This is a genomic window from Sediminicola luteus, assembly GCF_040566555.1.
GTDB lineage: Bacteria > Bacteroidota > Bacteroidia > Flavobacteriales > Flavobacteriaceae > Sediminicola.
The window spans coordinates 1-115343 of sequence record NZ_JBEWYP010000008.1; the positions used below are offsets into that span (position 1 = coordinate 1).

Sequence of the window (115343 nt, forward strand, 5' to 3'; positions counted from 1 at the left end):
ATATACGGTTACCTTGACCGTTACCGATGACGAAGACCTGACCAGCTCAACAACCCTGGAGATCACGGTGAACACCCCTAACGGGGCACCTGTTGCCATTGCAACCTCTGATGTTTCCAGTGGGGATGCACCATTGACGGTAGTCTTCACGGGAAGCAATTCCACAGACGATGTAGGGATAGCGAGCTATTTATGGGAATTCGGTGATGTGGCGGGCAGTACTTCCACGGATGCGGACCCAAGTTTCGTATTTACAGATGCAGGGGTATATACGGTTACCTTGACCGTTACCGATGACGAAGACCTGACCAGCTCAACAACCTTGGAGATCACGGTGAATGACCCTGTGGATCCCAACAATGAGGCGCCGGTTGCTGCAATAACTGCCAATCCCATTAATGGAATCGCACCATTACCTGTACTCTTTAGTGCTGAAAATGCAACAGACGATAAAGGAATAGTTCGATATGAGTGGGACTTTAATGATGGAACAACGTCTACCATAAGGACAAATAGTGCTGCATTTAGCCATACTTTTGCCCAAGCTGGTATTTATCAAGTAGTATTAACGGTTACTGATGAAGAAGGATTAACGGGTACGGCAACTGTAACAATAACGGTGTCTGAAACCAATGCGGCTCCAAATGCCATAGCAACCGCAACTCCTCTAGAAGGCAGTGCGCCGTTGGAAGTTACATTTAATGGTTCTGCTTCAACCGATGATATAGGAATTGTATCATATTTCTGGGATTTTGGAGATGGTACAACCTCAAATGAAATCAACCCATCACATACATATAGCATTACGGGTGAGTTTGATGTGGTTCTTACGGTATCGGATGGTGAGTTTACGGATACCGCAGAATTAAAGATTATTGTTCTTGATAATTCCCCTACGGAAGTAGGAAGTTTTGAGGTCATAGTGGCCCCCAATCCTGTGGTTGATGGTGTTGCCAACGTTATTATGGTTAGTGAGCCAATAGACGATTTTATTACGTTGGTTTATTTACATGATTCTAGTGGACGATATATCAGTGGACATATCGCTCAAACCATATATGAAGCAGGAAACTATAGAATTCCTACTAATGGATTGAGAAGTGGAATTTATTATGTGACCTTGTTGACTGAAAAAGGAGATGCAATAGGTCTGAAAATTTTAGTGAATAATTAAAGAGAAATTATTGATTTAAAAAAGGGGCAAACTATTTTTAATAGTTTGCCCCTTTTTTTTTTGATTACCTGATTATTTACACACGCCCCATAAATGTGTATTTAAACGATAATAGTTACTTCTTATCGTATTATCAAGTCTATCTTTTTGTTGCTATTTATTTCTAGATAACTTTAATAGTAATCAAAATCCCTCCCCCATTTTATTGTTACTCAAAAAATCATTGAATGAATATTCATTGATTGATGGCACTTTTATATTTAATCATTATTAGAAAATAAATCCATGAAAAAAAGATACTTTTCCCATATTTGGTCGGTTTTATTCATTTTTATTTTTTTGCAGGGTTATATGCTCCATGGTCAAATTAATTTTAATTCCTCGGGATTAATTGGCGAAAATCTTAGCGACCCTACTTCACTTGCATTTGGACCGGACGGCAAACTTTATGTATCACAACAAGATGGAAAAATTCTTCAATATACCGTAAGTCGTGATGGTGCTTCCCCTGGAAACGGTAGCTATAGTGTTACGTCAACATCGACAATTAATATTATCAAAAATAATGTGCCGAATCATAATGATGACGGGACAAACAACTCAACCCAGCAAAGACAAGTAACAGGTATTTATGTTGGAGGAACATCTGCCAATCCAGTGCTGTATGTTTCTTCTTCAGATTGGCGTATCTCCGTAGGAGTTGATTCCGGTCTTGACACCAATTCTGGAGTACTTTCAAAATTGACTTGGAATGGAAGTGCATGGATAAAAGTTGATTTGGTAAGGGGTTTGCCCAGGTGCGAAGAAAATCATTCAACCAATGGGATGGATATTTTTACCAAAAATAATAATACTTACCTTTTATTACAGCAAGGCGGAAATACAAATAAGGGAGCGCCATCCAATAATTTTTCGGGAACATCAGAAACATTCCTATCGAGTTCCATTTTAATCATCAATCTCACACAGCTTGATAATATGCCTGTGTACACAGATCCGCGGACCAATTCGAACTATGTTTATGATTTGCCTACACTGGATGATCCTACAAGAGCTAATATTACCAATTCGAATTCTAATTTCCCTTATCCTTCTGGACATCCTATGTATAATGCAACCATAGATTTAGGTGATCCTTTCGGAGGAAACAACAGTTTAAATCAAGCGTTTACAGAGCCTGGGGGGCCAGTACAGATTTTTTCTCCTGGGTATAGAAATGCCTACGATGTGGTGATAACACAGGATAATAAAATATACACTAGTGATAACGGGCCAAATACGAACTGGGGAGGGGTACCGGTAATTTATAATAGTAATGGTACGGTCAAATCGACAAATGGTATATTGAATCCTTCTTCAACAGATTATATTACCAATGATTTCAATGAAAATGGAAGTGGATTTATAGGTGATGCATTACATTTGGTTGGAACTATCAATGACGCCAATAACAATTATTATGCAGGGCACCCAGTACCTATTAGAGCCTTTCCTTCTAGGGCAAAAGTCCGTAAATATGAAAAGAATGGGAGTATATGGTCTTCGGTCCCGTCTTCAGGATATAACCTTTCGGACCTTTTGAATGGGGTTCAGGGATATTTTAATCAGTCGTTTTCAATAAATGATTTCCCTGATGATGACAGACAAGGGGAGTATTTGGCAGGAAATGAAAGTTCTAGCAAAGTAAAAATATTGGATGTAATCAATTCATCCACCAATGGAATTTGCGAGTACACCGCCTCAAATTTTGGCGGGGCCATGCAGGGAAATATTTTAACAGCTTCATTTAATGGGACAATAAATAGATATGATCTAAATGCTGCCGGGGATGACTTTACCAATATAAATACTTCTTTGTTCAGCGGTTTTGGCTCAGAACCCCTGGATGTGATTGCTCAGGGAGATTTTGATCCTTTTCCAGGAACTGTATGGGCAGCAACCTATGGTGCCAATAACATTACCATTTTCGAACCTACCGATTTTAATAATGATTGTATAAATGATCCCAATGACCCGAATTTTGTGGGAACGGCAGACTCAGATAGTGATGGTTATACAAACCAAGATGAGGTAGATAATGGAACCAACCCTTGTAACGGGGGAGATAAGCCAGATGATAACGATGGTGACCTCATATCAAACCTGAACGATAATGATGATGATAACGATGGTATAGCAGATCTGGATGATGCATTTCAATGGGATGCAAATAATGGGACTACAACCAACCTTCCCATTGGTTATCCTTTTTGGAACAATGATCCTGGTACAGGTTATGCTGGACTTGGTTTTACGGGTTGGATGACCAATGGGCAAACGGACTATTTGGAAACCTTTGACCCGGATAATTTAACTTTTGGTGGTGCGGGTGGCGTTGCTACTGTAGACATAGTTAGCGAGGGTGATGCGCATCATGGGGTAAATAACCAGGAAAACGCATTTCAATTTGGAGTGAATGTGGACAACACATCTCCTTCGTTTACTGTCCATTCAAGATTGTTAGGCCCATTTTTTGGTAATCCAAGCGTCAATCCCTTAGATTTTGCATCTCAAGGAATTTACATTGGAACTGGGGATCAAAATAATTTTCTTAAGGTTGTCGTTAACAGAGGACTAGCTTCAGGAGGAAATATTTCGGGTATTGAAGTTGCTTTGGAGACTAATGGTAGTGTCAATAGTACTTTCTATGATTTTTTTGATCTAACGGCAATAGGATCTTCAATAGACCTTTATATAGTGGTAAATCCTTCTTTAGGAACAGCGCAACCTTCCTATTCCATCGATGGTGGATCAACGATAAATAGCATTGGTAGCCCAATTAATTTACCTTCTAGTTTTTTAGATTCCAATGACAATAAAGGAATGGCTGTTGGCATCATCTCTACTTCCACTGGAGTGGCACCTGAATTTGCAGCAAGTTGGGATTTTATCAATGTCTTACCTGAAAGTTCTGGTACTGAGCTTCGATTTAATGCTGGTGGGCCTTCCGTTACTCATAGCGGCTTAGATTTTTTGGCAGATGGGAATTTTGTAGGAGGACAAGCATATAGTAATTCAAACGCACAAGTACCGATTATGTATCAGACGGAGCGAAGCTCTCCTACAAAAACATTCCAATATAATATTCCTTTGGGCAATGGAGATTATACAGTAATTCTTCATTTTGCTGAAATTTATTGGGGTGCTACCGGAGGTGGAACTGGCGGAATTGGGAAACGTGTATTCGATGTAAATATAGAAGGGAATCTTGTTTTGAATGATTACGATATTTATGCAGATGTAGGTCCTGAGACCGTGGTTACCAAGTCCTTCAATGTGAATGTGCAGGATGGGACCATGAATATAGATTTTTCTGCATTGTCAGGGGTAGGAGGTGTTGACCAACCTAAGTTATCTGCTTTGGAAATATATGAAAATAACACACAATTTCCCCCAATTGTTGTTAACCCTATTGCAGATCAAATAAATGAGGTAGGTGATATTTCAAATTTAAATGTTACCGCCAGTGGCGGGGATCCCCAGGCCAATTTCTCATATAGTATTTCGGGACAGCCTGCTGGTATTGCCATTGAATCTACCAATGGACAGATTTATGGTACCATTGGTGCATCTGCAGCATCCGGAGGACCGAATGGTGATGGCACTCATTCAGTTTCTGTAACAGTGAGCAAATCTGGATCCTCTCCTGTAAGTACTGGTTTTACTTGGACAATTGGCATTCAAAATTGGGTGGATAAGAATGAAAATGAAAATTATACTGGCCGTCACGAGTGTTCTTTCGTTCAAGCTGGAAATAAATTTTATTTATTGGGCGGGAGAGAAAATGCAAAAACCTTAGATATCTATGACTATAGCAGTAATAGCTGGACATCACTTGCAGGTTCAGCTCCTTCCGATTTTAATCATTTTCAGGCAACGGAGTACCAAGGCCTTATCTGGATAATTGGAGCCTTTAAGACCAATGCCTATCCAAATGAACTGTCCGCCGATTATATTTGGGCTTTTGATCCTGCTGCACAAGTTTGGATTCAGGGACCGGAAATTCCCGTAGGCAGAAAACGTGGATCAGCAGGATTAGTGGTTTACAACGATAAATTCTATATTATTGGAGGCAATACTAATGGGCATGATGGGGGATACGTTAACTGGTTTGATGAATATGATCCGGCCACAGGTACCTGGACACCCTTGGATAATCTTCCTTCAAGTCCAAATCCTAGGGCAAGAGATCATTTTCACGCGGTTGTTATAGGAGATAATCTTTATGCTGCCGGTGGGCGTTTAACTGATTACCCTAATAATGTATGGAACCAGACCATACCAGAGGTAGACGTATTCAATTTTATTACGCAAACATGGAGTACCCTTTCAGGTAATTTGCCTACGTTAAGAGGTGGGGCTTCTGCTGTTAATTTTAATAACAAATTATTGGTGATAGGAGGGGAAGTTGTAGGGAGTGCTCTTAAAACAACGGAACAGTACGATCCTGCTACGGGAACGTGGACGGCCTTACCCGATCTAAATTACCAGCGACATGGGACACAGGCTATTGTCTCTGGAAGTGGGGTTTATATAACTGCTGGATCACCCAATCAGGGAGGAGGCAATCAAAAAAATATGGAATTTTTGGGTGTTGATTCACCTGTAGGTTCACCAAGTGTTGCAAGTGTTTTATCAGCTCCTGCCTCATTACAAATAGGTGTGGGGTCATCGGAAACTTTTAACGTAGGTATTGCCAATGGGAATGTAGGTGTATTCGTTAAATCCATTCAGCTTTCCGGACCAAATGCCAATGAATTTAACATTATTTCCGGTGGGATAACGAATGGATTTTTAAAGCCAAATACAACCCATCCTATCTCTGTTGCATTTACTGGTACGACAGAAGGGCAAACAGCAACCATTACTATAAATTATGGAGCTGCCAGTCAAAAACAGATTTTATTGCAAAGCGGTACCGGTACTCCCCAAAGTGGCGTAATTGGTTTTACGTTGGTCAATGCAGATTCAGATATTGATCTATTGGACATCACTGCAGGCTTACAAATTAATCAAAATACTACACAGGGCATTGGATTGAATATTAGAGCCAATACTAATCCTGCTGTAGTAGGGAGTGTTCAACTAACATTATCAGGCCCAGTGAACAATGTCCGGACCGAGAATGTGGCACCCTATGCATTGTTTGGTGACAGTGGCGGTAATTATTCCGGTGTTCCCTTCCCATTGGGCAACTATACCATTACCGCAACGGCCTATAGTGGTTCCAACCTCAGTGGTACAAATCTAGGCACACTAACCTTTCAATTTTCAATTTCAGACCAGAGTGGAGGCAATCTGCCACCAACAGCGGTAGCCAATGCCGTACCAAATAGCACCACACCCCTGCAGTTTGATTTTTCAAGCGCAGGCTCGGATGATTCGGATGGGAATATTGTTAGCTATGCTTGGGATTTTGGTGATGGCATCGGTACTTCAACTGAAGAAAATCCATCATATACCTATTCCTCAGGCAATATATATACTGTAACCTTGGTAGTGACCGACGATGAAAATGATTCGGGAACTACAAGTATTCAAGTGGATGCCAGTAATCCAAACCAAATACCGGTAGCTGTGGCTAGCACCACTGGTCCGACCATAGGCGATGTACCGTTTAGCGTGGATTTTGATGGAAGTGGCTCAAATGATCCAGAGGATGGAACGGGTTTGAGCTATGAATGGGATTTTGGAGACAATATTGGGACTTCTTCCCAAGCGGACCCGCCACCTTATACCTATAACGCGCCCGGCACCTACATTGCGGTCCTAACTGTTACGGACAGTGGCGGCTTGCAGGATATGGACAATGTGACCATTCAAGTGAATGACCCAAATCAGAGTGGGGTAATAGGTTTTATGTTAGTAGATGCTGATCAGAATCAGGATATGTTCAATTTAACGGTCAACCAACAGATTAACGTTAGTACCACCCAAGGCAAGGCACTTAGTATAAGTGCAATAACGAATCCGGCAACAGTAGGGAGTGTTCAGCTTACACTATCGGGAACAGTGAACAACACAAGGACGGAAAATGTGGCCCCTTACACATTGTTTGGTGATAATAGTGGCAATTATTCTGGAGTACCATTCCCACTGGGGAACTATACAATTAGTGCAACAGCATACAGTGGTTCAAACCAAAGTGGAACAAACCTTGGGACGCTCACCATTTCTTTTTCAGTGGTCAATCTAGGTGGAGGCAATCTGCCCCCAACAGCGGTGGCGAATGGCACACCCAATAATACCACACCTCTCCAGGTTGATTTTTCAAGCGCAGGTTCGGATGATGCCGATGGAAGCATAATAGGCTATGCTTGGGATTTTGGTGATGGTACTGGTACATCAACCGAAGAGAATCCATCCTATACCTATACTTCCACTGGTACTTATGAGGTTTCGCTTACGGTTACTGATGACGACTTAGACACAGGGAATACTACTGTACAAATTACTTTAAGTAGCCCGCCAGATATTACCAATCCTGGTACACAAAATAATATTGAAGGAGATTTTGTTTCCTTGCCAATAGTGGCAACTGATGAAAGCACAAACCTAAGTTATAGCGCAGCTGGTTTACCACCAACCTTATCTATTGATGAAAATACGGGCGAGATAAGTGGAACTATTTCATCCGGTAGTGGTGGAAACGGATTTTTGGAAAGCAATGGATTAGTGGTTATCGAAAGTGAATCGGCTACACTAGTTCCGACATGGAGTTTGACAACGCAAGGTGGAGCAACAGGAATAATCGCCGGATCCAATCATTTTAGTTCACAGAATGGAGGAACGTTGTCCTATGTTGTCAATATTACAACCCCAGGGGTATACCGTTTTAACTGGAGAAGCTTTTTTAGTGGAGGCAGTACAGCTGATGAAAATGACAATTGGCTAAGATTCCCCAACAACAACGATGTTTGGTTCTTTGGATTTAAAGGCACTCCAAGTAGTGAAGCAAGCTTAATTTCAAACCTTCAAGGCAGTCAAACAAATATTGTATTTCCGGTTGGTAGTTCCAGAGTATCTTTAGCAACCACACCTGAAGGTTCTTCAAGTAATGGTTACTTTAAAATATGGAGAAGCGGTGGTAGTTCAGGAGTTTATGACTGGCAGGCGAGGACCAGTGATAATGATGCTCATAATATTTATGTATGGTTTGTAAATCCTGGAACCTATACCATGGAAATATCAGAGCGTTCCGCAGGTCATGCCATTGATAAAATGGCATTATACAAGGTAGATGGGCCATCTTATTCCAATGAGGATCTCAACAATCTTGTGGAATCTCCGAATGGCACCGTAGGCGCTTCGGCAAATAGTCCTTACAATGTGGTAGTCACAGTTTTTGATGATGATAGTACACCAAGCTCATCATCTGTTCAATTTGATTGGATTATTTCGGCTAATGGTAATCAACCACCCAATGCTGTTGCGAGTGCATCACCCTTATCTGGTGTAGTGCCATTAACGGTGAATTTTATTGGTAGCAACTCTACTGATAATACAGGCATAGAGAGCTATAATTGGGATTTTGGCGATGGGACCAGTACCTCATCCCAAAGTAATCCTTCCCATGTCTATTTCAATACTGGGACATATATTGCTACTCTTACCGTTACAGATGGTGATGGTTTTCAAGATACTGCAAGTGTTACCATAAATGTAAATAGTGCCTCACAGAACGGGATAATAAGTTTTACCCTTGTAGATGCAGGTCAGGATGTGGATATGTTCAATTTAACAAACAACCAACAGATTGTAGAAACAACTACCCAAGGAAAGACCCTAAGTATACGGGCCAATACAAATCCGGCAACAGTAGGGAGTGTCCGACTTACGCTATCTGGCCCAGTAAACAATGGCCGAACTGAGAACGTGGCACCTTATGCTCTGTTTGGTGACAGCAGTGGCAATTATTCAGGCTTACCATTTCCATTGGGCAACTATACCATGACAGCAACGGCATACAGTGGCTCCAACCTCAGTGGCTCAAATCTTGGCAGTCTTACGCAAACATTCTCAATTGTAAGTGCAGCAAAAGGAAGTACAGATGACGCTACAACATCCTTTGATTCAGGAAACAACAGTAAAAAAATACACACACTCAGACATTACCCTAACCCATCATCGGTGTTTTCCGAGATTGTGATATCCGATCCCTTACTATTAGTAAAGAATATTTATATCCGTGATATCGGTGGTCGGTTGGTTGCACAATTTGATGCTGATGAAATGAAAATTGGGGAAGGTGTTTATGAGTTCAATGTTACTGGTCTTGAAGACGGGATTTACTTGGTCAGCCTGATGAATGGTTCAGCCGTAATTATGAATTATAAACTAGTGGTAAGAAAGTAATTTTATAATATCAAAATGATTAATAAAAAGACTGGATGGTTCTATCAATAAGTGGGAGCAATAATTCCAATTGATTATTTGTAAGTTTAATTTCTTTTAAGCTTTGCAACTGGTTCAAATTGTGCACGTCAGAGGCTACAAAATCTATAAGTCCTTCATCCAAAAGGTGAAGGGCTTTCTTTTGCACATCCTTCCCATAAAATTCACTTAGCGACAATAGGTTCATTTGGAATAGGATTCCCTTCTTTTTGTACTTCTTGAATTTTGAAGATTTAAGCTGAAGGAAATTATATCGTTCTGGATGGGCAAGTATGGGAAAGAATCGTTTAGACGCAATTTTTTGGATGGCCTCTTCAAAATTTATGGAGGGTTGTAAATAGGACATCTCCACAAGAAGATAATTTTTCCGTAACGGCATCATTTCAGATTTGTCCAATAAAGTTTCAAAATTGGCATCTATCATATGTTCCGCAGCCACATCAAACGAAATATGTTTGAGATCATTTGCATACATGCCTTTTTTTAATTTTTCAAGTGAGGTATGTATGGTTTCAGTGGTGTTTGGATAATAGTTATCCATAATATGGGGCGTTGCAATGAAGTTTTGGACCCCAAACTCAGAAAATGACTTTATTAATTCTATAGATTCTTCAACTGTTTTGGCTCCATCATCTATACCCGGAAGAATATGGTTGTGCATGTCCACAAAATTCTCCAAATAATCTGCCAGAAATTTTTTCTTACTAAAGAATTCAAACATCAACTGAAATTTTCTTTGCAAAAATAGTGTTTCTGTTTAGATTTTGTAAGGAGATACAATAAAGATAAAAGCTCATATTTTTGAATTCATTTTTATGGTACATTTGTTTCATTATCTACCAATAAATAATCTAAAATAGAAGGAATGGTTCTTAACATTCTTAAATAATTTGGTTTAAAGCGACTTGCTTTAATGGTAGAAATACCTTACTAATTTTAAGTCAATTAAATTACAATTTGAAATCAAAAAAATCTCAAACACAACTAAAGGAAGACACTACTAAAAAGAAGTTCTTGGTTGTATCCCGTTGGGGAGAATCACTAGATATAGCCTTTGCCATCTCCATGGAAGGCCATACGGTAAAAATGTATATTGAAGACAAGCCTTCCCGGGAAATTGGGTATGGCTTTGTACAAAAAGTCAAGGATTGGCAAAAGCATATCGAATGGGCGGATATCTTCATTTTTGATTATACCGGCTATGGAAAGGCCTGCGCAGAATTGAGGGCGGCTGGAAAATTGGTCATTGGAGGTACAGAATATACGGACAAGTTAGAATTGGACCGAAATTTTGGACAGGATGAGCTAAAGCGACATAAAATTAAGGTCTTGCCCTTCAAAGAGTTTTTTAGCTTCCAAGAAGCCATAGATTATGTGAAGGCGCACCCCAATGCCTATGTGATCAAGCCTATGGGCGAGACCTCGGAGTATAAGCAATTGTTGTTTGTAGGAAGTGATGATGAAGGATTGGATGTGATCAGGGTATTAAAGGCTTATGAAAAATCCTGGGGTGATGATTTTGGTAATTTCCAATTGCAGAAGAAAGTAAAAGGTGTGGAAGTGTCTGCTTCAGCCTTTTTCAATGGGAAGGAATTTTTGGAACCCATAAATATCACATTTGAACACAAAAAGTTATTTCCTAAAGAACTTGGAGTTTCAACTGGGGAAATGGGGTCAAGCATGTTTTGGACCAAGGATTCTCCAATTTTTGAAGCTACCCTTCGTAAATTTGAAGGGACATTGGCCAAGCAGAAATTTGTGGGCCATATAGATATCAACTGTATTGTAAATGGAAATGGAATTTACCCCTTGGAGTTTACATCCCGTTTTGGATATCCCCAAATTTTCATACAAAGGGCAGGGATTACAGAACCAATTGGTCAAATGTTCTATAAAATAGCTTCAGGCCATAAATTTAAGATTCAAGTTAAAAAAGGGTTTCAAGTAGGGGCATTTTTGGTAGTGCCTCCATTCCCGTATGAAGACAAAAAGACCTTTGAACTGTTTTCAAAAGATTCGGTCATCGTCTTTAAGAAAGATTCAAAAGAGGGGGTGCACCCAATGCATCTTAAAAATATAAACGAGGAATGGTTGATCACAGGAAATACAGGTATCGCTCTCTTGGTTACGGGGACAGCACTTACCATGAGAGATGCGCAAAAAATGATGCAAAATAGAATCAGTAATATTATCATAAACAATGTGTATTACAGGACCGATATTGGTGATCGATGGTTGGAAGATTCCGATAAACTATGGTCTTGGGGCCTACTTTAAGAACAATAAGTTATTTCGATGAAACTTAAAGAAGTAAATCACAGGTCTAATGATTTCTTTAAAATCCTTCCACAGGATTGGCAAGAGATTATAAGAAGAATTTGGGATAAGGTTAAATCAACATCAACCATATATGCAATTGTAGAGGAAGATTCAATTATTGCAGGCGGGATTGTTTTTAATGAAAAACTACCAGAAATGACCGAGTTTGAAATTGAAAGAGGTCAGCCATTTTTTGATCTAGATTATGGGTATATCGGTTTTTTATGGGTTGCAGAAAGCCGAAGAAATGAACAACTTGGGACTAAGTGGCTTTCTCTTTTAAAAGGGCACAATTTAAAACAGGGATTTTGGCTTACCGTTGAGGAAGAAAATCTAAAAAAGTTCTACGAGAAAAATGGATTCAAAACCATTGCCCAGAGTGAGGACAAAGAAAATATGGAGTGGCTATGTGTTTATGAACCAGATATCAAGCAATACTAAAACATATAATTAAAAAGGGGCTATTTACAATAGCCCCTTTTTTTAGATTCCCTATTATAATTTTTTAACGTACTTGGTGAGGATCACAATTTGCTGTCCGTCCACTTTTCCTTCTATATATTCAGCATTTTCATGGTCTAAAGAGACCCTTCTGACAGCTGTTCCTCTCTTGGCAACCATACTGGAGCCTTTTACGGGCAAATCCTTTATTAGGACCACACTATCCCCGGCTTCGATAATAACTCCATTACTATCCCTGTGGATGATCTGATCTTCCGAGGGAGCTCCTTCTCCAGTTGCTTTGGCCCATTCCAGAACCTCTTCTTCCAAATACATCATATCCAGGAGATCCTGTGGCCAACCCAAACCTCTCAATCTCGATAGCATACGCCAAGCAACGACTTGTACTGGGGTTTGTTCACTCCACATACTATCGTTTAGACAACGCCAATGGTTTGCATCCATGGCATCCGGATTTTCCATTTGATCCTTACAGGTCCCACAAACCAATATACTGTCATCCAATCCTCCATTTTTCTGTGGTGTGACTTCATAAACACTAAGGTTTTCCGAATTTGAACATAGTTCGCATTTAGAATCACTTCGTTTATATAAATCTCTCTCTAAACTCATTCATTTTATTTTAGAAGGTAAAAGTACTCCAAATGATTGAAAACCATTCCATAGGATAAATCAATATTATTTTAATCCTCTTTGTTTATAAGTTCTATGGTTTCGGCTTTTTTAATGCAGATATGGATGATATTTTTATCCTTTTTAAATTTCAATGAAGCAGTTAGAAATAGGAGATAAAGTATATAATATTCACAGGGATGGTTTTAAAGATTTTCAACGATACACATTTTCGGAGGTCGTAAGACTGACCAAAACATTGGCCGTTTTGGAAAATGGTGTTCGATTGACCAACCAACCCAAAACATCATGGATCAGTGAGGATATATGTTATTCTGTTTATAGGGATTATTGGACGTATTGGCATCTGACTTCCGAAAAGGCAATTCAAAATGCAATAGCGGAGAATGAGAAAATTGCTGCCTATGATTGGTTTGAGTCCAAAGAATTTAATTTGAAGGAGAAACAATTTATTTATAGGAAGTTTCAAGAACTGGAAAAGCCAGAGCAAATAGAGGTTTGTCATGCAGAAGAAAAAAAAGCATAAGAATATTCAATAAGGTAATTGAATGATCATGCCCTTGTTTTTAAAGACAGCCGAATAAAAGTGATACTTTTAATTAAGAGAATTACGTATCTTCTGCGTTTAAAAATTTTACCCTATGAAAAAACAATTACTTCCTTTAATAGTCCTATTGTTCGTTTTTAATCTTGTACTTGGTCAAGAGGAAACTGTTTCAAAGGTTCAGCCTAAATACCAAAAGGAAATAGATAAACTGGTCAAAAAGAAAAGTATTCAGCAAGCCTTTTCGATCATTGATGAATTGGAGCCTGACACCCATAAACATTTGGTGGAATTGACCGAGATTCCTGCCCCTCCTTTTTTGGAGCATAAACGTGCAGAACGGTTTAGTGAAATGTTGAAAGAAGCCGGTGCCGATAGGGTATGGATTGATGAAGTTGGCAATGTATTGGCGTTGAGAAAAGGAAAGGATAGTACTACAACTATTGCTTTGGATGCCCATTTGGATACAGTATTCCCTGAAGGTACAGATGTCAAAGTGAAAATGGTAGGCGATACTCTTTATGCGCCAGGAGTAGGGGATGACACACGTGGTTTGGTAATGGTCTTAACCGTTTTAAAAGCGATGAACAGGGCCAATATTAAAACCACTTCAGATGTATTGTTAGTAGGAACAGTGGGAGAAGAAGGATTGGGGGATTTAAGGGGTGTAAAACATTTATTCAAAAAAAACGAACCTAAAATTGATTCTTGGATAGCAATTGATGGTGGGGAATTGGGAAGGATAAATAATCAGGCATTAGGATCCTATCGTTATAAGATTACTTTTAAAGGACCTGGGGGACATTCGTGGGGAGCTTTTGGTTTGGCCAATCCCCATCATGCTGCGGGTAGGGCAGTGGCCTATTTTGATGACGCTGCAAGAACGTATACTGCTTCTGGACCGAAGACCAGTTATAATATAGGTAGAATTGGAGGTGGCACATCTATCAATTCCATTCCCTTTGAGTCCTGGATGGAAGTTGATATGAGGTCAGTTAGTCCAGACCGACTTATAGAAATTGAAGAAATATTGATCACCGAGACAAATCGGGCATTGGACGATTACAATAAATTGGTTGATAAAGGGCCAAAATTATCTGTGGATATAGAAAAAATAGGTGATCGTCCATCTGGAGAACTTTCTCCGGAATTACCTTTAATTCAACGATCTATGGCAGCGACAAAAGCCTTTAAAACAGAACCTTTCTTAACAAGGGGATCCACGGATTCCAATATTCCAATTTCTTTGGGAATACCTGCAGTTACTTTAGGGAGAGGTGGTAAGGCAGGAGGGGCACATTCCTTGGGAGAATGGTGGGTCAATGACAAAACTGGACCTGAATCAATAAAATTGGCGCTTTTGATCTTAGTTTCAGAAGCCGGACTGGAATAGATGTAATAAACAACAAAAAAATGATAGGAATTGAATATTGCAACTAGCATATTTAAATGACCTGGGATTAATCATAATGTTTATTTAATTGATTTTTTAACATATTTGCCAATCATCGAAATATAGCCACCTAGTAACGAATATATTCTGATATAGCTTAAATATCAGGTAATTATGCTAATTCACTTATTGTATAAATCTTCATGAATGCTCGATAAAGTAGTAATAAACTTCACGCCGACGGGCATGATTCCAACCAAAAAAATGACACCTCATGTGCCAGTGAGTGTTTCCGAGATTATTGAAGATGTGCATCAGGCCACGGAACTGGGTATTACTTTGGTTCATTTGCACGCTAGGGATGCCCAGACAGGAGAACCAACCCACAAAAAGGAGGTTTATGGGGAAATAATTGACGGCATCCGCAAATATGCCCCTGAATTGGTGATATGTGTTTCTTCGAGTGGTAGGAACGTAAGTGAATTGGAGTTGAGGGCAGATCCATTGAATTTGGAAGGCAGTCTTAAACCAGATTTAGGCAGTCTGACCCTAAGTTCTTTGAATTTTGCTAATTCAGCAAGCCGAAATTCACCTAAAATGGTTCAAGATTTGGCTACTCGAATGAAGGAAAAAGGTATTGTTCCTGAATTGGAAGCCTTCGATAATGGCATGGTCAATTATTCCAAATATTTGATCAAGAAAAAATTGATTGGTCCACCATATTATTTCAATCTCCTATTAGGGAATATAGCAGGGTCTCAAGCCAATTTATTGCATACCGGCATGATGATCAATGATTTGCCGGAAAACTCTGTCTGGAGTCTTGCAGGATTGGGAGTCGATCAGTTAAAAATGAATTCACTTTCAATCGCCATTGGGGGAGGGGTCAGGGTTGGACTTGAGGATAATATTTGGTTCGATACAAAGAAAACCCAATTGGCTTCTAATATAGAATTGCTTAAACGTATACATTCCCTTGCTAAGGCAAATGGAAGAGAAATAATGACACCAAAAGAGTTTCGGAAAATTATGAATCTAGAACCTGGAAATGGGAAATACGGGCGTCACTTTTAATAGCATAAATAATTATGGATATTGTAGAAAGTAAGAAAATTTCAACGCCCAAAAGATTTTGGAATGTAATTAGAAATGGACTTTTTTTTCATGGGTTAAGAAATCGTTTGGAACGTATTGGGATCAATTTTATGCCGTACTATTGGGTAAAAGAAGAGATGCGGAAATGTGAGGAGCCTCAAATAAAAGGTGATGTATCTGAATATAAGCTTAGATATTTGACTCTAGAGGAATTAACGCTAATCTGTAAGGATATTGACAATTTTATCCTGGATGACTTAATTGATGATTTTAAAAATTGTGATTTATGTATAGGCTTGGAAAACAATAAGGAAATAGCTGCTTATATGTTTATTGGGCTGAATGATTTTACCTTTAAGCATAGAAAATTACAGATTTTGGAAAATGAGGCTTACTTATTTAATATGTGGACTTTTCATTCCTTTAGGGGACGGAATTTAGCGCCTTATTTGAGATATAAAAGTTACGAATTGTTAAACGAAATGGGTAGGGACACGAAATATAGTATTACAGAATATTTTAATAAATCCTCTATTAAGTTTAAAAATAAACTGAACTCAAAACACCTTCAACTATATTTATATATAGAATTATTTGGGACGATTAAGAAACATTTTTTGATCAGATCCTACGATTAAGAACTTATACATTTTAGCTAGCACCAAATTAATAGGTTGATAAAACTTGATAGATCAGTTCCTGGTGTATGGTTTCGATGTATTTATTGCTTTGTTCTTTTTTAAATAGAAACTTAAACAAAAATCACATTTTGTATAATTTTTATCAATTACTATTACCCTTTCCTAAATAAATGAACTAGCTCAAATCTCCTTTAATATTGACATTATGAGGTCATAAAGGAGTTTCTGGTTAATTTTTTTCCTTAAACTTTTAATCAATTTTGTTTAATCTTTTTTTTTAAAGATTTTGAGGATATTAATTCATTGGTTTATATTTACATCAAAGTCATTAGGATGGATGTATTAAAGCGTAATAACGTTAATATTATCGGCCATGGTAAACAGGTTTTAATGTTTGCCCATGGTTTTGGCTGTGACCAGAGTATGTGGCGTTTTGTCACTCCTGCATTCGAAAAGGATTACAAAATTGTGCTTTTTGATTATGTGGGTTGTGGTAAATCAGATATCAGCCAATATCGCGAAGACCGGTATAACTCTTTATATGGTTATGCAATGGATGTTCTCGAAATTTGCCATGAACTAGACCTGGAGGATGTGGTCCTTGTAGGTCATTCTGTAAGTTCTATGATCGGTTTGTTGGCATCCATCCAAGATCAAGATAGGTTCCGTGCCATGATCCTAGTTTGTCCGTCGGCCTGTTATATCAACAAGAATGGGTATATCGGTGGATTCGAGGAGAAGGATCTTCACGGTTTAATGGAGGTGATGGAGAACAATTACGTGGGATGGGCCAATTTCCTTGCCCCTGTAGTGATGAAGAATCAGGAAAGACCCGAACTTGCCCAAGAACTGGAAGAAAGCTTTTGTTCTATGGATAAAGAGATCACAGGGAATTTTGCTAAGGTTACATTCTTCTCGGATAACCGCAGAGAACTATCCGAGGTAAAAGTGCCAAGTCTGGTGCTCCAGTGCAAGGAAGACGACATTGCCTCAGAAAAAGTTGGTGAATATGTTCATAACACCTTAGAGAACAGTGAGATCTATTATATGAATGCAACTGGACACTGTCCACATATGAGTCACCCACAGGAAACAATAGAATGTATGCAGAAATACTTGGCTACAATAGACAATTCTTAATAAACAAACCGTAGAAAAGCAACCCATTGAATATAGACCCCCCTTGTTACGTTTTTACTTATTCAGTGGATGGACCACTTACCCAAATCAATGCGCGATTTCTAAAGCAACTTGAGTATGACTGTTCGGAAGTTGTAGGAGAAATGCGGATGGAAGATATCCTGACCGGAGGGAGCAAGATTTTTTATAAGACTCATTTTCTGCCCATGCTAATGATGCAGGAGCGTGTTGATGAGATGTTCCTTACGTTCAAATCTAAATCAGGAAATGAGTTTCCTGTCCTGATGAACTTAGAATTAATAAAAGAGAAAGAGGAACAACACATACAAGCAGTAGGTCTTCATATCGCAAAAAGAAATAAGTTCGAGAAAGGAATCATTGAAGCTAAAGCCACCGCGGAGAAGGCTCTAAAGGAAAATGAAATACTTTCAGAGATGCGTTCTCGTCTGGAACGTAACCAGGAAAATCTGGAAAGACAGTTACGGGATCTTAAAAGGATTAATTTTGAACATTTAGAATTTAGTAAAGTCCTTTCCCATGACCTGCAGGAACCATTAAGAAAGATGATTCTTTTTGCAGGCCTACTGGAGGACAAGTCCGAAAAGGACGGATTGGATCCAAAATTGAAATTTTACCTTCACAAACTGTCCGGCCTATCAGAAGACGCTCGGGTACTCTTAATCAAATTACAGCGTTTTCATTCCCTTGAAAATCGCATGAAACAAGGAAGTAAGGGGAATCTTGAAGATATATTCGAATCTGCCCTAGAACGGATAAATAACAGTGAAATTAAACCGGATCTCAGCCAGTTGAAAGTCAAAAAGGTATACGGGGATATCTATCTTCTTACTAGGGTCTTCAGGGAATTATTGAAAAATTCTTACCAATTCAGATCACAGGAAAGGTCGTTATCAATACATATTTCCTCTAGCCTGATTACTGAAAATTATTATTGGGCTGTAGAGGATGCTTACCGCTATACTGATTTTGTGCAAATTCGTTTTGAAGATAATGGGAGAGGATTCCCCCCTAATTCTAAGGACCATGTTTTTGGGTTATTGCAAAAATTTCATACTGATAGTGGGGCTGGTCTTGGATTGGCCTATTGTAAAAAGATCATTGAACTGCACCACGGCCGGATTTTTATGAAACCCAGTTCCGTTGGAGGTACACTTTTTACAATCTTATTGCCGATCTATGAAACCAAATTTGCTGAATAAATTCACAGATTTAACCTTCACTAAGGTCAAAATAAAATTTACCAAGTCCATACATCTTATCCCACTACCTGTTTTTCTGTCATAAAAGGCTGATGGTAATGACGCTGTCCTGTGACCTTGTAAAGGGCATTTGCCAATGCTCCAATTGCTGGAGGAAGTCCAGGCTCTCCTAATCCAGTAGGATCTATTTGGTTTTCAACAAAGAATACTTCAATTTCCTTGGGGGCTTGGGAGTGACGAATCAGTTGATACTTGTCAAAATTCATTTGATTGGGAGCTCCGTTTTCAAAGGTCAGTTGGCTGTACATAGAATGTCCTATGCCATCAATAACACCGCCTTGAATCATGTTTTTTGCAGCATCCCTGTTTACTACAATACCACAATCAACGGCACACCATACCTTTTGAACAGTCGGTTGCCCGTCATTCACTACCATATCAAAAACTTCAGCAACATAAGTAGAGTGACAGAAATAAGCGGCTACCCCTCTATAAATTTCAGGTTTTGTTTCTCCCCAATTGGCTTTCTCTTTCACCAGTTTCAATACTCCGGCATATCGTTCTGCATCATATTCATATTCTTCGCCTACGGGGTCTTTAATTGCCCGTTCAAATAATTCTAAACGGAAATCTATAGGATCTTTGCCTGCAGCTTCGGCTACTTCATCAAGAAATGATTGCTCGGCACCTGCTGTAAAATTAGATCTAGGTGCGCGCCATGCCCCAGTAGTGACATTCGTTTCAGCATTAATTTTTTCAGCCGAATAATTATCAACGGCACCTGCAGGAAAACGATTCGGAAATATTGGACCATCTGGTAAGCCTGCGCCTTTAACAGAAAAAGCGATCAAATTATTGTTTTCATCAAGACCTGCTTTGTATACAGATCTATACGTAGGGCGATAGGTACCCTGAGTCATATCATCCTCTCGGGAATATATTAACTTCACCGGACCACCTATTTTTTTAGAAATAGCAGCGGCTTCAACACCAAAGTGTACATAAAGCCTTCTTCCAAATCCTCCTCCAATACGGGTCATGTTTACCGTAATATTCTCAAGGGGCAGGTTTAATAATTTGGCAACCGAGCCTTCTAGGGCTTCAGGAGTTTGCGTAGGACCAATAAGTTCTGCAGCATCTTCAGTGACATTGGCGAAGAAGTTCATGGGCTCTAAAGTGTTATGAGCAATAAAAGGCGCACTGTAGGTCCTTTCTATTACTTTGGCCGCTCTTTTAAAGGCCGCTTCAGGATTGCCATCTTTTCTACTCTCCACTACCTCTCCTGAAACAAGTGCTTTTTCCAATCGTTTCAAGTGTGTGTCGGAACTTTCTAATTCGCCACTGGTTTCCCAATTAGCTTTAAGTGCTTTTTTGGCTTGCATCAACTGCCAGGTAGATTTTCCAACAATGGCAATCAAGTGTTTAAAACCTTGTTCATCAAAACCACCTGGTTCGGCAATAGTGGTATCTATAATAAAGGCATCAGTTACCCCGGGCATACTTTTTATTTCTGCCTCATTAAAATCTTTAACTTTCATACCAAATGCGGGTGGGTGTTGGATCATGGCAAGTTGCATGCCTTCCCTGTGGAAATCTAATCCAAAAAGGGGCTCACCGGTTACAATTTTCTTCCCGTCCACATTCTTGACACTTGTCCCTATCAGTTTGAAATCATTTACTGCCTTAAGTTCAACTTCTTCTGGAATTTCAATGCCCACGGCTTTTGAGGCAATTTCCCCATAGGAAATGGAGCGTTCGCCATTGGCTTCTTTTATCATTCCTTCACTGGCTGTCAGATCCGCGACTTCTAAGCCCCACTCCTTCGCCGCAGCTTCCATCAACATTCTTCTTCCTGTGGCACCAGCCATTCGTAGAGCATTCCAGCTCAATCGGATGGAAAGACTTCCACCAGCGAATTGATTTTGATACCATCCTGTATTAAGAGGTGCTTGTTCAACAACCACATTTTCCCAAGGGACATCCAGTTCTTCGGCTACAATCATGGGCATCGAAGTCCTAATATTTTGACCTATCTCCGGATTTGGAGAATATATGGTGACCATTCCGGTTTCACCTATTTTGATATAACCATTTATTTCAAACCATTCTTTTGGAACCGCGACACCTTCTGCCAATTCGGGAGTATTAGGCTTACATCCGTTGAGCCAGCTAAATCCTATGAGCATACCCCCACCGGCAGCAGCGGATACCTTAATAAATGAACGACGATTATATTGTGTTTTAATGTGAGTCATGATTTTTTCTTTTTAGGTGTACCTGGAATGTTTAAGCGTTTTCAGAACTGGCGGCAGTTTTGATGGCCTTTTTGATACGTAAGTACGTACCACAGCGACAAATATTTCCGTTCATGGCAACCTCAATTTCTTTATCGGTGGGATTAGGATTCTTTTTCAGAAATGCACTGGCGTTCATGATCTGGCCAGCTTGACAATAGCCACATTGATATACATCTTCTTCCACCCATGCTTTTTGTACAGGATGGTCCCCGTTTTCGGAAAGTCCTTCTATGGTAGTAATTTGCTGTTCGCCTACTGCCGACACGGGCAATTGACAGGATCGTACGGCAGTATCACCAAGGTGTATGGTACAGGCACCACATTGTGCAATGCCACAACCGTATTTGGTGCCGACCAAATTAAAATGGTCACGCAATACCCAGAGCATCGGCGTGGTAGGATCTATATCAATTTGCTCCGTTTTTCCGTTGATTTTTAGACTGTAATTGGCCATAGTGAAGGTGTAAGTGAATGAATGTGTTGAATTTACAAAATTATCAGCTTTGTAATATGACTTTTTTAAAATTATTTGCCGATACGGGATTAAGAATATTAATTAATATTGCGCATGAGTAGATTTGATGTATTAACTCAATATACCAATTCCAAATCTATGAATATAATTAAACTCAGAGAATTAACCTTTTATGATTGCCTTATAAGAGGTGGGATTTTAAAAAGAGAATATCATTTTATGAGTAACCTATTCAACGACAACTATAATAGTTTGGATTATTCAATTTTCTATAAAAATTGGAGGGTTTAACACAAGTAGACTTCCTACCCAAATTAATTAACTCCCAACAACCCTCATTTAATGTCATAATAAATTTTTAATAAACTACATATCAACACTGTATAATCATATAAATGGTCTGTGGTAACATTTAGGTTTACGGTTTGGAATTAAAAAGGTTAGACCTTACAAACCAATTGAGTAATGATTAATTGATTGCGATTCTATAATAAATTTTTGATAAGAAATAGGGGTGGATTTGATTACCCCTGCCAGACACGATATACACTTGTAACCATAGGTTAGCCACATAAGATAAGAGTTCTAGTTGAATACGTATCCCAAAAGCCAGTATAGAATTAGAAATACCACGACAACCCCAATACATCCACATTTTCCTCCTCCGATCTTTTTGGCTCCCCAGCCGGCCAAGAGTGCCCTAATAATTTTTTGCATAGCATTTTATCTTTTTTAATAATGTGATGGAGATAATGTAATAGTACTATAAAAGTAGAAACAATTAATTTTTGAAATTATCGATATCGATAAATAAATTGATTCTGACCCAAATAGAAATATTCATTTTTTTTGGATTTTGCTAATCTTATATTTTTTCACACGTTAGCTTAAGTAGGTGAAAATTTTAATAGGATGAGGTATCTAACTTCTAAAAAGGGACTTGCTGGTTTAAAATTCCCTACTTTCTAATTAGTTTGCTTAGGAAGGCAAAATTAAGAAAGGCTGCCGCCATAAAATTTAGTTTGATATAGGATTAATATTTGCCATATCCATGTTACTCGTAAATGTTGAGCAACAGTATGTCCCGGAGATTCTTTATCACTTTCCGATACAAAAATTGGCAAAAATATTACCCAGTAAATCGTCAGAAGTAATCTCACCAGTGATTTCACCAAAATGGTAGAGGGCTTGGCGGATATCTATGGCCATAAGGTCTCCGGAAATACCCATATCGATCCCTTCCTTCACCCTTTCTATGTCTTCTAGAGCTTTTAAAAGGGAATTGTAGTGTCTTGTATTGGTCACAATGGTCTCATTGTTTTTTAAAGCCCCTGTATTCACGAAATTGAGTAGCTCCGTGGTAAGTCTTTCTATCCCTTCCCCGGTCTTGGCAGAAAGGAATAGGGCAGAAGGTAATTCCGCGGCAATCTTGGATTGCTGTGCATCGGATATTTGATCTGCTTTATTGATGATGAAAAGCAGTGGTTTTTGTGGATGTTTATTGCGAATCTTTTCCAGTTCAGTCTTGATTAAAGCTAATCGATTTTCATCGCTAATTACTTGTATCCCATCTACCAAATAAATGACTACTTGCGCCTGTTCAATTTTTTCAAAGGTCTTTTTTATACCTATACTCTCTACAATATCTACAGTTTCGCGTATACCGGCCGTATCGATAAATCGAAAACCGATGCCTCCAATAGAAATTTCATCTTCAATGGTATCCCTGGTGGTTCCGGCTATCTCACTGACAATGGCCCTCTCTTCGTTCAATAAAGCGTTCAATAAGGTTGACTTGCCCACGTTGGGTTCCCCTACAATGGCGACTGGAATTCCATTTTTTATGACATTCCCAACGGCAAAACTATCGATAAGCCTTTTGAGCACTTCTCGGATGCGGTCCACCAATGCTGTAAACTGATTCCTATCTGCAAATTCTACGTCTTCCTCAGCAAAATCGAGTTCCAGTTCAATCAATGAAGCAAAGTTGAGCAGCTCGTCCCTCAGTCGTTTTATTTCGTTGCTAAAACCTCCACGCATTTGTTGCATGGCTATTTGATGGCTTGCCTCATTGTCTGAAGCAATAAGATCGGCAACCGCTTCGGCCTGACTCAAATCCAATTTTCCGTTCAGAAAAGCACGAAGGGTAAATTCCCCTGCATTTGCAGTCCTACATCCATTTCTAAGGAATAATTGAATTATTTGTTGCTGTATATAGGGTGATCCATGGCAAGAAATCTCAATAACATGTTCTCCCGTATAGGAATTGGGACCTTTGAAGATGGTCACCAACACTTCATCTATGGTACGTTCCCCATCCATAATATGACCCAAATGGACAGTATGGCTTTTTTGCGTGGCCAGATCCTTACCCCTTATTGATCGGAACAAAGGAGCGGAAATAGCAATTGCATCCTTGCCGGATACGCGGATAACCGCTATGGCTCCTGCACCGGAGGCTGTTGCTAATGCTATTATGGTATCATTTGGAATCATATCCCTTGCTTTTTGGCAAAAATACGGAAAATAGGGAGTATAAGAGGCTTCTTGGTGAGATTGTCTGCCTACATTTCGCCATCGAATATTCCCTTTATTTTCTTATTTGTAATGGGTAATATTTCGTATCTTAAGTATAGTCTAACTTTTTACTATTAACCGTTATGAAACGATTTTTATTTGTACTAGTAGTCCTTTGTATTGCATCTTTTGGCAATGTGTATGGACAAGAAACGAAAACACCATTGGACAGTGTTGCCAAAATGGAACAAGAGGCCAAGGAGCTCGAAGCAGTGAAAAAGAAAGTGGAAAAAGCCGAAAGGGAAGAGGTGAAGGCAAAAAAGGCAAGGGAAAAAGCCGAAAAGGAGAAAAAGAAGGCTGAAAAAGAGAAAAAGAAAGCTGAAAAGGAAAGGAAGGAACTAAAAAAGCTAGAAAGTGATATTGCTTCTCAGGAAAAATCAATTTCCAATGATGAAAAGAAGATCATAAAATTGGAAGAGAAATTATTCAAAGGGGAGAGGAAAGGAGATTTGTCTCCCAATGAAATAAAAAAGATAAAAGATAAAATTCAAAAGTTAAAACTGGATATTGAAAAGGATAAGGAGAAACTAAGAAAGCTTCGAAAAAAGCTGTAAAGGTGGGCCTTTGAAGCAGATTAATGCATCTCCTTGTAACATTTGTTATTGAAGTGCGTCCAATAAGCACATCAATCATAAAATAATCAAATCATGCAAGCAGAAAACAGACAACTTTTAGTGATCACCCATTTGACCCAATTATTGGATTTGGTCACAGGATGTGGGGGTTTTATTGTTCCCTTGGTTTTATGGCTTACCCAAAAAGATAAGGTCATGAATATGGATGAACATGGAAAGGCAATAATCAATTTTCAAATAAGCCTCTTTATTTATATCCTCATCAGTATCCCTTTGATATTGCTTTTCGGGCTCGGGCTATTAGGCTTTTTAGCAGTAGGGATCATAGGGTTCGTTTTCCCGATTATCAATGCGGTGAGGGCAAATAATGGAGAGACACCTTATTATCCTTTAAGTTTTAAATTCGTTTAGCCTTATCTACAAATAAAAAAAGCCACATAAAAAAATGTGGCTTTTTTAATTCTATAAATTTAGGAACTAGCTATTAAGCATAACCGGCATTACCAACATGGTAACATGCTCACCCTCATCCAGTCCATCTACAGGCGTTAAGATTCCTGCACGATTTGGAAGGCTCATTTCAAGGGAAACATCATCAGATGTTAGATTGTTGAGCATTTCTACCAGAAAACGGGAATTGAAACCTATTTGCATATCATCGCCGGCATAAGAACAAGTCAAACGCTCTTCAGCTTTGTTACTGTAGTCTATGTCTTCTGCAGATATATTTAATTCGGCACCAGCAATCTTTAAACGTATTTGGTGCGTTGTCTTGTTAGAGAATATGGAAACCCTTCTTACAGAGCTCAAAAACTGATTTCTTGAAATACTTAATTTGTTGGGATTTTCCTTCGGGATCACTGCATCATAGTTGGGATACTTACCATCTATCAACCTACAGATAAGCTCCGTTTGGTCAAAGGAAAATTTAGCATTACTATCATTGTATTCAATAGTAACATCTGTCTCGCTTCCGGCCAATATTCCCTTCAAAAGGGTCAATGGTTTTTTAGGCATAATAAATTCCGCCACTTGGGAAGCTGTAACATCTGCACGTTGGTACTTTACCAATTTATGGGCATCTGTAGCAACGAAAGTTAGATTTTCTGGAGAGAATTGAAAAAACACCCCGCTCATTACAGGACGAAGGTCATCATTTCCAGCTGCAAAGATGGTTTTATTGATGGCCGTAGCCAAAATGTCACCAATGATGGTAGTTGAACTAGGATTGGAAAGTTCCACCGCTTTTGGGAATTCTGCTCCATCGGCATAGGCCAAGGCATATTTTCCGTGATTGGAACTTATCTCTACCGTATTGTTATCTTCAACAACAAAGGTCAAAGGCTGTTCTGGAAAAGTTTTCAGGGTTTCCAACAATAGCTTTGCAGGAACCGCAATCGTTCCGACACTATCAGAGTCTACGTTCAAAACAGAGCTCATGGTAGTTTCCAAATCGGAGGCAGAAACGGTTAGTTTGTTTTGATCAAGATCGAACAAAAAATTATCCAATATGGGAAGTGTATTGCTATTATTGATAACCCCTCCCAAAACCTGTAATTGTTTTAGTAAATAAGTACTGGATACTATAAATTTCATTAGTTATATTATTTTAATGTCGAAACTCCATCTTGATAAGACGCCCCCGAAAATATACATTTTTGGGCAAAATACAGTTACCAATCCAGAATTTTGGGTTTAAAAATACTTTAAACAAAGGTATTTTAATTGCGCCTTTAAAGAAAACAAACTTATTAACACTTAAGTGCCGTATTTTTTCCTTCTGTAGGCGTTGAAAAGCCATCCAAAAAGTAAGATCAAAGCTACGGGAAGCCCAATGTTTATATATTGCCACTTGCTTTTCTCCTCCACAATTTTTTTCTCGTCTAAAAAGGGGATTGTCACCTTTTTATTTCTAATGTTTATAAGTCCATTGTCATCTAAAAGGTAATTGATACTATTTACCAAGAATTCTTTATTTCCAAAATAGTTGTTTGTCCATTTGTCATAACCCAATTCCAACGGTCTTCCATTTCTAACTTGGTTTTTGATTAGATCTCCGTCGGCAATGACAAGCATTTTGTTTGCCTCTCCTTTTTCCATGGTCCCTTTCAACGCTACGGGCTTCACTCTATTTAAAAAGGCCGATTTAAATTCACCTTCAATCAAAACTGCCAATGGCTGGTTTCCATTATTGTAACTTTCCTTTTTAGGAGGGGTATTTATGGTATTTAGATTTATTTCCCTTGGCGTGCCTTCGGTCTTAGATAAGGGCGAACTCCAATATAAAATGGTCTTTTTATAAGGGTTGGGCAAGGTGTCCATGCTATTGGCAAACTGGAATCTAACAGCCTCCAAATTATTGTTTATGGGGTGATTGTTCCTAGAAAAGACCATAGGGTTGTAGTACCAGGGAACAGGGTTGTATTCTGATTGATTGCCTTCTCCCGATGCGAGGACAATCTGGGTGAAATATAGGTCGTTGATCAATACCGGATTGATACGAACCCCATATTTGAAGAAAAAATCATTGAGGTTCAAATTTCGCTCCATTGCAAAAGCGCTACCATTCTCATTAAAAAGACTGTCCAGTTCAATGGCTACCTCATCGATCAACCAAATGGATTTACCGCCATTGACAATATATTGATCCAAAACATACTTTTCGGCATCGGTAAAGGCTTGGGTTGGTTTGGCAATAATGGCCAAATCAAATCCCTTTAATTGATCCAAAACCTTTTGGGGATTGCTGGCAACGGAATCCAAGGTGATGGCGCCAATGTTGTAGTAGTCCCGTATCGTCGTAAGGTAATCTGCAATATAAATATCCTCCAATTCCCCATTTCCTTTGATTATGGCTACTCTTTTCTTTTCCTTTATATTGAGTTTTACAAAGGCATCGGCAAAAGCGTATTCTAAATGCTGAACGGAATTGTTTACGCGTTCTTCCGTAGTGGCACCCAATTTATTTTTTAAGAGCGGAACTTTTATTGTGGTATTGTTATAGTTGACCATGGCCCATGGAAATACTATTTCCTGGGACACTTTGCCGTTTTCCTCTATGGTTACGTTTGCAGGGGTTAGCCCTAATTTTCTAAGTTCTGCAATAATGTTTTCCGATTCTTCCGCTTCTTCTAGAGGGTTGACAAAGTTGAATTTTATGTTCTTGTTTTCAGAGGCAAACTCTTCTAGAAGTTGTTGGGTCTCTCCTTTGAGTTTAATGAATTCTGGGGGTAGGTTACCGTCTAAAAGCACATCAATGATAACGGGATTTTCAAAATCCTGCACGGAAGAGATAGCTGGTTGGGATAACGTATACCTTTTGTCCTCGGTAAGGTCAAAACGGGTATAAATATAATGGCCTATTACATTGATGACCACCAATGCTAGAATTGCCTTGCCAATAGATAAAAAAGATTTTTGCATTATCTATTTCGGTTTTTTAGTTGCACCACCGTTAGGTAGAGGAAAAAAAGGCAGATACTTAAGAAATAAATAAAATCCCTAGTATCCAGTACGCCTTTGGAAATATTGGTAAAATGTGCCTTCATCCCTAAATTCTGGATGAACAAGGATAGTTCTCCATCCGATATCACAGTGGCAATACCTTCAAATCCATAAAAAAGGAAAAAGCAAAGAACAATACCCAAGATAAAAGCAACGATTTGATTTTCGGTCAGTGTTGACGTAAATAGACCAATGGAGATATAACTAGCTAATAAAAAGAGTAGGCCAAAATAGGAGCCAACAACAATGCCCATGTCCAAGTTGCCAACAGTTGTACCCAATTGAGAAACACAGTATACATATAGGAATGTCGGAATAACGGCGATGATGGCCAGCGTAAGGGTACCCAAGAATTTACCGATGACTGTATGTGAAAGGGGAATGGGTTTAATAAACAGCAGTTCCAAAGTGCCCAATTTAATCTCTTCTGAAAAACTTCTCATGGTTATCGCGGGGATCAGAAAAAGAAACACCCATGGGGCAAGAAGAAAAAATTTATCCAAATCGGCAAACCCATAATCCAGGATATTGAAAGGCCCTTTGAAGACCCATAGGAAAAGGCCCGTTAAAACCAAAAAAAGCCCTATGACCAAATAGCCAATTGGCGACGTAAAAAATGCTTGTACTTCCCTTTTATATATGGCTAACATACCCTTGTAATCAGTTTAATGTAACTTTCTTATCCACACTCCAAGCCTCAGCTCTTTCAGCAAACAATGCTTTTGTCTGTCCCCAAATATTTTTGAATAGCTCTGAATTCCTATAATTGTCCAAATTTTCTTCCGTTTGCCAATAGCTATAGGTGAAAAAGATGTTAGGGTGATCTTTATCCTGCAATAACTCTAAAAAGGTACACCCTTCAACGTTTCTAATCAATTTTTTTGAATCTTCAAAAATTTGCTCAAAACTAGCAATATTTTCTTTTTTAAAGGTCAATTTTACTATTCGTACGAACATTTAAATAAAGTTTATGGTAATGGTATCCCTATAGTCAAGTCCCAGTAGGGTAGAAGCGCCTCCAACGGTATTGAGGTCACTCTTGTAGATGGCTAATTCTATATATTCTGAGGAATTAAATAGGGCCAGAAGATCTCCGGGGCCTTTTCTTTGATTTTTGTCCAAATCAAAATTTATGATATCACTAAATTTTTTGTGAATTACGGTCAGCTTTTTGTTTCTGGCCTTCAATTCAAATTTTCGACCATTGCGGTAGGCTTCAAATAGGCTTTTTTGAATGTTGGAAACTACGTTGCCATAATTATCAATATATATCACATGCCCAGTGATAGTTTTGAGATTATCCGATACAATTGGTGTGAATTCTTTAAGATCCCGCAGTTGATCAAATGATTTACCAACAACCTCCAGGGTCCCTCCACGGGCTATATGGCATGCCACCTTAACAAAGACATCCATTACAGGAAATGAGGTCTGCCCAGTATCCGGCAAACTGATCTCAACAATTTTGTCTGGTAGTACTTCTGAAATGATCAAACCAAGTACTCCATTGTTGGCCACAATAAAATAATGACCGTCCACAAAGACCGCAATATGCTGATTTTCTGGGGTTTCTTCTGAATCGATACCAACAATATGTATGGTTCCTTTCGGAAAAGTTTTATAGGAATTTTTTAGAATATAGGCGCATTCCTGTATATTAAAGGGACTTATAGAATGCGAAATATCAACAATTCTGGCATCATCGAGTTCACTGTAGATAGTGCCCTTAATTGCTCCAATAAAATGATCTTTATGTCCAAAATCAGTTGTTAACGTAATGATTGCCATGTAGCACTGTTGATATGTTTTTAGGAATGCAAACTGATTTTTTACTTAAGTTTGTTAAACAAAATTACACAAAAAATTAGCCAACGGAAATTTTCTTTACGGTCATGAACTTTTAAATCCATATTCTTTGAACGAACTTATAATTGAACTTACGGAAATTAGTCCAAGAGAATTTTTTGGACAACAGAATGAAAACATTGATTTACTTAAGAAATACTTTCCCAAATTAAAGATTGTTGCTAGGGGCAGTAAGGTAAAAGTGTATGGGGATGAGGATCTCTTGGAGGAGTTCGATAGGCGGTTTGAGAAGATGACAGCGCATTTTGCGAAGTACAATAAGCTAGATGAGAACGTCATTGAAAGAATTCTTGCCAGCAACGGACAAGAAGATATGGAAACCTCCCAAATCAGTACCGATGTGTTATTGCACGGGGTTAGTGGCAGGCTGATCAAGGCACAGACATTAAACCAACAAAAATTGGTGGATTCGTCCAAACAAAACGATATGGTCTTCGCCGTAGGTCCTGCAGGAACCGGGAAGACATATACCGGGGTGGCCTTAGCCGTAAAAGCATTAAAGGAGAAGCAGGTAAAGCGAATCATTTTAACCAGGCCTGCTGTAGAGGCCGGAGAGAATTTAGGGTTTTTGCCTGGCGATTTAAAGGAGAAGTTAGATCCCTATATGCAGCCATTATATGATGCGTTGAGGGACATGATACCCCCAGAAAAACTGGCCCATTTTATAGAAAACGGCACTATTCAAATAGCGCCCTTGGCCTTTATGAGAGGAAGAACGTTGGACAATGCCTTCGTGATCTTGGATGAGGCCCAAAACACCACCCATGCGCAGATGAAGATGTTCTTGACCAGGATGGGTAAGAATGCCAAGTTCATCATCACAGGGGACCCAGGACAAATAGATTTGCCAAGGCGAATTATATCCGGATTAAAGGAAGCTCTCTTGGTGCTTAAAAATGTAGAAGGAATAGGAATCATATATCTGGACGACAAAGACGTGATCCGTCATCGTTTGGTCAAGAAGGTAATTGATGCGTATAAAGATATAGAGCATCAAAATTAAGATTAGATGAACAATACCATTACAAGCACAAATTTTAATTTTCCCGGACAAAAAAGTGTCTACAAGGGAAAAGTTAGGGAAGTATACCAGTTAGAAAACGATATTTTGGTGATGGTTGCCACGGATAGGCTCTCTGCCTTTGACGTGGTAATGCCCAAAGGGATTCCTTATAAAGGACAGATTCTAAATCAGATCGCCACCAAAATGATGGCGGATACGGCCGATATTGTACCTAATTGGCTTTTGGCAACCCCAGACCCCAACGTTGCCGTTGGCTATGCTTGCGAGCCCTTTAAGGTAGAAATGGTAATTCGAGGATATATGTCGGGCCATGCTGCAAGGGAATACAAATTGGGCAAGAGGATTTTATGTGGGGTTACAATGCCAGAAGGCATGAAGGAAAACGATAAGTTTCCGCACCCCATCATTACTCCGGCTACAAAAGCTGAAATGGGAGATCATGATGAGGATATTTCCAGAGAGGATATTTTAAAAAGGGGCATAGTCTCAGAAGAAGATTATGTCGTATTGGAAAAATACACCCGAGATCTTTTTCAAAGAGGCACCGAAATTGCCGCTAAAAGAGGTTTGATATTGGTAGACACCAAATATGAATTTGGCAAGACCAAAGATGGTAAAATTGTATTGATAGATGAGATCCATACCCCAGATTCCTCCCGTTATTTTTATGCAGATGGCTATGAGGAAAGACAAAATAGGATGGAGCCACAAAAGCAACTCTCTAAAGAGTTTGTGAGACAATGGTTGATCAGTGAGGGGTTCCAAGGATTGGAAGGACAAAAAGTTCCTGTAATGTCTGATGAATATATTACCACAGTGTCAGAAAGGTATATAGAACTCTATGAGAATATTACCGGTGAGAAGTTTGTTAAGGCAGATATATCGGATATCCAATCACGTATTGAAAAAAATGTTCTCGCTTATTTAAAGTCGTAGGCTGAATTTTATAAGATTTAAGCTCCTAGAAAAGTAATACTGTTCTGGGAGCTTTTTTATTTGAACAGATCCTTCAAGGTGGGTTCCTTTCTGTATTTCATCCTGTTCAGAATCTTAAGAAAAGCAATGGCGGTAATGTAGGAGTCGCCAATAGCAGTATGCCTATCTTCTTTTGAGATATTGAACTTATCTGCAAGGTCATCAAGGGTGTAATGTTCTTTTTTTTCGAGCAACGTCGTCATAAGCAAGGATTTTTTGTACAATACCGCTGTATCCAAAGCCTTGTTCTTTAATTTGGGCAATCCATGGCGTTCCAGGGCCCTATTGATCATGGTGATATCAAATTTGGTGTGGTGTGCTATGATTACAGAATTCCCTAGGTACTCCAATAATTGCTGCAAGGCTTCAATTTCTGATAGGCGTTCTATCTTTCCTTTTTTTAGGATACAATGTATTTCTGCACTTTCAATATTATAGTGTTCTTGATGTACAAACACCTCCAAGCTGTCTTGTATAGCAATGGTGTTGTTTTGAAGTCCAATAGCGCCTATACATAGAATCCGATCCGTATTATAATCAAACCCTGTGGTTTCTGTATCTAGTACTACAAAGCGAACCGACTTTAGGTCATTGGGGATTTTATTCTCGAAAGACTTTTCATAAGTGATCCAAAAATCTGGGTAATCCTTTTTCTGCTTTTTGAAGAGGTTTATCATCCTAATATATTGGCTACTTTAAAACGGATTGAAATGAGTTCCTGAATTTCTGAAATGGTCTTGAAGGTCCTTTTTAGCTTTATTTTTTCCTCCTTGGTAAGGGATTCCAGGGCTATGAACCTACCGGAATCATTATGGCGCAAGCCCTGCTTGGTTCTAAATTTTAATAGAGCTTTGGAAGCATATGAACAGGCCAGATACAGTTCTTCATTATTGGGTTCCAATTGCGCCAATTTTTCAAATCGTTCCGAAGTATTGTTGATTGATTTTACGGAGTGGGATAAGATAAGAACTCGGGCGGCATCAGTCAATGGCATTAGTGCACGTCTTTTAATATCAAAGAAATCCTTATGGGCACCATCCTGTTCAACCAAAAACTGCCTAAAAAATCCGGTAGGGGATGGGTTTTGAAGGGCACCACTTGCTAAATGCACATAAAATATGGGGTAACTGCTTACGCTCTTAAAAATATATTCAGATAGTTCAGTTACCATTTGGGCATCCCCATAGGCCAAACTATAGTCAAAAAATATAGAGGACAGCAACACTTCATCATTTCCTGGGTTAGTGATCCAATGGGAAACGGTTTGTTTCCATTGTTCTAGACTCTGACACCATTTGGGGTTGGAGGCCATCATTTCCGCGGGACAATAATCATATCCAATGACGTTAAGACCTTTATTTACGGTGGAAGCCAATTTTAAAAAATAGGCCTTGGTCTCTTCCAATAATTCATCTTCCACATCTTCAAAAACAAGGGCATTGTCCTGATCTGTATGCAACAGTTGTTCACTTCTTCCCTGGCTTCCCATTGCCAGCCAAGCAAATTTTACTGGTGGCGGATCTTGCATTTTCGTCAGGGCTATCTTAACGACTTGCTTGATGCAGGCATCGTTCAATTCTGTTATAATTTTAGAAGTCAAGGTCATCGGAATATTTTGTGCCAAATACCCTTGGAGTAACTGCATGATACTGGCCCTGATGGGCTTGATTTCCTTAAACCTTTTCGCTCTTTTAATTGCCTTTATAAGAACGGCAGGATTATTACCTAGGGCAACCATTATATCATGCTTGGAAAGAATACCACAGGCTTTGGTATTGGTTGTACCATCCTTTGTAAGGCACAAGTGGCTGATATTGCTCTTCATCATGGCCATTTGGGCCTGGGTGATGGTTAGATTCTTGCGGTAGGTGATAACAGGGGAAGTCATTATTTTGGATGCGGCCGTTGTTATGGGATACTCTCCTGTGACTACTTTATTCCTCAAATCTTTATCTGTAATGATCCCTATGGGCAAAGAGTCCTTCACCACCAGCATGGCACCGACATTTTTTTTGGTCATTGTCGCGGCTATTGACTTTGCTGTAGTCCTAGGAGAACATGTAACAAGTTTCTTAGAATATTTTACAGGTTGAAGATCATGTAGTTTTTGAATTGTATTTACTTCCTCCACTATTTCTGACTCACCAAAAAGTTTTCCCCTATGGCTTTTAGAATAGGGGTTTCGGGTGTTGGAAGCAAAGCTTTCAATAAGAAAGTTTCCTACCGCTTTATTTTCGAGTGCATAAGGCTTAAAGATTGATATTGGAATAGCATAAAGAATACTCTCTTCATGGGTTTTGGCCTCCATTTTATAGTTTTCAAGAGCAATAAGCGGCCTTAATCCAAAAATATCTCCTTCATCACAAATATCCACAATATCGTTGTTAGGACTTTTGCGCAAGGCAACTGCGCCCTTGTGTACCACATAGAAATGGGAGTGTGACTCTTCATTTGCAGCAAAAATAAGGGTGTCTTTTTCTTTGTAAATAATAGAGATTTGCTCCGAAAGAGTTTCAATTTCGTGCTGCGGGAGGAGGCTGAAAGGAGGGTAGTTTTTCAGAAAATCAGCAACCCTATGGGAAATGGTATTCTTCATGGCACAAATTTGTGGATAAAGTTACTCTATAGACTAATGAATAGGCCTAAAAATACTCAATAATTAGATGTTGAAAAAATTCGCCACCTCCTTAATGTATTCTATGTTGTGAAATGAAAGGTAGTATCATTCTGAAAAAGCAAGAGAGTGGAAAATTGCCAGTTAATTGGGAGACTGACTGATAATTTATTATTTGTTTAAGAAATAATTTAAAACTTTAAACAAAAATTAAGAATATTTACCGTATTCATCCTCTACCTTTACAAAAACTAAAAAATAGAAACTATGAACCTAATTAAAATTATTAGCGCCTTTGCACTTGTTGGAGTAATCTCTACATCATGTGGGCAAACAAAAAAAGAAGCGTCAGATGCCGTGGACGAAGCCTCTACTGAGGTAATGGAGGTTGTTCAAGAGACAGTTGAAACTCCAAATATTGTAGGCGTTGCCGCTGGAAACGAAAACTTTACAACTTTGGTAGCAGCAGTAAAAGCTGCAGATTTAGTAGCAACCTTGAGCAGTGAAGGACCATTTACTGTTTTTGCACCGACCAATGACGCATTTGCAAAACTACCAGAAGGAACTGTAGACGGACTTTTAAAGCCGGAAAGCAAGGAAACTTTGACAGCTGTATTGACTTACCACGTGGTGGCAGGAAAATTTGAAGCTGCTGCTGTTATCGATGCTATCAATAAGAACAATGGCAAGTTTACGGTAACCACGGTACAAGGTGGAACAATAACTTTGAGCTTAAAAGATGGTAAGGTCCTATTGACCGATGCCAAAGGAGGAACCGCAACTGTGGTTATGGCTGATGTAGCTGCTTCCAATGGCGTGATACACGCTATCGATACTGTTGTGATGCCACAGTAGTAAATTCTAGTATTTTAATTTAAAAGCCGTCATCTTAAAGGTATGACGGCTTTTTTTGTTTTTTATTCGCTTCGATGCACTTCGAAATAAAAACTAAAAGCATCCATGTTAACCAGGAAACTAATAGTACAAAAGATAAGATCATTCAATTTTTTTTGGTTTTGTTTCCTCACCACGGCCGAGTAATATATTAAGAGGCTTCCATTCCTCTATATAACCACTTACTATTTTGAGAATGGCCACAAAAGGGATGAACAACACCATCCCGGAAACTCCCCAAATAATGCCTCCTCCTATAAGGGCTACCAATATGGCCCATGTGCTAACATTCATTTGTTCGCCTACCACTTTTGGAAAAATAATACTGCTTTCTAGATATTGGACGAAGGAAAAAACAGCAATTACACCCAAAGGATACAGCCACGAACCTGTAGTAATATACACCACGGAAATGGGCAAAAGAGCACTTATAATAATTCCCACGTAGGGTACAATTGTCATTATTGCACTAAGCATTCCAAACAAAAGTGCGTGTTCTACCCCTAGGATCATCAAGCCTATACTGTTCAGGATACCTACAATAACATATACCTTGATTAGCCCTATAATATATTTAAAGTAAGAATGGGAAACTTCACGGAGTATAAAATAAAGTCGGGAGTGATATTGTTCAGGTATCATGGAGCGCAGAACTTCAACAAATTGTCCCCTATGAAAGAGGAAAAGAACCGTGAAAACAGGAATCATAAACAATGCAAACAAAAAGTTGCCAACATTTTTAAACAATGCTTGTAAAAATGTTCCAAATCCATTTCCCGAGTTGGCTGTAAGATTTTCCAACCAATAGGATTCAAAATTAAAATCTAAATCAAATCTTTCTTTTAGCCATCCTTGCAAACCTTCTTCCAGTTTTTCTACAAGAAAGGGAATATCATTTTTCAAAAAAGACAATTGCCACATTAGAAGCCACAAAATTCCTAGGAACAATAAGAATACGAGGGTAATGGAAAGTGCAATAGCCAAACTTCTGGGCCATTTTTTATTTTCAAGTGCACTACAAAAAGGATAAAGTATCAGGGCTATTAAAAGAGCAAAGGATAATGGAATGAAGAGGACTTTTCCAAAATAAAGAAAAAGAAACGTAAAAAACAGGATCTGTATGTATTTCAGATAGGACCCGGAAAAGCTGTTTTTTACATTCATGGTGCTAGGTTTTTATAGCATTAGAAAACCAGCCCATTACCTTGATTTTAGTCCCCTGTTATAAAAAGATCGTTTCTAGTTCTTGTTTAGGGATCCCAAGTTGAACTTGCAAGGTTAAAATCAATATTACAAATGGTTGGTTTTACTATCTATTCGTACTCTAATGTAAGGATTTCATTTAATTTAGAACCAGAAAATAAGGAATTGAATACCAAAAATGTAACTATACCGTCGATGCACAAGAAAAATAGCCTCAAAAGAGTTTATGGTATCAACTGCTCTTAATTCATAATTTATTTTAATACAAATTGCTTTAAAAGCAAGGAACCATAAATAGTATTTATGGTTCCCAGTTCCTTATGTAGCTACGTTAATATAGCTAGTGGTGTTATTTTATGCTCCCCGTCTGTTCGGAATAGGTGCTTTCAAAAATTTTATCCGCATTGGCAGATTCAAATCCATCGCGCCTATGCTTGCGTTGGATGGTAGTTGGTTCCATACTACGATATTCAGGCAAGACCAGTCTTTCTGCAAATTCAACATAACTCCCTGCAATTTCCATTTTTTGTCCGCCTGAAAACTCGGCCTCAACCATTTTTGCAATGGTACTGCTCTGTTTTAACAAGCCATCAGGACTGGTTTTTATTTTTCCTCCGGCCGTGTTCAGGGATATTCCTTCTGATTCCAAGAATGTATTGAATTTTTCAATAGTGTTGAACTCCTCGGTAAATTCATGAACGCTAATAGTATAATGGTTGAGGTAATATCTGTTATGGATAACCCAAGCCGCATACTCGCTTTCTTCCGCTAAACTTTGGTAGTCCTCAATGGAGGGTAGTTGCCATAGTGCTTTATGAAAGAAATCTCCAACCGCCTGCGCATCATTTAGATCTATTGCATCAACTGGGTCCGAGGTAATGTGATTTGTATATGCATGAATAATTTGTTGCGCTTTTTCAGATAAATCGGCAACTCTTAATTCACTCATAAAAATACGTGGATACTCCTCAGATGGTGGAGCATACCAATATGCGTTCAATTTTTTGCCCTCAAAGAAGTAGTAATCCCTTTTTTTATAACCGTAGTGAAGAAATATTTTTTCAAAAGAAGCTATCCCCAAATGTGGGACTCCTAGAGTTCTAAAGGCAATATGATCATTTATAATTTGGCTTTCATTTTCAATGATGCCTCGAGATATCATGGCGGAGTTTACTTTGGCCACATCGGGCACCCTTGTTTTATAAGGGGTGAACAACGCATCTAAAACATTAGCCAATAAAGAATTATCATTTGTAACCATCATAATTAATTTTTATCGGTGCAAATTTAATCGTACTTTTAATTTGAAACAATTCTTATTACGCAATAAATGATAAGTAATATTAATCAATTAGAGTTACGTTCCTTACGTTATTTCATGGTATTGGCAGATACGCTGCATTATACGCAAGCAGCAGAGATTTTGTTTATCTCACAGTCTGCCTTGAGCCAGCACATAAAGCAGTTGGAACGAACCCTGGGAATCCCTTTATTCAATAGAACCAATCGGAAGGTAGCCCTTAGCAGGGCCGGAGAATTATTGTTGAAGGAGGCCAATTTGATTTTACAGCAAGTGGATCAATCTATGGAGCGTTGGCAATTATCGTTGGATGGGGTAATGGGACAATTAAAAATTGGCTTTGTGGGTTCTGCGATGCAGGGTTTTCTGCCTCCAATTATAAAAGAGTTCAGCAAAACACATCCCAAAATTAATTTCTATTTGGAAGAGTTTACCAATACCGAACAATTGAAAGGGTTAGAGCAAGAACAGTTGGATATTGGTTTTATGCGCTCCAACAAAGTCCCGTCGGACATTCATTTAAAATCTGTCTACAGTGAAAATTTTTCATTGGTATTGCCCTTGGATCATCCCATTGATCTGTCTAATTTTAAGAACATGGGACAGCTGGCAGAAGAATCTTTCATCCTATTTCCCAATGAGAACAGTCCCATGTACTATCAGCAAATACAGAACCTATGTGCAGATTATGGCTTTAGCCCTCGCATTTCCCATAAATCCATTCATGGACCTACCATATTTAAGTTGGTAGAAAATGGGATGGGGGTTGCCATTGTCCCCAATTCGCTAAGGGATGAATACAATTATAAAATCAAGTTTTTGGAATTGGACAAGGTTCCGTATAAAACGGAACTTTTTGCGGCTTGGAAAAAGGACAATAAAAATCCGGCTTTGCACCATTTTTTGGAGTTGATTTAGGATAACTATTTTCATTCTCATGAGGTTCTAAAAAAAACAAACGCCCAAGGATTAAAACAACCCCTAGGCGAATGCGACTCAAACAACTAAACTAAATTATTGATTATTACCAACCGCTGTTGGGTTTTAGATTTGGGTTGACATTAATTTCTTGTAAGGGAATAGGAAATACAATGTGCTTTTCTTGAAAATTTTCTGCAAACGGTTTGTTGTGATTTACCAATGTAGCTTTTATAGATTCCGGGGCAGTTGAGCCTTTTTGCCATCTATAAAGGTCGAACCACCTAATACCATACTCCATTGCCAATTCTACCGGGCGCTCATGATGTCTTATTTGAGTTCTTAAGGCATCTTGGGTCATAGCAGTTAATAACTGAGCTTTTCCTCTGGCCCTGACCTTATTTATTTCGTCAATGGCCTCCACGGTCTTCCCATTTTCATTTAGGGCCTCGGCGTACATTAACAGTACATCTGCAAATCTTATAACCGAGATATTTGTCCCGTTGTAAAAGTTGGTATCTGCATTGGCCGTGTATTTTTTGAAATATTTTGGATGATTTAAGTCAGCCGCTACTGAACTATAAGATTTCAATTCTTCCGTGTCCATATCATACATTTGTGAGTTAGGATCATCAAAAAAGATACTGGCATAAGCTCTTTCGCTTATATTTCCAAGGGCATCCCTATCAGTTTTCATTTCATCTACCAACCATTGTGAAGGGTAGAATAATTCCCAACCACCAAAGGCATAAGGTGTAACCTGAAAATTTAATACTTGTCGTTCATCATTATCATTAGCACGATCACCTGAAAACTGAATTTCAAAAATACTTTCCGTACCATTTTCTGCATTCCCATTAAAATTGTCAGCATAATTGGTCAATAATGAATAATCCATACCAACAACTTCCGCTAGTTTAGCTTCTGCTAAACTCCATTTCTCCTGAAATAAATAAGCTTTGCCTAAAAGTGCTTTAGCAGCACCCTTTGTGGCCCGACCTTTCCCTTCTGAGGGATAACTTAATGGTAAATTAGGTTCGGCTTCAGAAAGATCTTGTTCAATTTGTGCCCAAATTTGAGAAGGATTGGCTTGATCAGGGAACAGTTTGTCCAAATCCTTTTCAAATGTGGTTACCAATGGTACATTTTCAAATCCAGTGACTAACCAGAAATAATAATAGGCCCGTAAAAATTTAGCTTCTGCAACAATATTATTCTTCACTTCGGCCTCTAAAGCCTCCATTTCCGATACCCTTTGAATAATTTGATTTGCTCTGCCAATGCCAGCATAACTTGCTTTCCAAACATTATACGGCCCACTTTCTTCAGTTGTATTTGTAAAACTTGCAAGGGAACGTCCATAAGTTTCTCCTGTATTATTTGTGACGTCATCAGCTCTATATGCCAAGGAGGTATACATTTCCTCAAAGAAGGTCCATTTGCTCCCATCCGCACCTTGCATAGCTGCATAAGTTGCTGTTAAAGCTTGCATGGCATGTTCCTCTGTTTCCCAAAAACTCGATTCGGTCAATAGTTCTTTATTCTCAACGTTTATAAAATCATCGCTACAGGAATTACCTATACTTAGGAGTAAAGCGGTGATCAGTATATATGCTATGTTTTTCATCGTTATATTATTTAATTTATATTTCATCTCTATAAAGAAAGGTTCACTCCTAAAATGAATGATTTGGTAAGAGGGTAGAATCCTCTATCAACCCCTCTTGTAAAGGTTCCCCCGTTTGCCAATCCAGGATCAAATCCAGAATAACCTGTTATGGTGAATGGATTGTTGGCAGTAACGTAAACCCTAGCCCGTGTCAATGAAAATTTTTCTGTTAGATTCGTTGGTAGGGTATAGCCTAATTGAATATTCTTCATTCTTAGGTAGGAACCATCTTCCAAAAAGTAGCTGGAAGGACGTATGTTGTTATTGGGGTCCCCAAATACATTTCTTGGGATACTACTCCCCGTATTAGTAGAGGACCAAGCATTCAATAAATCGGATGACATATTGCTTCTATCTGTTCTATACAGCCACATTTTAACTCCATTATATATTTTGTTGCCTTGTGTCCCTTGCATAAATATACTGAGATCAAAATCCTTGTATTTAGCATTGAAATTAAGACCGTATTCAAAATCAGGTAAGCCACTACTCAAATATTTCTTGTCATCATCATCCAAGGATCCATTCCCATTGACATCTACGAATTTTAAATCTCCTGGGGAAGCGTTTGGCTGAATACCATGTGCATCAATTTCTGCTTGATTTTGAAAAATTCCATCTGCTTGGAATAGGTAGAACCGACCAATTTCACCACCTACCTCTGTTCTGGTAGTCGGGAAATTATTAAATTCAATAAAGCCATCTGTAAAGGACTCGTTGGCAATTCCTAGTTTTGTGATTTTATTTTGGGAACCACTAATATTTGCACCAATTTCAAAGGTAAATTCCTTGTCTTGATCGCTCATATATGATGTGGATAATTCCCAACCTCTATTTTCTAGATTTCCGCCATTTGTCAAGGGAAATTCAGTTATCCCAGAAGTGGCAGGAATAGGAACGGTAACCAACATATCCGTTGTTTTGGAAATAAAATAATCGAATGTAGCTTTGATCCTATTGTCCAAAACGGCAACATCAACTCCAATGTTTGTAGTAGCAGTTTCTTCCCATTTTATATCGGGCGTCGGCAAGGAAGCGCTGATTGCACCTACCAATACGGACTGACTTATACCTTCTCCGAAAGGATAATTCAATTGTGGTCCACCGGAAGAAATTCTTGTCAAGAATAAATGCTCGCCAATTAATTGATTTCCTAAGATCCCATAGCTAAAACGAGGTTTTAATTGAGTGAAAAAATCTGACGTAAAAAAATCTTCATTATGTACGGCCCATCCTAAGGATAAGGAATAGAATGTTCCGTATTTGTTGTCCGGCCCAAAACGGGAGGAACCATCCCTTCGGATACTACCTTGGGCATAGTACGTATTGTCAAAGTCATAACTTAATCTTCCAAAATACGATTGTAGGGTATTTATGGAGTTAAAGCCAAAGGAAGCCTGATCCCCAATACCAGCGCTCAAAGCCTGTAATTGACTTGATGATAATTTGTTGTTAGACCCTCCAACAGACCTAAATTCACTTTTTTCCCTAGATATACCTAGTAGGGCATCCAAATTATGGTCACCAATAGATTTTTTATAACTTAAGGTATTGTTTAAGGTCCAATCAGTTTTTCTTCCTCTGTTTTCAAAAAGATCAGGATCTTCATTGATTGCCTGTGGGCCAAAGTTATAAGCAGGGGTAAAGGAAGAAAAATGAGTATTTTCAACGTTGGCACCATATTGGAATTGGTAATTCAATCCATCTAACAATTGTAAAGTGGTAGCAATGTTAAATTGGATATAATCATCTTGGTTTAATCGATCTGCCAATTCGGCTTGACCTATTAGATTCCCAGATCCTAGGCCTGGTTCTGGAGTGGCATAGCCATTAATGGAATTAGCATCGAATATTGCCTTATGGGGCAATTGGGCATAGATATCCAAAAATGGGGAAAAACTGGCATTACCGCCCCCAATAGGTTCAAAAATTCCGCGAGTGTTCTCTCTTGTATAACCAAGACCTGGAGAAATTTTTAGCTTATTATTAAAAAGCTTGAAATCCATATTAAAACGGGTGTTCAATCTGTCAAATCCCGTATTGATTACGGTTCCGGTATTGTCAAAATATCCTGCAGAAAAATTATAGGTCATTTGATCGGTTCCACCGGATATGCCAATATCATGCTTTTGTTCGAAAGCATTCTCAATATAAGCCCCTACCCAATCAGTATCGGCATATTGTACATTGTTTACAAGATATGGTGCTGGTGATTCTCCAGCATTGGCATACGCTTCCAGTTTAATGGAATTGTGTTGGTCCCTATTGGCCACAGAGACGTTATTTTTTACAGAGTGTATTCCGGTGTAAGAATTAATTGAAATCTTGGGTTCACCAGATTTACCTCTTTTGGTGGTTACAATAACAACCCCATTTGAAGCTCTAGAGCCGTAAATTGTGGCGGCGGAAGCGTCCCTTAGAATACTGATGTTCTCAATGTCCGCAGGGTTCACATATGATAAATCCCCTGGAATCCCATCTATAACAAATAGAGGATTGTTGTTTCCAATGGTGCCCATTCCTCTTATCCTGATGACAGGATCGCTGCCCGGAGCTCCTGTTGCAGAAGCAATGTTAACACCAGCAACCTGACCTTGAAGGGATGAAGCAACATCAGCAGTTGGTATTTTTTGGATTTCTTCTATTTTTACCGAAGAAATTGCTGCTGTGATGTCTGTCTTTTTTTGTGTACCATAACCCACCAAAATAACTTCTTCCAGGTTCTGGGCATCTTCTTTTAAGATGACTGTAATATTGGTCTTGCTGCCAACGATAATTTCACAGGTAATAAAACCCAAATATCTAAAGACTAATATTGATTCCGGTCCGTCAACTTCAATGGAATAATTCCCATCAAAATCTGTTGTAACTCCAACAGTCGGTTTATTCTTGATGGTTACTGAAGCTCCGGGTAAAGGATTACCATTGATATCTGTGACCAATCCCGAAATCTTAAGTTGTAATACTACAGGTTTTGTAATGATCTTTCGTTCAAATATAATGGCTCCATCTTGTGTGAATTTAAAATTGTAGTCACCGTAAGAAAGACTTTTTTCAAGTAAATCTTTGACTTTTATCTTACCTTTCTTTACATGTATACTTGGAGCGTTTTTAAAAAGATCCGACCGATAAATAAATGCATGATCGGTTTGGTCTTTTATAAGTTCAAAAACTTGCTCTACTGATAAATCCGTATCGGTATTAATTACGATTTTTGCATCTTGTGATAATGCTGATTTGGGACCAAATGCAAAGGTCATCAAGCAGCATAAAAAGATAAAGGTCCTCATAATGTTGATCAGAAATTTATCCCTATGATAAATAAGGATATCATTAAATTTAGTTTTCATAAATTTAGGCGTTAGTTGGTTAAATAGTTATTTAATTAATTAAGCGTGTTGGGAATGGAGGAGTAAATTGTCCAGGTTTAAACTCCGTTCCCTTTTTTTTAATGTTACTCTACCAGGATTGTTTTTCCTTTTATTTCAAATTTTACTTCGTTAGTATTCTCTATAATCTTCAGGATATTCTCTATTTCTTGTTTTTTGTTAAAAACACCATTGAAAGGTATTTTTACAGCCTCGGTATTCTGTACTTTAAAATCTACATCGTACCATCTCGATAAAACCAATATTATTTCCTCTAATTGCTTATTTTTAAAACTGAAAAATCCATTTTTCCAAGAAACTTCATTACTAACATCTACCTTGGAAATTTCTATGGAATTTGTTTTGGAGTCTAATTTTGATTGTTGTCCGGGAATCAATTTTTTGAAGGTCTGACTGCTTTTAACCACAACCTTTCCTTCTACCAAGGTGGTAGAAATTATCGGATCTTCCTTATATGCTTTTATGTTGAACTCAGTACCTATCACATCTATTTCCTGATTTAAGGTAGTAACCGTAAAATGGGATCCATTGTGTTTCGTACTTGGAGAAACTTCAAAATAGGCCTCACCATAAACCAGCTCCACCATTCTTGTTTGATTCTCTGCAAAGGCCACGGGGTATCTCAGTTTAGAATCAGAATTCAACCAAACGTTAGTTCCATCCGACAATGAAATGAAAAATTGGCCCCCTCTGGGAATAGTTAAAATATTATAGGCTATATCAACATTGGGAGTTGTCTTTGTTGAGTCGTATAGCAATTGCTCCCCGTTGCTTTTTATATGACCAGCTTCATAATGTTCTCCTTTCTGAAGCACAACGCTAGACCCGTCCTCCAAGGTTAAGGTGGCCTTATCTGAGCCAATCTCAATCGTTGCTTGCTGTTCTAAAGTTGTGGTAGGAGGTAGATCTGAAGGAGTATTTTTAAATGTAAAGGGAAGGGAGAATACAGCAATCACGATTGCTGCTGCCACTGCATATTTCCAATAGGATTTTGTAGAATTTTTCTTCCTTATTTCCTGATCAATCCGTTCCCAGCCTTTTTTATTATCAACTGTTATCCTGTTGTTTTCAAATTGCTCCAATACCCCCTTAAAATATTGACGGTGGGTTTCTGACTGGGAATACCAATCATTAAAGATGAGTTCTTTCTCAGCGGAAAGGGTGTTATTTATTTTTTTTAAGATGAGACTAAACTCCATTTGAGCAATAATTTATGACTGCTATTATTACTTAGACAATCAAAATCAAGAAATGGGTGACAAAAATTATTAAAAATTGAAATAATGCATCAATATTACCTTAATGCGGGGTAGAAAGAAGAATCAATATTGAACTAATTAACGAGCTTATTTTGATTTTGGCCCTTTTTAATTGGGTTTTTACAGTATTTACGGATACATTCATTTCCTCCGCAATTTCAGAATATTTATAGTTGTTCATAAACCGGAGTTTTACTATAGTCTGCATTTTGGCAGGTAAAGTTTCAATGATTTTTAGAATTTGGGAATAGATGATTTCCTTATCTTCATTCGTATAATCATCCAAATCATAGTCACTCACAATAATCGCTTGAAAGTCTAAAATATTAGAGGAGTCCGTGATCTTAATAGTCTTTAAATAGTTTAAGCAACGATTGCGAACCATGCTGTACAGGTAGGCCTTTAACGAATTCTTGATCGTAATTGTTTCGGCTTTTTCCCATAGTTGGATAAAGGTCTCTTGAACGATATCTTCGCTAGCGCTTACATCAAAAAGGTAACCATTGGCAAAGAACACCAAATCTTCATATAAACTTTCGAAAAGTTTTTTAAATACAAATTTATTATGCTTTTGTATTTCAGTAAAGGTAGTTATAGAATCCAAATTGGCATCTAAATTATAGGCAAAGCTAAACAAAAAGAATTATGGGAAAGTTAATAAAAGTTATTTGAAATAATTTAGTTGTAAATTTTCTTACAAAAAATTGCAAAATCATCAAGAATTCAAAAAAATTTGTAAATTGGCACCGTCCAAAAAAAATAAACAATGGTATTCTCTATTGTTGTTGTTTCCAGTTTTATCTTAAGTAATTAGAAATTTTATTTTTTCAAAACAAGGCTTCTGAATAGTTTTATTCGGGAACAAAATGTTTTTAATATGGACAAAAAAAACCTAATATTTATCGGTTTATTGGTATTGATCCTCGTTGGCTGTAACCAAAAAACCAAAAAGAAAAATGATTCTTCACACAAGTCATTTAGTTTCCTTTCCATTTCGGAGGACATTTTAAATTATAAGGGCTCTCCTAAAAACAAAAGTGATAGGGATATGCTTATGTTTTCTGACCAGGGAGCTTGGTTTGCCTTTAGTTTGCCAGATGACAATTTCAATTCTGGAGGATTTTCAGGACCTTTCCTTTTGACCCAACAAAATGGGGTATGGCTTAGTTCTGCTTTAGCAAAATTTGATTTATCAACAGATGTGCCAGGTACTGGTATCAATTGGAAAATACATCGTATTTCACAAAGAAGTTACGCTAGCCATTTGGAACAGACCTTTGGTAATGATTCAATAAAAATAGCTCAGCAGCTTGTTTTTCTTTCAGGCCATACTGCCATACAACGAACTCTAATAACCAATACTTCTTCTAAAGCTATAACCATAAATACGAATTTCAAGGGGGAATTATTTGACGTTGGAGTCACGGTATCCAAACATGATAATGGTCTAATATTTTCTTCTGATAAAAGCCCTGCCGTTGGGTATTTGCGAGTGGTTAATGAGGAGGGAAATATTTTTGTATTGGATAGTACTGGTTATAGTATAAACAATCCGGCCGTATTATTACATCCTAACGAATCAAAAGAGTATGTTGTGGCACAGACCTTTATTTTTCCAGAATATTCCATGGAAAAGGAAAAAAAAGCAATAGCATCTTTTAATTTTGATTCTGTCTTGGAAGCCAGAAAATATGAAAAAGAAAACCAATTATCAGCATTAATTGGTCAAAGCAAGGATGAATTTAAAGCCAAAAAATATTCTAAACTTTTGTCCAAAGCACTTCTCACCCTACAAAACAATTGGCGAATACCTGCAGGAGAATTAAAGCACCAAGGGCTATTCCCCAGTTATCATTATGAATGGTTTCACGGGTTTTGGTCCTGGGATTCTTGGAAGCATGCGGTTGGACTTTCTATTTATGATCAAGAATTGGCCAAAGATCAAATTCGGGCAATGTTCGATTATCAGACAGACAACGGATTTGTTTTGGATTGTATTTATAGGGATACAACAATAGAAGCCCATAATTACAGGGATACCAAACCGCCATTGGCAGCATGGGCAGTTGTTAAGGTATTGGAAAAGAATGAAGACCCGAAATTTTTAAGGGAAATGTACCCTAAGCTTATAAAATACCATTACTGGTGGTACAATAACAGAGATCACGATAAGGACGGACTTTGTGAATTTGGATCCACCGATGGCACCATATTGGCAGCAAAGTGGGAAAGTGGAATGGATAATGCCATTCGTTTTGATAATGCAGCCATATTAAAAAATTCAGAAGATGCCTATTCCTTAAATCAGGAAAGTGTGGACCTGAATGCATATTTATATGCAGAAAAATTGTATTTGGCCTCGTTGGCCGAGGCTATGGAAAAGATTGATGATGCAAGAACCTTGAAGTCGGAAGCTGCCATTTTAAAGAAACAGATCCAGGAACAGTTTTACGATAGTGAAGATGGTTGGTTTTATGATACCAATATTGAAGGCACCAATTTTATTAAGGGAGCGGGCAGTGAAGCTTGGACTCCGCTATGGGCCAAAGCAGCTACCGAAGAGCAAGCTGAAAAGGTAAAAGAGAAAATGATGAATCCTCAAAAGTTCTATTCCAAAGTGCCTTTTCAGACCATGTCCAAAGATCATCCAAAGTTTGATCCTTTAAATGGATACTGGCGAGGGCCCAATTGGTTGGATCAAGCCTATTTTGGAATCCAAGGTTTAAGGAATTATGGTTATGACGAGGAAGCTGATAGTGCAACAATTAAACTCTTGGAAGGTGCCAATGGTATCCTTGATAAAGGAACCCCAATAAGAGAGAATTATCATCCAATTACAGGTGAAGGACTGTATGCCAAAAATTTTAGTTGGAGTGCGGCCCATATCATAATGATGCTGACAAAGGATTAAGTAAATAAAAACTAAGTGGACCTATATTGAGAATCATATTCTAATGGAATACAACAAAATCAAAATAACAGCGCACCAGGCAGAACAAATATGCTTGGAACTTTTTAATATTAAGGGAGGTGCCAAACCACTTCCTGGGGAAATCGATTTCAATTTTAAACTTGATAATGGCAATGGGGAAGGGTACATTTTAAAAATATCCCGGCCCAATGAGAATGAGAAATATTTGGATTTTCAACAAAAGCTATTGCAGCATGTATGGGATCACGGACAAGGATTGATATCCCCAAAGGTGATCAATGATGTCAATGGGATGTCAATCTCTGAATTTAATGACGAAAATGGGCAACTGAGGAAAGTCCGACTCCTATCTTGGATCTCAGGGAGGGTCTGGAGTTCAGTAAATCCACAATTAGACGACCTTCGCTATAGTCTGGGGGAACAAGCGGGTAAATTGACCAAGGCCCTGCAAGGGTTTGAACATGAAGAAGCGCATAGGCAATTGGATTGGGATGTGGCGCAAGCTGCTTGGACAGAATCCCATATTGATTTGTTCAAGGGGGAAGAAAGGGAAATTATTTTGGAATTTCAGGAAGAATTTAAAAAGGCCCAACCTACCTATTCCGAACTGAGAAAAGCCGTAGTTCATAATGATGCCAATGATAACAACGTTATTGTTTCTTTGGATCTGATTGACCCCAAAGTAATTTCAGCTATAGATTTTGGGGACGCAGTACATACCCAGATCATTAATGATTTGGCCATTGCATGTGCTTATACCATAATGCACCATAATGACCCGTTGGCCGCGGCATTGCCCATTGTAAAAGGGTACCACAGCGCCTTTGCTTTAGCTCCTACGGAATTGGGGCATTTGTATCTTGCCATTGCCATGAGGTTGGTTATTTCTGTAACCAAATCGGCCATCAATAAAATTAAGGAACCAGATAACCATTATCTGCTGGTAAGTGAAAAACCTGCATGGGAACTGCTCCAAAAATGGAAATTGGTAGACGCTGAATTTGCCCACTATAGTTTTAGGGCTGTTTGCGGATTTAGCGCTCACCCAAATGAGGAGGAATTTTCAAAATGGGCAAGCCAACAGTCATTCTCCTTGGAAAAATTGTTTCCAACCATCAAATCCAACAAAGTACATCACCTCGACCTGAGTGTGTCCAGTACCTGGATAGGGCATCAAAAAGATTTTAATGATTTGGATTATTTCCAATTCAAGATCAATAGGTTACAAAATGAAGTTCCATCCAAAATATTGGCAGGGGGCTATTTGGAACCTAGACCTATTTACACTTCGGACGCCTATGATAAAATCGGGAATAAAGGAAGGGAAAGTCGGACTATACATTTAGGGGTCGATTTTTGGCTTTTGGCATTAACTCCGGTTCATGCACTATTTGAAGGAGAGGTAGTAGCTGCAGTTAATGATGCAGGAGACAAGGAATATGGGGGTTTGGTGATTCTTAAACATCAGGAAAGTGACCTGGAATTTTACACCCTTTATGGCCATTTGACGGTTTCCAGTGCACTGAAACACAAGGTTGGGGATAAAGTTGGCGTTGGAGAAACCATTGGAGAACTGGGGAGTTATCCCGAAAACGGAAATTGGGCTGCCCATTTGCATTTTCAAGTGATGTTGTCCATGCTCAATTATAAAATTGATTATCCGGGAGTGGCTTATTATAATCAGCTGTCGGTATGGAAGAGCATTTGTCCAGATCCAAATTTGTTGTTCAAATCAGAGGCCCTACGTGCCAGTAATTCTACCTCCAATGATGAGATCATTGCCTATAGAAAGCGTCATTTGGGCAAGAGTCTCAGCTTGCAATACAAAACCCCCATTAAAATGGTTAGGGGGGCCGGGCAGTATCTACTGGATCAGTATGGAAGAAAGTACTTGGATACCGTGAACAATGTGGCGCATGTAGGCCATGAGCATCCCGATGTGGTAAAGGCAGGGCAGGAACAGATGGCACTGATCAATACCAATACCCGCTATCTGCATGAGAATATAAATAATCTGGCCAAAGAACTTTTAGAAACACTTCCTACTGAACTAAGTGTGCTGCATTTTGTGAATTCAGGTAGCGAGGCCAATGAATTGGCCATTAGGATGGTAAAAGCGGTTACCGGTGAAAAAGATATCATAGCTTCTGAAGTTGGGTACCATGGAAATACCAATATGTGTATTGATATCAGCTCCTATAAATTTGATGGTAAAGGAGGAAAAGGAGCCCCGGAACATACCCATATTTTTCCATTACCGGATGCGTTCAGGGGAAATTATAGAGGTGAACAAACAGGGGAAGCCTATGCTGGGGAAGTACAAAAACAAATAGACATTATCCATGGAAAAGGAAGGGGAGTAGGTGGATTTATCATAGAGCCCATTATTAGTTGTGGCGGACAAATAAACCTGCCTGAGGGATTTCTTGATTTGGCCTATAAAAATGTCAGGGCTGCAGGCGGACTCTGTATATCCGATGAGGTTCAAGTGGGTTGTGGCCGAATGGGAAAAACCTTTTGGGGTTTCCAATTGCACGGGGTGATCCCGGATATTGTGACCATAGGAAAGCCATTGGGCAACGGACATCCTTTGGCAGCGGTTGCCTGTACCAAGGAGGTAGCCGAAAAGTTTGCCAATGGAATGGAGTTTTTCAACACTTTTGGAGGAAACCCTGTTTCCTGCGCCATAGGGGCTGAAGTAATAAAAGTGGTGAAAAGGGAAAGATTGCAGGCCCATGCCCTAAAGGTGGGTGAATTTCTAAAATCAGAACTCAAAAAGCTTGCAATGGACTTTCCCATAATTGGGGATGTTAGGGGGGAAGGTTTGTTTTTGGGCATTGAATTGGTAGATGCTTCCATGAATCCCTTGGCAGAGCAAACCGATTACTTGGCCAATAGAATGAAAGATCACGGGATATTGATGAGCACAGATGGACCCGACCATAATGTGCTAAAAATAAAACCACCAATGGTTTTCACTTTAGAAAATGCAAAGGAATTGATCTTTTATCTAAGGAAAATATTGGCTGAAGATTTTATGAAAATGACCGCAGAAGAAATAAAATAATCAAACAAATAGTGCAAATGAACACAATAGATAACTCCCTGGCCAGGGTGCTATTTCCAAATTGATTGTAGGCACTATTATGAAACCATACCCATTTAAAAGGTTCAATTTGGATGTTTCTTAATCATTTTTAAAATGGACCTTCTGACTGCAGGGGATAAGGAATCCATAAATTTTTCCTGGGTGAGCAGTACTAATTCGTTGGTTAGATCAGGGTATTTACGGGCAATTTTTTGGATACATTTAAAGGCGGTAAACCGCACTGATGGTTTCTTCTCCGTTTGTTTCCATAAAGACACACACAAATCGTATAAATAGCCTTCCTGCTCCTCATCAAGATGCATTTCTAGAAGAATTTTTATTAATTCGCGCTGATGACCATCTGACTTATTTTTGATATTATCCAGTATTCGCTGAATATGATCTTGGATCCGAGGTTCGTTTTTTTCAATACAACTCCATAACAACCAAGCGGCCCGCCATGAATAGGGTTGTTTGTCCGATACGGCAAGGTCAATGGCCTCATCATAAAACTCCGGATGTGAATTCATATACGAAATCATTTCAGCTTTATGTGAATGCGTCAAAACATATTCCAACTTAGTTTCCATGAATATATGAATGTGAAAAAATAAATAATACTATATCTACTGTACAACTTCTAATGTCATAGACTATACTTTTGCTTTAAGTGAGTGGTCAATTAGTTAGATATAGAACTGATAGTACATCATATTTTATGTCACTTGATGCAAAATATTTAAACTACATATTGATTTACTTTTTCAAATCATCGGTAACAACTCCCGCCACTACGCCAATAATCAATCCAAATAAGGAGCCAAAAGAAACTCCATATCCCATGTTCCCAGTTACAGCACCATAAATGATACCAATTAACAATCCAAGAATAAAGCCGTAGGGTATGTATTTTAAATTCATAAAAAGTATAAGATTAGAGTCGATTCGTGACTTATGGTGATTATTGTACCCTCAAGTTAACCTATTTCTTAAGAATTTTCAAATGGAATAAATTTGATAGCATTATACCTAGATGCTGTAACCCGTCATTTTCGATAAGAAAAATTCTCTATTACTGGGAATCCTTATGTATGCAGTGGTATATTACAGGGCAATAGTTAGTTGTCAAGATTCACCATTAAAATGTCATCACTGCTTTTATTATCAAAACATATTTCATCACATCTAGGTTAAATAGAAGTTAAAAATGATCCATAGGTATTATCTATGATGATAGTCATTTGGATAACTATTTAATTTGGTAAATTTAGAATCATAAGTAGAATAGTATAAAAAATCATAAAAATGGAAGATAATAAAACAGACTCCCACGGTAATGCTTTCGATGTTAACAATTCGGAAGCTGGTAAATGTCCCTTTTTGAATGGGGAAATGAACCAAGTGGCCGGAGGAGGAACTAGTATCAGGGACTGGTGGCCTAATCAGCTAAAATTGAATATTCTCAGGCAGAATTCCTCCTTGGTTGATCCTATGGACAAAGATTTCAATTATGCTGAAGAGTTCAATTCCTTGGATTTGAAAGAGATTAAAAAAGATTTGTATGACCTGATGACGGATAGCCAAGATTGGTGGCCAGCAGATTACGGACATTACGGTCCATTTTTTATACGTATGGCTTGGCACAGTGCCGGGACCTACCGTATTGGTGATGGCCGCGGAGGAGCTGGTTCTGGCTCGCAACGTTTTGCGCCCTTGAACAGTTGGCCGGATAATGCAAATCTTGATAAGGCCCGACTTCTGTTATGGCCTATCAAACAAAAATATGGCAAGAAGATATCATGGGCAGATTTGATGATATTGGCAGGAAACTGTGCACATGAATCTATGGGATTGCCCATGTTCGGTTTTGCCGGTGGCCGTGAAGATATTTGGCAGCCAGAAGAAGATATATACTGGGGCTCCGAGACCGAATGGCTTGGAAACAAAGAAAGATATAGTGAAGAAGGAAAACTTGAAAATCCTCTAGGTGCAGCCCATATGGGATTGATCTATGTGAACCCTGAAGGCCATAACGCAAACCCTGATCCTGTGGAAGCTGCACATTACATTCGTGAGACCTTCGGCCGTATGGCAATGAACGATTATGAAACGGTAGCCTTGATCGCAGGTGGACATACATTTGGGAAGACCCATGGTGCCGCCAGTGATACTGATTATGTCGAAGCAGAACCGGCAGGAGCCCCCATTGAAATGCAGGGCATGGGATGGAAGAGCAATTTTGGTTCCGGTATTGGAGCTGATACTATTACCAGTGGTTTGGAAGGTGCCTGGACCAATACACCTACACAATGGAGCCACACCTACTTTAAAAACCTATTCGGTTTTGAATGGGAATTGACGAAAAGTCCGGCTGGGGCTTGGCAATACAAGCCGGTAGGGGATGCTGGTGCCGGTACCGTACCAGATGCCCATGACCCAGAAAAGAAACATGCGCCCTTTATGTTGGTAACAGATCTGTCCTTACGTATGGATCCGGCCTATGAAAAAATTTCCAGACACTTTTTGGAAAATCCGAAAGAGTTTGCCGATGCGTATTCACGTGCTTGGTTTAAACTGACCCACCGCGATATGGGACCCATAGAGCGCTATTTGGGTCCGGAAGTGCCCCAGGAAGAATTAATCTGGCAAGATCCCGTTCCTGCTATTGATCATGCCTTGATCAATGATAATGATGCTGAAGATCTAAAGCAAACAATCTTAGGATCAGGTTTATCAGTTTCCGAATTGGTTTCGACTGCTTGGGCATCAGCATCGACCTTTCGCGGGTCCGATAAGCGTGGTGGTGCAAATGGAGCCCGTGTGAGATTGGCTCCACAGAAGGATTGGAAAGTGAACAATCCGCAGCAATTGGCAAAGGTTCTAAAGACCCTTGAGGGAATTCAAGAGAAATTCAATAACGCCCAAACAGGAAACAAAAGAATATCACTGGCAGATTTAATTGTTTTGGCTGGTTCCGCTGCTGTTGAAAAGGCAGCAAAAGATGCAGGACACGATATTCAAGTGCCATTTGCGGCTGGGCGTTCGGACGCAACTGCAGAACAAACCGATGCAGAAGCATTTGAAGCCTTGGAGCCACGGGCAGATGGTTTCCGCAATTATGTAAAATCTGGCTTGACCCTTAAAGCAGAGGAGCTTTTGGTGGATAAAGCACAATTGATGACCTTGACGGCCCCTGAAATGACAGTATTGGTTGGGGGAATGCGAGTTTTGAATGCCAATTATGACCATTCAAAACATGGCGTATTTACTGATAAACCTGGTACGCTGACCAACGACTTCTTTGTGAATCTGTTGAATATGGGCACTACGTGGAAAGCAACATCTGCTGATGATAATGTCTTTGAGGGAAGCGACAGAAAAACAGGTGCAGTAAAATGGACAGGTACGCGTGTTGACCTAATTTTCGGATCAAACTCTGAACTACGTGCACTTGCTGAGGTCTATGGTTGTGCAGACTCCCAAATGAAATTCGTTAGAGATTTTGTGGCTGCTTGGACCAAGGTGATGAACCTTGATCGGTTCGACTTAGTCTAAAGCATACTGGGCTGAAGATTATGAGCCCAAGCGTATTTATATAATAAAAAAAGGTGGCCTAAGTATATGCCACCTTTTTTATTTCGTGTCCTTAGGTAGTCAATAATTTCGCTGGTACTCCTACAAAAGATATGATGTATTTCAAATTTGTTGCTTAAATGAGTTGTAATACATCTATATGTTTTGATTAAACACCTTGGCCGAAGGCAATAAATTATTGTCTGGAGTTTTACATTGTTAATTCTATTTGCCTCCTAAGGCTTAATTATTAGGGCCCTGTAGGATGTACTAGGCGTATTTTTTCAAGAATGTTTGAAAAAGTGCATCAATAAAATAATTTCAGATATATACCCATCTATAATTCTCCTTAGGAACAAGATCTTTAAAATAGAAAAAGAAAATAGCTTAGTCTTTTTAAATCATTCAATAGCCATCATAATCTTCGTTTCCATATTCATTAAAGTATAGCTTGTTTGTTTAGTAGTTTCAGCAAACAGTTTTGTTATGCATTGAAAGTTTTAATCAAACCGGAACTTTTAATTAATAAAAGATTCAATATTGCCGTTGCATATTTCATGAGGGGCGTAAGCGGATGGGTAAAATCATACAACTAGTTGTCCTGGAAGTTATGATTTTGAAAATTAAATCGGAAAATTACATTCCTACAGCTAAGAAGGCACAATAATTCTATTTGCCAAGTGGAATTTTATACATCAATCATCAAAAAATACCCGATATGGAAACATGTTAGTGGATCGGGTTTCCAGTAACACTACCAATTTCTGCCGAAATGTATTTTGCTCTGTTGGGCTCATGACTAGGCCCTTTTTCAATTGCACATGGGTATCAATGGTTCGAACAAAGCCTTCTGATTTGGTAGTACCTTTTTTGATCCCTTTTTCAATCTTGACCCCAGCAATGGTATCACTAAAATGTTCATAACATAGGGCTTTGATATCTTCTCTGGTGACTACCCTTTCTCCTGACTGTAGGGAGCGCCTACAGGTGTTGATCCGTTCTTCTGTATTCGGCTTCTCTTTACCGCCGGTAGTAGTTGTTATTAGGCGTGTCGCATTGTAATCGAGGTCATCTCCCTTGTATACTTTTAACATCGTGCCCATTCTAATATTATTGGCAGAAGAACAGGAAGTAGACCAGAATTCAACAAATACCTGCCGGTCCCCATCCTGTGGTTTTAGCATCAGGTATGCGGTATCTCCTTTTTCCAGTTGTACATCTTCAATTTTTTTCTCCAAGCGAGCTATGGCCTGGTTAAGTTCCTTAAGGTTTGATGAGATCATATCCGAGCCAATGACATTGAACGCGGCACTTTCCTCTTTCATCAACTCCAGAAGATACTCCAGATATTCCATGGCACGTCGCGAATCGAACCTACCGACGCCATCCAAACGGAGCAAGGCGGAACCTTTGGATATATTGGCCTGGCTCTCAAAATACCGGATCTTATAAGACTCCTCATTGGCATTTGTAACACTTTCTAGGTCAAAGAATACATCCTCAGTTTGTAAGGGTATAATATTGATCAATTCGCGGGTACTGCCGGTAAATTCATTTTGTTTTCTGTTGATAATGGGAAAGCAATTTAGGGAGCAGCTTAAATTTTCAAGAAGCTCATCCGATATCGGTGTCGTGAACTGCACTTCGATCCAAGTGATCGTTTCACTAAGATTCGAAAGTTCATTTTCATCGATGGAAGTAGCCAACGCCTCCGGTAATTTGGTGTGTTCCATATCTACCGTTTCCTCGATACCCTGTAGTTTTAGCGTTACAAACTGGCGGTCAAAGAAACGATTTACATGGGATGCTATTTTTGAGGACAGGTCGTGTTCCCGATCTATCATCTGATATACATCATGATCTCTTTTCCCCAAATCTGATAGCCCTTTTTCGGCATCCACATAAACATTGCCCATTTTCCAGTTGCATGCTTCTAGGCCATCAAAAAAGAATTGTTTTAAATGATCGCTAATAAGATCAAAAAACAAAGTAATATTCCTTTGTTTCTCATTAAGTTCCAACCCAATAAAAATAGAGGTGGGTGGAAGGGGTGATTTGAATTTCTCGGTAACAATATCCTTATATTGATCCTCAACATATTCATACATTCTTTTATGACCCGCAAGATAACGTACCCGGCCGTCCGTTAATCCAAATGTGCCCGTTGGGCTAAAGAATATTTGTTTTTCCTTCGTCTTTATTTCAGATTGGTTACTCACTTTTATGTCTGCATAAAATTGAAATCCGGGGAGTACCTTTGCACTTTTTTTTGATGGTTTTGCATACGCAATGGCATAAGCGGGGTGAGGACTCGTTATGGGTTGCGGGGTGAGAATATTTATAAGGCGTTCAATAATTCGTGATTCAGAATTGTTGATCTCCTTCGAAATTTTTTCCAATTCAAAAGCACAGGACCCTAAAAGCAAGCTGACTAATGGATCGAAAGAGCTCTCTGATTGGGGCTCTGGAAAACCCCATACCTTGGCCGCATTCCGGATCATTCTATTTTTTATCTTATCCTTACTTTCTTGCATGCCTTCTGATTTTAATAATATGATAGAGGCCCCATAAAAAACAATTCTTGATGTTTGAACGGTTCATTTGTTTTACGTATAGTGCCTTCTAACGAAATCTGTATTCTTTGACGGATCCGTTTCTTGTAAATTGTTGTCAATACTTGTTCTATTGCCACATTGACTTTAATATTACTGAGTCTTTTCTCATGACGAGTAACCGTGTTTTGGAGAGATTGCGACAATCTTTCCTTAAAAGCCTGCATATTGTAAACGGTTTCAAAATCAAATTCCCAAAGTTCATTGCCAAATGAATCATCCTGTTTGCATTCCCCAAAGTGTGTAATGCTGATCAAACGGAACATATTGGCTACAGAATCATTCAGGGAGCATCGTTTTAGTTCTTGTTGTCGAGTAATAAGATCGGTCCGTATAGGTATTTGCAAGTATTCATTTGCCATGGCTTCTGTTTTATAAAGTTCTAATCTTCCGCTAGAAAACTTCTTTTCGGCTTTTCTTCTTCTTTGATATAGATATTGGTATCCCTCCGCTTGCCAACGTAATCCAGGTGACTAACAGTCTCAAAAAGTAAGGACATAGTTTGCATAAAAGTCATGAGTTTGGACATAACTGCCGCTATTTCATAATGGTTGTAATCAAAATTTACCGTATCCAGTATTAATTTTTCTAGTTCACCTTGCTTTAAGTTGCACCAATCAGAAAAATAATTAATCATTTTTTCTTTTGTTTCAGGGGTCAATGTATCCAATGTATTCCTCATTAAACGCGCAAATTGGGAAACGGCCTCAAAAAGGGCAACTGGGGGCGAATGTTTTAAGTACAGGCGTTGTTTTGTGATCTGCAATCCCTGAAAGGTGGCTATTTCATCAGCAAACAAAAGCACCGAAGTAGCCAAGGGCGACTTATGTTCTTTCATATGTATTTTGCGGATGATGACCATGATATCCAATTCCAGTTTGCTAAAATAGGAGAGTAGATCGCTTTCCATTTTCAATAAGCGACTATCACTGGAAACCTTGGAACATGGTGGAATATAATGCTTATCTAATTGCGGGACATTTTCTTTGATATGCAACTTCCCGATCACTTGGTAAAAATCCCCAAAACCAGCTTTGTTCATTTGTTCAACTGGTATAATGGATACACTATATTCTGGAATTACATATGGATGTCTGGGAGGGTTTTCTTTGGGGTCTGCATTCCCTATTGGCATGCGGGCATAGGGAAGAATTTTTAGCATTATATAAAAAACCCCTGAATGGCCTTCTGCGGTTTGCACATCAAAATTGTTTAAACTTATCTGGAAATCAGAAAATTCGCTAGTTTCCGTGTCTAGGTCCATAATAAACCCACCTGAGGTAATTGCCATACATCTGTTTACTTTAATATCTACGTGGTTGTGGGCATTTACTTCAAATGAAATTTCAAGAGCAGACTCTCCATTAAACCCGGGAAGAATTCCAAAATTATAGGGAGTTATCAAAGATTTATTTATGACATGTTGTCGGTAGATCATTGCATTTTCCATGCTTATGAAATGATCCTTATTTATCTTCATGCCATCGATCCAATTAACGGAGTACATTCTATGCTTTTCTACCATAATTTCTATGATTGGGTAATTATTCTATTAACTATTGATCAAATCGCTCATGGATCTGACCAATGGATATTTAAAAAAAATTATATAACGGTACTATAACCCATTATAGGTTGGGTTCTATCACTATCAAGTACAAATTCCTGTAGATCTTTCTTCATAGTGACCGCGAATTCAAAATCCATTTCAATGGGAATGAAAAAACTACAAAAACAATCTATAAACCTGGCACAACTTCCGTGCTCCAGGTACGGGTCTACCTCTGTTTTTTTCAATGGTCCTATAGAAAACCGTAACATTTTAAATCCTTCAATAAGATGGCCATCGGAGATAAGGTCCACCCCTAAGCTCGCCATACCCAAAGTAAAGTCATCATTATTTCTTTGATCGCTGTCGGTTTCATTAGTTGCCTCTACCTTATAATAAAGAGCATGGGTTACTTCCTCCTCTAATATGGCACCAAGGCAGTTGGCCGTCATTTCAAAATCCCCGACAATTTCCTTAACAAAAGGTAACATGGCACTTAATTTACTGATCAATTTGTGCGGCAAGGACTCGTCTATTTTCCAAAAACGCAGGAAAAAATCGTCCAAACTGCTATCATTTAGCTTTTGAAGAATTGTTCTTTCCTGTAATGCAAGTAAGGTGCGTTGATAAAAAAATTCATTTTCAAAAGGAAGAAAAAATTTTCTTGATTCCTCTTCAATCTTAGCTTCTTTTTTGGAATTTATGGCCATGCCCTGCCCGGTGGTAATCCCTTCTTCTGGAGAAGTATGGAACAACCCTTCGGGAAGCAGATCATAAAGTCCATCTCTGGAAAGGTGAATGGCCAGCATGTCTTTCATATCATTGACCGCTATCTTTTCTGCTTTTAGGATATCTCTCCCATATCCACGTTTAAACACACTTTTGCATAACACCACAAAATCGGATGGCAAGAATCCGTTTTGAAATAGATCTGCCATTAGCACTTCCGCTCTGATATCAGACGGGAAGGCTTCGATTATCTGGGCGATATGTTCAAAATCTTTCATGGTTATTCCGTTGTTTATTTTATCCCGGATTTAAAATTATTGAGTTTCTTTATGGACTTTTGCAGTTGTCTTTTAATGCTATTAATGCCATTTTGAAGGTCTTTTCGCTTTTTTTGATTACTCAAATCGGCAAGGTCATCTTTGCTGCCCTCAATTTCCACGATTATATCATTTAGATCGCTCACCATGTCTTCTTTGTCCTCGCCAGAGGAACTCACTATCTTATTTGCGGAGATCAAAAATTTGGAAATGGTTACCGTATTTCTATACATATCTCCCCGCCATGTGGTATCGATTTCGGTCTGGTTGTTAATATCCGTGAATATATTGGTCAGTTCCGCATTAAAAGAATCGGGGTCGATATTAGCGGAATCCTTTTTGCCCATCAGATCAATAATATTCTGGATTTTGACAGCCATATAGTTCCTTTCAAAATCTTCATCAGCGATTAATTTTTCTTTATTACCATCTCTTATACTTTGCAGTTTTTCCATCTCCTGATTATGGGTTTTTAGCTGCTCTTTCAATTCATTATTTTTGATTTTTAGCTGATTTTCCAATTCATTATTTTTAATATTTTGCTGCTCTGCGGCAACAAAAGAAGAGAATATGAATGGCACGCTAATGAGAAGTACGCATCCGAAAAGCCATGCTGCGAATTTTAAAATGGTTGCGTTTCGTTCTTTGGTATTTAAAGCTTTCATGGGTCCTGAATTTTGGATTAGAGTGATATTCTTTTACATATGACAGAGGAGTTCTCTTTGATGTTATTGGCTGAAATGGTCATGTCGGCATCTAGATGTGTTTTACCTATGAACATTTTGCCATTCTGGTAAAAAGACCACATTCCTGTCTTATTATGACCGTTTGTGATTTCAATGGGACTATTGGGATTTTTGGAATTGTAATCGCTGATAAAAAAGTAAAATAATTTACCAAGTGTCATGCCTTTTGGAGCCTTGGCCTTAAATATGGTCTTGTTATCTGCAAGCTGCCGGCGTATCTCGAAATTTACGATGATAGGATCGGCCATTTCACTGTTGGTGGGGTCGGCCAAGGTGCCTGGAGTAGGAAATTCCCATGCCTTGTAAAATTTCATGGGAATCTTTGCAAAATTGTCCAAGGCGATTTTTACAAAGGTCGGGGCCACAAAAAAGAAGGCCGGCAAAAAATAAAAGATTGGAAAAGGGCTGTCAAAAAATAAGGTAAATGACAGGGTCACCAAGCCATAGCCAAATAAGCAGATCGCCAAGGTAAATAGTATTCTACTAAAGTTGGTATTTTCTAAATGGATCAATTTTTCAAATAGCGATACATGGAGTATGCCGAGTAATAACACCCAGGCCTGGGTACCTATAAAGACCCAAATGGACAGTTCGGTGAATTCAATTAAACCCAGATTACTTATCAAGGCCAACAGTATGCCAGTAACGACCAAATAAAGCAACAGCTTCCATTTTTTTTTGCCGGTACCGTTTACTATGCCCAAATACAGACCAAGGCATACCAAGGCAAGTATAATAAGGCCACTGAGAAGTATTAAAATATTATTTATCATAGTGTATTAATAAGTTGTTTCTTATTTAATATTCAAATAATCAAAATCTATATGCTATTGATCTATTTAATTTCATTTCGATAGATTATTATTGATCAGATATATTTCCTTCAATATATTTCAGTGTCTTTTCTAATTCTTTATGATAGATTTCTTGCAAACTATCTAAATTTTTGCTAATCTCCTCTAATGATTCTATAAGTGGTTTAACAAGAATTAATTCTTTTTGAATATAATAATCAACCTCAGCAATAGCACGTAAAGCATCCCAAGCATTATCTATTTGGCTTTTATAGTTCGTTGGATTGTGACTGCTGTTAGAGACCTCTTTCTCCATTTTTTGAATTTTGGGATCAACATTTTTTATTGCATCTTTAAGTTTAACTAAATTGCGGTCGATTACTTTTAAACCGTCACCTTTTTTTAATTTTTTTACATTTTCCTTTATAGCTTTTCGGAATTTTTCATCTTCACTTAGCGGTTTATTGTTTACTCTCGACTTAATTTTATTCTTGTATAGGTACTTTCCGGCCGTCAAGGCATAACTAACGGATTTATCATATACTTCAGATACCATTGGAAGAGGTACTTTTTGTAATGCCTTTCCAATGAGACCGGGAAGAACTTTTCGAGGCGCATTTCTTAACATTTTTCTAACTCCTTTATCTCCTACCACATTTTTCGTTAAAAAACCACTGCCACCATACCATGCAGCTCTTTTGAACTTTGCCATTGTTGTGCCACGATCCTTAGCGGCAAATTGCGCATCAGACCACATCAGGTTTACGTTTGAGAATTCCATATTATAATATAAGTTTTGTTAGTTAACATTTGAATTAATATCAATTAATTAGACTATAAAGATTCAATGGTTTTTGAAAAAATTTAGTCTGCTCTATGAATTACTTATAACAAGCTTTCATCCCCCAATCAAAACATTTGGGCAACCTATGACAATCACCCCGCCATGGGCCGTTTGATCGCCCATACGGGCCGCAGGCCTTTTTGAGATCATTACCGTTGCCGAACCTTTGATGATCACATCGGGTGGCCCCACGCAGGTAAGCGTATCGCCCATGACGGCCGCCGGCATTTTACCGATCAGTACATTGGGCACGCCCGGGCCCACAATAGGTCCTCCTACATGGGGTATGGGCGGTACTGCCGGTGTTACGAGCGGGCAGGTGTGCATATCCGTTAATCTTGCTGCTGGTTTTCCCATAATTTTATTATTTAAAAAATTAATTGATCATTACCATAGCACCTTTCACCGTGGTTTGCCCCGCGGCAGAGAGTTCGGCCGTGGCCTTGCCGTTCGCTTTTATACCCACATCGGCACTCAAATCTATGTTCAGGCCAGACATCTTCGCACTTGCAGCTGATGAAATATCGATACCTGTAGTGCCTTTAATAATAACCTTCCCTTTTGAGGTAATTTCTATATCCTTTAAGCTGTCCAAACTAATACCTCCTTTAGTGAGTTCTACCTTGTTCTTGTGCTGGTCGTGCATTATGATCGACTTATCATCATCGCTTAAAACCACTTTGTTCCCACCCGGGGTTTCTATGGTGGTCTCCTTCTTCTTGTCGTCAAAGGCTATTTTTAATTTGCTTCTGGTCAAAATCCCCTTAAAATCGTTATTCTGGTTGACCCATGAGGCTTCAGGTTTGTTTTTGCCATGGTACATACTGCCTAATACATAGGGCTTTTCAGCATTGCCGCCTTCAAAACCCACCAGAACTTCATCGCCGACCTCGGGTATAAAATAAAAGCCCATTTCCGATCCTGAATAGGCATTGGCCAAACGCAACCAGGGGCTCAGCATATTCTTTTCCTGCCAGAAGAAAGCAACCCGTATCCTTCCTAGTTTATCGGGATCATCGTTCTCTTTTACCACGGCGCCTTGTGATTCACAGTGCGGAATGGCATGTGGGTCGGTATAATCGGGTATTTTTGCCTCAGCAGAAATGCCTTCGAAAGTATTTTGGTAATTCATTGTGTTATCGCAGCTATGTTTTAAGGAAGTGATAATATATTCCCCATAATCAACATCACCGTTCTGGTCAACTTTAAGCGCCTTTATGTTCACTTTATTCCCCAGCTTTAGCCCCGGATTTTGACTGCTCCCTTGCATGACCGCCATATTGAGAGACGAAGCGCCTTCCTCGAGGCCCACTACATGATTCAATTCTTTAGTGAAGTCTTTTTCAACAACATTGAGGTGGTTGTAGAAGCTGGTTGATGGATTGCTATATTCTTTCATTGATATGTCGTGTGCATGCCCCCCATATTCATTCAGGTTATCTTTACCGCCAGATTTCTCGGATGCGGTTTCCAAGGTTTCTGCCTTCATAAGATCATACCCGATATTTTTAAATTTTAAAGGGTTCATTTGTATAGAAAAATTAAAATCGGTGAGATCCAACCCTAATTTTAAATCGGTTTTGGTATCCGGTAATTTCCCAAAGAAGAGTTGTGTGCCGTCATAGAAAAACCACTCCCCGTAGCGGGTAGCCAGGCGTCTTATAAAGGCATACCTGCTTTCGTTATACTGTACCGTATAAACCAAACGATCACTTTTTGCCGGATCGATCTTTGATTTTAACACATCTTTCGGGTATGGTTTCAATACCTCATCCGTAATTTGTTTCAAACTTTTATTTTCAAAAGAACTGTTCCCTGGATTATCGCTCATTAAAATATCTGGACTATACCCTGAGAGAATCACATGATCGGCCTGTCCAGTATGTGATTTGGTAGTTTTTATGGACGTGATCATCCCTTTGAACAAATGATCTGATGCTCCTGACTTCCCCTTGATCTTGGCCTCTATGGAGATGCTGATGACCGCACCTATATATTTCTTGGATTTCTCCATGACAAAACTGTCCTTCCCTTCAAATGTATCCATACGGCAAACCACCTCAAATTTATGATGTGTATACATATCTTGATCGATGGTGAGATTTAAAAAGTCTTTCAATTCCTCCCCCTCAATTTCAATTTGTATTTTTGATGCCAGTGCCATAAAACAATAGTGCTTTAAATTGTTTATAATCAAGACTTAATTAATGGGTTCAATAACCCATCCATGCATTGGTATATTTTACACCCGATATCGTCAATTCACGTGTGGAAATAGATAAGGTGGTAACCATATTCGATTGGTCCATAAAATTTTCCTGATAAAAGACCAATCTTGCATCCTTAAATTCCAAGGTTCTAAAGGGTTTGGAATTGGTGTCCCCGGAAAATGAAATTTCCCCACTTTTATCGGCATCTTCTGAGATCATCCATTGTATGATCTCATTATCTTCCAGGCTTGGAAAAGACAGGTTAATGATGCCCCCATTTACTTTGGAGGTAGGCAATCCTTTTTGATCAATTTCTTGCGAAAAATTATAATCGCAAGAAAGCAACTGAATGCCATCTTCCTCATTTTGATGCCCTTGAATATGTAATTTTGCCGATAGAACCATGATAAATTAATAGCTGAACTAATTAATTAAATTTTATAGGTGATACCCTATTGACCGCATCACAGTATAGCATGAATAGCTTAGCGGTTTTTAGATTGGTTAATTTTAACACCGTTGCCAATATTTACCTCACGCCCTACCAGTGAAAGATTGGTTGAAGCATAGTCTGAATCAATGTTTTCAGAATAACTGGTTAAACAAACGTCTTTCAGTTCAATTACCCTTGGGGATTCTTTCCCAGACTCCTTACTTATACTGAACTTTGCCGAACCTTTTATTTCATGATCAGTGATCCATATCATTAATTTTTCAGCAGTTTCAGCCAATGGTGAAACAATGGAAAATGAAAATTCGGATACATTGATCGGAGAAAAATCTATTTCCTGTGTTGTATTGCTCACATCTGCAGAGGAATTTAGCCCAAAACTGATGGACGGTACCTCAAATTTGTCGGATATTCCGTCTACTTCTAAAGTTATAATCGTTGCCATTTTTTATTGTTTTTAGTTAGTACTAATTTTTGAATTGAATTTATTAAGATTGGTCGTATTCCGAGCTCCATTCGGCACCGTCGTCCCCTTTTTGCCCATCCATCTTTATCATAAAGTTCTTGGCAGGAAAATAGGGTTTCATGCTGATATCCAGATAGATGCGATCTTTTTGGTGTTGGTCTTGCTCAAATCTTTTGATGGAAAAGTTTTCTATTAATTTACCAGGTCCAGTAATGTCGGTCAGAAAGCGTACTATTTGACTCAGGATTTCTTTCTTGGTAACGTTATTAAAGTTTTCAAACGCCCTGCGGTTGAGAAAATCCATCATCACTTTGGTAACATAGTCAAAAACCCGCACCACAGAATAGGTCTGTAAGCCAAGGTTGTCACCATTGAAAAGTGTCTTAGCGGAGAAAGCCATTACTTTACCATATTCGTTTACCATAGGGACCAGTCCCATTTTTTCTAGGCTTGCGATCTCACTTTTTTTCAACTGAAAAGTTACACCGTCCACTTCGCTCAGACTACCATGCTTTTTCCCGGCGGCCACTTGGGACATTAGAGTCTGATAAATGGTGCCTGCCAATGCACCAGACGGGGGTACATATAATACTTCTTCTTCGTCCACCTCATCAATTTTATCACGCCCAACAAGCCAGTTACAAGACATCATAACGTTAGAGCGGTACATATCTCCTCCGGTAAGGTTGGCACTCTCAAACATTTCCATAACATCATCTGGGTTGTCAAGGTGCTCAAAATCGGTCACCAGCATCACTTTGTTCTCATGAGACATTTTTGCCCACTTTTCAACCACTTTATTGGAACCCAAGTACCCAGGAATAACAAGAATGCTGTAATTGTTTCTCAAATCCAGCCTGTCATAATTGGCCACCAGCTCCTCATTTACTTTTTCATAGAAACGGGTATTGTCCAAATCTTTAAGTTGCTCCAGATCCGCATTTAGGAACGAAACGTTCTTAAGTTTTTCTTGGGTGGTATTTTTAAAGAACAAGGCTACAGAGCGGTACGAGCGTTCCATGTCCTTTATTTCTGAGATGGTATTTTTCAGATTACTTTTTAAGGTGCTTTTTGCTGAATCGGCTTGTTTTTCACATTTTTCCACCAATTCGGAAACACTTCCACCAGATGCCAGGGTATCTGCCCAGATCTGTAAGCTGCGTTTTAAATCTTCACGTTCACCTTTTCTGGCGGCTTCTGTAAGGAAAATCCTTTTTCTGGCTTTTCGCTCAGGGTTTACATTTTGTATCCCATCAATGGCCATTTCCAAAAGGTCGAATCCGCCAACAATGGCAAGAGTGTCAATACTTTCTTCAAGAATGGCTTGCGGATTGTCTATCTTTTCCATAGATAGTACTTCATGTTGTTTCAATTGCCCCGTTTTTTGTTCGGCTGTATCTTTATCAGGCATGGCTATAGGGTTTAGTTTGTTATTAATTAGTGTTTTACTTGTTATCTTCCAATTCTTTGATTAGGGAATTGATGGCATTGAGCAGGGCTGATTTCTGTCCTTCATCCTCCAATGCTTTTTTCAATAACTTATTGGTTTTGAGCTGCTTTATCATTTTCTGGTTCTGTTCTTTCTGTGCGGTCAGGTCTTTAAGGAAACCACTTTGTGCTGTAATCCCTTTAACTCCAAAGTCGCCGAGATTTTTAAACTGCAGTTTCTCTTTACGGGTACCACCTTCGCTATCTTGGAATTCCATATCAATATTAGGGGCAAAGTGCTCAAAAACATCATTGATAGAATTTAGACCTCCCACAATCTCAGGTTTAATTGGGGCTTCCTTGGATAGTTTTTCTACCATTAAAGTTCTGTTTTGGGGCAGTTCGCTCATTGCCTCGCTTGCATCGCCTTTTACTTCGGATCCGCCTATGTCATAGATAGCCATATTGTTATTTTTTAGGATTAGTATTAAACTATTAATTGTATTGAGGCCTCTTAAATAATTGTATTTAAGTAATCTTCCATATTATTTCATCATTTTTATCTAGACTGATATTTACAACACTTCCCCTTTTCACTTCACCGGTAATTATTTTTCTGGAGAGCGGCCTTCGTAATTCTTTTCGTATAACTCCAATCAAAGGACGTGCGCCATATTTCGGCGTAAAACCAGACATGGCAAGTTTTTCTTTTGCCTTATCATCTATGTGCAGTGAAATTCCCTGCACCTCTAACATTTTATATAAATTCTTAAGATGGATATTGAAAATCATGACCACTACCTCTTTGCTTATTGGTGCAAAAGGCACTATCTCTGTGAGTCTACCCAGAAATTCAGGCCTGAAATGACCAGACATGATCTCCATAATATCATTAGATTTTGGTATTTCCCCTTTACTAAATGAATCTATAATCACTTGGCTTGCAATATTGGAAGTGAAAAGAATGACTGCATTGGAAAAATCACCTTCTTTCCCTAGACGATCGTGCAATTTTCCTTCATCGAGTATCTGTAAAAAAATATCGAAAACCGAAGCATGAGCCTTCTCTATTTCGTCAAAAAGGACTACGGCATAAGGTTGTTGCCTAATTTTGTTCACCAATAAACCTCCCTCTTCATACCCTACATAACCTGGAGGGGCACCATATAAAAGTGCTGCTGAATGTTCCTCTTTAAATTCAGACATATCGAAACGTATTAAGGCCGATTCATTTTGGAATAAAAATTCTGCAAGAGTCTTAGCAAGTTCTGTTTTGCCCGTTCCTGTAGGTCCGAGAAAGAAAAATGACCCTATAGGCTGTCCAGGTTTACTTAATCCTGACCGTGATTCCAATATGGCTTCAGTAATTGTTTTTATAGCATGATCCTGTCCTACAACCCTTTTCTTAAGGTGCTCTTCGGTATTTAACAAACGTTCACGTTCTTGAGATTGCAATTTACCCATGGGAATCCCGGTTTTATGGGATACCACGGCAGCAACATCTGATTTTTCAATGGACTCCCGGGTTTGACCCGCAGATTCACTTAATTTTCCAAGTACTTCTTCAATATATATCGCAATTTCTTTTGAAGTCTCCATCTTAGCAACGTCTTGATCTTCTTCTATCGCTGTAAACAGGACTTCACTGATCTTGTTCTTTATGAAAGTTGAGAACCATTGTAGTTCACCAATAAGTTCATCCTCTTCAAGGCCTATTTCATTCACCGAAATCTCAGCGAACTGCTCTTTTAAGACAATAAGATCATCCTTGGAACTAACAGAAACCATTTTCACTACTGCCATAGTTCTGTCAAGCAAGTCAACCGCGGCATCAGGGAGCGCTCTTTCTTTAAGGTATCTTTTGGATAAGCGGATCGTTTCTTTAAGTACTTCTGCATCTACTTTAAGCCCGTGATGTATTTCATAATTAGGAATAATTTTACTCAGCATCCTATAAGCTACTATTTCATTGGGCTCATCAATTTTTATTATCTCGAAACTTCTGTTGAAAGCTTCATCAGATTCAATGAACTTGGTGTAATTATCTACAGATGTGGTACCAAGGATGGTTATTTCACCCCTTGCAAGCTCAGGTTTTAAGAGGTTTGCAGCCCCTGATGCACCACCTTGCTTATCCAATAGAGTGTGTATCTCGTCTATAAAAAGAATAGCATTTTCGAATTGCTTAATCTCTTTAATGATATGCTTTAGGCGGTCTTCTACTTCGCCTTTATACGAAGCCCCTGCGATCAAGGATCCAAAGTCCAGCTCAAAAACAACTGTACCAGCCAGCGAGCCTCCAATTTTGTTGTCTGCAAGTTTTTGGATTAACCCGCTGATAACGGCTGTTTTGCCTACACCGGTATCACCAATAAGTATTACGTTGGGTTTGGATCTTCTTCCAAGAATTTCGGTTATCATCCTTATTTCCTTGTCCCGGGCTACTACAGGATCTAGTTTTCCCTGTCTGGCGATGCTCGATTTATCAATACAATATTTAAGAAGGGCATTATGTGTTTTACTTTTAACTGATGTGTTTTCTTCTTTATTGGGTATTCCCATTACCTCTTTAAGGTCTGAGAATTCTACCATTGAATTAAGAATCTCATCCCCACGTAATGGAAATGTTTTTAATTGTTCATAGGTAAATCCAACTCCTGGAGTACACAAAGAAGCTAATGCACATATGGCATCTATATGATCACTGGTTGTTTTGAGCCGTAAATTGTCTGCTTCATTTAAGACGGCAAATAGCTCATCATCTGCCTGAGGATTTACTTCAATTCGTGAATTTTTGGGGTAAGATTCTATGCGGACATCTGCCCATTCCTCCAAATAATAAAGATCTTTATCCAGATTCTCCAAATAAGATCTTAAACCGATATCCTTATGCAGCAGTGCTTTTAATAAATGAGATGGAGATATATTTTTATTGGAATACTCTTTAGCGATGGATTGAGCTATGCTTATACCTTTTTTTAGATCCTCGGAAAACATTAAATCTACATCGGTCATAGCTATTTATTTATTAATTTATGGCTTCATTCAGATAGAATTCATAAAATAAATTTAGCTTATTGATGAGACAACCTTCTAAGGGTTTTCTTTCAATCGGGTCAAGAGGAGGGAATACGTTAAACTTTTGGTTATTTTACAAACAAAATAGTATTGTGTTGATAATTATATAATAAATTTATTAATTTTTTCTAAATAATGTTGATTTTTTACTAATTTTTTTTGAATTATTTAATTTTTTTAATTTTTTATTCAATTGTATAATTACCTTGGTTTAATGCCCTATTGTCTTGTTTTACTAGTTTTTTGCAGAATTAGGATTTAAGTAATAGATCAATAAATGGCTTGTTTTTTTTTTAATTATAATAGTAATAATTCGAAGAAATTAAATACAAGGACCGACCTTTAAAGAATTTTTTTTTTTGGAAAGTAAGAAAGATGGCTATTGTATTTCAAAATATAATTGGTGAGAGATTTTGTGGCTGCTTGGACCAAGGTGATGAACCTTGATCAGTTCGACTTAGTCTAAAGCATGCTAGGCTGAAGATTAAGAGCCTAAGTGTATCTAAATAAAAAAGGTGGCCTAAGAATAGGCCACCTTTTTTATTTAGAGACTTTTTCTGGAGCAGCAATTTTATAGCACCATGGAAACATGGTTGTCTAAAATTTATTTTTCTTCTGTTGGCCGGGGGCATAGGCTTTCGCCGATTTGCTGCCTGTGGCTTTTTTGACCTGTCCCGGAGCAGAACTTTTGTTACTTACATGAACAGTGGATCTACAACCCGTTGTTAATCCAGCTAACAGGACCAGGAATAAACTAACCTTTAATATTCTAACGAACATAACTTCAAATTTAAGTTGGCGAAATTATATTATTTTAAGATTGCTTATTGATTTTATAAAAATATTTTTCTGAAATGCAGAAGGCTGATAATCAATAAGGTTGGTACAGGTAACTACCTAGGATGCTGATTTCTAAAAGATTGGGCTCAGTGGTTATGTTTTGCCAATTTTCGTTCATCTTCATGAATATGAACCCAAAAACAATGCATACAAAAACGGATTGGTGTTGACCAATCCGTTTTTGAAATAAAGGTTTTAACCTTGTAGCGAGACCGGGGCACGATCCCGTGACCTCCGGGTTATGAATTAGGCTTCATGATTTTGAATTGTCTATATACGGAGCCTGCAAGACGCTATTCTATAAAATTGTGTGTAAAAACGTGTTCAGTTTCGTGTTCACTTTGATTATTAAATAATTATATCAGCAGGTATGATTTTTTGTATTATTAATTTCAGGACGGGTCATTATGACGTACTGTTTGTGGTGGTTTGGTTGCATTATGGTATAAACATTTTTCTCCTACTTTGACAGGATGAATTGATCATAAAGTTTATTTATTGACCTGGGTTCACCAATAATTGTTAGCACATCGTTTTCAAGAAATACGGTCTTTCCTTTTGGAGTAAAAGAACTGCCATCCCTGTCTACTAATACAACCAGTACATCCTGAGGGAGTAATGCTTCCATCAGTTTTTTATTAATGAAAATATTGGAAGGTTCATTTTTGTTTAATGGAAAAGTTATATATCGCTTGTCATGCAAAAGATACTCGATAACTTCCTTTGCTGTTTTTAAAGAAAAAACATCTTTAATAAAGTAATCGCGTTCAGCAATATCTATTATGCTTGATAACATGCGAAGTTGCTGTTTTGGGTTATTCTCATCGTTTACAAGGAAAAAAAATATTTTTATTTTTTCCTTGATTAAAACCCCATGTATTTCAACTGGTTTTTCAATGCTTTCTTCACACAATACAATATGGAGTACCGGATGGATTATATCCGGTTTTTTTGCATAAAGAAGGGAAACTTCAGGAATCACCAAAGCAGGATCTATAGGAGTTGTTTTTAGGAATTCTTCATTTAGACTATTACCATCAACATTTAATTCCAGAGCAATAGAATTGGCTACATCTTGTACCAAATCTTCAAATATAGCATTATCGATAAAATGTATTTGTGAACGAACAATTGTCTGGTTGAAAGGATCATCCTGGCGCAAACCTTTCTCTCGTAAAATCATCATAAACTCATTTTCTAGTTCATCGTGCTGATGTTTGCCCAACAAAGCAAACCAGTGATAAATAGCTCCTTCTCGTTTTACTTTAGAACGAACGAAAAAAGTATACCACCCGTATGCAAGAATAATGGTAATTAAAGTAAATGCTAGCGCTCCCCATCCCATAAAAAACATTAGAGCCAGCGAAGAAATAATACCGAATATTTGCATCCATGGATAAAGGGGCGAACGATAGCCGGGATCGTAAGAAGCTATTTTACTATTTCGAAAAACGATGACAGAAAAGTTTATAGCCATGAATATGAACAATTGAAATGTACTTGCGAGTTTTACAATGCCCTCTTCGGTAAGGATAATAATAAACATTATAATTAATCCTGTCGTAAGGAGAATTGCGGGAACGGGGGTTCCCCAGCGACTAATTATGCTAAATTTTTTAGAAAATAATTTGTCCCTAGCCATGGCTAGAGGATAGCGCGAAGTGGCAAGAATGCCTGCATTTCCCGTAGAAGCAAAGGCAAATAGAGCAGCTATTACAATAATATACAATCCCGTTTTTGGAGGTAACCAACTGAATAACTGCTGCGTTGCAGTAGCTGCAGGCGAAAGGTCTTGTGAAAGTGCTTCATTGCCAATAACGCTTACCATAACAAAAACACCAAACACATAAATCAAACCAGTTACCAATAGCGACAAGGCCATTCCTAAGGGTATATTCCGTTCTGGGTTTTTAATTTCTTCGGCAACGCTTGCTATTTGTGTTAGCCCTAAATAAGAAACAAAAACGAAACCAGTTGTAAAAATAAGGCCATTAAGTCCCCCGGTAAAAAATGGATTATAATTGTACTTGTTAAATCCTATGGAGGAGTTAGTTCCTGAGAAAATATTCCAAAAACCATCCGCGATAAATGCCCCTAAAACTAAAAGTAACACAATCACTAATATTTTTTGAATACCGGAAGATTTTCGCGCTCCAAATATATTCAGAATAGAAAATATTATGGCAAAAATTACTGCGGTTTCTTTTATTGGGATATCCCAAAATATGGAAGCATAAGCGCCAATTCCAACAAGCGCAAATGCTGTTTTTAAAAGAAGGGCTATATATGTTCCGATTCCGCCTATCGTCCCCATCAACGGTCCCAGGCTTCGATCAAGAAAGAAGTAAGCTCCGCCAGAGCGTGGCAAGGCAGTGGATATTTCGGCAACACTAAACATCGCCGGCATTATTAAAATTCCGGCAAGAAAATATGCCAAAATCACCGATGGTCCGGTATGATGAGCCGCCAGTCCTGGCAATAGAAAAAAGCCGGAACTAAACATGGCTCCCGTGCTTAAAGCGAAAACGTCAAACAATCCAAGTTCTTTTTTTAGTTTCATAGCTTTCTTCTAATCGTATATTTGTCTGCTTAAACTTCAGGCAACACCAAAAGTGGAGTATTAATATGCCTTGTCATAACGGGGGTTCCAATTTTAATGTTTCACTATTATTTTAATCATTTAATTCTTGTAGCTGAGTTGTTGCACCTTTTTTAACAGAAGACTAACCTTCTAATTATCAATATCATCGGGTTAAATAAAGATAAGAGTTATTTTGAATTGAAATGCTTTTTCGGATTTTATAGAATTTTTTAAAATAGAATTTGAAGATTAACTAAAGTCAATTGCGACTATGATATTATTAAATAATTTCATTATAATTAATTTAGTTGGCGCTTCAAACTTGAAAAAATTTGAGCTTCATTGATTGAATTTTATAAACGTTAATACTAATTATAGTAATACCTTTTTAATGATAGTATTCCCATCAGAATAAATAGTAAAACTTGCGTGTCTTTATCTGCATAATGTTTATTATTTATTTTTTTAAATCAATATTAACTGAACTCTTATAATGATGATAGAAATTAAAATATCCTTGAATGACGGCTTAGAGATAATAGATCTTCAAGATTCAAAATTGGGTTGAAAGATTAGACAAAACAGTATTTTATGAAATGATGAATTCGGTTTTGAATCCTTTACCTTTAGAAAGTTGGTAGAGAAAATAAATTCTAGCGAAGCTTCTATATACAGATACTCTGAGAGTAAACATCCCTTATTGCTTTTTTTGACAAATTGGTGTTGGGAGTGATTGAATTACTTAATCAATTTTTAATACAATGAATGTTGATGATCCAAGAAAAAGCTAAAAATAGTTATTCAATCTTGCATCAAAGGATAATCCAAGTGTTGACTATGTTGATGAAAGTAAACTTCACAATATCTTGATATCCGAAGGTGGGAAGGCATATCATACTAAGGAAGTAGATAATCAGAGTTTTAAAGGTATTTGTTAAAAATTAAATTTCCGAAATATAGAAAATTCGCAATCCATGGAATCGCAACAAATGGTTCTAAAACAAAAAATCCTAACCATCCAATCGTAATTGTTTCTAGAAATACAGACATAAAAAAACGGTTTAGAGTGAACTAAACCGTTTTTTGGGTGCATTTTACTTGTGTAGCGAGAGGGGGGCACGATCCCCCGACCTCCGGGTTATGAATCCGACGCTCTAACCAACTGAGCTACCTCGCCATTGCCGTTTTAAGCGGGTGCAAATATAGAGTTAAATTTCTTTTCAATCAAAATTCATTTGGTAAAAAATAATATTGGGCATTTATTTTTTTATCATGTAGAAATATATATATTGTCCGACGAAAACATTATACAGAATGAGTGATAAAGTTAAGTTCGAAGTTGAGTTTGTGATACAATCATCTCAACCCCTATTATATCAATATATATCCACCCCATCCGGTTTATCTGAGTGGTTTGCAGACAATGTAAATTCTAGAGGAGAGTTGTTTACTTTTATATGGGATGGGTCAGAAGAAGAAGCTAAATTATTAAAGAGAAAAAGTGATGAATTTGTTCGTTTTGCTTGGGCAGAAGCTGAGGACGACGCATATTTTGAAATGAGGATTATAGTAGATGAAATTACATCTGATGTTTCCTTGTTCATTACAGATTTCGCTGATGAGGACGAGGTAGATGAAGCCAAGATGCTTTGGGAAAACCAAATCTCAAGTCTAAAACAAGTTTTAGGTTCTTCCTAAAGGTTTTAGACCATAAAACAATATCTTTGGGCCTTGAATTTTCAAGGCTTTTTTTATGGTTAATTTTAATGGTGACATCCTATCTCAAGACACACTTTTCCTCAATCAAGAAAATAGAGGGCTGAAGTATGGTGATGGACTCTTTGAAACCATTCGGGTGGTCAATGGAAAAATTTTCTTTTGGGAAGACCATTACCTGCGCCTTATGGCCTCTATGCGTATTATGCGTATGGAGATTCCCATGAACTTTACCATGGAATTTTTGGAAGAGCAACTGTTGAACACTATTGCATCCAACGGTTTGGAAAATTCTCCTGCCCGAGTACGTTTGTCAGTATTTAGAAACAATGGCGGGTATTATTTGCCGGAAACCAATGAAATATCCTATATCATGGAGGTTGGGGAGTTAGATTCACCATTTTACATGATACACCAACAAGATTATGTCGTGGAGTTGTTCAAAGATTTCTATGTGAATCCGGATATGCTTTCTACCTTAAAGTCCAACAATAAGGCCATAAACGTTGTTGGAAGTATTTATGCGAAGGAAAATGGGTATCAGAACTGCTTGTTGTTAAACAACCAAAAACAAGTGGTGGAAGCCTTAAATGGCAATCTGTTTTTGGTAATGGGCAATACGATCAAAACGCCACCAAAAAAAGATGGATGTCTCAATGGCATTATTAGAAAGAAATTGATAGAAATAGTGGGTAAATTGGAAGCCTATACCTTGGAGGAGGCATCAATTTCCCCTTTTGAACTCCAAAAGGCCGATGAATTGTTTATTACCAACGCCATAGTAGGGATTCAACCCATTACTAGGTATCGCAAAAAGAATTTTGAAACCAAAGTCGCTTCAGATTTATTGGGTAAACTTAATGCCGCCGCTAGGCTGGGTTAGTTAAGATTCGGGTTTTCAGGAAAATTGGACCATAGGACATAGTCTCCCCCCAACTCGATCATTTTTTCTTTCCAAAATGTATTGGCCGATTTGTGGATGATATCACTTTTGTATTTATTGTGTACAACTACCCATGATTTGGAGGTGAGTTCTTGATCCAACTGTAAAGAGTTCCAGCCAGAATAACCCAAGAAGAACCGGATATCTTTTTCTGTAATATGGCCTTTGTTGATAAGATCAACAATGTTTTCAAAGTTGCCACCCCAATAGATACCATGGGAAATCTCTATGCTTTCCGCAATTAAATGGGGAACCTTATGGATGAAGTATAAGTTGTCCTGTTCCACAGGGCCACCATTGTATACCTGGAAGGGTACGCTTATCTCGGTGACCAACTCATTAATGCTATACATCAAAGGTTTGTTGAGAATAAAGCCAACGGAGCCTTCTAGATTGTGTTCGGCAATCAAAACTACCGACCTGTTAAAGGAAACATCGCCGGTAAGTGTTGGTTCTGCGATTAAAAGCTTCCCTTTTTTTGGTTTAATGCTGACCATTACACATTGGTTTTACTTAAAAATAAGACAAATCTTATTAAAAACAAAAAGGCACTCCATTTTAGGAGTGCCTTTTTCAAATTTATGGAATATAAATTAGTTTACTGCACCTGCTAACTCAGCACCTGCTTTAAACTTCACAACGTTTTTAGCTGCAATTTGGATAGTCTTTCCAGTTTGTGGATTTCTACCTTCTCTTGCTTCTCTTTTTGATACAGACCAAGATCCGAAACCAACTAAAGAAACTCTGTCACCTTTTTTAAGAGCTCCTTCAACATTTCCTAAAAAAGACTCTAAAGATTTCTTAGCTGCTGCTTTTGTGATGCCAGCGTCAGCTGCCATTGCATCGATTAATTCTGTTTTGTTCATAATTGAATTAAATTAATTGTTGTTAAAATAATTTTTGTACTCTAACAAATTTATACGGATTTGTGGTTAACGCAAGTAAAATCAAGGGAAATCCCTTATTTTGTTGATAACTTCGGGCGTTTGTTGATAAAGTAGGGTTTTTTCTACATTTCTATCAGCCCTTTGGTAGCAAGGGTTTAGCGTACATAAGCGTTTTTTAACAAATTAAGTCCATTTAAGACTTCATGTGTAGCCATTTTTCGCTTTCCTGGTAATTGTATTTCCTTGAGTTGAATATATCCACCTTCAACCGCAACTTTTAGGTTTTTTTTGTCAAATATCAATTGCCCGGTTTCCAACGGGTGTTCCTGTACTTCTTTGGCCGCCGCATAGATCTTAAGGAATAGTTCTTCATCTCCATTATATAGAGTAGTCCAAGCAGCAGGATATGGGCTTAGGCCCCTGATATGGTTAAAAATATCGGATATGGAAAGGGTCCAATTAATTTGGCAAGTCTCCTTGTGTATTTTGTAGGCCAATTTTAGGTCCCCTGTCTGTGGTTGCTTAATGGGTTCCACTTGGTTGGCCTTTATAAGTTCAACGGTTTTCAAAACCAACGAGGCTCCTAGGTGCATTAATTTATCATGGAGCTCCCCAGCGGTTTCATCAGGATCAATAGAAGTTTTTTCTTGAAGTATGATTTCACCGGTATCAATCTTGTCATCTATATAAAAGGTAGTGACCCCGGTTTCTGTCTCCCCGTTCATGATCGCCCAATTGATGGGAGCGGCACCCCTATAATGGGGCAGGAGGGATGCATGCAGGTTAAAGGTACCAAATTTAGGCATTTCCCAGACCGCCCTCGGTAGCATTCTAAATGCCACAATGATCTGCAAATTTGCGTTCAGATCCTTTAACTCGGATAAGAATGCCTCATCCTTTAAATTGGTAGGTTGTAAAACTGGCAGATTATGTGCTGTGGCATATTGTTTAACTGCAGATTCATTAAGCTTCCTTCCTCGGCCGGCCGGCTTGTCCGGGGCTGTGATCACCCCTACTATATTATAGGAGTTTTGGACGAGTTTGTCCAAAATGGCCACCGCAAAATCGGGCGTTCCCATAAATACGATTCGCAATGCTTCCATATTATGTTATTTTATATTCGTTTTTTGAGGTGACGGCAACATGCCCATCTTCCAGTAACCCCTGTAATACAATCAAAATGGTATCTTCCTTATAAGTGAGTGCCAAGGTTAGGTTTTTTGAAGTCTGATTGCCCTGGCGCAATATTTTCAAGATATCCCCTGCTACCAACTTTTGGATATCTGTATCGATGTTGTTTTTGCTGAGGCAAACATCACAAATACCACAAGCCTTCCGTTCCTCACCAAAATAGTGGAGTAATTGTGTGCTCCTACAGACCTTATTGTTATTGACATAAGCCAATATGCTTTCAATATTATTGATTTTGACCTGTTGCTGCTCCTTAACTTTTCTAGCAAAGATATTGATGGTCCTGTCATCTTCCCGCGGTACTAAAAAAATAATTTCCAGATCACTGCTTTGGGCCTGATAGTCTACGATCCCATCCGTATTCAATTGTTCCAGGGTTTGATGGATTTTCTCCTCAGGGATATTCGTTTTTTTGGAGATTAATAAAGGATTGATTTTTGTTGGATGTTCAAAAATGCCCCCATAGGTTCTTAGGATGGTCTGTATGAGTGGAGCAATGGAGGTATGGTTTTCCAAATAGTAAAATACTTGGCCCTTTGTCGCAATAAATTGAAGGGTTATTTTTTTGGTAAAGGATTCAGACAGTGAAATCACGGAATTTTGATCTAGTATCCGAAGCCCATTATAAGTAAGGGCCGTATTTAGCTTATAGGTGTCACAAAACTTATTGAAATGAAAATGGAAAGTTTCGGCTGTTCCTTCTCCATAAGGAATCTGGAAATAGTTATTTAATTTATTGTAGAGCAGTTTTAGAAAATCAACATCCGGAAGTACGCTTAAAAATTGCTGTTTTACTTGGTTTTCGTCGGCTTGGTTCAGCACCATAACTGCCTTGGCGGGAGTGCCATCTCTCCCGGCCCTCCCTGCTTCTTGGAAATAATTCTCCAGACTGTCAGGAATCTGATAGTGGACCACAAGTTCTACATCGGGCTTGTCAATGCCCATGCCAAAAGCATTGGTGGCCACCATTACCTGTACCTTATTCTCTAGCCATAATTGCAGTCGCTTTGTTTTTTCTTTTTTTGGAATGCCCCCATGAAAAAAGGTAGTCGTTAATTTGTGCGCATTTAGAAAATCGGACAGCTCTTGGGCAGACCTTCTTGTTCTAACATATACAATAGCGCTTTTTTGCAGCCCAAGACAGAGTTTTTTTAGTTGGAACTTTTTATCCTCGTTCCATTGTACATGAAAAGCAATATTGTCCCTGGAAAAAGAGTCTTTATAAACCGCAGCAGCTGTTAATTGAAGGTTCTCTGTTATATCTTCTGCCACTTTGGGAGTAGCAGTTGCCGTTAGGGCTATAATGGGAGTTTCTGGTAATAGCTCCCTTAAAACATTGCAATTTAGATAAGCAGGTCTAAAATCGTTTCCCCATTGGGAGATGCAGTGGGCTTCATCTATGGCAATTAGATTTACATTCATTTGTTGAATGCGTTCTTGTACCAACTCTTGTTGTAACCGTTCCGGGGACAGATAAAGGAACTTGTAATTGCCATACAGGCAATTGTCAAGGAGATCTATTACTTCATTAAAGGAAATGCCACCGGTAAGGGCCAGGGCTTTAATGCCCTTGTTCTTTAATGCGTCCACTTGGTTTTGGATCAATGCGATTAAAGGAGATACCACTATACATAGGCCGTCCTTTGCCATAGCAGGGACTTGGTAGCACAATGATTTTCCGCCACCAGTGGGGAGCAGAGCTAATACATCCCGTCCTTGGATTACGGTGTCTATAATTTGTTCCTGCGATCCCCTGAATTGAGAAAAGCCCCAATATTTTTCTAAAATCTCATGAGGGTCTTTAACCACAATTAGTTTTTTACTTTATTTAAAATAAAGGATAATCTTTCCGCTACAGTGCCCTTGGGAACATGTATGGTTTTATACCCATATTTTTGATAACTCGCCTCTAAACAATCATGAATACGTAAGGCCTCATCATAATTTTCATATCGTTCACCGTCCGTAGCATAAATTTCCTTCCATGGGGGCAAGAGAAATACGGCGTCATACGTGTAGGTCTCACAGGCCTCTATGAAACTTTGGTCATATTTTTGGTCAAAACAGTCCATGTAGGCAACAACATCGGGTAGTCCGCGATCCATAAATACATGTTCAGCAGGTATTTTTGAAGCTTCAAAAAACTGCTTGATTCTGCCTTCAGTCAATTTTTTGCTGAACAACAGGGGATCCGTCACAAACAATTGTTGTATGCCTTGTTCTCTGGCTTCCAGGGTAATACTTCTAGAGATCTCATGAATACATGGGAGACCCATCAATTCAATTTTTTCAACTATGGATGTTTTTCCGGTACTAGGCCCGCCTGTAATAACAATCTTTTTTGGCTCCAATAATAATATTTTATGGTACAAAGTTAATGAAATAGCCAGTAGCGTAAAAAATTGCAACGGTTACTTTATATTTGTAAAAAGAAAAATATGGACACTGAAAAATCTGACGAATTTTACAGAAAGCTAAAAATCCAATTGGAAGAAACCAGTTCATGGCCCACCAATTACCTCTATAAATTTATTGTTCCAACCGACGGGGAACGGATTGTACAGATCCATAAAATCTTCGATAATACTGGTGCAGTAATTGAATCCAAACAATCAAAAAAAGGAAAATACACAAGTTTGTCCATTACCGTACACCTTAAAAATCCCGATGCTGTAATCGAAAAATATAAGGAAGTAGGGAAGGTTAAGGGGGTTATATCACTTTAATAATAGTATTTGTACCATATTTTTGTTAATTTGCAGACCTTATAAGGCATACTTCACTTATTATAACTTTTAAGCAAATTCTTTTAATTTGAATCTAGTAGAAAACATAGAGTATAATACTGAGCGCTCGCAGCTCATTATTCCCGAGTACGGAAGACATTTCCAAAAAATGGTTGATCACGCCATATCCATTGAGGACAGAGAGGAACGCAACAAAATTGCCCAAGCCATCATTAGTGTTATGGGTAATATTCAACCTCATTTGAGGGATGTTCCCGATTTTCAGCATAAGCTATGGGACCAGTTGTTCATTATGTCCGATTTTAAATTGGACGTAGACTCTCCTTATCCTATTACAAGTAAGGAGGTACTTCGGAAAAAGCCAGATCCTTTGGCCTACCCACAGAATTTTCCAAAATATCGTTTTTATGGGAACAACATCAAGAGAATGATTGATGTTGCCGTGGAATGGGAAAAGGGAGACATGAGGGATGGTCTGGAATACGCCATAGCAAATCACATGAAGAAATGTTACCTGAATTGGAACAAAGATGTGGTAGATGATAGTGCCATTTTCAAACATTTGTATGAATTGAGTGATGGGCAAATCGACCTAAAAGGCGAGAATCTTACCGAAAGTGGACAGTTCCTAAAAAACAGGGTTGCCAAAACCCCTAGGACCAGTAGTCCAAAAAAGAACCAAAGAAGCAATACTAACCGCGGTAAAAAGCGATACTAATATATTCAACGTAAATGGGGACATTTAGGATTGAAGGTGGTCACCAACTACATGGTGAAATAACACCGCAAGGAGCAAAAAATGAGGCATTACAAATTTTGTGTGCCGTACTACTGACTCCAGAAAGAGTTACAATAAACAATATTCCTGACATCGTTGATGTCAATAAACTGATATCCTTATTGGAGGACTTGGGTGTAAAAATCCAAAAGAAAGGGAAAGGATCGTTTACCTTCAAGGCCGACGATGTGAACTTGGACTACCTCCAATCTGACCAATTCAAAAAGGACGGGAGGGGACTTAGAGGTTCCATTATGTTGGTAGGGCCTTTATTGGCGCGTTTTGGAAAAGGATATATTCCTAAACCAGGAGGTGATAAAATTGGACGTCGTCGTTTGGATACCCATTTTGAAGGGTTGATAAAATTGGGCGCCAAATTTAGGTACAATAAGGAAGAGCTCTTTTATGGGGTAGAGGCCAAGAAATTAAAAGGGACCTATATGCTTCTTGATGAGGCTTCTGTTACGGGTACGGCCAACATTTTGATGGCAGCCGTATTGGCAGAGGGGGAAACCACAATTTACAATGCCGCATGTGAACCTTACTTACAGCAATTGTGCAAGATGCTCAATAGAATGGGTGCTAAGATCACAGGGGTAGGCTCTAATTTGTTGAAAATTGAAGGAGTTGAAAAATTAGGCGGAACGGAACATACGATGCTGCCCGATATGATAGAGATAGGGAGTTGGATAGGTCTTGCCGCTATGACCAAAAGTGAACTTACCATTAAGAATGTAAGTTGGGACAATTTGGGCCAAATCCCAACGGTTTTCAGAAAGCTGGGAATCACTTTGGAACGCAAAGGAGATGATATCTACATTCCCGCACACAAGGATGGATATGAAATACAGAATTATATAGATGGTTCTATTTTAACCATTGCAGACGCTCCCTGGCCGGGACTTACACCAGATTTATTGAGTATAATCCTGGTAATGGCAACACAGGCCAAAGGTGAAATTTTGGTGCACCAAAAAATGTTTGAAAGTCGTTTGTTCTTCGTGGATAAACTTATAGATATGGGAGCGAAAATTATCCTTTGCGATCCACATAGGGCTACCATTATAGGGCATGACTTTAAGTCTACTTTAAAAGCAACCACCATGGTATCTCCAGATATTAGGGCAGGAATTTCTTTGTTGATAGCAGCCTTATCAGCAAAAGGGGTCTCTACCATTCATAATATTGAACAGATAGATAGGGGTTATGAGAATATAGATGAACGTCTTAGAGCCATTGGTGCTAAGATTGTTAGGGTCTAGTTGAGGAAGGGAACAATTCCAAGACACTCCAAACAAAAATTAAACTCCATAAAAAGGTACGAATCCAATTTCTTTTTTCCAGTTGATGTAAATCTTTTGGGATAAAGGAGTTGGATTCTATTTTTCCATGTATGGGTACAAATAGGGAAAAGGTAATGGCCCAAAGGGAAAGCACCAACATAAAACTTCCGACCGAATAAAATGACTGGCTATCATAGACCTGAAATCCACTTAGCAGCAATTGGCCCATCATTAGGGGCATAACGATATAGGCAATACGTACCGTATAGGTTTGATGCCATCTGACCAGATCAGATTCAGGATAGTATTTAAAACTTGGATATACCACAAGTTGCACCATCCAAATCAAAACAATCAAACCTAAATCAAGAAGTAGCCGTACAGCCTCAATCATGTGATGAAATATTTTTCTTTTATTTATTTCTCTACCAATGTACCATCAGGGTATTGGGCAAACCTCCCTTTATTTCGATCGTGTACATTATCGGAATAGGGCCAAGGCCACCCTCCAAATTGGGTCAACTGGTATTCCTGCATGGCCTGTTGTATTTCTTGGTCTGTATTCATCACAAAAGGCCCATATTTGGCAACTGGCTCATTTATCGGTTTGCCCTGTAACATTAAAAAAGAGGCCTTTTTATCTCCACTTCTTAAGACCACTTCTTGGTCCGATTGCAGATCGATCCCGTGGTTAGGGGTGATTTTTTCATCGCTTACCGTACAGTGGTCCCCATCATAAAAATAGAGGCTTCTGTGTATTGGATTGCTAGTGGCCGGTAATACAAATTCGGTGTTGGGATCCAAATAAATATTCCAAACTGCAACTTCATTTTCAGGATCTGCAGCCCAAGAATTTGGGGCCGGATGAGGGGCCTTATTTCCTTTGAAGCTCCCTGCCATAACCTTAACTGTGGTGCCATTGGTTTTTACAACGGGAATATCTTCATGCCACAACATGGCAAAATGGGGATCTACAAATTTGTTTGCCTTGGGTAGGTTCAGCCAGATTTGGAAAAGTTCCAAGGGGTTACCCTCCTCAGTTTTTAGCAACGGGAACATTTCTGAATGTTGCACTCCTCTTCCTGCCGTCATCCACTGTACATCTCCCTCTCCAAAGCGACCTGCTGCCCCTAAAGAGTCAGAATGGTCACAATACCCTTTATTGACAATGGTAATGGTCTCAAACCCTCTATGTGGATGATAGGGGAAGCCAGGGATGGTCTGTCCGTGGTACATCCGCCATCCATCTTTAATGGTAAAGTCATTTCCCAAATTTCGACCTTCGAGTGAGGCGGCCGGTCCCATTTCTTCATTGCCTTTTGGATAATGGTCCAGATGGTAGACACAAAATAAAAAAGGATCCTGCGTTTGCCATGGGAAGCCCAGTGGGTATATGTTCTTGATGGTGTCTCTCATGATTAAATAATAATATGGAACTAAATAAGTGATGCGCTATTAATGTACAGCGTCATTAATTTCTATCCAGTAGCCTTCAGGATCTCGAAGATAGATTTGTTGCACGCCGTCTGCCCTTTGAGTAATGGTTTTCTTGCTCCCCGGCCAATCCTCGTATTCAACATTGTTTTTATTTAAGTTTTCTATAAATGCTTCCAACTTTTGTGTGGAGAGGCAAAGGTGCATGGATTTGTGTTTTTTCATGACCACAGTATCTTTTGATATAAGGTGCAGTTGGGTATTTCCCTGTAGTTGGAACCATCGAAAGCCTGGATCATTGGTAGGGTGCGGTATTTCTTTTAGCTGCAGAACATTGGCATAAAAATCACCAGTTTTCTTTAGATCATTGACAATTAGGGACTGATGGTCAATGGCGAAATCAAAGGTCTGTGCTTTGGCGGGGATCGCGAAAAGAAATAGGATCAATACTGGAATATATTTCATGGAAACTTATATTAAGTTGAAGATACAAGATACTTAAAAATAAGATTATGGTAGCATTTTCTCCATGACCACATAGTTGATGTTACCTTTGGAAAATGTTTGGGTTGTCTCTATAAGCCCCAATTTATGGTAGAAACCTGTTTTCTCCTTTCTGGCATTGCACCAGATTTTTTCAACCCCTTTACTATGGGCAACTTTCAGTAAATGTTGTAACATATGACTTCCATATCCTTTTCCTTGTTCCGAGGTTTTGGTGGCCAATTTCCGAAACTGTGCATTATCATCTATAATGAATAGGGAAGCTACTGTAACCAATTCTTCATCACGGAATAACCCAAAATGCAACCCAAGGTGGTCATGGGGTAATTTTATATAATCCAACGGTTTATCTGGCCACATCACAGCTTGCCTCAACGACCAAGTTGCAGGGGCAGGGATGGTCTTAATTATTGTTCCCATTTTTGTCCTTTAGTAGTCCTGTGACAATTAGATATTGGGCCAGTGCATAAGTGCCCATCACTAGAAAATTGGAGAAGGGCAGGGGTATCAAAAATTTATTGATTGCCAAAAGGCTATCTGAAATTATAAAACTTAGTGCACCTATAAAAACCAAAAGAAAACTGTTTCCAGATACTTTAATTTTTCGTCTATAGGCCATAATTACCATGATTAGTATGGCAAGGATATAAAGTGCCACAGGAATTTTTATGTTGACCAAACGGGTATATAGAAGGGTATATAATGCAACCCCATAGCCCGTTAGAAGTACTGTCATAATCCAAAAGTCCAATCGTGTTTTTGAGCTGCGTTGTAGGTAAAAGCAAAATGCATAAAAAACATGGGCCAAAAGAAAGGAACCCAATCCCAAAATAAAGTATAGTTCAGATATTTGGTCAAAGAGAAGGAAAATATCTCCAATTAGCGAAAACACCAATGCCAATAGGGTAAATCTTCCTGGTATTCTTTCCATTCCAATTCTATTTTGCAAAAAATAGAATATTAGGGTTAGTAAAATCAAGGGTTTACTAATCACCCTGAAAAAAACAAAGGAAGTGCCTGCCAAATAAATATCCACGGTCACTAACAAAAAGAAAAGAATTCCAAATATGATATGGTGAAGGGGTGGCTTGGTCATGCTCAACTATATTTTAATCTTCTCTATACCTTGCCATAATTTCTTTAAAGAGTTCTCCCGTGGTTGGAGGGGTATAGGAAATGGCATTTGCCCCATATTCTATTACTCGTAAGATACTTCCATCATCTTTTCCACCTGTGGCCAGGATTGCTACCTGATCATCGTAATCCCTGATCCGTTTTACGATGTCATGGGTCTTATCGGCACCAGACACATTAAAGATGTCGATTCCGGCATCAATTCTCCCCTTGATATCATCTTTTTCAGAGACAATGGTAATGGTCACTGGGATATCAATTTTCTCCTTTAACCGTTTGATCAATTCGTTAGGGGTAGGTTTGTTCAGGACCACGCCTAGTGCCCCTTGATATTCTGCCTGCATCGCAAGTTCTATAGATCTCTTACCGGTGGTCAAGCCTCCTCCCACTCCGCAAAAAATAGGCTTATCAGCTGCCAGGATCAAGGCATTTGAAATCATGGGCTGGGGAGTAAAGGGATAAACGGCAATGATGGCGTTTGCATTGGTATTTCTTATAATAGCTACATCGGTAGAGAAAAGAAATGATTTTAATAGCTGCCCAAAAACACGTATGCCCGAACACTCTTCGATAGATTCCGGTACAATAACAATATTTTTTCTGAGCCTACTGCCAAAAGAGGGGATGTGTTTCATAGCTGTTAATGGATAATAAAATGTATGATCCCTATTTACCTTGGATATTTGTATCTAATGTAACAAATATTCGAAGATAATTGCCTGATAAATCACTTACCTTTTAATCCCATGTGTAGTGAAAGAAATTCCCTGTTGCCCTGTTGTGGAAATCATTACAGCTTCAAAAAGCGGTTCATGGGTATTTTTTTTAACCGCCCATTCAAAGGTGAAGTTGGCACCTGTTCCTCCATGTTTATCATCTTGGTCTATTACGATATGAATGGTCTCCAGAGGCCTTATAAAGATAGGGTCTTTAAAATAGGTCCTGATCAATTTTCCTTTGGTATCATAATAATCGGTCCTTAGTATATAGACTGAATCTTTGGAACTGATGTTGCGCATGCTGGCTGTTGCCGTTAAATTATGGGTCCCCTTTTCACTTCGATCATAAATCTCTGAATAGATGGACAAATATGTGCTTCCGTGGACTAGACTATCTATTGGGTTGAGTTTGATCTTTCGCTTTTCCCAGTTCACTGGATTCATATGACTTACCTCCTTGGTTTCTTCACAACCAAGAGTGATCATACCAATGAACAGTAATAGGCATATGAATCTCATATTTTCTTGTTTTATATAATAAAATAATTTTAAGCTATACTGTAAAAAGCGAGTTGCTGTTATCTTTAATATTGTATTAGTTTTTTCCTATTGGCGGTGGTCCAGCAGGAACAATGGCCTCATAGACTTCACTGCCTTTTCTCTCTTTATACTCTGCCTTAACCTTTTCTACCAATTTAGGATTCTCAAAAAGGTCAACCATGGTCATTCCCATGGCTTTGGCAGCATAGGCCATGCCTTTATGACCAATACTCATACCACCACAGGCTACTACTGCCCATGAGTGCCATGGCGTGCCCTTAGGTGCAGTGGTCACCCCTAAATTGATGTTGGCCACATTCCAGCTTACATCACCCACATCTGTAGATCCACCCCCTGGGTTTTCTCTCGTTTCTTCCAAAGGATAAATATTACTGTCCATCCCAACTTGTGCTTTCCCTGTCCCTTCCTGTATTTTCTTACCAAAGGCAGTTTCTTCCGCAGTGTAGGAAATAGGCCCCAAAAGTTCTAAGTTCTTTTGTATTATTTCGCCTCCGGAGCGGTTGACCAAAGTTTCATAAATACCTGATATCAATGATATTTTATAATCCACATTTGCCATGATGGCAGCACCTTCGGCCATTTTTTGAACCCTTTCATAGACTGGCATCATCCCACTGCGTTTACTATCGCGGACTCTTACCCATAACCTTGAGTAGTCTGGTACCACGTTAACTACCTGTCCACCATCTTGAATATGGTAATGGATACGAACTGTAGGTTTAATATGTTCCCTATAATAGTTGATGCCATTGGTATATAGTTCTAAGGCATCGGAGGCGCTACGGCCATTCCACGGGTCCATAGAGGCATGTGCCGCTTGACCAAAAAATTCAACCTTAAAATCTACCAAGGCCAAAGAGCTTTGTACATCCGCTTTTGTCTCTGCACTGGGATGCCAACTGATATTTACATCCACACCATCCCATATTCCTTCACGGACCATCCAAATTTTCCCAAAGAACTTTTCTTCGGAGGGCGTACCCATAAATTTAATGGTCCCCTTTAGTTTACCTTGTTCAATTAACTCCTTTGCAGCTATGGCCGATCCCAAACTTGCAGCACCAAAAAGGTTGTGGCCGCACCCATGTCCGGCTGCGCCTTCGTTCAGTGGATCTTTGGTTGGCTGTGCCTTTTGAGATATCCCGGGCAGGGCATCAAACTCTCCCAATACACTGATAACAGGACTTCCACTTCCGTAGGTGGCTACAAAGGCAGTGGGAATTCCGGCAACCCCACGCTCTACTTTAAAGCCATTTTTTTCGGCATAGTCAGCTAAAATATTTGAGGAATCATGCTCTTCAAAAGCTGTCTCTGCCAATGCCCAAATAGAATCACTAATCTTGATCAAAGCTTCTTCATGACGTTCCACAGAGGCTATGATAGCTTTTTTGTTGCTGTTCATTTTTTGGGAGAATACTGATGACGAAGCCAGCAGTACCATTAAAAAGATGATTTTTTTCATGTGTTGGGTTGATTTATGTATTGTATTTTTTATCAAAATGTGTAAAGGAAGTAGAAATCAGTTCTGTTAGAATATCCATGTCAATATCTGATAATTTTTTAATATAAAGGCATGATTTTCCTGTTTTATGCGGTCCTAATTTGGATAACAGTTTTTGGTATCCATCAAATCCATCTATGATATAAAGAGTGAGGTTTTGTTTCCTAGGTGAAAATCCTGTTATTAGCATATCGCCTTCTCTACCCGAATTGTATTTGTAGTGATAACTGCCAAACCCCACAATGCTGTTTCCCCACATAACAGCAGGCTTTCCAGTAATCTCTTTCATTTTTTCAAGTATTACAAAAGAATCTTCTCGCCTAGTTTCATTTTCGACGGTGTTTAAAAATTCGGTAACCGATGCATTATTGGGTATTGTTTTATTTTCAGACATATGGCTAACCTTTCCTAAATATAATGATAGAACATCAAAAATTAAAGAGTGCAAGGAGATATTTATATTCTATCATATCATCGTTTAACCAATATGATGTGCTCGCAAGAAATTATACCATTGATCTAGCATCATCAAAAGTCTAAATTCTTAGTAATAAATGAGGTTGGGAGTTTGCGCAACTGAATGTTGTAGGGATCAGAAAATTTAACAAACGCTTGTAAGTGCCGAACTTTAGGCCAAAGCTTCCTTGTATGTTCTCAAACAACGTTCCCTAGCTTCCTTATGATCTACCATCATATCTGGATAGGAGCTCTTATTCAGTTCTGGAATCCATTTAAGGATGTATTTCTTTTGGTTGTCAAATTTATCAATTTGAGTCATCGGATTAAAGATTCTAAAATACGGGGCGGCATCTACACCACTACCCGCTGCCCATTGCCAGTTACCCACATTACTACTCAATTCGTAATCCAGTAGTTTTTCTGCGAAATAGGCCTCTCCCCAACGCCAATCTATCAATAAATGCTTGCATAAAAAACTGGCTACCAACATCCTAACCCTGTTGTGCATGTATCCAGTGGCATTAAGTTCTCTCATCCCAGCATCCACAAAGGCATATCCGGTTTGTCCCTTTTTCCATTTTTCAAATTCTTCCTCATTGTTTCTCCAAGGTATCCGGTCGTACTTTGACTTAAAAGCATCGGTGACCGTATGGGGAAAATGCCATAGAATCTGCATGAAAAATTCTCGCCATATCAATTCACTCCAAAATATCTCGTTTTTTTCTGCAATGGCCTTTTTCATGATTTTACGGATAGATACCGTGCCGAATCGCAAATGCGGACCGAGTCTAGAAGTGCCATTTTCCATGGCTGGAAAGTTACGGGTATCCTCATAGTTGGCAATGAGGGTAGGAGTTACATCGTACTCATGAACCTTTATATCAGATTTTTTAAATCCAATATCCGATAGGGATAAGTTTGGAAGCCTGCTGTGTTGCACCAAGTTATGAAGGTATTGGCTTGTGTAGTGAATGTTAAGGTGTTCTTTTTCCGAAAAACCTTCTTTCCATTTATTTTTAAAAGGTGTATAGACCACATAAGGGTCCCCATCATCTTTGACGACCTCATTTTTTTCAAAAATTACCTGGTCTTTGAAGGTATGGAAAGGAATATCCTCTACTTTCAATAGTTTTTCAATAGCAGTATCCCTTTCCAAGGCATAGGGCTCATAGTCCCTATTGGTAAATACTTCTGCAATGTCATGCTCTTTAAGAAGGCTCTTAAAGATTTGAATTGGATTCCCCTTATACATGGCGATAGAGCTCCCATGATTATCTTGAAGTTCAGATCGCATTTGTTGCAAGGTGTCATGAATAAAGGTGACTCGAGGATCGTTCTCAGGTAGCTTTTCTAAAATTTCACTATCAAATATGAAAATAGGCAGCACAGGATGCTCCCCTTTTAATGCAGCTAAAAAGCCAATATTATCATCCAATCGCAAATCTCTCCTAAACCAAAAAACTGATACCTTATTATTCATGCATAATCTTTCTAGTTAACATTCAAAGTGGAGAGTCCTCCATCCACACCAATGATCTGCCCGGTCATCCAACTGCTATCATCGCTCAATAAAAATACGGCAATATTGGCGATATCCTCAGGAGTTCCTACCCTTTTTAAGGGATGTCTTTCTGCCATGGCCTCTCTTTTCTTATCGTTGTTCAATAATCTGGAGGACAATGGAGTATCTACCAATGATGGGGCCACCACGTTCACTCGCAATTTTGGCGCGTATTCTGCCGCAAGGGATTTGGCAAAACCTTCTATAGCCCCTTTAGAGGCAGAAACACTTGTATGGAAGGGCATGCCGCTGGTTACAGCAACAGTACTGAAAAAAACCATACTAGCGCTGTCAGTCATTTTTGGCATAAGTGTTTTAAGCACTCTGACAAGACTGAAAAAGTTCAAATGCATATCTTGCTCAAAGCTATCCAGACCCATCATTTTAAAAGGTTTTAAATTGATACTTCCTGGACAAAATACAAAACCGTGAATCTCATCTGGAAACTGACCAGCATCTAAATCATCTTTTGTGGTATCAAACGGTATGTGTTTGACATCCAAGTTCTCTATCCCTTCATTATTCCTCGATGCAATAAAGATATTGTTGTCCGATGCTAATTGGGTAACAATAGCATGGCCTATTCCGTGGGTGCCTCCTATTAATACTATGTTCTTCCTCATTTTTTTAATTTTTCTTAGTTGTATTTTATTAATGTGTACTTTAAAATGAATCAAATGTCAATTCGTTGGGCACATTCTCCATTGTTCCAAAAAGACTGTTCAATTTTTCCTCCCTGAATTTAAATATTTGCTTTAATTGCTTTTTTACAATGAAGGGGTGTGTCAATTGCCCCAATACTCCAAAGGGTAACTTGTAGTCAATTATATCTTCCATGATCACACCACCTTCAATCGGTTTTATAAAATGTTTATGGTGCCATAGGGCATACGGACCAAACAATTGGACATCCACAAAATAATGACCGTGTTCAACTTGGGTTATTTCAGACACCCATTTGGTTGTAAAACCAGGAAATGGGGAAACTTTATATTGTATGATCTGCCCAGGGAACATGGGTTTGTCATCTCCAGAAAGTATATGGAAACCCATATGCTCAGGGGTAATAGTCTTTAAATTTTTGGGTTGGGATAAAAAATCCCAAGCCTCTTGTTGAGAAATGGGCAATGCTTGTTTTGATCGTAATTGGTACAATTTCATCACTTAGGTTTGTCCAAAGATAGAGGTATTTTTGTTTAAATAATAATTAAAAAAGTTAAACAAAATAAAAATATTACGAATTGGTGTATAGAATGAATCACTTGGACTAAAGGTTATCGATGTATTGGATAAGGTCAGCTTAATTTATTTACTTTGAACTTCTAATTTTGTACATTTCCTTAATCGTACCAGTTATGAAAACATTTATTTTAAATATTTGCTTGGTTTTCTTTGTAGCCATAGGCTTTGCACAGGAAAATGTCAGGGAATTGGGGTTGCTTCCCGAGGCCATTTTTGAGACATCTGGATTAATATTTTACAATAATAAAATTGTCACCCATAATGATTCCGGCAATACGGCCCAGCTCTTCGAACTGGATACCACTTCTTTGCAGATAACAAGGACCATTACCATTTCCAATGCCGTTAATATAGATTGGGAGGATATAGCCCAGGACGACACATATATCTATGTTGGAGAAATTGGAAACAACAATGGTGGTAGACGGGATTTGGCGGTGTATAGGATACTAAAAACAGATTATAATACATCCAATTCGGTTGAGGCGGAGAAAATTGAATTTTCCTATGTAGACCAAACCGACTTTACCCCTAGTCCCAATAGCGACTGGGATGCGGAAGCCCTTTTCGTTTTAAATGATCAACTTGTTATTCTGACCAAACAGTGGCAGAGCAACGGTACGGTTGCCTACGGGATTCCTAAAATCCCAGGTACTTATATTGCCTCAAAAATTGGAGAATATACAATTAACGGATTAGTAACGGGAGCTAGTTTTAATCCTGATACCCAAGTCCTATATTTGATTGGATACTCCAAATTTTTACTGCCCTTTATCGTACGTGCCGACAATTTGGTGGCAAATAGCATATTTTCAGGAACCGTGGAGAAAAAGGAATTGAACCTTGGGTTCTTACAGGCAGAAGGAATTACCTTCATAAATGAAAACCATTATATTCTTTCGTCAGAAAAATTCACCAATAACAGTCCCATGATAACCTCGGAATCAAGACTTTTTTCATTTGATACATCAGATGAATTTATTGAAGAACCTTTACCGACAGAGAATAAGCAGGGCCTATTTATATATAAGCGATTTGGAGCAAGGGAGCTGGAATACGAGATTCAAGGCGAAATATTGGGAAGAGCTATTTTTGATACCCAAGGCCGACGCATAAATTATATTTTGGGGAAGGACATTAGGGAAAATACCGTCAACCTGACAACCTTAAATTCAGCAATTTACTACCTTACATTTTATACGGACAAAGGGACCATTTCGGCACCTTTTTGGATGAATTAATCGTAAGCTCCATTCCTATTATTTAAGGAATTCTTAACAAATCTACCGTGACATTATAGGTAGTTTTGTAGAAACGTATAAATCGTAATCAAATGAAAAAATTAGTACTAATATTATTAGCCGTAGTAGCTACCTATTCGGTACAGGCACAAATTGAAACTCCAGCCCCAAGTCCGGCCGCAAAAGTATGGCAGACTGTAGGGTTGACCGATGTTACTTTAGAATATTCAAGACCATCCATGAGGGGTAGGACTATTTTTGGAGATTTGGTACCTTATGATATGCTATGGCGTACGGGAGCCAATGCCAGAACAAAAATTACTTTTAGTGATGATGTGATGGTAGACGGACAAGCTCTAAAAGCGGGGACCTATGCTATCTTTACGAAGCCAGGATCTTCTTCTTGGGAGGTATTTTTCTATACAGATGCTCAAGGCGGGGGAACTCCTTCAGAATGGGATGAGTCTAAAGTTGCCGCAAAAACTACGGTTGAGGTCTATAAAATGGAAATGCCGATAGAGACATTTACAATGACTTTTGATGACCTGACCAGCAATTCTGCTGTTTTGGGTATCCTTTGGGAAAAAGCATATGTTGGAGTAAAATTTGAAGTACCAACAGATGCAATGGTAATGAAGGATATTGAAAAAACTATGGCAGGACCAGGTGCAGGAGATTATTATGCTGCAGCTGTGTATTATTATAGTGAAGGGAAAGATATCGCAAAAGCTAAGGCTTGGATGGATAAGGCAATGGCCATGACCGAAAAACCAGCTTTCTGGCAATTGAGACAACAATCTTTAATTTACGCAAAAGCAGGAGATAAAAAAGGAGCCATAGAAGCTGCTAAAAAATCTTTGGCCGGTGCTGAAGCTGCTGGTAACGCAGATTATATCAAAATGAATAAAGATTCATTAAAAGAGTGGGGCGCTAAGTAAGCAAACACCTTATAAGATTATCAAAAGCCCAACAGTTTTACTGTTGGGCTTTTTTTGTGGCTATCTGTTAGATAAAATGCTTTTCGAGATAAATATAGGATGACTTGTAAGCTTGTTGAAAAAATAGAAGTGAATTAATTTTGATAAATTGCTTGCTGAGATTAAAAAAGTTCAAATAATTTAGAATGGAGGTATTTAAATCTCAAAATTATACCCTTTTGCGATTAGGGTATCGAATTTTTCCTTGTTGAAACAGTAAAGGAATGCTCCTTTTTTTGATCCTGATTTATCTTTTTTTGTGGTCTTGTTGAGTATGTCCAGCGATAAAATCTTTTTTCTGAAGTTTCTTGGGTCCAGCTCACGTTGGTAAATACTTTCATACAGTGTCTGTAGCTCGGGGATGGTAAAATATTCAGGAAGTAGATTGAATCCTATGGGCTGATGACGGGCTTTATTCTTTAGTTTTACAATGGCATCTTCTACCATTTGGCGGTGATCCAGGATTAATTCTGGTATTTCATCCAAATTGAACCATCGGGCATCAAACTTTTCCACGTGTTCCAATTCAAAGTCGTTTATTCGGATCAAACTGTAATGTGCAATAGATATGACTCGTTCCCCTGGATCTCTATCGACATCACCATAAGTTTTTAGTTCTTCGAGATACACATCTTCCAAACCGGTACATTCAAATAAAATTTGTTTTGCTCCGTCCAATACGGAACTATCATTTTTTATAAAGGCACCAATTAAAGACCATGATCCTCTTAACGGTTCTACCTTTCTTCTAAAAAGTAGCAGTTTTAAATTCTTGGAATCGAAGCCAAAAATTATGCAATCTACTGCAACTAGTATTTTTTGTTCAACTCTATATTGGTGGGTGGCATTGATAAGCATAATTAACTTTAAAAGAGGTCGTCCTCGGATTAATTAAATTCTAAATCTTAAAAAGAAACATAGAAACATTAAAATAGGAAATGTATTAAGTGCTTCAAGTCATACTCCGATGATGCAAACGGATTTACCTAGCTTTCAATACAATTCCTTTCTGATAATCAAATGTACAAAATACAGTTAATAAAATGGCATTTTGCCCAAAACCTACGTCTTTGGGGTAGGGGAATTAGTAGATGATATTTAGATTCTCTATAGCAACTTTCTATGTGCAATTAAAGATCTTCGGGCTTAATAGGAGGATTCTTTAGTAATCTGTCAAAACCTTCTAAGATGAAGGCCAGGGTTATAACCAACCCACAGCCAAAAGCATTCAGCCATAAGTAGGACATCCAATCGTATTTATATCCAATGATCACTATAACTTGAGTGATTATGGCAGCAACAAAGACTCCATTCCCTTTGATATATTTGAAAAAGAAGGCTATTAAGAAAATACCTAAGACATTTCCATAAAATATAGATCCAATGATATTTACCAATTGAATCAGATTGTCAAATAAATTTGCTGCGCAGGCAATGATTATGGCCACGATGCCCCATAACAGGGTGAACAACTTGGAAATCTTTACATAGTGCTCGTCCGTAAGTCCTGAGATCCTATAGCGCTTATAGAGATCCAAGGCGGTAATGGTACCCAAGGCATTTAATTCCGAGGCAGTGGAGGACATGGCTGCAGATAATATTACGGCCAGCAAGAGTCCAACCAGTCCTTTTGGTAGGTAATTAAGGATAAAATGGATAAATACATAATCCTTATCATTGGTTTCAATATCGTTATCTGCCTTTTGGATCATGGCCTTGGCAGCATCCCTATTATATCTTTCTTTTTTATTAATTGATATAATATCCTGTTTAGCTTCTTCTGTGGCATCATATTCCTTAAGGTCCAAGGCAGCAGAATATCTGTTTTGGGCCATTTTCTTTTCTACTTCCAATTCTAAATGCCCTTCTTCCAATATCTTGTAGTCATTGGCCAAAGGGGATTGCATTACCGCCTTGGTTGCAGCCGGATTGAAGTTTAACGGAGAGGAATTATATTGATAGAATACGAAGACCATAACGCCCACCAAGAGGATGAAAAATTGCATAGGAATCTTCAAGATGCCGTTAAAAATTAACCCTAATTGGCTTTCCCTTACAGATTTACCTGATAAATAGCGTTGAACCTGACTCTGGTCGGTCCCAAAATAGGCCAAGGCCAAGAACAATCCGCCGGTAATACCACTCCAAAAAGTATATCTTGTATTCGTATCCAGGTCAAAATTCAGGATATCCAATTTATTACTGGCTCCGGCAATCTTTAATGCTTTACTGAAGTTAATATCATTGGGGAGATAGCCCAGGATAAAAAAGAAGGCAACGAACATACCGGCCATAATGATGAACATTTGTTGCTTCTGGGTGACGCTTACAGCTTTAGTTCCCCCGGAAACGGTATAGATGATCACAAGGATTCCTATAATAATATTCAAAGTCCATAAATCCCATCCAAGAACGGCAGACAATATAATGGAAGGAGCATAAATGGTAATTCCTGCAGATAATCCCCGTTGTATGAGAAATAGAAAAGCGGTAAGGGTACGTGTCTTTAAATCGAATCGGTTTTCCAATAATTCATAGGCAGTATATACTTTTAATCTATGATAAATAGGAATAAAAACAATACAGATGATGATCATGGCCAGGGGCAGGCCAAAATAGAATTGAACAAAGCCCATTCCATCGTGGAACGCTTGTCCAGGTGTGGATAAGAAAGTAATGGCACTTGCTTGTGTTGCCATAACGGAAAGACCAATGGTCCACCATTTGGCCTCACTGCCTCCTAGCACATAGTCATTAACGTTTTTGCTTCCACGTGTTTTCCAAACACCATAGCCTACAATAAATAATAAGGTACCTACTAGTATACTCCAATCTAATACTCCCATATTACTTATTAAGTGTCATTATGAAGTAAAAAATAAGAATGTAGATTACATTTAATATGAGTACCGCAGTATATTCTTTCTTCCAATCAAATTTATCTTGCATGGCTAGTTTTTAAGCGAATTTTCTGGATTGCTATTTTCTTTGCCTAAAGATAGCATATTTGCGAATAGTTTATAGGCCCCGGCAACACCTTCCGGTAATTCCCTAAAGAAACTCAATCCTGTGTAAATATAATTGCCTTTTCCATAAGAAGCCACTAATAAACTGCCATTGGTTGGGGATTCTCCTTTGTCTTGCATTGAAAGTATCGGAGTGAATTCCGTTCCCCATTCATTGGGGAAATACAAACCTCGTTCTTGTACCCAACCGTCAAAGTCGGTTACGCTGATTTTATTTGGGACATTTACAATGGGATGCTCCTTAGCCAAAATGGTCACAGGAGAATTTTCATCGGCTACCCGATCTCTAGAAACATTTAGTGGGTAGGGGGCAAGATTGTGAAAATTCAAGCCATTTCTTCCAGAGGTGTTGTATTGAACAATTAAATTTCCGCCATCTTTTACATAGTCCAACAAATATTTTTGTTTAAACCTCAAGGCATCCACAACGTTATAAGCCCTTATTCCCACTACAATAGCATCAAATTTTGATAATGTTCCTTCCTGTACACTATTGAGGTCTATAGGGAAAACCTTGTACCCGATTTGCTCCAAACTCTTTGGGACATCATCTCCAGCACCCATGATATATCCAATATTTTCACCTTCTTTCTGAATATTTAATCGGACTACCTTTACAGAAGCTGGTAAGAGCACAGATTGTTTTGGGATATGGTCATAATTGATGACCACCAGCTCTTGGGAATACACCTTTTTGTTGACAGTAACCCTAGGAGTAATTTCTCCTTCACTTTCTTTATTTGGTGGGGTTACTTTAAAATAGACGGTGCTTTCGTCTCCTTTTTGAGCAATATTAAAATTGATCTCTGTAGGGGTCACCTTCCAGTTTTTAGGAACCTCCAATGAAATAACACCACCAATATTGTCTTTGCCCGACCTAATATGAACAGGTAATTCTTTGGTTTCCGAATCCGAGAATATGATAACCTTGTCATTGATGCGGGTAGTAATTTGCGGTAATACTTCAAATGGCTCATAAAGTTCCCCTTTATCAGGTTTTGAATAATGGTGAACTACAGGACTGTTTATCGCGATGGGTGTGCCATCTATTATCAGATTGAAGGTTACCGTAAAAGGAATTGGGGTTTCGGCTTTTCCAATTAGTTTTTGATTATCAACCGCATACATTCCCAAACTTCCCTTTTTAGTTAGCCAATAGGGGCTTGTATAATCCGTATTTTCAGGAATTTTAAAATCTATTTTGAAATTCTCTTTTATATTGGTTTTTAGTGGTAGGTTAGGGGATAGGGCATCTTGAGCGCCAGAGATTTTGATGCTGTTCAACTGAAGATTGGCATTGCTCCTTTGCAATACTTCAATATCAATAGTGATGGTGCTGCCCGGAACGGCATCTGTTTCCTCAGAGGAAGCCTCTAAATATAATCCCGCAACTGCTGTAATAATTTCTTCTAATTCTTTTGTTTTGATAGATCTCCAGTGCTCATCTGAAATATTTTGCAGGAGCTTATAGGCCTCCATCAATTCAGGCAAATGAACAGTTGGATCCTTGAAGTTAAAGTTGTTTTCAACCCCATATAAAAGTTCTCCAATGGCTTTGCCGCCTTTTACTCTGGACCAAGAGGTATCTATACCATCAAAAACATTGTTCTTGTCCAAGGGTAGATCTCCTTTGAGCAGTTCTATATATTCATCTTCACTACCTCTGGTTGAAATTCTTCCGAAGCCTTGACATAAATGCTGGCTGCTGGCCATAGATGCAATCTCATTATTGGAAAGCCCCATTAAGGGATAATAAACACCCACATCCAATGAAAGCATATTGGATTTATCCGCATTTTTGAAATTCTCTTCACTGCCATAGAACCACCAACTTGTGTTGAAGAACAACCGCTTGGGTTGCCATGTCTCTGTAAGGGTTAACTGGGAAGGGTAGGCGTTTTTATCATTGACAAGGTCAAACGCCTCTACACTCAACATGGCCGAAGAGGTATGATGTCCGTGCGTAGAACCTGGTGATCTATGGTCAAATCGGTTGATGATCACATCGGGTTTTAAATTTCGAATGGCCCAAACAACGTCGCCTAAAACAGCTTCTTTATTCCATATTTCCAAGGTTTCGTCCGGGTGTTTGGAATATCCAAAATCGTTGGCTCTTGTAAAATACTGTTCGCCTCCATCTATCCTACGTGCGGCCAATAATTCCTCTGTTCTTAGAACCCCAAGAAGTTCCCTTAATTCTGTTCCAATAAGATTTTGTCCCCCATCTCCCCGTGTAAGGGATAGATAAGCAGTTCTAGCCTTTACTTCGTTGGACAGGTATGAAATTAGCCTGGTATTTTCATCATCGGGATGTGCGGCAATATAAAGGGCTGTGCCTAAAAAGTTCAATTTCTGAACGGAGTGGTAAATGTCGGAAGTTGTGCTTTTTTTTGGCAGTTGGGCAAGGATCAGATTAGTGGAAAATAGTATCCCTAAACAAAATACCAGAAAGTGGCGCATGCTGTTGATTTTTAGTTGGCCCTCAAATATAGAAAGATTAACAACTAACGAGTAATTTTTAGAAATTCTTTAACAAGACTAAAGGATACCGGTTCCATCCTCATCTAAATGGACCTGTTTTTCAATAAGGACAACTCCTTTTTGTAATAATAAATTGTTAGGGTAGGTAAGTTGTTCCCCATGATCGTTGATCATATGAAAATAAAACGCCTTAATGTCTATAATTACCGCTTCATCCGGAACCTCTTTGTCCAAAATCCGTATCCTGTCACCTATCTTAAACGGAAACGAGAAAAACAAAATGACTCCCGCTGTAATATTGCTCAAGATGGACCAGTTCGCAAAAAGGGCGACCCCCAAAATAGCAAAGACTGAAGAAAACACCAAGCCTAAATCCTTAACATTTATCCCCCACACAAAAATTAGAACACTAACCAGTAAAATGGTATGTCCCACAGAAACATATTTTATGATTAGCCTTGTGCGGGCTTCATGTATATCCCGTAATTTTCCAACCTTCCGGATGGCCTTGATACTTATAAATCTAGAGATCAACAAAATTAAGATACAAACAACGGTACCTACTAATTCCCTTTGATATTCAATAATTAATTCCTCCATTACTTTAAACCTAAACTATCACGCAAAAATAGGTCACTGTTATGGTTTTCTTGCCAATAAGGAGTATTTATTGTTTTAATTTTTGAAGCTCTGGTCGTAAGTAACTTGGCCCCATCACCAAACCCGCTTGGAGCTTTTTCAGACCAATTTTCTATGGTATAGGGGAATTTGGCACTAAAGTTTATGGACAAGGTCCTTTCCAAGGTTGGGTATGATATCGTATAATTGGTCAATGCCCCATTATTGGTCAGGCTTGCAGTAGCCTCATAGGCCTTGAATTCTTTATGGTGCAGTCTCGTATATTCCATGGAAGGTATGATCTGGATTGAGCCTGTAGGTAAATTTCCTGGATCAATGCGGATTTTGTTCCAAAGTTCATCCTCCAAAAGGGTCTTGGTTAATTTAAATTCTTGATCTGCCTCACTTTCAAAATAAGAGTGCGATAGTACTTCAAATTTTTCCTTATTGTTCAATTGTGCGTAAACGTGCCCGCACCATTCCTGAACACTATTGGAAATTTTGAGGGCATGGGAATTATCATGTACCGGGAAAAAACTGCTCGTCATGATGGAGTAGGGGTAAATTCCGGTCAGGAAATTTTTGGTTGTATTTAGTTTTAGGACAGGAATGTTACTTGCATTGCTCTGATCTGCCTTTACTTGTTTATCAGCTGAAAATGGTTCTGTCACATATATTAATACTGCTGACCCGTCCCTAATCTCACCGTACCTAGCCTGCTCAAGTTTATAAGAACTAATTTCTGCTTTACCTGCATACCAATACTCCTTAAAGGCCACAGATAATTCTTTTTTGGGAACCTGTGTTTTTTGGTTGTCCTTTACTGATGTTTGGGTGTTTTCTTTAGAGGTTACCTTTCTACAAGAACTGAAGGAAAGGGTTGTCAAAGCCAATAAAATAAATATTTTAAAATTGAAAGGTAATTTCATTTTCAAGTGTTTTTTCAAAATTACCCAAAATCGCCTAGCTAGCCATATCCATTAACGTTTTGTAAACGATATGTGTGGGAAGTCCGACAACATTAGCGTAAGACCCTTCAATTTGCTCTATACCTATAAGCCCAATCCACTCCTGTATGCCATATCCGCCAGCTTTATCAAAGGGTTTGTAATTTTCTATATAATATAAGATCTCCTCGTCGGAGAGCGGTTTAAATTTTACTTTGGTACTGTGATATTCCGTTTTTTGCGATGAAGATGTGGTAAAACAAACGGAAGTGATTACCTCATGCCAATCATCGGACAAGGTTTTGATCATCTTGTAGGCCTCCTTTGCATCTCCTGGTTTGGCCAAAGAACTGCCGTTGTGCCACACAACGGTATCCGAGGTGATCAATATCTCATGATCTTTGAGTTCGTTTTTAAAGGGGGAAGCTTTTAAAACTGCCAGATAATCTGAAATTTCGGCACCTTTTAATCGGTCAGGATAAATTTCTTCCACTGGTTTTAGGCGAATTTCAAAATCAAGCCCCATTTCCCTAAAAAATTGCTGACGTCTTGGAGAGCCGGAAGCCAAAATGATCTGAAATTTTTTTAATTGTTCCTTCAACATAAATCCCTAATCGTTTCTAGCATTAAAATTTCCTTCCCAGTCGCCCCTGACCTTTAGAACTTGTTCGATGACATCCCTGACACATCCTTGTCCGCCATTGATGTGTGAGATGTATTTACAAACTTCTTTTACCTCTGGTACTGCGTCCTGCGGACACGTGGGTAAGGCAACCATTTGCATAACGGGAATATCCGGAAGATCATCCCCCATATAAAGGATCTGTTCAGGTTTAATACCATAAACATCCATATATTCTTTTAATGGTTCATCCTTGTAATGGGCTCCCAGATAGATATCTGTTACGCCAAGGCCTCTAAAGCGGCTTCTAACGCCTTCATTGGAACCTCCAGAAATTATACAGACATTGTATCCTTTTTGAATGGCCGTTTTCAGGGCGAAACCATCCTTGATACTCATTTTTCGCAGCATTTCGCCAGTGGTTGTAATGGTAACGGTACCATCCGTGAACACCCCATCCACATCAAAAACAAAAGTATCGATGTCCTTGAGGTATTCCTTATAACTTTTGCTCATAATCTTTCTTTATTGAATTGCTAAGTAAGGAATAAATTTCCTTATGGGTTTTATTTTCGAGAAGTCTTAGGTGATTGTTGATGGTGATCTTATCTCCTCTTCTGGCCGGACCGGTTTGTGCTTCATGAGGATTTAGGACACTTATTTTATTGGCCGTTTCCTTTATCAGGGGATGTAAAAGTTCGAATGGAATTTTATTTTCATCACAAATTTCACTTCCGATCTGATAGAGGTGATTGGTGAAATTATTGACAAATACGGCCGCTAAATGGATGGTTTTTCGCTGTTCCGAAGAAATATTAAAAACTTTCTCTGAAATTAAATGGGCCAATTGTTTTAATACTATTTCATCATCTTTCTGTGCTGCTTCCACACAGATCGGAATTTCCTTAAAATCTACCTTTTTATTCTTGGTAAAGGATTGTAAGGGATAAAACACTCCCTTTCTTTGGATTGGTGATAGATCGTCCAGGGAACAACTTCCTGATGTATGCACTACGAGCCCCTTCTTGTCAGCAAGTTTTTGGGATACCTCATTAACGGCATCATCACTAACTGCAATGAGGTATACATCTGCTTCTTTTATGTTTCCATAATCCATACTGACCTCCGAGAGTTTGGAGTAGACCGCAAGCTTTTCTTTAGATCTGCCCACCACCTGAAGAATCTTTACTTGGTTTGTTGCTGAAAAGGCGTCGTATAGATGTTTGGCAACATTACCGGTGCCTAGGATTACAATTGAAATCATGCCCAAAAATACAAATTAATGCAGTGTTTGCTTGGGAAATAATTAACAAACTTGTTTAACTTTTTAAATGTGGCATTGGCCGCTAAAATGATAAAAAGACCGTATTTTTGCGCCTGAAATAAAACTTCTATCCTAGCGATGACAGAACTGCTCAAAAAGATTTTCTTTTCTACACGTTTAATGGCCATTCTTTTTATCCTTTTCGCAACGGCAATGGCTTTTGGTACTTTTATTGAAAGTTGGTACAGTACCGAGACCGCGAGAATTTGGATATACAACGCCACCTGGTTCGAAGCCATTATGGTGTTCTTCGTAATCAACTTCACAGGAAATATATTCCGTTATAAACTTTTAAGAAAGGAAAAATGGCCAGTACTGATGCTCCACTTATCGTGGATCTTGATCATAGTGGGGGCTTTTGTGACCAGATATATTAGTTTTGAAGGCATGATGCCCATCAGGGAAGGCAATTCTGAAAACGTATTTTATTCCGATAAAACCTATTTGACCGCCTTTGTAGATGGGGATGTGAACGGACAGTTACAGAGACGTAAGTTTGAAGACGACCTGATCGTAACCCCAGAAGCAATGAAATCGAGCCTACCCTGGAATTTTGATTTCAACGGCCAAGATTTTTCCATTTCCTACGCAGGTTTTATAAAGGGTGCTGAAGAGGGACTCATTCCAGATGAAAATGGAAAACAATATTTAAAAATTGTTGAGGCCGGTGACGGGGACAGGCATGACCACTTTTTGGAAAGTGGAGAGATTACCAGTATCCACAACGTGCTTTTTGCTTTGAACAAAGAGACGGATGGAGCAATTAACATCATGACCACAGACAGTACGTACCTTATAAAATCTCCTTTTGAAGGTGATTTTATGAGAATGGCAGACCAATTTCAAGGCCAATTGTACAAAGATAGTTTGCAAACATTACAATTAAGATCACTCTACAACACTGCAGGTATGCAGTTCGTAATACCAGAACCCGTGATCAAAGGGTCTTATGGGATTGTGCCCTTACCTGAAAACGAGATTACCAAGAATTCCCAAGATGCCCTTATCTTGAATGTAACTTCCAATGGGCAAACCGTACAAAAAAAGTTATTGGGAGGAAAAGGCGCCACAAACTTTACAGAGAAATTTAATGTAGGAGGATTGGATTTTTCACTTTCCTATGGCTCCAAGATCAATGAATTGCCATTTTATATTAAGTTGAACGATTTTATTGCCGAGAAGTATCCTGGTACAGAAAAGGGCTATGCCTCTTTCATGAGTAAGGTTACGGTAGAGGACGAGCGCCCTTTTGATTATGATATCTTTATGAACCACGTTCTGGACCACAAGGGATATCGTTTTTTTCAATCTAGTTTTCATCCCGATGAAAAAGGTACCGTCTTGTCCGTAAACCATGATGTTTGGGGTACTTGGATCACCTACATTGGCTATTTCCTTTTGTATATTGGTTTAATGGCGATTATGCTTTTAGGTAAGACACGATTTAAAGATCTTGCTGAGTCCTTAGATAAGTTAAAGGCGAAGAAAAAGGCCATGACAATGCTTGTAGTGTTGGCTTTTACCATACCCGGTATGGCGCAAGAGGCCGATGATCACGACCACACTGAAATGCCAAAAATTGTAAACGTGGATTCTATGTTACAGTCCACTGCCGTTTCCTTGGCACATGCTGAAAAATTTGGGGAATTGGTCATTCAGGACGATGGCGGCCGTATGAAGCCCATTAACACCTTTGCCGCTGAACTGTTACGAAAAATAAGTTTCAAGGATAATTTTGAAGGGTTGAACCCTGATCAGGTATTTTTGTCCATGATGGCGAACCCATCCCTTTGGTATAATGCGAAGTTTATCGCTTTGGATAAAAAAGGTCAGAATGATAGTATCCGTAAGATTATTGGAATACCTGAAGGTCAGAAATATGTAAAGGCCACCGACTTTTTTGATGCAAAGGGACAGTATAAATTGGCCTCCTACCTGGAAAAGGCTTACGCCACCAACACCCCTAATAAATTTGAGCAGGATTTTAAGGATGTGGATTTGCGCTTGGGGCTATTGAACAGGGCTTTGAGTGGGGAGATCATTAAAATATTTCCTTTGTTGAATGATGAGAACAACAAATGGATCTCTACCATTGAGTACCGCTCAGGTAAATATCAGATTCAGGATTCGCTTTATGCGAACTTCGTGAAAAATGCAATTCCTTACTATTTGATGTCCTTGGACAATGCCAATACATCAGGGGACTATTCGGAAGCAGAGAAATTATTGGCCGCTTTTAAGAAAAATCAGCAAAACCATGGAAGTGAAGTTTTACCCTCCGAAAACAAGATAAAAGCAGAGGTACTTTATAACAAATTGGATATTTTCAACCAATTATTCAAATATTACGCCCTGGTAGGCGTTTTGATGTTCTTCTTCTTGATCTTTCAAATATTTAAAGACCGTTCCATTTGGAGGGTGGGGATCTACTTCTTTAAAGGCTCTATTATTCTTTTATTCCTATGGCATACGGCTGGACTAATATTTCGTTGGTACATATCGGGACATGCTCCTTGGAGTGATGCTTATGAAAGTATCCTCTACGTAGGATGGGCAACCATGGGTATCGGCCTGGCCTTTGGTCGAAAGAGCGATATGACCATCGCTTCAACGGCATTCGTGGCCTCCATGTTATTGTGGATCGCCCATCAAAGTTGGGTAGACCCTTCCATTGCAAATCTTCAACCTGTATTGGATAGTTATTGGTTAATGATCCACGTGGCTGTTATTGTTGGAAGTTACGGTCCTTTGACCGTAGGGATGATCCTAGGAGTGGTCTCTTTGATCCTGATCACCTTGACTACCAAGAAAAATAAAAAACGCATGGAGATCAACCTAAAGGAACTGACCATCATTAATGAACTTGCTCTTACTTTGGGCTTGATTATGTTGACCATAGGTAATTTCTTGGGCGGACAATGGGCCAATGAAAGTTGGGGAAGATACTGGGGATGGGATCCAAAAGAAACTTGGGCCTTAATTTCCATTATGGTCTATGCCTTTGTAATCCATATGCGTCTAGTGCCGGGGTTAAGAAGTAAATGGACATTCAACTTTTTAAGTGTCGTTGCTTTTTCCAGTATTATGATGACTTATTTCGGGGTAAATTTCTATTTGGTGGGACTTCATAGTTACGCTAGTGGGGATCAGGTAATAACGCCAACCTTTATTTGGTATACCGTTGCTGGCGTCTTTGCATTGGGAGGAATTAGTTTTTGGAGATACCGAGTTAATTATTCCAAAAATTAAAAAAGGATACCTTTCATTTTGTAACTTTAGATTTTATAAAAGGTGTTTTCGGACACCTTTTTAATTCATAAAATAGTAGTCATTATGGCCGACAATATAAAAGGTTTAAATACCATTTGTACCCATTTCGGGGAAATACAGGATGAACAGTTCAAAGGAGCCGTTTCCCCTCTTTTTATGAGTACATCCTATGCTTTTGAAGATGTGGATGTTAAACGCTATCCAAGGTATTTCAATACTCCCAACCAAGTGGCACTCTCAAAAAAAATTGCAGCTTTGGAACATGCGGAGGCTGCAATGATCTTTGGTAGTGGTATGGCTGCAATCAGTACGGCTTTAATGGCTTTTTTAAAGGCTGGAGACCATATTGTACTTCAAAATACCCTTTATGGAGGCACCTATAATTTAGTAACAGAGGAGTTCCACAAGTTTGGAATAGAATATTCTTTTACCACAGGTTTGGAACCAGAAGATTTTGAGGCAAAAATTAAGGAGAATACCAAGGTAATCTACATAGAAACACCTTCCAACCCTTTACTTACCATTACAGATCTGGATGCTGTCGCCAAAATCGCCAAAAAACATGGTTTGGTCTCTATGATCGACAATACCTTTGCCAGTCCGGTGAATCAAAATCCTATCGATTTTGGAATTGATGTGGTACTGCACAGCGCCACCAAATACATGGGCGGACATTCGGATATATTGGCTGGGGCAGTAGCAGCTTCACATGAACATATGGAGCGTATTTTTCAATTGGCCAAGAATTTCGGTGGCAGTTTAAGTGATTATACCGTATGGCTGTTGGAACGTAGTATAAAGACCATGGGAATACGTGTTAGGGCCCAAAACGAAAATGCTATGGAGATGGCCAAATATTTACATGTGCACGATGATATACATGCCGTCTTTTACCCAGGATTGGAGTCACATCCAGGGCATGAATTGGCCAAAGCGCAAATGAAAGGCTTTGGAGGAATGTTGTCTTTTGAATTGAACAATGACCTGAACTCCTCCTTGTTTCAAAAGTCCTTACGACTAATTAAATCTTCCATGAGTCTGGCAGGAGTGGAGAGCACCGTTTTATCCCCAACGTTAACCTCCCACTCGCTTTTGAGCGCAGAAGAGCGCGAAAAACAGGGAATAGCCGACGGGTTGATCCGTTTTTCAGTAGGTATAGAAGAGGTAGAGGACCTTATCTCAGATATTGAACAAGCTTTGGAAACGGTAAAAGCAAAGAGCAGAACAGTGCATAGCAACTAAGTATAAATTTAAATTAAAATCTTTGAAACTAGATATTTTAGTATTCGGGGCGCATCCAGATGATGCCGAACTGGGAGCAGGAGCAACTATCGCGAAGGAAGTCGCGAACGGTAAAAAAGTAGGGATCATAGATTTAACAAGAGGGGAGTTGGGTACTAGAGGTTCCGCTGAGATACGGGATGAGGAAGCCGCTGCTGCTGCAAAAATACTTGGGGTTACCGTTAGGGAAAACTTGGAATATGCCGATGGTTTTTTCATGAACGATAAAAAACACCAAATGGGCATTATTCAGATCTTGAGAAAATATAGGCCAGATATTGTATTGTGTAATGCAATTGATGATCGTCATATAGACCATGCCAAAGGAAGTAGCCTGGTAAGCGATGCCTGTTTTTTAAGCGGCCTGGTTAAAATTGATACTAAATTAGAGGGCAGTGATGTATGGCAAGATGCTTGGCGACCTAAGCAGGTATACCATTACATACAATGGAAAAATTTAAAGCCAGATTTTGTTGTTGATGTAAGTGGCTTTATAGATAAAAAGACAGAAGCTATTTTGGCCTATGGCTCACAGTTCTTTGATCCAAAAAGCGATGAGCCTGAAACACCTATCAGTAGTAAGAATTTTATAGATAGCGTAAAATACAGGGCAAGAGATCTAGGAAGATTGGTGGGTACGGAATATGCCGAAGGTTTCACTGCCGAGAGACATGTGGCCGTTGACAATCTAGACGCTTTGATCTAGCCTACATTCTTATAATCCTTTTGGGATTTTGGTAATGAAAAGAAGAAGCAGGTACCGTTTCTTAAAGCACTTTCTACCCAAATCTGTCCATTATTCTTTTCTACCATTTCCTTACAGAGAGAAAGGCCAAGACCAGTACCCTTTTCATTGTTGGTACCATAGGTGGTGTGGTTAGTATGGGCATGGAACAACTTATCCTGGGTAACCAAATCCATTCCGATACCAGAATCCCTTACAGAAATCTCCCAATGATCGTTTCCTTCCTGCGCATCTATGGTAACCATTCCGTGTTCGGGGGTAAATTTCAAGGCATTACTGATAAGGTTCCTTATAACAATGTCTATTTGGTTGACATCAGACCAGATAATAGTATTGTCTGAAATTCTATTGATCATTTTTATCGATTTGGTTTCCGCTATTTCCGACAATAGGTTAATGTTGTCAGTCACCAGCTCTTCCAATACAAAAGCACTCGGCTTGGTCACAGCCCCTTTCATTTGCGTTTGACCCCACGATAATAGATTGTTCAGGGTAAAGGAGATATGGTCCACATCATCACGCAATTTCGGTATGAAATCCATGAATTCTGATTGTTGTATTTCTCCGACTTTCAACATTCTTAATAGTTCTTGAAGAGCACCTATAGGTCCTCTCAAATCATGTCCTATAATAGAAAATAGCTTGTCCTTAGTCAGATTGATCTCATTTAACTGTTTTTCCCTTATTACTAGATCGCTTTTTTGGTTCTGCAGTTTTTTGTTCAATCTTTTCTGAATTTTCTGCCCCCTATGTACCAAAAAGGTAATTACTATAAATATGAGGATGATCACTATGGCAGCATAGACGTAATATTTCTGCTTAGCCAGGGCCTGCTGGTTTTTTATAATTAGGGCCTCTTGTTCCTTATCATGATCTGCCTTGGTCTTTAACATCGCCAAGCCTCTTTTATTTTCATCCCTGGATAGGGTGTCTGAAACCTGCTGATAAATTTCATGGAACCTTAAGGCTTCGCTATATTTATTTTTGCTTTTGTTGATCCTATAAAGTGTCATGGCACATTTTTGAATGCCTTCAGGAAAATGGATTTTATTGGAAATTTCGAAGGATTCTTGAGCGTATTTTTCAGAAAGCTCTATTTGGTCCAGACCATAATACGCCTCGGCCATTCCGTTGAGCAAATCTATTTTACCACGGTCATCATTGATCTTCTTGTGCAAAAGATTACATTGATTGTACCAATGTAGTGCCCATTTATAATTCTTCTGCCTTAAATAGGTTTTTCCCTTTATTTCATAAGAATAGGCTAGCCAATCCAATATGTGGTTATTCTCAAAGATGGGAATACTGGAATTTACATTGAACATGGCATATTCAAAATTCCCCATATCAGCGTAAACAGAGGCTAAATTGGCCATAGTTTGGGCCGAATTTATCTCGTTGCCTATACTTAAATTTATTTTTTTTACACGTTCATAAAAGATTATGGCCTGGTCAAAATCTTTTTGGGAAGAGTAAAGATTGGCCAGATTTTCCAAAAGAACGGATAATTGACGGTCATGGCCCAAATTTTCGGCTAATTCAGTCCCTTCTAGAAAAAGATCAAGAGCCTTGGCGTAATCTCCGGCCCAATTGTACTCGGTTGCCAACAAATTGATAATTCTCAATCTAATCACTACATTTTTAATGTCTTTTGCGATTTTCAATGCCTCTTTATAGTGGGCTATTGCCCTTGAAGACTCTCCCATGTTGGAATGATAAATCCCCATATTCATTAACGATTCGCTCTCACCTACTTTGTAGTTGGCCTCCTTACTGTATTTTAAGGCCTGTTTTGTCAAAAGTTCTAAGCTGTCGGAGGTATGGTAGGTAAATTCGGCACCTAATTTGTTCAAAACATTAATATATGTGGTATCCGAAGTTGAAAAATTCTTCTGGGCATAAATTTCATGAAGAACATTGGTTAAACTGTCCTTTACTTTGTTTTGGGAAAATCCTATAGACAAAGCGCCAATTAAAAGCACCATTAATAGGATAGCCTTTTTGGGGATATTTTTGTTGTTAATAGAAGTAGGTCTTAATAAGGACATTATACTCTTTAAGTTATTACGGCTAAAACTAACATCTTAACGTGCATAATTCTAATTTATGTTGTGAAGTGTCAAAAAATGTGTGTTTTTGTCGTGAAAAACGGTATTTCATCGATATTTTGTACTCTTTGGGGTAATGGGAAAGGTATAAGGTAAAATTCGCCAACCCCTTGTAAACTAAGGAAAATTCCTACGAAACACCTACAATGTTAACGTCAATATGCATAAATATTCTGTCCTGGCCCATATATTGGCAAGTAGAGTAGCTTAGAATTGTAGTTTAAACCAGCCTTCCAATAAATACACTGGCTATCAGAAGTTTAATTTGTAGGCAGGTATATTTCTTGCAAAAGGGGTATTAAAAATAAAAAAAATGGAATAATTTATTTTGAAAGAATGTTTTAAAAATTTACATTTGCATCCGCTTACAAATGGTGGTTGTAGCTCAGCTGGTTAGAGCATCGGTTTGTGGTACCGAGGGTCGCCGGTTCGAACCCGGTCTTCCACCCAGAATTACAAGCCTCATCTTCATTGATGGGGCTTTTTTTGTGCTTTAGTTTTTTTTACTATCTAGCTTAGCCCTTTGGTAAGGTCATGTAAAAGCATGAATCAAATTCCTCGCCCTGTGAAAATAAAAAAGCCCCAATTACTGGTAATTGGGGCTTTTTTAATGAATTCAATATCTTATTACATGGCTTTGTCCGCAACGATTCGATTTTCACGATTGGCAAGCTCCCAAGCGGTGTAGAAAACTAACCTAGACCTATTTTCCAAAAGGTCATAATTAATTTTATCCGGGGTATCACCTGGTCTATGGTAATCATCATGGGTACCGTTAAAGTAAAAAATGATCGGAATATTGTTTTTTGCAAAATTGTAATGGTCACTCCTATAATAAAAACGGTTAGGATCGTTTTCATCATTGTAGGTATAGTCGAACTCCATTTTTGAATACTTGTTGTTCACCTCTTCGGATAACTCATGCAACTCCGTACTCAATTTGTCAGATCCAATTAAATAGAGATAATTTCTGTCCCCTTCTCTTTTAGGATCAATTCTACCGATCATATCAATATTCAAATTGGCTACAGTTTGTGCCAATGGAAAGATAGGCTCCACATCAGTATAGTACATAGAACCCAAAAGTCCTTTTTCCTCCCCGGTTACGTGAAGAAATACAACAGATCTTTTAGGACCGTTACCAGCATCAGCAGCTTTTTTAAAGGCCTGGGCAATTTCCAACAATCCAACGGTACCAGATCCATCATCATCAGCACCATTATTGATATCCCCATTTTTACTTATTCCTATATGATCTAAGTGGGAAGAAATAATAATATATTCTTCAGGCTTTTCAGATCCTTTTATGAATGCAACCACATTCTCAGAGTTCAATTCTATATTGGCACTCTCAATAGATAAGGTAACATTCAATGGAAGTGCTTTTGCAGTCTGATCCTTTTCAATGCTTGGCATTAATGTTTTGGCCATTTTGGCATTGATGAAAAAGCTACTGAAATCTTCCTCTTTGGAATCCTTCAATCCCATTCTTCCTGAATCATTTTGCAGCATATAGTCATACCGCGTTTTGAAACGGGAAAAATTATCAGCATCAAAGTATAAAACTCCTTTTGCACCTTTTTCTAAGGCCAATTCCATTCTTTTGCCAATGGATTCCGACATGTTGCTCCAAACCGACTTCTCCTTGGTTCCAGAAAGAGCATAGTTGCCGTTTTTAAGGGTTGGTTCACCGGCTTTGATCAAAAGCATTTTTCCGGTTACATCCAAACCTTCATAATCCGAATAATTTTCCTCTTCTATTCCGTAACCGGCATAGATAATTTCATTATAGGTCCCACTTGCTTCCGAGAAGGTCAAGAAGTCTTCTCCAATTGGATAAGATTTTCCATTTATGGAAATGGTTCCCGTTGGCAGTTTACTCATTTGTAAAGGAACGGTCTGGAAATAGTCCCCATTGGCTTGAGCCGCTGGAATTCCCATTTTTTGATATTGGGCCCTTAGGTATTCTACGGCTTTCTTTTGTCCGGGTTGTCCTGTTTCCCGTCCCTCAAACTCATCAGAGGCATAGGTGTAAAGGTGTTCCTTAAGTTCTTCCTCCGTGATGCTCAATGCATATGTTGTTGGGCTTACCTCTTTGATGGCCACTGGGGTAGCCTCGGAAACGGTCTTTTGTGCAGTGTTGCATGCAAAAGCAAGTCCGATTGCTACAAATACTAATTTTTTCATGTTTTTTTTGTTGTTAATTAACTAGTCCGAACCAAAAATAGTGAAAAGATGGCGAATGCAGATCGTTACTTAACTGTAAATATTTGATTTCTTGAGTTGCTGATATTCCGAGGGTGTAGTTCCTTTCAACGCTTTAAATTTTCTGTTGAAATTGGAGATTGAATTAAATCCAGAAGCATCCGAAATTTCTATAATAGAGAGGTCTCTATCGTTCAAGAGCAGTTGACAAGCGTGTTCTATGCGCAGTTCTATGAGGAATTGAAAAAACGTCTTGTTTGTCCGCTGTTTAAAAAACCTGCAAAAGGCATTTGGGGTCAAATGTGCAATGGAGGATATGGTATCGAGGGTAATTTCACTTTGAAAATTATGAATCACATAATCAAAGATGGTCCTCATACGTTGACCTTCATTGAAGGAAATGGTCTTTGGGTAAACAAATTTGGTCAACACCTTTGTTTTGGCCTGACATATTTTTTTTAAAAGCTTTAAGAAAAGGAGAAACCTATTGAATTTATCTGTTTCGCTTATTTTGTAGATTATCTGGCTGACCTTTGTTTTTTTGCTCAAAAGTTGGAATCCAGATTCGGCATTTGGAAAAAAATGTGCGATCTCCTCTAGTTCTGGATTATTAAAAAAGGCTTCTCCAAAAGTCTGTCTGGTAAAAAAAAGGGAAATCATTTTACAAGAATCTTTTGCGAGACCGTTATCTTGAAACAAATGAGGACAATTGCGGCCAATAACAAATATATCCCTTTCTTTAAATTGATGAATACTATCTGCCACAATCAATTTGCCCTGCCCTCTAACAATCAAAGTTAACTGTATTTCCTTATGTTGATGTAATTTATCATAAAAGTGAAGCCCTTCGTCAATTTGAAGCACTAGGTTCTCATGAATGGGCTTAGGGATTTTAAAAGGATATACTTTCATAGCAGTTACAAATATGCATATTTAGCATAAATATTTTGTCTAATTTAGACAATCAAGGTAAGATAGTCTCAGTATAGGTTAATATCCTTTTAATTTTTAGAGGTGTATCGATCTATTTTTGTGTGATAATCATAATTAAAAACATCATGAATGTAAAATGGGAAGGGGTAATGCCCGCAGTGACCACGAAATTCAAAGCAGATGACACGTTGGACTTAGATGCTTTTGGGATAAATATTAAGGCGCAATTGGAGGCTGGGGTGAACGGGATCATCCTGGGCGGCACATTGGGAGAAGCAAGCACCCTTTCTGATGATGAAAAAAAGATATTGATTAAGGAAACAGTCCGTTTGGTCAATGATCGGGTTCCCGTGATCATCAATATTGCCGAGCAGACCACCAAAGGGGCCATCATTGCGGCCCAAAATGCCCAAGCCTATGGTGCAAGCGGTTTAATGATGTTGCCACCTATGCGATATAAGGCGACTGATTTTGAAACAATGACCTATTTCAAAGAGGTTGCCAATAGTACAGAATTACCAATAATGGTATACAATAATCCTGTAGATTATAACATTGAGGTTACCTTGGATATGTTTGAGGAATTACTGAAAAATCCAAATATACAGGCGGTTAAGGAGTCTACACGGGATATTTCCAACATCACCAGAATCAAGAATAGGTTTGGGGATAGACTGAAAATTTTATGTGGTGTGGATACCTTGGCTTTGGAAAGTATTTTGATGGGGGCCGATGGCTGGGTCGCAGGATTGGTGGATGCCTTTCCCGCAGAAACAGTTGCTATCTTTGAGCTGGCAAAAGCGGGCAGAATTGAGGAGGCACTCACCATTTATAGATGGTTTTTACCATTGTTGGAATTGGATATCACCCCTCAATTGGTTCAAAATATTAAATTGGCAGAGGTAGCAACCGGGATAGGAACAGAGCAAGTACGTGCTCCTAGACTACCTTTGCAAGGAGCAGAAAGGGAACATGTATTGAACATCATTCAGGAAGGTCTGAGAACTAGACCAGTTTTACCTGATTATAAATCGCTCAGAAATGCTTCTATTTCTAACTAAATGCTAATCAAAT

At 38.6% G+C, this 115343-nt stretch carries 94 protein-coding genes and 2 tRNA genes; 31 read left to right on the plus strand and 65 right to left on the minus strand.

Annotated features, from left to right (window positions below):
* Positions 1 to 1174, plus strand: a 1174-nt coding sequence (locus tag ABXZ32_RS12795; RefSeq protein WP_354619073.1) for a PKD domain-containing protein, incomplete at its 5' end; no start/stop codon positions are given.
* 285 nt (positions 1175 to 1459) lie between these two features.
* Positions 1460 to 9568: a PKD domain-containing protein gene (locus ABXZ32_RS12800; RefSeq protein ID WP_354619074.1), complete on the plus strand. Its 8109-nt coding sequence runs from the start codon at positions 1460 to 1462 to the stop codon at positions 9566 to 9568.
* Between the two features lie 19 nt (positions 9569 to 9587).
* Here the strand turns inward: ABXZ32_RS12800 and ABXZ32_RS12805 are convergent, their stop codons facing one another.
* Complete coding sequence (locus ABXZ32_RS12805; RefSeq protein ID WP_354619075.1) at positions 9588 to 10328, minus strand: tyrosine-protein phosphatase; 741 nt, start codon at positions 10326 to 10328, stop codon at positions 9588 to 9590.
* Positions 10329 to 10564: 236 nt separating this feature from the next.
* On the opposite strand from ABXZ32_RS12805, the gene ABXZ32_RS12810 reads away from it, so the two are divergent.
* Positions 10565 to 11884, plus strand: coding sequence for a phosphoribosylamine--glycine ligase (locus ABXZ32_RS12810; protein WP_354619076.1), 1320 nt, complete (start codon positions 10565 to 10567; stop codon positions 11882 to 11884).
* 18 nt (positions 11885 to 11902) lie between these two features.
* Positions 11903 to 12367 (plus strand): GNAT family N-acetyltransferase, encoded by a 465-nt coding sequence (locus ABXZ32_RS12815; RefSeq protein ID WP_354619077.1) that lies wholly within the window; start codon positions 11903 to 11905, stop codon positions 12365 to 12367.
* A gap of 54 nt (positions 12368 to 12421) precedes the next feature.
* Here the strand turns inward: ABXZ32_RS12815 and ABXZ32_RS12820 are convergent, their stop codons facing one another.
* Positions 12422 to 13000: a PhnA domain-containing protein gene (locus ABXZ32_RS12820; RefSeq protein ID WP_354619078.1), complete on the minus strand. Its 579-nt coding sequence runs from the start codon at positions 12998 to 13000 to the stop codon at positions 12422 to 12424.
* A 154-nt stretch (positions 13001 to 13154) separates the two neighbouring features.
* Between ABXZ32_RS12820 and ABXZ32_RS12825 the strand changes: the two genes are divergently transcribed.
* The 6 genes from ABXZ32_RS12825 (at position 13155) to ABXZ32_RS12850 (ending at position 19054) form a co-directional block, all read left to right on the plus strand.
* Positions 13155 to 13547, plus strand: a complete 393-nt coding sequence (locus ABXZ32_RS12825; RefSeq protein WP_354619079.1) for a pyruvate kinase — start codon at positions 13155 to 13157, stop codon at positions 13545 to 13547.
* A gap of 115 nt (positions 13548 to 13662) precedes the next feature.
* Positions 13663 to 14958, plus strand: a complete 1296-nt coding sequence (locus ABXZ32_RS12830) for a M20/M25/M40 family metallo-hydrolase (protein ID WP_354619080.1) — start codon at positions 13663 to 13665, stop codon at positions 14956 to 14958.
* A gap of 207 nt (positions 14959 to 15165) precedes the next feature.
* Positions 15166 to 16032, plus strand: a complete 867-nt coding sequence (locus ABXZ32_RS12835; RefSeq protein WP_354619081.1) for a BKACE family enzyme — start codon at positions 15166 to 15168, stop codon at positions 16030 to 16032.
* Between the two features lie 14 nt (positions 16033 to 16046).
* Positions 16047 to 16691 carry a hypothetical protein gene (locus ABXZ32_RS12840; RefSeq protein WP_354619082.1) on the plus strand — a complete coding sequence of 215 codons (645 nt, stop codon included), beginning with the start codon at positions 16047 to 16049 and terminating at the stop codon, positions 16689 to 16691.
* A gap of 336 nt (positions 16692 to 17027) precedes the next feature.
* The gene (locus ABXZ32_RS12845) at positions 17028 to 17834 is read left to right on the plus strand and encodes an alpha/beta fold hydrolase (RefSeq protein ID WP_354619083.1); all 807 of its coding nucleotides are present in this window, start codon (positions 17028 to 17030) and stop codon (positions 17832 to 17834) included.
* Between the two features lie 65 nt (positions 17835 to 17899).
* Complete coding sequence (locus ABXZ32_RS12850) at positions 17900 to 19054, plus strand: ATP-binding protein (protein ID WP_354619084.1); 1155 nt, start codon at positions 17900 to 17902, stop codon at positions 19052 to 19054.
* Positions 19055 to 19110: 56 nt separating this feature from the next.
* Here the strand turns inward: ABXZ32_RS12850 and ABXZ32_RS12855 are convergent, their stop codons facing one another.
* The 4 genes from ABXZ32_RS12855 to mnmE form a co-directional block, all read right to left on the minus strand.
* Positions 19111 to 21309, minus strand: a complete 2199-nt coding sequence (locus ABXZ32_RS12855; RefSeq protein WP_354619085.1) for a xanthine dehydrogenase family protein molybdopterin-binding subunit — start codon at positions 21307 to 21309, stop codon at positions 19111 to 19113.
* Between the two features lie 31 nt (positions 21310 to 21340).
* Positions 21341 to 21805 carry a (2Fe-2S)-binding protein gene (locus ABXZ32_RS12860; RefSeq protein ID WP_354619086.1) on the minus strand — a complete coding sequence of 155 codons (465 nt, stop codon included), beginning with the start codon at positions 21803 to 21805 and terminating at the stop codon, positions 21341 to 21343.
* A gap of 606 nt (positions 21806 to 22411) precedes the next feature.
* The gene (locus tag ABXZ32_RS12865) at positions 22412 to 22543 is read right to left on the minus strand and encodes a hypothetical protein (RefSeq protein ID WP_354619087.1); all 132 of its coding nucleotides are present in this window, start codon (positions 22541 to 22543) and stop codon (positions 22412 to 22414) included.
* Positions 22544 to 22924: 381 nt separating this feature from the next.
* A complete protein-coding gene (gene mnmE / locus ABXZ32_RS12870) occupies positions 22925 to 24322 on the minus strand; it encodes a tRNA uridine-5-carboxymethylaminomethyl(34) synthesis GTPase MnmE (protein WP_354619088.1) in 1398 nt (465 codons plus the stop codon).
* A gap of 164 nt (positions 24323 to 24486) precedes the next feature.
* Here mnmE and ABXZ32_RS12875 point away from each other — a divergent pair, with 164 nt between their 5' ends.
* A complete protein-coding gene (locus ABXZ32_RS12875) occupies positions 24487 to 24957 on the plus strand; it encodes a hypothetical protein (protein ID WP_354619089.1) in 471 nt (156 codons plus the stop codon).
* Between the two features lie 93 nt (positions 24958 to 25050).
* The gene (locus ABXZ32_RS12880; protein WP_062053559.1) at positions 25051 to 25389 is read left to right on the plus strand and encodes a DUF4870 domain-containing protein; all 339 of its coding nucleotides are present in this window, start codon (positions 25051 to 25053) and stop codon (positions 25387 to 25389) included.
* Between the two features lie 66 nt (positions 25390 to 25455).
* Here the strand turns inward: ABXZ32_RS12880 and dnaN are convergent, their stop codons facing one another.
* The 5 genes from dnaN to ABXZ32_RS12905 all read right to left on the minus strand — a co-directional run bounded on the left by dnaN (position 25456) and on the right by ABXZ32_RS12905 (position 30270).
* Positions 25456 to 26574, minus strand: coding sequence for a DNA polymerase III subunit beta (gene dnaN / locus ABXZ32_RS12885; RefSeq protein WP_354619090.1), 1119 nt, complete (start codon positions 26572 to 26574; stop codon positions 25456 to 25458).
* 162 nt (positions 26575 to 26736) lie between these two features.
* A complete protein-coding gene (gene gldG / locus ABXZ32_RS12890) occupies positions 26737 to 28401 on the minus strand; it encodes a gliding motility-associated ABC transporter substrate-binding protein GldG (protein WP_354619091.1) in 1665 nt (554 codons plus the stop codon).
* A complete protein-coding gene (gene gldF / locus ABXZ32_RS12895; protein ID WP_354619092.1) occupies positions 28401 to 29132 on the minus strand; it encodes a gliding motility-associated ABC transporter permease subunit GldF in 732 nt (243 codons plus the stop codon). The genes gldG and gldF overlap by 1 nt, the downstream gene beginning before the upstream one ends.
* Positions 29133 to 29142: 10 nt before the next feature.
* Positions 29143 to 29439 carry a putative quinol monooxygenase gene (locus ABXZ32_RS12900; RefSeq protein ID WP_354619093.1) on the minus strand — a complete coding sequence of 99 codons (297 nt, stop codon included), beginning with the start codon at positions 29437 to 29439 and terminating at the stop codon, positions 29143 to 29145.
* The gene (locus tag ABXZ32_RS12905) at positions 29440 to 30270 is read right to left on the minus strand and encodes an SAM hydrolase/SAM-dependent halogenase family protein (protein ID WP_354619094.1); all 831 of its coding nucleotides are present in this window, start codon (positions 30268 to 30270) and stop codon (positions 29440 to 29442) included.
* 127 nt (positions 30271 to 30397) lie between these two features.
* Here ABXZ32_RS12905 and ABXZ32_RS12910 point away from each other — a divergent pair, with 127 nt between their 5' ends.
* A complete protein-coding gene (locus ABXZ32_RS12910) occupies positions 30398 to 31351 on the plus strand; it encodes a PhoH family protein (RefSeq protein WP_354619095.1) in 954 nt (317 codons plus the stop codon).
* A gap of 6 nt (positions 31352 to 31357) precedes the next feature.
* Complete coding sequence (locus ABXZ32_RS12915) at positions 31358 to 32308, plus strand: phosphoribosylaminoimidazolesuccinocarboxamide synthase (protein WP_354619096.1); 951 nt, start codon at positions 31358 to 31360, stop codon at positions 32306 to 32308.
* Between the two features lie 56 nt (positions 32309 to 32364).
* Here the strand turns inward: ABXZ32_RS12915 and ABXZ32_RS12920 are convergent, their stop codons facing one another.
* Together ABXZ32_RS12920 and ABXZ32_RS12925 are read right to left on the minus strand one after the other, a co-directional pair.
* The gene (locus ABXZ32_RS12920) at positions 32365 to 33024 is read right to left on the minus strand and encodes a 3'-5' exonuclease (protein WP_354619097.1); all 660 of its coding nucleotides are present in this window, start codon (positions 33022 to 33024) and stop codon (positions 32365 to 32367) included.
* Positions 33021 to 34943 carry a DUF294 nucleotidyltransferase-like domain-containing protein gene (locus tag ABXZ32_RS12925; protein ID WP_354619098.1) on the minus strand — a complete coding sequence of 641 codons (1923 nt, stop codon included), beginning with the start codon at positions 34941 to 34943 and terminating at the stop codon, positions 33021 to 33023. Before ABXZ32_RS12925 ends, ABXZ32_RS12920 begins: the two co-directional genes overlap by 4 nt.
* A 285-nt stretch (positions 34944 to 35228) precedes the next feature.
* On the opposite strand from ABXZ32_RS12925, the gene ABXZ32_RS12930 reads away from it, so the two are divergent.
* Complete coding sequence (locus ABXZ32_RS12930; RefSeq protein ID WP_354619099.1) at positions 35229 to 35816, plus strand: fasciclin domain-containing protein; 588 nt, start codon at positions 35229 to 35231, stop codon at positions 35814 to 35816.
* 141 nt (positions 35817 to 35957) lie between these two features.
* On the opposite strand, the gene ABXZ32_RS12935 is transcribed toward ABXZ32_RS12930, so the two are convergent.
* Together ABXZ32_RS12935 and ABXZ32_RS12940 are read right to left on the minus strand one after the other, a co-directional pair.
* Positions 35958 to 37019 (minus strand): AI-2E family transporter, encoded by a 1062-nt coding sequence (locus tag ABXZ32_RS12935; protein ID WP_354619100.1) that lies wholly within the window; start codon positions 37017 to 37019, stop codon positions 35958 to 35960.
* A gap of 388 nt (positions 37020 to 37407) precedes the next feature.
* Positions 37408 to 38322, minus strand: coding sequence for a DUF1338 domain-containing protein (locus tag ABXZ32_RS12940; protein ID WP_354619101.1), 915 nt, complete (start codon positions 38320 to 38322; stop codon positions 37408 to 37410).
* A gap of 66 nt (positions 38323 to 38388) precedes the next feature.
* Between ABXZ32_RS12940 and ABXZ32_RS12945 the strand changes: the two genes are divergently transcribed.
* Positions 38389 to 39276: a LysR family transcriptional regulator gene (locus tag ABXZ32_RS12945; RefSeq protein WP_354619102.1), complete on the plus strand. Its 888-nt coding sequence runs from the start codon at positions 38389 to 38391 to the stop codon at positions 39274 to 39276.
* Positions 39277 to 39382: 106 nt separating this feature from the next.
* On the opposite strand, the gene ABXZ32_RS12950 is transcribed toward ABXZ32_RS12945, so the two are convergent.
* The 4 genes from ABXZ32_RS12950 to ABXZ32_RS12965 form a co-directional block, all read right to left on the minus strand.
* Positions 39383 to 40903: a RagB/SusD family nutrient uptake outer membrane protein gene (locus ABXZ32_RS12950; RefSeq protein ID WP_354619103.1), complete on the minus strand. Its 1521-nt coding sequence runs from the start codon at positions 40901 to 40903 to the stop codon at positions 39383 to 39385.
* Positions 40904 to 40932: 29 nt separating this feature from the next.
* The gene (locus tag ABXZ32_RS12955; protein ID WP_354619104.1) at positions 40933 to 44295 is read right to left on the minus strand and encodes a SusC/RagA family TonB-linked outer membrane protein; all 3363 of its coding nucleotides are present in this window, start codon (positions 44293 to 44295) and stop codon (positions 40933 to 40935) included.
* 104 nt (positions 44296 to 44399) lie between these two features.
* Positions 44400 to 45533, minus strand: coding sequence for a FecR family protein (locus tag ABXZ32_RS12960; RefSeq protein WP_354619105.1), 1134 nt, complete (start codon positions 45531 to 45533; stop codon positions 44400 to 44402).
* Between the two features lie 100 nt (positions 45534 to 45633).
* Positions 45634 to 46197 (minus strand): RNA polymerase sigma-70 factor, encoded by a 564-nt coding sequence (locus ABXZ32_RS12965; RefSeq protein WP_354619106.1) that lies wholly within the window; start codon positions 46195 to 46197, stop codon positions 45634 to 45636.
* Positions 46198 to 46470: 273 nt separating this feature from the next.
* On the opposite strand from ABXZ32_RS12965, the gene ABXZ32_RS12970 reads away from it, so the two are divergent.
* Positions 46471 to 48504 carry an MGH1-like glycoside hydrolase domain-containing protein gene (locus ABXZ32_RS12970; protein WP_354619107.1) on the plus strand — a complete coding sequence of 678 codons (2034 nt, stop codon included), beginning with the start codon at positions 46471 to 46473 and terminating at the stop codon, positions 48502 to 48504.
* Between the two features lie 43 nt (positions 48505 to 48547).
* Complete coding sequence (locus tag ABXZ32_RS12975) at positions 48548 to 51592, plus strand: aminotransferase class III-fold pyridoxal phosphate-dependent enzyme (RefSeq protein ID WP_354619108.1); 3045 nt, start codon at positions 48548 to 48550, stop codon at positions 51590 to 51592.
* A 104-nt stretch (positions 51593 to 51696) separates the two neighbouring features.
* Here the strand turns inward: ABXZ32_RS12975 and ABXZ32_RS12980 are convergent, their stop codons facing one another.
* Together ABXZ32_RS12980 and ABXZ32_RS12985 are read right to left on the minus strand one after the other, a co-directional pair.
* Positions 51697 to 52203 (minus strand): hypothetical protein, encoded by a 507-nt coding sequence (locus ABXZ32_RS12980; RefSeq protein ID WP_354619109.1) that lies wholly within the window; start codon positions 52201 to 52203, stop codon positions 51697 to 51699.
* A gap of 166 nt (positions 52204 to 52369) precedes the next feature.
* Positions 52370 to 52534, minus strand: a complete 165-nt coding sequence (locus tag ABXZ32_RS12985) for a hypothetical protein (RefSeq protein WP_354619111.1) — start codon at positions 52532 to 52534, stop codon at positions 52370 to 52372.
* Between the two features lie 384 nt (positions 52535 to 52918).
* Here ABXZ32_RS12985 and katG point away from each other — a divergent pair, with 384 nt between their 5' ends.
* Positions 52919 to 55168, plus strand: coding sequence for a catalase/peroxidase HPI (gene katG / locus ABXZ32_RS12990; protein ID WP_354619112.1), 2250 nt, complete (start codon positions 52919 to 52921; stop codon positions 55166 to 55168).
* A 713-nt stretch (positions 55169 to 55881) separates the two neighbouring features.
* Here katG and ABXZ32_RS12995 read toward each other — a convergent pair.
* From ABXZ32_RS12995 to ABXZ32_RS13070, 16 genes are all read right to left on the minus strand, one after another.
* The gene (locus tag ABXZ32_RS12995; protein ID WP_354619113.1) at positions 55882 to 57720 is read right to left on the minus strand and encodes a type VI secretion system baseplate subunit TssF; all 1839 of its coding nucleotides are present in this window, start codon (positions 57718 to 57720) and stop codon (positions 55882 to 55884) included.
* An 11-nt stretch (positions 57721 to 57731) separates the two neighbouring features.
* Complete coding sequence (locus ABXZ32_RS13000) at positions 57732 to 58160, minus strand: GPW/gp25 family protein (RefSeq protein ID WP_354619114.1); 429 nt, start codon at positions 58158 to 58160, stop codon at positions 57732 to 57734.
* A gap of 20 nt (positions 58161 to 58180) precedes the next feature.
* Complete coding sequence (locus ABXZ32_RS13005; protein ID WP_354619116.1) at positions 58181 to 59323, minus strand: hypothetical protein; 1143 nt, start codon at positions 59321 to 59323, stop codon at positions 58181 to 58183.
* An 80-nt stretch (positions 59324 to 59403) separates the two neighbouring features.
* Positions 59404 to 60354, minus strand: coding sequence for a hypothetical protein (locus ABXZ32_RS13010; protein ID WP_354619117.1), 951 nt, complete (start codon positions 60352 to 60354; stop codon positions 59404 to 59406).
* A 14-nt stretch (positions 60355 to 60368) separates the two neighbouring features.
* Positions 60369 to 61058, minus strand: coding sequence for a hypothetical protein (locus tag ABXZ32_RS13015; RefSeq protein ID WP_354619118.1), 690 nt, complete (start codon positions 61056 to 61058; stop codon positions 60369 to 60371).
* Between the two features lie 17 nt (positions 61059 to 61075).
* On the minus strand, positions 61076 to 61912 hold the full coding sequence (locus tag ABXZ32_RS13020) for a TssN family type VI secretion system protein (protein ID WP_354619119.1): 837 nt from the start codon (positions 61910 to 61912) through the stop codon (positions 61076 to 61078).
* Positions 61913 to 62000: 88 nt separating this feature from the next.
* Complete coding sequence (locus ABXZ32_RS13025) at positions 62001 to 62714, minus strand: hypothetical protein (protein WP_354619121.1); 714 nt, start codon at positions 62712 to 62714, stop codon at positions 62001 to 62003.
* A gap of 117 nt (positions 62715 to 62831) precedes the next feature.
* A complete protein-coding gene (locus ABXZ32_RS13030; protein WP_354619122.1) occupies positions 62832 to 63134 on the minus strand; it encodes a PAAR domain-containing protein in 303 nt (100 codons plus the stop codon).
* Between the two features lie 19 nt (positions 63135 to 63153).
* Positions 63154 to 64941: a type VI secretion system Vgr family protein gene (locus tag ABXZ32_RS13035; RefSeq protein ID WP_354619123.1), complete on the minus strand. Its 1788-nt coding sequence runs from the start codon at positions 64939 to 64941 to the stop codon at positions 63154 to 63156.
* A gap of 49 nt (positions 64942 to 64990) precedes the next feature.
* Positions 64991 to 65392, minus strand: coding sequence for a type VI secretion system tube protein TssD (tssD, locus tag ABXZ32_RS13040; protein ID WP_354619124.1), 402 nt, complete (start codon positions 65390 to 65392; stop codon positions 64991 to 64993).
* Positions 65393 to 65472: 80 nt separating this feature from the next.
* Positions 65473 to 65883, minus strand: a complete 411-nt coding sequence (locus ABXZ32_RS13045) for a hypothetical protein (RefSeq protein ID WP_354619125.1) — start codon at positions 65881 to 65883, stop codon at positions 65473 to 65475.
* 43 nt (positions 65884 to 65926) lie between these two features.
* Positions 65927 to 67252 (minus strand): DUF5458 family protein, encoded by a 1326-nt coding sequence (locus tag ABXZ32_RS13050; RefSeq protein ID WP_354619253.1) that lies wholly within the window; start codon positions 67250 to 67252, stop codon positions 65927 to 65929.
* Between the two features lie 97 nt (positions 67253 to 67349).
* Positions 67350 to 67796: a hypothetical protein gene (locus tag ABXZ32_RS13055; protein ID WP_354619126.1), complete on the minus strand. Its 447-nt coding sequence runs from the start codon at positions 67794 to 67796 to the stop codon at positions 67350 to 67352.
* 64 nt (positions 67797 to 67860) lie between these two features.
* Positions 67861 to 70347, minus strand: coding sequence for an ATP-dependent Clp protease ATP-binding subunit (locus ABXZ32_RS13060; protein ID WP_354619128.1), 2487 nt, complete (start codon positions 70345 to 70347; stop codon positions 67861 to 67863).
* 1363 nt (positions 70348 to 71710) lie between these two features.
* Entirely contained in the window at positions 71711 to 73810 is a 2100-nt protein-coding gene (locus ABXZ32_RS13065; RefSeq protein WP_354619129.1) for an amino acid permease, read from the minus strand.
* A 1124-nt stretch (positions 73811 to 74934) separates the two neighbouring features.
* Positions 74935 to 75008 (minus strand) — tRNA-Met (locus tag ABXZ32_RS13070).
* 137 nt (positions 75009 to 75145) lie between these two features.
* Here ABXZ32_RS13070 and ABXZ32_RS13075 point away from each other — a divergent pair.
* Positions 75146 to 75529 (plus strand): START-like domain-containing protein, encoded by a 384-nt coding sequence (locus ABXZ32_RS13075; protein WP_354619130.1) that lies wholly within the window; start codon positions 75146 to 75148, stop codon positions 75527 to 75529.
* A gap of 55 nt (positions 75530 to 75584) precedes the next feature.
* Entirely contained in the window at positions 75585 to 76430 is an 846-nt protein-coding gene (locus ABXZ32_RS13080; protein ID WP_354619131.1) for an aminotransferase class IV, read from the plus strand.
* Here the strand turns inward: ABXZ32_RS13080 and ABXZ32_RS13085 are convergent.
* The 5 genes from ABXZ32_RS13085 to ABXZ32_RS13105 all read right to left on the minus strand — a co-directional run bounded on the left by ABXZ32_RS13085 (position 76427) and on the right by ABXZ32_RS13105 (position 80919).
* The gene (locus ABXZ32_RS13085; protein WP_354619132.1) at positions 76427 to 76987 is read right to left on the minus strand and encodes a YqgE/AlgH family protein; all 561 of its coding nucleotides are present in this window, start codon (positions 76985 to 76987) and stop codon (positions 76427 to 76429) included. The genes ABXZ32_RS13080 and ABXZ32_RS13085 overlap by 4 nt on opposite strands.
* A gap of 96 nt (positions 76988 to 77083) precedes the next feature.
* Positions 77084 to 77356, minus strand: coding sequence for an HU family DNA-binding protein (locus ABXZ32_RS13090; protein WP_062053609.1), 273 nt, complete (start codon positions 77354 to 77356; stop codon positions 77084 to 77086).
* A 176-nt stretch (positions 77357 to 77532) separates the two neighbouring features.
* Positions 77533 to 78480, minus strand: a complete 948-nt coding sequence (gene fmt, locus ABXZ32_RS13095) for a methionyl-tRNA formyltransferase (RefSeq protein ID WP_354619133.1) — start codon at positions 78478 to 78480, stop codon at positions 77533 to 77535.
* A 1-nt stretch (position 78481) separates the two neighbouring features.
* Positions 78482 to 80377: a RecQ family ATP-dependent DNA helicase gene (locus tag ABXZ32_RS13100; RefSeq protein ID WP_354619134.1), complete on the minus strand. Its 1896-nt coding sequence runs from the start codon at positions 80375 to 80377 to the stop codon at positions 78482 to 78484.
* A gap of 2 nt (positions 80378 to 80379) precedes the next feature.
* On the minus strand, positions 80380 to 80919 hold the full coding sequence (locus tag ABXZ32_RS13105) for an ATP-binding protein (RefSeq protein WP_354619135.1): 540 nt from the start codon (positions 80917 to 80919) through the stop codon (positions 80380 to 80382).
* Positions 80920 to 81006: 87 nt separating this feature from the next.
* Here ABXZ32_RS13105 and ABXZ32_RS13110 point away from each other — a divergent pair, with 87 nt between their 5' ends.
* From ABXZ32_RS13110 to murA, 3 genes are all read left to right on the plus strand, one after another.
* Positions 81007 to 81294, plus strand: a complete 288-nt coding sequence (locus ABXZ32_RS13110; RefSeq protein ID WP_354619136.1) for a DUF493 family protein — start codon at positions 81007 to 81009, stop codon at positions 81292 to 81294.
* 88 nt (positions 81295 to 81382) lie between these two features.
* Positions 81383 to 82033: a DUF4290 domain-containing protein gene (locus ABXZ32_RS13115; protein ID WP_354619137.1), complete on the plus strand. Its 651-nt coding sequence runs from the start codon at positions 81383 to 81385 to the stop codon at positions 82031 to 82033.
* 14 nt (positions 82034 to 82047) lie between these two features.
* The gene (gene murA / locus ABXZ32_RS13120; RefSeq protein ID WP_354619138.1) at positions 82048 to 83355 is read left to right on the plus strand and encodes a UDP-N-acetylglucosamine 1-carboxyvinyltransferase; all 1308 of its coding nucleotides are present in this window, start codon (positions 82048 to 82050) and stop codon (positions 83353 to 83355) included.
* On the opposite strand, the gene ABXZ32_RS13125 is transcribed toward murA, so the two are convergent.
* The 12 genes from ABXZ32_RS13125 to ABXZ32_RS13180 form a co-directional block, all read right to left on the minus strand.
* Complete coding sequence (locus tag ABXZ32_RS13125) at positions 83345 to 83770, minus strand: hypothetical protein (RefSeq protein ID WP_354619139.1); 426 nt, start codon at positions 83768 to 83770, stop codon at positions 83345 to 83347. The genes murA and ABXZ32_RS13125 overlap by 11 nt on opposite strands.
* Positions 83771 to 83793: 23 nt before the next feature.
* Complete coding sequence (locus ABXZ32_RS13130; RefSeq protein WP_354619140.1) at positions 83794 to 84792, minus strand: pirin family protein; 999 nt, start codon at positions 84790 to 84792, stop codon at positions 83794 to 83796.
* A gap of 39 nt (positions 84793 to 84831) precedes the next feature.
* Positions 84832 to 85275 (minus strand): VOC family protein, encoded by a 444-nt coding sequence (locus ABXZ32_RS13135; protein ID WP_354619141.1) that lies wholly within the window; start codon positions 85273 to 85275, stop codon positions 84832 to 84834.
* A 45-nt stretch (positions 85276 to 85320) separates the two neighbouring features.
* The gene (locus ABXZ32_RS13140; RefSeq protein ID WP_354619142.1) at positions 85321 to 85734 is read right to left on the minus strand and encodes a GNAT family N-acetyltransferase; all 414 of its coding nucleotides are present in this window, start codon (positions 85732 to 85734) and stop codon (positions 85321 to 85323) included.
* A complete protein-coding gene (locus ABXZ32_RS13145; protein WP_354619143.1) occupies positions 85718 to 86410 on the minus strand; it encodes a lysoplasmalogenase in 693 nt (230 codons plus the stop codon). The genes ABXZ32_RS13140 and ABXZ32_RS13145 overlap by 17 nt, the downstream gene beginning before the upstream one ends.
* Positions 86411 to 86423: 13 nt before the next feature.
* Positions 86424 to 87083 carry a hydrolase gene (locus tag ABXZ32_RS13150; RefSeq protein WP_354619144.1) on the minus strand — a complete coding sequence of 220 codons (660 nt, stop codon included), beginning with the start codon at positions 87081 to 87083 and terminating at the stop codon, positions 86424 to 86426.
* Positions 87084 to 87179: 96 nt separating this feature from the next.
* Entirely contained in the window at positions 87180 to 87686 is a 507-nt protein-coding gene (locus ABXZ32_RS13155; RefSeq protein WP_354619145.1) for a DUF3124 domain-containing protein, read from the minus strand.
* Between the two features lie 76 nt (positions 87687 to 87762).
* Entirely contained in the window at positions 87763 to 89190 is a 1428-nt protein-coding gene (locus ABXZ32_RS13160) for an amidohydrolase (protein ID WP_354619147.1), read from the minus strand.
* A gap of 13 nt (positions 89191 to 89203) precedes the next feature.
* The gene (locus ABXZ32_RS13165; protein ID WP_354619148.1) at positions 89204 to 89623 is read right to left on the minus strand and encodes a DUF1801 domain-containing protein; all 420 of its coding nucleotides are present in this window, start codon (positions 89621 to 89623) and stop codon (positions 89204 to 89206) included.
* A 234-nt stretch (positions 89624 to 89857) separates the two neighbouring features.
* Positions 89858 to 91168 (minus strand): cryptochrome/photolyase family protein, encoded by a 1311-nt coding sequence (locus ABXZ32_RS13170; protein ID WP_354619149.1) that lies wholly within the window; start codon positions 91166 to 91168, stop codon positions 89858 to 89860.
* Positions 91169 to 91179: 11 nt separating this feature from the next.
* On the minus strand, positions 91180 to 91872 hold the full coding sequence (locus ABXZ32_RS13175; protein WP_354619150.1) for an SDR family NAD(P)-dependent oxidoreductase: 693 nt from the start codon (positions 91870 to 91872) through the stop codon (positions 91180 to 91182).
* A gap of 40 nt (positions 91873 to 91912) precedes the next feature.
* Positions 91913 to 92410, minus strand: a complete 498-nt coding sequence (locus tag ABXZ32_RS13180) for an SRPBCC family protein (protein WP_354619151.1) — start codon at positions 92408 to 92410, stop codon at positions 91913 to 91915.
* A gap of 194 nt (positions 92411 to 92604) precedes the next feature.
* On the opposite strand from ABXZ32_RS13180, the gene ABXZ32_RS13185 reads away from it, so the two are divergent.
* Positions 92605 to 93732: a T9SS C-terminal target domain-containing protein gene (locus ABXZ32_RS13185; RefSeq protein ID WP_354619152.1), complete on the plus strand. Its 1128-nt coding sequence runs from the start codon at positions 92605 to 92607 to the stop codon at positions 93730 to 93732.
* A gap of 92 nt (positions 93733 to 93824) precedes the next feature.
* The gene (locus ABXZ32_RS13190) at positions 93825 to 94670 is read left to right on the plus strand and encodes a DUF2911 domain-containing protein (protein WP_354619153.1); all 846 of its coding nucleotides are present in this window, start codon (positions 93825 to 93827) and stop codon (positions 94668 to 94670) included.
* A 195-nt stretch (positions 94671 to 94865) separates the two neighbouring features.
* On the opposite strand, the gene ABXZ32_RS13195 is transcribed toward ABXZ32_RS13190, so the two are convergent.
* The 8 genes from ABXZ32_RS13195 to ABXZ32_RS13230 all read right to left on the minus strand — a co-directional run bounded on the left by ABXZ32_RS13195 (position 94866) and on the right by ABXZ32_RS13230 (position 103667).
* Positions 94866 to 95567, minus strand: coding sequence for an NUDIX hydrolase (locus ABXZ32_RS13195; protein ID WP_354619154.1), 702 nt, complete (start codon positions 95565 to 95567; stop codon positions 94866 to 94868).
* 272 nt (positions 95568 to 95839) lie between these two features.
* Positions 95840 to 97555, minus strand: coding sequence for a sodium:solute symporter (locus ABXZ32_RS13200; RefSeq protein WP_354619155.1), 1716 nt, complete (start codon positions 97553 to 97555; stop codon positions 95840 to 95842).
* A 105-nt stretch (positions 97556 to 97660) separates the two neighbouring features.
* Positions 97661 to 100195, minus strand: a complete 2535-nt coding sequence (locus tag ABXZ32_RS13205) for a PIG-L family deacetylase (RefSeq protein WP_354619156.1) — start codon at positions 100193 to 100195, stop codon at positions 97661 to 97663.
* Between the two features lie 78 nt (positions 100196 to 100273).
* Positions 100274 to 100816: a mechanosensitive ion channel family protein gene (locus ABXZ32_RS13210; protein ID WP_354619157.1), complete on the minus strand. Its 543-nt coding sequence runs from the start codon at positions 100814 to 100816 to the stop codon at positions 100274 to 100276.
* On the minus strand, positions 100816 to 101763 hold the full coding sequence (locus ABXZ32_RS13215) for a septum formation inhibitor Maf (protein ID WP_354619158.1): 948 nt from the start codon (positions 101761 to 101763) through the stop codon (positions 100816 to 100818). The genes ABXZ32_RS13210 and ABXZ32_RS13215 overlap by 1 nt, the downstream gene beginning before the upstream one ends.
* A 34-nt stretch (positions 101764 to 101797) precedes the next feature.
* Positions 101798 to 102385, minus strand: a complete 588-nt coding sequence (locus tag ABXZ32_RS13220) for a Maf-like protein (protein WP_354619159.1) — start codon at positions 102383 to 102385, stop codon at positions 101798 to 101800.
* Positions 102386 to 102391: 6 nt separating this feature from the next.
* Positions 102392 to 102919 (minus strand): KdsC family phosphatase, encoded by a 528-nt coding sequence (locus ABXZ32_RS13225; protein ID WP_354619160.1) that lies wholly within the window; start codon positions 102917 to 102919, stop codon positions 102392 to 102394.
* A complete protein-coding gene (locus ABXZ32_RS13230; protein WP_354619161.1) occupies positions 102903 to 103667 on the minus strand; it encodes a Rossmann-like and DUF2520 domain-containing protein in 765 nt (254 codons plus the stop codon). The genes ABXZ32_RS13225 and ABXZ32_RS13230 overlap by 17 nt, the downstream gene beginning before the upstream one ends.
* Before the next feature lie 138 nt (positions 103668 to 103805).
* On the opposite strand from ABXZ32_RS13230, the gene ccsA reads away from it, so the two are divergent.
* The 3 genes from ccsA (at position 103806) to bshB1 (ending at position 108984) form a co-directional block, all read left to right on the plus strand.
* Entirely contained in the window at positions 103806 to 106976 is a 3171-nt protein-coding gene (gene ccsA / locus ABXZ32_RS13235; protein WP_354619162.1) for a cytochrome c biogenesis protein CcsA, read from the plus strand.
* Between the two features lie 84 nt (positions 106977 to 107060).
* A complete protein-coding gene (locus ABXZ32_RS13240) occupies positions 107061 to 108239 on the plus strand; it encodes a trans-sulfuration enzyme family protein (RefSeq protein WP_354619164.1) in 1179 nt (392 codons plus the stop codon).
* A gap of 22 nt (positions 108240 to 108261) precedes the next feature.
* Complete coding sequence (gene bshB1, locus ABXZ32_RS13245; protein ID WP_354619165.1) at positions 108262 to 108984, plus strand: bacillithiol biosynthesis deacetylase BshB1; 723 nt, start codon at positions 108262 to 108264, stop codon at positions 108982 to 108984.
* Here bshB1 and ABXZ32_RS13250 read toward each other — a convergent pair.
* Positions 108981 to 111071 carry a tetratricopeptide repeat-containing sensor histidine kinase gene (locus ABXZ32_RS13250; RefSeq protein WP_354619166.1) on the minus strand — a complete coding sequence of 697 codons (2091 nt, stop codon included), beginning with the start codon at positions 111069 to 111071 and terminating at the stop codon, positions 108981 to 108983. The genes bshB1 and ABXZ32_RS13250 overlap by 4 nt on opposite strands.
* 433 nt (positions 111072 to 111504) lie before the next feature.
* Here ABXZ32_RS13250 and ABXZ32_RS13255 point away from each other — a divergent pair.
* A tRNA-His gene (locus ABXZ32_RS13255) sits at positions 111505 to 111580 on the plus strand.
* Between the two features lie 178 nt (positions 111581 to 111758).
* Here the strand turns inward: ABXZ32_RS13255 and ABXZ32_RS13260 are convergent.
* Both ABXZ32_RS13260 and ABXZ32_RS13265 read right to left on the minus strand, forming a co-directional pair.
* On the minus strand, positions 111759 to 113318 hold the full coding sequence (locus ABXZ32_RS13260; protein ID WP_354619167.1) for a M28 family peptidase: 1560 nt from the start codon (positions 113316 to 113318) through the stop codon (positions 111759 to 111761).
* 69 nt (positions 113319 to 113387) lie between these two features.
* Positions 113388 to 114248 carry an AraC family transcriptional regulator gene (locus ABXZ32_RS13265; RefSeq protein WP_354619168.1) on the minus strand — a complete coding sequence of 287 codons (861 nt, stop codon included), beginning with the start codon at positions 114246 to 114248 and terminating at the stop codon, positions 113388 to 113390.
* A 146-nt stretch (positions 114249 to 114394) separates the two neighbouring features.
* On the opposite strand from ABXZ32_RS13265, the gene ABXZ32_RS13270 reads away from it, so the two are divergent.
* Positions 114395 to 115330, plus strand: a complete 936-nt coding sequence (locus ABXZ32_RS13270; protein WP_354619169.1) for a dihydrodipicolinate synthase family protein — start codon at positions 114395 to 114397, stop codon at positions 115328 to 115330.
* Positions 115331 to 115343 lie beyond the last annotated feature (13 nt).

Excerpts from the sequence above, each read along its gene's own strand:
- gldF (WP_354619092.1), bottom strand. The coding sequence starts at position 29,132 with ATGTTAGCCATATATAAAAGGGAAGTACAAGCATTTTTTACGTCGCCA.
- ABXZ32_RS12995 (WP_354619113.1), bottom strand. The coding sequence starts at position 57,720 with ATGCAAGAAAGTAAGGATAAGATAAAAAATAGAATGATCCGGAATGCG.
- ABXZ32_RS13010 (WP_354619117.1), bottom strand. The coding sequence starts at position 60,354 with ATGAAAGATTTTGAACATATCGCCCAGATAATCGAAGCCTTCCCGTCT.
- ABXZ32_RS12840 (WP_354619082.1), top strand. The coding sequence starts at position 16,047 with ATGGATATTGTAGAAAGTAAGAAAATTTCAACGCCCAAAAGATTTTGG.
- ABXZ32_RS12935 (WP_354619100.1), bottom strand. The coding sequence starts at position 37,019 with ATGAATGTAAAAAACAGCTTTTCCGGGTCCTATCTGAAATACATACAG.
- ABXZ32_RS12825 (WP_354619079.1), top strand. The coding sequence starts at position 13,155 with ATGAAGCAGTTAGAAATAGGAGATAAAGTATATAATATTCACAGGGAT.
- ABXZ32_RS12830 (WP_354619080.1), top strand. The coding sequence starts at position 13,663 with ATGAAAAAACAATTACTTCCTTTAATAGTCCTATTGTTCGTTTTTAAT.
- ABXZ32_RS13015 (WP_354619118.1), bottom strand. The coding sequence starts at position 61,058 with ATGAAAGCTTTAAATACCAAAGAACGAAACGCAACCATTTTAAAATTC.
- ABXZ32_RS13160 (WP_354619147.1), bottom strand. The coding sequence starts at position 89,190 with ATGAAAAAAATCATCTTTTTAATGGTACTGCTGGCTTCGTCATCAGTA.
- ABXZ32_RS12905 (WP_354619094.1), bottom strand. The coding sequence starts at position 30,270 with ATGGCAATCATTACGTTAACAACTGATTTTGGACATAAAGATCATTTT.
- ABXZ32_RS13110 (WP_354619136.1), top strand. The coding sequence starts at position 81,007 with ATGGACACTGAAAAATCTGACGAATTTTACAGAAAGCTAAAAATCCAA.
- ABXZ32_RS13020 (WP_354619119.1), bottom strand. The coding sequence starts at position 61,912 with ATGATAAATAATATTTTAATACTTCTCAGTGGCCTTATTATACTTGCC.
- dnaN (WP_354619090.1), bottom strand. The coding sequence starts at position 26,574 with ATGAAATTTATAGTATCCAGTACTTATTTACTAAAACAATTACAGGTT.
- ABXZ32_RS12970 (WP_354619107.1), top strand. The coding sequence starts at position 46,471 with ATGGACAAAAAAAACCTAATATTTATCGGTTTATTGGTATTGATCCTC.
- ABXZ32_RS12835 (WP_354619081.1), top strand. The coding sequence starts at position 15,166 with ATGCTCGATAAAGTAGTAATAAACTTCACGCCGACGGGCATGATTCCA.
- ABXZ32_RS13065 (WP_354619129.1), bottom strand. The coding sequence starts at position 73,810 with ATGAAACTAAAAAAAGAACTTGGATTGTTTGACGTTTTCGCTTTAAGC.
- ABXZ32_RS13135 (WP_354619141.1), bottom strand. The coding sequence starts at position 85,275 with ATGAAATATATTCCAGTATTGATCCTATTTCTTTTCGCGATCCCCGCC.
- ABXZ32_RS13055 (WP_354619126.1), bottom strand. The coding sequence starts at position 67,796 with ATGGCTATCTATGACATAGGCGGATCCGAAGTAAAAGGCGATGCAAGC.
- ABXZ32_RS13025 (WP_354619121.1), bottom strand. The coding sequence starts at position 62,714 with ATGGAATTCTCAAACGTAAACCTGATGTGGTCTGATGCGCAATTTGCC.
- ABXZ32_RS13175 (WP_354619150.1), bottom strand. The coding sequence starts at position 91,872 with ATGAGGAAGAACATAGTATTAATAGGAGGCACCCACGGAATAGGCCAT.
- murA (WP_354619138.1), top strand. The coding sequence starts at position 82,048 with ATGGGGACATTTAGGATTGAAGGTGGTCACCAACTACATGGTGAAATA.
- ABXZ32_RS13000 (WP_354619114.1), bottom strand. The coding sequence starts at position 58,160 with ATGGCAAATGAATACTTGCAAATACCTATACGGACCGATCTTATTACT.
- ABXZ32_RS12800 (WP_354619074.1), top strand. The coding sequence starts at position 1,460 with ATGAAAAAAAGATACTTTTCCCATATTTGGTCGGTTTTATTCATTTTT.
- ABXZ32_RS12985 (WP_354619111.1), bottom strand. The coding sequence starts at position 52,534 with ATGAATTTAAAATACATACCCTACGGCTTTATTCTTGGATTGTTAATT.
- ABXZ32_RS13140 (WP_354619142.1), bottom strand. The coding sequence starts at position 85,734 with ATGGGAACAATAATTAAGACCATCCCTGCCCCTGCAACTTGGTCGTTG.
- ABXZ32_RS12805 (WP_354619075.1), bottom strand. The coding sequence starts at position 10,328 with ATGTTTGAATTCTTTAGTAAGAAAAAATTTCTGGCAGATTATTTGGAG.
- ABXZ32_RS12855 (WP_354619085.1), bottom strand. The coding sequence starts at position 21,309 with ATGACTCACATTAAAACACAATATAATCGTCGTTCATTTATTAAGGTA.
- ABXZ32_RS13250 (WP_354619166.1), bottom strand. The coding sequence starts at position 111,071 with ATGTCCTTATTAAGACCTACTTCTATTAACAACAAAAATATCCCCAAA.
- mnmE (WP_354619088.1), bottom strand. The coding sequence starts at position 24,322 with ATGATTCCAAATGATACCATAATAGCATTAGCAACAGCCTCCGGTGCA.
- ABXZ32_RS12875 (WP_354619089.1), top strand. The coding sequence starts at position 24,487 with ATGAAACGATTTTTATTTGTACTAGTAGTCCTTTGTATTGCATCTTTT.
- ABXZ32_RS12945 (WP_354619102.1), top strand. The coding sequence starts at position 38,389 with ATGATAAGTAATATTAATCAATTAGAGTTACGTTCCTTACGTTATTTC.
- ABXZ32_RS12845 (WP_354619083.1), top strand. The coding sequence starts at position 17,028 with ATGGATGTATTAAAGCGTAATAACGTTAATATTATCGGCCATGGTAAA.
- ABXZ32_RS12880 (WP_062053559.1), top strand. The coding sequence starts at position 25,051 with ATGCAAGCAGAAAACAGACAACTTTTAGTGATCACCCATTTGACCCAA.
- ABXZ32_RS13190 (WP_354619153.1), top strand. The coding sequence starts at position 93,825 with ATGAAAAAATTAGTACTAATATTATTAGCCGTAGTAGCTACCTATTCG.
- ABXZ32_RS12975 (WP_354619108.1), top strand. The coding sequence starts at position 48,548 with ATGGAATACAACAAAATCAAAATAACAGCGCACCAGGCAGAACAAATA.
- ABXZ32_RS13240 (WP_354619164.1), top strand. The coding sequence starts at position 107,061 with ATGGCCGACAATATAAAAGGTTTAAATACCATTTGTACCCATTTCGGG.
- ABXZ32_RS13130 (WP_354619140.1), bottom strand. The coding sequence starts at position 84,792 with ATGAGAGACACCATCAAGAACATATACCCACTGGGCTTCCCATGGCAA.
- ABXZ32_RS13090 (WP_062053609.1), bottom strand. The coding sequence starts at position 77,356 with ATGAACAAAACAGAATTAATCGATGCAATGGCAGCTGACGCTGGCATC.
- ABXZ32_RS13155 (WP_354619145.1), bottom strand. The coding sequence starts at position 87,686 with ATGAGATTCATATGCCTATTACTGTTCATTGGTATGATCACTCTTGGT.
- ABXZ32_RS13080 (WP_354619131.1), top strand. The coding sequence starts at position 75,585 with ATGGTTAATTTTAATGGTGACATCCTATCTCAAGACACACTTTTCCTC.
- ABXZ32_RS13205 (WP_354619156.1), bottom strand. The coding sequence starts at position 100,195 with ATGCGCCACTTTCTGGTATTTTGTTTAGGGATACTATTTTCCACTAAT.
- ABXZ32_RS13230 (WP_354619161.1), bottom strand. The coding sequence starts at position 103,667 with ATGATTTCAATTGTAATCCTAGGCACCGGTAATGTTGCCAAACATCTA.
- ABXZ32_RS13045 (WP_354619125.1), bottom strand. The coding sequence starts at position 65,883 with ATGGCAACGATTATAACTTTAGAAGTAGACGGAATATCCGACAAATTT.
- ABXZ32_RS12955 (WP_354619104.1), bottom strand. The coding sequence starts at position 44,295 with ATGAAAACTAAATTTAATGATATCCTTATTTATCATAGGGATAAATTT.
- ABXZ32_RS12925 (WP_354619098.1), bottom strand. The coding sequence starts at position 34,943 with ATGAAGAATACCATTTCCCATAGGGTTGCTGATTTTCTGAAAAACTAC.
- katG (WP_354619112.1), top strand. The coding sequence starts at position 52,919 with ATGGAAGATAATAAAACAGACTCCCACGGTAATGCTTTCGATGTTAAC.
- ABXZ32_RS12860 (WP_354619086.1), bottom strand. The coding sequence starts at position 21,805 with ATGGCCAATTACAGTCTAAAAATCAACGGAAAAACGGAGCAAATTGAT.
- ABXZ32_RS13030 (WP_354619122.1), bottom strand. The coding sequence starts at position 63,134 with ATGGGAAAACCAGCAGCAAGATTAACGGATATGCACACCTGCCCGCTC.
- ABXZ32_RS12940 (WP_354619101.1), bottom strand. The coding sequence starts at position 38,322 with ATGATGGTTACAAATGATAATTCTTTATTGGCTAATGTTTTAGATGCG.
- ABXZ32_RS13165 (WP_354619148.1), bottom strand. The coding sequence starts at position 89,623 with ATGTCTGAAAATAAAACAATACCCAATAATGCATCGGTTACCGAATTT.
- gldG (WP_354619091.1), bottom strand. The coding sequence starts at position 28,401 with ATGCAAAAATCTTTTTTATCTATTGGCAAGGCAATTCTAGCATTGGTG.
- ABXZ32_RS13195 (WP_354619154.1), bottom strand. The coding sequence starts at position 95,567 with ATGCTTATCAATGCCACCCACCAATATAGAGTTGAACAAAAAATACTA.
- ABXZ32_RS13270 (WP_354619169.1), top strand. The coding sequence starts at position 114,395 with ATGAATGTAAAATGGGAAGGGGTAATGCCCGCAGTGACCACGAAATTC.
- ABXZ32_RS13225 (WP_354619160.1), bottom strand. The coding sequence starts at position 102,919 with ATGAGCAAAAGTTATAAGGAATACCTCAAGGACATCGATACTTTTGTT.
- ABXZ32_RS13200 (WP_354619155.1), bottom strand. The coding sequence starts at position 97,555 with ATGGGAGTATTAGATTGGAGTATACTAGTAGGTACCTTATTATTTATT.
- ABXZ32_RS13180 (WP_354619151.1), bottom strand. The coding sequence starts at position 92,410 with ATGAAATTGTACCAATTACGATCAAAACAAGCATTGCCCATTTCTCAA.
- ABXZ32_RS12815 (WP_354619077.1), top strand. The coding sequence starts at position 11,903 with ATGAAACTTAAAGAAGTAAATCACAGGTCTAATGATTTCTTTAAAATC.
- ABXZ32_RS13220 (WP_354619159.1), bottom strand. The coding sequence starts at position 102,385 with ATGTTGAAGGAACAATTAAAAAAATTTCAGATCATTTTGGCTTCCGGC.
- ABXZ32_RS13005 (WP_354619116.1), bottom strand. The coding sequence starts at position 59,323 with ATGGTAGAAAAGCATAGAATGTACTCCGTTAATTGGATCGATGGCATG.
- ABXZ32_RS12930 (WP_354619099.1), top strand. The coding sequence starts at position 35,229 with ATGAACCTAATTAAAATTATTAGCGCCTTTGCACTTGTTGGAGTAATC.
- ABXZ32_RS13150 (WP_354619144.1), bottom strand. The coding sequence starts at position 87,083 with ATGAAACACATCCCCTCTTTTGGCAGTAGGCTCAGAAAAAATATTGTT.
- ABXZ32_RS12915 (WP_354619096.1), top strand. The coding sequence starts at position 31,358 with ATGAACAATACCATTACAAGCACAAATTTTAATTTTCCCGGACAAAAA.
- ABXZ32_RS13035 (WP_354619123.1), bottom strand. The coding sequence starts at position 64,941 with ATGGCACTGGCATCAAAAATACAAATTGAAATTGAGGGGGAGGAATTG.
- ABXZ32_RS13075 (WP_354619130.1), top strand. The coding sequence starts at position 75,146 with ATGAGTGATAAAGTTAAGTTCGAAGTTGAGTTTGTGATACAATCATCT.
- ABXZ32_RS13215 (WP_354619158.1), bottom strand. The coding sequence starts at position 101,763 with ATGAAATTACCTTTCAATTTTAAAATATTTATTTTATTGGCTTTGACA.
- ABXZ32_RS13050 (WP_354619253.1), bottom strand. The coding sequence starts at position 67,252 with ATGGAAAAGATAGACAATCCGCAAGCCATTCTTGAAGAAAGTATTGAC.
- ABXZ32_RS13210 (WP_354619157.1), bottom strand. The coding sequence starts at position 100,816 with ATGGAGGAATTAATTATTGAATATCAAAGGGAATTAGTAGGTACCGTT.
- ABXZ32_RS12820 (WP_354619078.1), bottom strand. The coding sequence starts at position 13,000 with ATGAGTTTAGAGAGAGATTTATATAAACGAAGTGATTCTAAATGCGAA.
- ABXZ32_RS12950 (WP_354619103.1), bottom strand. The coding sequence starts at position 40,903 with ATGAAAAACATAGCATATATACTGATCACCGCTTTACTCCTAAGTATA.
- ABXZ32_RS13170 (WP_354619149.1), bottom strand. The coding sequence starts at position 91,168 with ATGAATAATAAGGTATCAGTTTTTTGGTTTAGGAGAGATTTGCGATTG.
- ABXZ32_RS12960 (WP_354619105.1), bottom strand. The coding sequence starts at position 45,533 with ATGGAGTTTAGTCTCATCTTAAAAAAAATAAATAACACCCTTTCCGCT.
- ABXZ32_RS13060 (WP_354619128.1), bottom strand. The coding sequence starts at position 70,347 with ATGACCGATGTAGATTTAATGTTTTCCGAGGATCTAAAAAAAGGTATA.
- ABXZ32_RS12900 (WP_354619093.1), bottom strand. The coding sequence starts at position 29,439 with ATGTTCGTACGAATAGTAAAATTGACCTTTAAAAAAGAAAATATTGCT.
- ABXZ32_RS13260 (WP_354619167.1), bottom strand. The coding sequence starts at position 113,318 with ATGAAAAAATTAGTATTTGTAGCAATCGGACTTGCTTTTGCATGCAAC.
- fmt (WP_354619133.1), bottom strand. The coding sequence starts at position 78,480 with ATGGAAGCATTGCGAATCGTATTTATGGGAACGCCCGATTTTGCGGTG.
- ABXZ32_RS13145 (WP_354619143.1), bottom strand. The coding sequence starts at position 86,410 with ATGACCAAGCCACCCCTTCACCATATCATATTTGGAATTCTTTTCTTT.
- ABXZ32_RS13085 (WP_354619132.1), bottom strand. The coding sequence starts at position 76,987 with ATGGTCAGCATTAAACCAAAAAAAGGGAAGCTTTTAATCGCAGAACCA.
- ABXZ32_RS13125 (WP_354619139.1), bottom strand. The coding sequence starts at position 83,770 with ATGATTGAGGCTGTACGGCTACTTCTTGATTTAGGTTTGATTGTTTTG.
- ABXZ32_RS12980 (WP_354619109.1), bottom strand. The coding sequence starts at position 52,203 with ATGGAAACTAAGTTGGAATATGTTTTGACGCATTCACATAAAGCTGAA.
- ABXZ32_RS13185 (WP_354619152.1), top strand. The coding sequence starts at position 92,605 with ATGAAAACATTTATTTTAAATATTTGCTTGGTTTTCTTTGTAGCCATA.
- ABXZ32_RS13265 (WP_354619168.1), bottom strand. The coding sequence starts at position 114,248 with ATGAAAGTATATCCTTTTAAAATCCCTAAGCCCATTCATGAGAACCTA.
- ABXZ32_RS12920 (WP_354619097.1), bottom strand. The coding sequence starts at position 33,024 with ATGATAAACCTCTTCAAAAAGCAGAAAAAGGATTACCCAGATTTTTGG.
- ccsA (WP_354619162.1), top strand. The coding sequence starts at position 103,806 with ATGACAGAACTGCTCAAAAAGATTTTCTTTTCTACACGTTTAATGGCC.
- tssD (WP_354619124.1), bottom strand. The coding sequence starts at position 65,392 with ATGGTTCTATCGGCAAAATTACATATTCAAGGGCATCAAAATGAGGAA.
- ABXZ32_RS12865 (WP_354619087.1), bottom strand. The coding sequence starts at position 22,543 with ATGCAAAAAATTATTAGGGCACTCTTGGCCGGCTGGGGAGCCAAAAAG.